Source organism: Streptomyces sp. CB03238 (genome assembly GCF_002099185.1).
In the GTDB taxonomy this organism is placed as follows: domain Bacteria; phylum Actinomycetota; class Actinomycetes; order Streptomycetales; family Streptomycetaceae; genus Streptomyces.
Genome location: NZ_NBCN01000023.1, coordinates 1 through 114,883 on the forward strand (window position 1 = coordinate 1; position 114,883 = coordinate 114,883).

Genomic DNA, 114,883 nt, shown 5'->3' on the forward strand with positions numbered 1-114,883 from the left:
CCCGGTCTCGGTCAGCGGGGCATTACGGTGGGGCACGAGGGCCTCCTCGGATCGGTGCAGATGTCGCAATCCACACCGAACCCGGAGGCCCTCACCCGTTCAAGAACCCAGCACGCGTGTCACCAACGTCTCCGGACAGCACACCTAGAGCCCTGGGGAGGAGTCCGTGCGGCCCGGGGGCGTCGTCGGCGACCGCGCCCCGCCCCCTACCGCCGCCGCATGAGCCGCCGCAGGGACCGGCGTACGAACCGCCGGAGCCGCCGCACCGGCCGGTACGACCCTCGACGCGCCGGTCCCTCCCCGGCACCGCCCGGCGGCACCAGCGGCACCTGCGGCATCAGGTAGCGCATGCCGCCGCTCTCCAGGACGCAGAAGGGCACCCCGCCCATTTCGCGGGGATCACTGACCGTGATGCCGACAGACCGCGGCGGGTCCCCGGGCAGCTCCGCCCTCACCGTGCCGCCTCTGCGCGGGCCGGGCCCGTACGCGACGACCTTGCCGTCCACCAGGACCTCGAAGTCGCCCGAGCCGCCCAGGAACTGGACGGTGATCGAGTGCCCGTCCTGATCGACGTGGAAACGGTGACCAAGGGCCATGACGCGCCTCCCGGGCCGGTACGGGACGCCGTAAACCCAGCGTACGTACGACGGCTGCCGCGCCTCACGCCCAGAGCGCCTCCGCCACCCACACCCCGGCGAAGACGGCGCCCAGGCCGGCGGCCACGCTGCCGGCCACGTTCAGGGCCGCGTAGGACCGCGCCCCGCCCTCCACCAGGCGCAGCGTCTCGTAGGAGAACGTCGAGTAGGTGGTGAGCGCCCCGCACAGCCCCGTACCGAGCAGCAGCCGCAGCCCCGAGGACGCCGCCCCCGCCGCGACCGCCCCCGTCACCACACCCAGCACCAGACAGCCCACGACGTTGACCGTGAACGTGCCCCACGGGAAGACCGAGTCGTGCCGCGACTGGACGGCCCGGTCGGTCAGGTACCGCAGCGGCGCGCCGACCGCCGCGCCCGCGATCACCCACAGCCAGTTCACCGCGCCTTCTCCCCGCCCGCGTACCGGATGACCTCGCACGCGTCGAGCGTGACGAGGCCGTCCGCGACCAGCCCGTCCAGCCGCGGCAGGAACGCCCGCACCCGTTCCTCGCTGTCCACGACGACGACCGCGACGGGCAGGTCCTCGCTCAGCGACAACAGCCGTGCGGTGTGGATCAGGGACGACGCCCCGAAGCCTTCGATCCCCCGGAAGACGGAGGCCCCGGCCAGCCCCGCCTCGTGCGCCCGGTGGACGATCTCGCTGTACACGGGCCGGTGACGCCAGACATCGTTCTCCCCCACGAAGATCGTCGCGCGCAGCGCCCGCGTGCCGCCGTTCGGTTCCGTCATGCCTGCCTCCACGCCAGTACGCGGCGCGTCAGCCACGCCGCCGTCCCCACCGCCGCCAGCGCCGCCACCGGCGTGAGCACGAGATACACCAGTGCGGCCCGGGCCCGGCCGCCCTCCACCAGCTGCTGGACGTCCACCGCGTACGTCGAGAACGTGGTGAACCCCCCGAGCACCCCCGTACCGAGGAAGGGCCGCACCAGCCGGTGGGCCGAGCGGACTTCGCCGATCACCACCAGGAGCACGCCGATCAGCGCGCAGCCGACCGTATTGACGCACAGCGTGGTCCACGGGAAACCGCCCTCGGCGGTCGGCCACATCAGCGAAGCGCCGTAACGGGCCGAGGCACCCACGGCCCCGCCCAGCGCCACCACCGCCACCACCGGCGCCTGCGCCCGCCACGACCGCCGGCGCCTCCTGGGCGGCCGGGGGCGCCGGGGCGCGGACGGCGCGTCGGCCGGGCGGGCGGGGCCGGGGCCGACCGGATGGCGGGGGGCTGTCATGAACGTCCGTCTCCTACGCACAGGCCCCCGCGCAGACGCGCGCACAGCATTGCTCGCGGGCAGGGACGCAGGGCTCAGGTTAACGCGTCACGATCAGCGGCGGCCCACGGCCGGACCGCCCCTCAGCGCCGCCAGCCGTCCAGGGGCCGGAGGTCGGTGTCGGTCAGGGCGCGCCCGGGGCTCTGCGGCTCGGGGCTGCCGGTGTTGCCGTACGACTGCGTCGAGAAGTTGCCGTTCTGGGTGTGCACCCCGCGGTCGCCCACCGCGGAGGCCACGGGGGCGGAGGCACCGAGAACGGCCGCGGCGACGCCGGCGGTGGCCAGCACCTTCTTGATCATGGTTCGTTCCTTACCGTCGAAGCGACCGGGAGTCCGGACTGCGTAACGGTCACGCGACGACAGACGTATGCCGCATTCACCCGTTTGCCGGGCCGGGCGGCCGCACGATCACCTGCGTACCGGCCGGAAGTACCGCTCCAGGGCCCACGCCGACAGCCGTTGGCCGGCGGCGTTCCCGGCGGTGTCGGCGAACCGGGTGTGGATGCCTCCCCAGACGCGGGCGTTCACCACGTCCCGGTTGTAGTCGCGCGCGTGGCGGTAGTGCCGGGTCGTCCCGGTGCCCCTGGACGGGACGAAGAGGTCGACGCGGGAGGTGCCGAACAGCCCGGTGAGGGTGCGCATCAGGGCGCCGCCGGACGTCGCGTGGCCGCTGAGGTAGTCGGGGTGCGGGGGCGTGGTGAGCAGCGGTTCCCAGTGCGGGTCGGCCCGGGTGGCCGGATTGCCGTCCCGGTCGGCCTCCCGGATCGCGGTGACGGGCCGCCACGTGCCGTAGTGGAGCTTGGCGTCCCAGGCGGTGACGACCGCGTCCAGCTGGGTGGTGTTGGCGGCCGCGTACAGACGGGCCGTGTCGACGATGTCGAAGCGGTGCCGGTCGGCGTGGTCGCCCAGCGCCTTCTGGATGTCCAGGTCGGTGAAGTACCGCGCGGTGTCCGTCTGCCAGGGCGTACGGGCCGATCCCTCCCTGGCGCCGAACGCCCGCACCTCGGCCAGGTCCCTGGCGTACCGGACGGAGGTGAGCCGCGGCGGGGGAGGCGGCCGGAACCGGTCGGGGGTCCCGATCAGCATCGGGCGCAGCCGGCCCAGCCAGGCGTCGGCGAAGGGCTGGTGGCCCGGTGGCGTGGGCCGCCACACACCCGGGGCGGGGCGCGCGGGGAACGCAACCGGCGCGCCGCGGCCGTCCCCGGCGCGCAGCGCGAGGATGTGGTCGGCGGCGCGCTCGCCGAAGGCGACGCCCTCGTCCTCGGCCCGGCCGTCCGGTACGCGCGCCAGGCTCGCGGCGTACACCTTCCGCAGCCGAGGCGCGGCCGCCGGGAAGGAGACCCGCAGTAGCCGGTACGCCGCGGCCGCCGCGGCCGCCTCGGAGGACGCCGTACGGGGGCCCCGCGCGGTACGGCGGTACGGCTCGTACCGCCCTTCGATGCCGACCACCGCGTTGTACACGGCCGTGGCGACGAACGCGTGCCAGACCATCTCCTCCGGGACGGTCAGCCTGCCCGCCGGGTCGACCGTTGTGGTGACGGTGCCCATCCACTCGCTGACCACCGCGCCCGACGCCGGGGCGCCGGGCCGCGCCGGCCCGGCGGTGGCGTGCGGAGCCGCCGACGCCAGTGCCGCCAGCCCGGTCGCGGCGGCGACCGCCACGGCGGCACGCGCTGAGCATCGTCCTGCTCCAGTCCGCACGGCAAGCTCCTCACGCCGGTCACCCCCTCCGTCGCTACAGCTGTTGACCCCGAGGCGGCCGGGGAACCGCTCCGCCGTCGGGGCCTGCGCTGTCCGGGGCAGTCACGCCACCCGGACGGAGTCCTGGGCGCCGGTCGGCCGCTTCAGCCGTTGGCCGCTTCAGTCGTCGACGCGGTCCAGGACGTCGCCGAGGTCGACGAACGCGAAGTTCGTGGCCGCGCGGTCGCCGTCCACCGGCGTGTCGTGGCCGTCCTGGACGACCAGCAGGCCGCGCGGGTACTTCGTACCGAGCGGGGCGTTGAGGACGGCGGCGCCGTCGCACTCCTCCGACCCGTCGAGGGCGCCGTCGGCCGTGGCGGTGACCCGGAAGCCGCCCTCGTACTCGTTGGCGTCCTCCAGTTCGCGGTCGTACAGGGCGAAGGTGTCGTCGCCCTGGCTGGAGGCGAGGACGTAGCCGTCACCGTCGGCCTCGGTGAGCAGGGTCAGGCCCTCGACGTCGGCCGCCAGGCGGGTGCCGCCGAAGCCGGGGTCGGCACCGGGGGCGCACTCCTCGCTCTCCTCGTCGTACACCGCCGGTACGCCGTACTCGCGGACGCGGTCGACGAGCTTCGGCGCGGCGCCCGTCAGGTCCGCGCGCATGCGCCAGATGCCGACGTCCTCCTGTCCGGCGTACAGCATGCCGTTGGCCGGGTCGACGACCATGCCCTCGACCTGGGGCAGCTCGCCCGGCTCCCCGCAGGGCGTCCACGACGTGCCGTCGGGCAGCCGGAACGAGGACGGCAGGTCCAGGCTGCGGACCTTGCGGTAGGTGACCGTGCCGGCGGGGGTGGGGGTGAGCTCCAGCAGGACGACGGTGGTGCGGTTGCGGCGGCTGACGAGGGCGTAGGAGCGGCCGGTCGCGGGGTCCGTCCAGGTGGCGAGCCCGTAGGCGGTGTGCTGGTCGTTGATCTCGTCCTGGTTCGCGGAGAAGACCGGCGGGGCGGCGGGGTCGGTGATGTCGGTGAGCGGGCCGGCGGCGCGGCCGGGTGCGATGCGGTGGATACGGAGCCGGTCGTGGCCGCGGTCGGTCGTCACCGCGACGTCCGCGCGGCCGGACGGCAGCCGCAGACCGTGGACGAGGTCGACGTTGTTGAAGCGGCCGGGTGCGTCGTCCGGACCGGCGGCCGGGGGAGCGGGGACCGACTGCACCTCGCGGGCGTCGAGGTCGTACACCCGCAGGCCGCCTTCCTTGGCGGTGGCGATGACCAGGCTGCGGTCGGGCTGGGCGGCGTTGCGCCAGATCGCCGGGTCGTCGGCGTCGGCGCTGCCGCCCGCCTCGTCGTCGTACAGCGTGGCGGTCTCCGCGCGGGGCGCGACGCCGGGCAGTGGCCTGAGCGTGCCGGCGGTGTGGGCGCCGGCGGGAACGGTGGCGGTGAGCGCCGCCAGTGCCGTACCGAGGACGAGCGCGGCCGACCGGACGGGACGGTGCCTGAACACGAGAGGGAACCCCTTGCTGTCGGGAGCATGGCAAGCCGGTGTCGAGCCTCGGGTGGTTCGGTGACCGGCTGCCTTACGCCGGGTGTGCCCCTCGTGAACTCATCGCGTCATGGTCCGCCCGTCGCTCAGGTGGGCGCGCCCGGCGCGGGCGCCTCGGCGGGCATCTCCTCAGGCACCCTCACCGGGCCGGGCACCGGCTCGGGCACTGGCCCGGGCGCCGGCTCTGGCGCCGGACCGCCGGGCTCGAAGCCGGCCAGCAGCCGCTCCAGTTCCTGCTGGTCGGGGCCCAGGAAGGGGTCGGCTCCGGGCGCGGCGCTGATCGCGTCGACCATCCGGGGCGTGAGGCCGGTGGCCGGCGGCAGGTGCGTGCCCAGCACGATCTCGGGGTCCATCTCCCGCAGCGGCCGCACGGTGGCGAGGTACTTGTCGACGTCCACGGTGTGCACCCACGGGCTGTCGACGGTGGCCCACAGCAGCTGCGCGGCCCGCAACTGCTCCGGAACCAGCGCCCCCGCGTCACCGCCCTCGGCGAGGTCCGCGCTCGGCATGGGCGCCCCGAAGCAGTCCGAAGTGAAGCAGGCGCGCGACCTGGCGTCGTAGAAACCCACCGTCGCGGGATTGTCGAAGAGCGGCGGCCGGAACGCGGCGAGCGTACGGTCACCGACATCCAGGGACTGGCCCGGGTTCAGCAGGAACACCCGCTCCAGGGGCAGTGGCCGTTCGGTGGACATGATCCCGGCACCGATGTACGTAGTGACGATCCGCGCCTGCGGAGCCGCCTCCAGCAGCGCGAACAGCCCGCCCGTGTGGTCCCGGTCGGGGTGGGTCAGCCATATCCACCGCACGTCGGCGGGGTCGATCGCCGAGCCGAGCACCGCCAGGAAGTCCCGGTCGGGCAGACCAAGACCGGTGTCCACGACAACCGGCGCCTCGGCGTGCAGGACAAAGGCGTTGACCGGCAGGAAACCGATGCCGGGCACCTCCAGGCAGTCCGCGAGGACAGTGATGTCGCGGCCGACTCTGTGCATGGTCATGGTGGAACTCCGATGCCCCCGGCAGTGGAGAACGCTCGCGGCCGCCGACAGGAAGCCGGCCCGGTCCGCCCGTTCCGCGCTCCCCACTCCTCCATGGTGGTCCCACCCGCACCGGACAGAAAGGTCATCACCCCACAAAAAAGGTAGGTACGTGCGGCACCTTCCTCCACCGCTACGGCCTGGTGGCACGCGCGATGAACTCGTCCCGGTGGCGACGGTCTTTGCCGGGCGGCGGCGTGATCGCCGGGACGGTACCGAAGCCGGAGTGCTCCTCGATCAGGACCTGTTCCTTGCCCGTCGTGCCCTTCGCGCCCTTCCCGGTCTCCTGGGACTGCAGGACGAGGACGTCCCTGCCGATCCACATGTCGATGACGACCGACGTCATGCCCTGCTCTTCGCCTCCGCGACGTACCCGTCGCGGAGGCCCTTCTCCAGCGCGGGCCCGCTGTACGCCGCGAGCTCGTCGAGCACGACCGTGCCGCGGTAGTGGTCGGCGGGACGGCCGCCGACCTTCTCCTCGGCGATCCACGCCGTCGGCTCCGTCGCGGCCGGCGCGCCCGCGAACTCGTCGACGTACCCCGCCGCCCGCATGTCACCCGCGGCGGTGTAGCCGCCGAGGTCCATGCGGTACCAGCTCTTGCCGGGCACCTTCTCGGTCTTCACATAGCGGTCCGCCTGCTGTCCGCCGGCGCCCGCTCGTCCCGGCTCGCGCCGCCGCCGTCGGAACCACCGTCCCACCGCACCCCGCCGGCACCATCGTGAGCGCCGCCCCAGCGGCCGCCGTCATGATGCCCCGCCCCGTCGTCCGCACCGTCCGCATTCCGTCGTACGTACTCGGTATTCGCCTTGATCCCGGCCATCTGCCCAGGTCACCCCGCGGTTCTATTGGGTGAGGCCCCGGCCGCCCGCTCGCTGCGGCGGTGGAGTTCGGGCGCGGGAGCCGGTGGTACTCGGTCTGGCAGCCGTTGCGGCCACCGGCGTGCGTGCGCGTGCGTGCGCGCCGGTATGGAGGCACGGTGGCAGCATCGGAGAGGAGCGGTCATGGGCGGCGCAGAGGGCATCCCGGCCGACCGTGGCGCGCTGGGCGGCGGGCCGGCAGCGAGGTCGCGAGCCGGAGCGGAGGCGGGAGCGGGGGCGGCCGAGCCGTCGTCGGCGGAAGGGCTGCTGGACGTCCTGGGCGTGGCCGCCGTGGTGCTGGACGCGGACGGGCGCATCGTGCTGTGGAGCCCGCAGGCCGAGAAGCTGCTGGGATACACGGCCGAGGAGGCGCTGGGCCGGTACGCCGCGCAGCTCATGGTCGCGGAAGAGCACTTCGAGCAGGTGCTCCACCTGTTCGACCGGGTGATGAGCAGCGGGGACGCGTGGTCGGGGGAGTTCCCCGTACGGCACAAGGACGGCACCGCGCGGGTGCTGGAGTTCCGCAACATGCGGCTCCTGGACGACCGGGGCGACTACTACGCCCTGGGCCTCGCCACCGACCAGGCGACGCTGCGCAAGGTGGAGCGGGACCTGGCGCTCTCGGTGCGGCTGGTGGACCAGTCCCCGATCGGGCTGGCGGTGGTGGGCACGGACCTGCGGTACGTGGGGGTCAACGCCGCCCTGGAACGCATCGACGGCCTGAGCGCCGAACAGCACAACGGCCGGCGGGTCGCCGAGCTCCTCCCGTTCGTCAACGCCGCGTCGGCCGAGGAGTCGATGCGCAGGGTCCTGGACAGCGGCGTACCCCTGCTGGACCGCCAGATGGTGGGCCGTACCCCCGCCGACCCGGACACCGATCACGCGTGGTCGGTGTCGCTGTACCGGCTGGAGGACGTGGGCGGCCGGGTGCTGGGGCTGGCCTTCTCGGTGATCGACGTGACCGACCGCTACCGCGCGGCGACGGAGGCCGAGCGCGCACGCGACCGCCTGGCCCTGGTCGCGGACGCGTCGGTACGCATCGGCACCACGCTCGACCTGGAGCAGACCGCCCGCGAGCTGGCCGACATCGCCGTGCCCGAGCTGGCCGACGTCGCCGCCGTCGACCTCCTGGACACCGTGCTGGAAGGCCGCCCCGGCCGCATACCGGCCGGCGGACCGGCCGTCATCCGCGCCCTGGCCGTCGCCGCCGCCTATCCGACCGCCGCGGTCCAGGCCGCCGACCCCCCGGGCGAACCCGCCCACTACAGCGCCGACCGGCTCGTCACGCGCTGCGTACGCACCGCCCGGCCGGTCATGGTGCCCGAGGTCGACGACGACGCCCTGTCCTGCATCGCCCGGGACGATCACGCGGCGCAGCTCCTGGCGCGGGCCGGCGTCCACTCGTACCTGGCCGTGCCGCTGATCGCGCGTGGCGAGGTCCTCGGCGCCCTCGACCTCAAACGCGCCCGCAACCCCCTGCCGTTCACCGACGACGACGCCCTGCTCGCGAGCGACCTGGCCGCCCGCGCGGCGGTGTGCATCGACAACGCCCGCCTCTTCCGCCAGCAGCGGGAGACCGCGCTGACCCTCCAGCGCAGCCTGCTCCCGGAGACGCCCCGCCACCTCGTCGGGCTGGACGTCGCCTCCCGCTACCAGCCGGCCGGGGTGGGCAGCGAGGTGGGGGGCGACTGGTTCGACATCATCCCCATGGACGACGGGCGGACCGCCCTCGTGGTGGGCGACGTGATGGGCAGCGGCATCAACGCGGCCACCACCATGGGCCGGCTGCGCACCGCCACCCAGACCCTGTCCCGGCTCGCCCTCGGACCGGCGGAGGTCCTCCGGCACCTCGACGAGATCACCGCCGGCCTGGAACCCTCCCTCGCCACATGCGTGTACGCCGTGTACGACTCCCGGCGCGGCCAGTGCTGCCTCTGCACCGCCGGCCACCCCCCGCCCGTACTCATCCGCGCCGGTGACGGCCCCCGGCTCCTCGACCTCCCCACCGGCGCCCCCCTGGGCGTCGGCGGCGTCCCCTTCCACGACGTCACGGCCGAACTGGCCCCGGGCGACCGGCTGGTGCTCTACACCGACGGCCTGGTCGAAACCCGCGACCAGGACATCGACACCCGCCTCGACCGACTGCTCGAACTCCTCCGCATCCCGGACCCGTCCCTGGAGGACACCTGCGACCGTCTCCTGCGCGAGCTGCGGTACGGCGGCAACCACGACGACGTCGCCCTCCTCGTCGCCCGCGTCCGCGACCGCGCTCCGTCTCCTTGACGCTCCGGCGCCCGGCGCCCCGCGTCTACTGCCCCACGCGGCCGTCGATCCGCTCACGAAGGAAGTCGGCGTGCCCGTTGTGCCGGGCGTACTCCTCGATCATGTGCACCAGCACCTCCCGAAGCTGAACGGGCTTTTCGCCGTTCGTGCCGGTGAGGCCGAGATCGGACGCCTCGGCCACGAACCGTTCCGCGAACGCGACTTCCGCCCGCCACGTGTTCCAGGCCTCCGCGACGACCTCGGGGTCGGGCACCGCGCCGTTGAAGTCCTCGTCGGGGTCGGCGCCGGAGCGGTAGTGCAGCGGCAGGTCCTGTCCCGCCATCACCCGCCGGAACCATTTCTGTTCCACCCTTGCCATGTGGCGCACGAGTCCCAGTAGCGACAGATTCGACGGCTCCACCGAACGACGAGCCAGCGCTGCGGCATCAAGACCGGAGCACTTCAGTTGGAGCGTCAGCCGCTGGTCGCGCAGATACCCGGCGAGGACGGCCCGTTCACCCGCGAACCCCCCATCGGTCCGCAGGTCCTCATCTGGGGCGACGAACATGTTCGACCACCCGAAGTGCCGGGCAGGCCGCTGCTCAAGGTGTGCACTGGCATCGTCTGGCATGCCCAAGATCATGGGCGATCCGCGCCGGATCCGCCAGGGCGGCGAAGGGACCGGAAAGCGATCGCCCCGGCGGGGCACCGTCCCTCTACTCTCGCCGGAGCGGGGCGTCTCGTCGGCTCCCTCCAGGGCTCTTCACCCCCGGCCTCCCACCAGCGTGCGCAGCGCTTTTTCGAGCCGGGACTGCCTGGTCTCCGGTGTGGGCGCCTGAAGCAGCGGCAGGGTGATCAGATAACGTCCCGTCTTGTCGAGCGCCTCGAACGCCTCCTTGGCCCCCGGGTCCGCATCGAGGGCCGCGGCCAGGTCGGGCGGTACCGTCGCCGTCTTCTGCGACTCGTAGGCCCTCGCCCACCGCCCGTCCTCCTGTGCCCTGCGCACCTCGGCCAGCCCGGGCTCGCGCATCCGGCCCGCGGCGGTCAGCATCGCGACCTTTTCGACGTTGACCTGCGACCAGAGGCTGTTGGGCCGGCGCGGCACGTACTTCTGCAGGTAGTGGTCCTCGTCGAGAGACCGCCGCTGCCCGGAGATCCAGCCGTAGCACAGCCCGATGTCGACGGCCTCCTCGCTCGTCACCGTCGGGATGCCGGACTTCCTCTTGGCCATCTTGATCCACACACCCTCATGGCGTGCGCAATGCTCGGCCAGCCAGCTCTCGAACGCCTCGGCGTCCGCGAAGGCGATGATCTCCACTCCGTCGAGTTCTTCCATGGGCCCACACGCTATCGCCCGCTCGATCACCACCGGCACGAGCCGTGACTGGTGGTCGATTGGGGCGTTGGTGGGGTTATGACCAAGACTCAGCGTGTTCTCACCGTTCTCGCCATCGCCGCCGGCGCTTCCGCACTGGCGGCCCCCACCGCGGGAGCGGCCATCGTGCCCGCTCCGGGGCCCCAGGGGCCGTCCCTCCTCAACCGGGTCGACAATCTCGCGTCGATCGCTGTCGCTCCCGAGCACCGTTCCCAGGTGCCCACGGTGACCGAGCAGTTCGACGGCCTGGACGGGCTGCAGCGCCTGGGCGAGGTGCGACAGCTCATCGAGCCGGTGGCGCCGGTGCTGTGGCTGCTGCCGGTGGGCTAGGGCTGTGGGCCCATTCGTCCGGCCGAGCCGGGAGCGGCCTGGCGGGGCGTGAGGGCGGCCGTCGCCGCCACTGCGGGGCGTCTCGGCGGTGGCCGCCGACTTCCGGCGCGGGCCAGGCGGCGTCGTCCCGTCCGGTGCGGTGGCCGGCCGATGCCGCCGGTACCGACACGACGTGGTGGCCGGACCGGGCCGCCCGGCTACTCGAACCGCGCCGCGTCGCCCGCTCCTCGGCGTACGATCTCGGCTTCGCCGCCGGAGAAGTCGATGACCGTGGTCGGTTCGGTGCCGCAGTCACCCGAGTCGACCACGGCGTCCACCACGTGGTCGAGCCGCTCCTTGATCTCCCAGCCCTGCGTCAACGGCTCTTCCTCGTCCGGCAGGAGCAGCGTGCTGGAAAGCAGCGGTTCACCGAGTTCGGCCAGCAGGGCCTGAGTGACCACGTGGTCGGGGATCCGGACCCCGACCGTCTTCTTCTTCGGGTGCATCAGCTGACGCGGCACCTCCTTCGTCGCGGGGAGGATGAAGGTGTAGCTGCCGGGCGTCGCCGCCTTGATCGCGCGGAACACGTCGTTGTCGACGTGCACGAACTGACCCAGCTGCGCGAAGTTCTCGCACACGAGGGTGAAGTGGTGACGGTCGTCGAGGTTCCGGATCGACCTGATCCGGCCGATGCCGTCACGGTTGCCGAGCTGGCACCCCAGGGCGAAACAGGAGTCCGTCGGATACGCGACGAGCGCGCCGGAGCGGATGATGTCGACCACGCTGCTGATGGTGCGCCGCTGGGGGTTCTCGGGGTGTACGTCGAAATACTTCGCCATCCGCCGAGCCTACGCGATCAGGCCACGCGCGCTCACGCGGCGGGACGGCGTCGCCGCGCCGCGGGCCCTCCGGGCCAAGGGAGCGAACCGGATCCTGTGGGTCGCGGAGAGGATGATCCGTCCTCAGTTCCCCCCTGGCGGTGCACGACGCGGCACGCGCGTACTTCCTCGACCTCAACCGCACCGTGTGGGAAGGCCTGCCCGAGCGGGAGAGCGTGCGGGACCACCTGGAGGGCAACCGGCCGGCGTTCCTCGACGTGGCCCGAGAGGGTATCGGGCAGCCCCTGCCCCGCCGGTCGCGAACCGGACCGGGCGGCGCGCAAGGTAACCGGCGGTGCGTCGTGGAGCCGCATCAGCGGAACCACCCGCCGCGCGTGCTCATCGTTGCCCGGGCCGAGGGGTGATCACGAGCCGGCCGCTGCGTTCAGGGGCAGGAGCTCGGGGCGTTTCGCGGTGCGGCCCTCGCCGGAGGACCGGCCGCGCAGGCGGCGTCCGAGCCAGGGGCCGAGGAACGCGTACGCCCAGCGCAGTTCGGCTGCTGCGGCTTGGCGTGCTGTGGGGGCCGCCCGCGGGGGCAGGGGGATCGTCCAGGCGTCGTCGCTGCCGGGCAGGTGGAGGGCGTGGGCGACGGCCGCGGCGATCCGCTCGTGGCCCAGGGGGCCGGCGTGGAGCCGGTCCTCGGTCCACAGTCTCGGGTCGGTGGAAACGGCGTGCCGGCCGGTGTCGGCGACCGTGACGCCGTGACGGGCGGCCGCGGCGCGGATACGGGCGTTGAGGCCGGACACGCGGAACCTCAGCGGCCGGGCAAGCGGTGCGATCCGCCCCACGTCGGGGAAGGTCAGGGTCACGACATGGGCCCCGGTGGCCGAGAGCGCGGCGAACATCTCCTCCAGGTGCCCGGCCACCTCCGCCGCGTCGAAACGGGGCCGGAGCAGGTCGTTGACCCCGGCGGCGACGGTGGCCAGGTCGGGGCGCAGGGCCAGGGCGGGCGCCAGCTGTTCAGCGTGGACCTGGCCGGCGACACGTCCCCGTACGGCGAGATTGGCGTACCGTACACCGGGGTTGACGGCCGCGAGGTGCTCGGCGAGCCGGTCGGCCCAGCCTCGTACGCCGACGGTGTCGTCACCGTCGCCGAGCCCCTCGGTCATGCTGTCGCCCAGGGCGACGTAACGCAGGTATTCACCGCTCGGCATGGGACGTCTTCTGCCTCTCCCGTAGAACGGCCGCGATCCGCAGGCACCAGTCGCGGTGCTCCTGCTCGAAGGTGAGGCCGCGCAGGCACGTCAGGTACGGCCCGATCCGGTCGCCGCGGCGCAGGAACTCCTCTTCGTCCGCATCGCCGCGCATCTGCCGCAGCAGCTTGCTCAGGAGCTCGGCCTTGGCCTCGGCCACGGACGCACGCTCTTCGAGCTGCTCGATGACGGGGGCGGTGCCGATGCGGTCGGCGGCCTGGACCTTGACGAGCAGATCGTCGCGGATGAACGACGGCTTCGACGCGGCCTCGGCGAACCTCTCCAGCTCGGCACGACCGGCCTCGGTGACCCGGAACAGCCGTTTGTTGGGCCGGGCCTCCTGGACCACCTGCCGCCCCTCGACGAGCCCGTCCTTCTCCAGCCTGGTCAGCTCGGCGTAGAGCTGCTGGGGCAGGGCGTGCCAGAAGTTGGCGACGCCGATGTCGAACGCCTTCGCCAACTGGTACCCGCTGTACTCACCGTCCAGCAACGCCGCCAGCACGGCATGTCGCAAGGCCATCGAAAGCGCCCCTTCCCTGTCCTCGTCCGCCTCTGACATCATACTCAAAAAAGTGACTAGTCGTATTGTTGGGTATGGGGAGGGGCCATGGAGAAGACCGCCGAACGTTTCCGCGCCGCAGTGGAGGAGCGCGATCTCGCCGCACTGGACGACCTGTTCACCGAGGACATCCGCCTCTACAGCCCGGTGAAGTTCACCCCTTTCGAGGGCAGGCCCATGGTGCTGGGACTCTTCGGAGTCCTGATGCGTACCTTCGAGGACCTCCGCTACATCGGACACTTCGAGGGCGCGGCCGAGACCAGCGGCGACGGCGACGAAGCCCCGTCGGTGATCCTGCCCTTCCGCGCCACCGTGCGGGGCAAGCAGATCCATGGCATCGATCTGCTCCACTTCGACGAGACGGGCCGGATCAAGGAGTTCACCGTGATGGTCCGTCCTCAGTCCGCCGTGCACGCACTGGGGGAGGCGGTTCTCGCCGGCCTGGTCGCCGACGGCCTCGTCCCCGGGGCCGCCGACCGCTAGAGCCGGCGGATGGGGCGCTGCCCGGCGCGGCAGGGCCTGCGCGTATGCGAGCGGGGCATCAGCCGTGTGGTGGGTCGAGGAGGGTGCCGCGAAGCCGGTCAGCGGCGTCGGGGCGGCCTTCGGCGGCCAGTTGCGCGGCGAGGCGGGAGCCGACCGAGTGATGCATCCCCCTGATGTTCACGGGGACGGCCTCGCACCGCGCGATGACGCCCGTGGCGTCGCTGAACAGGGCGACGGCCTCGTCCAGCCGGGCGCCGCCCGCCTCGGCCCGTATCCCCGTGGCATTGAGCAGCGCGAACGCGAACCGCGGGGCGACCCCCGGGTCACCCGCGGCCATCCGGCGGCGCACGGCCGTGCACTCGTCCGCCACGGCGACGGCCTCATCGAGCCGACGTGCCACCAGCAGCATGGTGCTCAGCGCCCCCAGGGCCTCGGCCAGCGTGTGCGCATGGGCGTCCGGCTGCCGTGCGGCCAGGCGACGCATGATCGCCACGCCTTCGCGGGCCACGGGCAGGCCCTCCGCCGGCCGCCCCGCCTGGAGCAGCCGCAGGGCCAGCCCGGACAGCACATCCGCCAGAGGGCGCTCGTAGACGGCGGGATTCACGGCGGAAAGCCGCCGGTACAGCTCCGCTGCCTCGTGTGCCGCGGGGACGCTGTCGTGGTGGCCCGTGCGGCCCAGGGCGGCGGCGAGGTTGGACAGGGCATTGGCGAGAGCCGGGGTGTACGCGGACGGCTGCGCTCGCGCGAGCCGGCGCAGGAGAGTCACGCCCTCCCTCGCCGTCGTCACGGCATCCTCGGGGCGGCCGGTGTGCCCGTGGCACAGACCGAGCGCGACCAACGCCGCCGAAAGGTTGGGCTCGTGCCGTTCGGGATCGGCCGCGGCCAGCCTCCGGTGCAGGGCCACACACTCCTCCGCCGCGGCACCCGCCTCCTCCCAGCGGTCCGCGCGCGACAGGTCACGCCCCAGGGTGAGCAGGGCGCTCGCGAGGTTGGGCAGGAACCGCTCGTCGCGGCCGGCCAGCCTCCGCAGCACGACGATCGCTTCCTCGGTGGCCGCCAGCGCCTCCGCGCGCCGCCCGAGCGAGGCCAGCCGGGTGCCGTGCGTCTTGAGCGCGATCGCGAGGTTGGCCTCCACCTCAGGAGCCACGGCAGGGTCGGCCGGCCGCTGCGGAACGATCCCCCGTAACTCCGCGAGGGCGGCTTCGGACACAGCCAGGGCCTCCTCCCGGCGCCCGGCGTGGTAGAGCCGGATGCCGTGTTCATGGCGCCGGATGGCGCGGTCGTTGGGGTGTTGGGCGCGCGCGAGCCGGTGCGGGAGCAGGCGGCTGCTGACAGCGGCGATGCCCGCGTCCAGGTCGGGGCTCGGCCGTTGGTACGACGGGAAGTGCGCGGCGATGGCTTCGAGCAGCTCCGGGGTGATGTCGTCGAGCGCGGCGAGGGTGGTCAGCGCCGCGCTGCCGCCGGCGACGGCGAGCCGGGGCGCGGCTTCGATGAGCGGGAAGAGGTGCCGTGGGCCGACGTGCGGCCACCGCTGGGCGGCGGCGGCCAGGAAGGTGACGGCGCGGGGCGTCCAACTGGTCCACCCCGCCCGGCCGTCGGCCGTTGCACGGCCGGATGTGTCACGGAGCGGAGACGCGCCAGGGCCGGCCGGTGTGTCAGGAGCGCCGGAAGTGCCGGGCACGCCAGGTGTGTCGGTGCTGCCGGGGGTGCCGGGCACGCCAGGTGTGTCGGTGCTGCCGGGGGTGCCGGACGTACCGGCGCCGCCCGTGAGGAGCGTGCCGACGGTCTGGCCGGCCCAGGGCTGTGCCGGGTAGTCGGCCTGGTGGCCTGAGAGGGTGAGCGCGAGGAAGTCCTCGCTGAGCCGGTCCGGGTAGAGCGGTTCCAGGACGGTGTCACGGGCCGGATCCGCCGGGGGGTAGCACACGGCATGGTCCGCGAGGACCCGCTCGACCGGCACCCGGATGTCCAGCCGGCCGACGGCGGCCCGCCCCTCGTCGGGCGCCACCGGCCCGGTGAGGGCGGCGGTGAAGACCGTACGGTTCATGACGTCCGGCGGTGTGACGAACACCGTGCCGGACGGGGCGATCTGGTGGCCGCCATCACCGTGGAGCCGCGCCCAGTGGAGGTGCTCCCGGTCCAGGAGATAACTCGTCAGCCCGGCCAGGTCGGTCGGCGCTCGGCGGCCGGTGCGGCGGGCGTCGACGGCGACCAGCGCGGCCATGTGCACCGCCAGGGTCAGGCCGAAGTCCGCCCCGCTCAGCGCGGCAGGCGCGGTGATCCCGGCGGGCGGGACGCCGTACCGGGCGGCGAAGCTGTCGCGGGCAGCGGCGAACATCTCCGCCCGCGGGGCCACGGCCCCGGCCTCGTCGTCGGCGCCCTCGGACAGCGGCGGCAGGAACTGGGCGGACGTGCCCGCGCGGCGGTCGGCCAGAGCGGCGCGGACACCGGGCCACGTGTCGTCGCTGCGGGCGAGGAGCAGAACGCGGGCGCCGCCCCCGTCCGGCCTGTCCAGCAGCGCGTTGCTCAACAGCCACAACAGGTGCGACAGCGGCCAGCGGTCGGCATAGTCCACGATCAGCAGCGTCCCGGGTCCGGCAGTGGCAGTGGCCGAGGCCCTGAGGTCCTGGCTCCCCGGAGGCGGCAGCACGGTGCCCGGGCCGTGCGTCGCGGTGACGACCTGCCAGCCGGCGCCCGCCGCCTCCGCCGCGAACCGCTCGGCGAGCCGCGTCTTGCCCTGCCCGCCCGGGGCGTGCAGCCACCGCACGGCGAGCGGTGGGCCCTCGTCCCGCCATCGCCGCAGCGACGCCAGCTCGGCGTCACGCCCGGTGAACTCCACCACCCGGAAACGGGCGTTGAGCATCCGGCTCGGCACCTCGCGCAGAAACGCGTCGTCCGGCGTGAACTCCGCGCTCCACCGCTGCAGCACGTACACCGGCACGCCGTCGCCGAAGACATGGATGTCCGCGCCCACCACACCGTAGGCGAAGCCGCTCTCGGCGCGTACGGACTGCCTCACGAGCGCGCCTCCTAGGGATCCGACACGTCGACCCGGTCGCTGCCGGGCCATCGTACGCTCCGGCGGTGACGCAGCGAACGGTGAACTACAGGGCACCTGCGCCCCGGATTCGAGGGCGTACGCGGAGAGTTCGCCCGGGGCTCCGCCGAGCGCCACCGTGGACGGTGAGACTGTCGTGGACCTGTGGGGCGGTCACGGGCGGACGCCCGCGGCGACCTGCGTGGAGTCGCGCGGTGAGGCGCTTCGGCCAGGGCAGTGCAGCGTGTTGTTGCCCCACCCCGAAGCGGATCTCCACTTCTCAGGTGACCAGGAGGCAGCGGACGTAGACGACCTGGGTGGCCTTCACGGCGGGCGCCTCACCTTGGGCTGCTCCCATGGAGGGGGTGGCAGCGAGGACCGCCCCCACTGTCACGGCGCACAGGGCGGCGACGGTGACGTGGCGGGTTCTGAAGGGACGCATGGGTGCCTCTCTTCCTCTCACGGGGGCCCGTTGCCCTCTGGAGGAAGTCGGCAGAGCCGGAAGGCAGCAACTCGCCATGCCACCGCACTGACGCTCGCCGCTCCGTCTTCAGCGCGTCCGCCGCCGGTCGCGCGCTATGTGTCAAGGGTGGGGTTCGGCGTCAGGACGCGGCGGAGGAGGGTCTCGATGTGACCGCGCTCGGGTGTTGTGGTGCCGGCCAGGCCACGCATGGTGAGGCCGTTCATCGTTGCGGCGGCAGCGGTGGCGGTGACGGGGTCGGTGTAGTGGGCGAGGGCCTGGACGCTGAGTTCGACGTACTGATCGGCGAGCGGCCGCAAGGCGGGGCGGCGCAGGGCGGCGAGGTAGAGCTCGAACTCCATGACCTGCTGGTCGCGCTGGGCGCCGAAGCAGCCGAGGAGTACGTCGGTGAGCAGGATCGCGAGGTGGTCGGTGGTGAGGCCGGGACGCCGGGCGACCCACTCCTCGAGGTAGGCGGCGTAGCGGTCGACGGAGCGTTGCAGGGCGGCGGTGATGAGGTCGTCCTTGGTGGCGAAGTGGTACGTGGTCGCGCCCAGGGGTACGCCCGCTTCTTCGGCGACCGCGCGGTGGGTCAGCCCCTCGATGCCTCGTGCCGCGATGATCCTCTCGGTCGCGGCGGCGATCTCCTCGATCCGTCGTTGCGGATCACGGCGGCGGCGTACGGGCTTCTCGGCTGACACGGGCCTCTCCTTCACCTCGTACGGCCAAATCCAGTACAGCAGTACTGTAACGGGCCCCTTGCGGGGCGGCCTCGAGGGGCAGTGAGGGTCACAGCGGGCGTGTCCTTGCCGTTCTCCGCCGCGCGTGGCGGCAGGATGTCCGTAATGCACCTCTGGTCGGTTTCTTGTACAGTACGAACGTACTGTCCCCACCGCCGGCAACCACGCCCACCGGCCCACCGGCACCGGGCGTCAGCCGCCGGCACCTGGCCACTGGCCGACCGGCACCGGGTGTCGGCCACCGGCCCGCCGTCCCGCCGTCCTCCAGGTCGGCACCCGGTCACCGGCCCATCGGCGCCGAGTGCCGGGCATCGGTCCACCCGCGCCCGGCGCCCGGCCGCTGGCCGACCGGCTCCCGCCCTAAGGCACCGGGCACCGGGACGTCGGCCACCGGCATCGTCCGGCTCATTGACGCCGAGCACCGGGCATCGGTCCACCGGCGCCCGGCACCGTGCGGCCGGCCCGCCGGCACCGGCCCACCGGGTGACCAGCACCCAGCACCGGGCACGGGTGCCGCCGGGCGGTGGTGGCTGGGCGTGGGTGGTCCGTTGCGTGGGCCTTCCGGCGGGGGAGGTCATGCGCCGGCCAGCAGCACCTCCAGTGCCACGGCCGTCTCCGGATGGCGACCGGCCAGTGCCACGCCTGACGGGCCGGGTTCCGTTGCCTCCCATGCTCCGTCGCAGCCCAGCAGGCTCGCCACCGCGTCGCACGTCGCGGGGTGGGCGGCGAGCAGCGCCGCCCGCCCCGGCCGATGCGCCGCTTCCGGTTCCGGCTGCGCCAGCCATGGCGGCACCCACGCGTCCAGCGCGGCGAGCCGGCCGGGGAAGATGCGTCCGGCCTCACGGATCAGGAGCGGGGCCAACTCGGCGCCGCCCGATCGCAGGGTGGTGATCAGGGCGGGCAGCCACGGCAGCAGCACCGGGTCCGGCAGCCGTCCAAACGCGTTCGACACCGCCTCCACGACGAAGTCGGTGAGGCCCGGGACGGGCTCCAGCGCGTGTACGAGGCCGCTCAGGTAGCGCGGATAGGCGGGCACCACCAGGGGATTGCCCAGCAGCTCGTCGCACCTCGCCCGGAGGTCCGCGCGGGAGAGGAGCCCGAGCTGCACCTGGGCCGCCCACAGCAGCGCCGTCTTCGACGGGTCCTGCGGATGCGACTGGGCGACCGCCAGCTCCAGTTGGGTCCGGTCGCAGCCCAGTGACAACGCCAGGCCCTCCATGCTGAACAGGAAGCCCAGCATCGCCGCAACGTGGCGGACCGTGGCGTCGTCGTCGGTGAACGCCGTCGGCAGCAGGGTGCAGTAGTGCGCGTATCCGGCCTTGACGAAGGACTCGATCCACGGTGGCAGCACCGGCTCGCTGGTGCGGTAGTGCGCCAGCAGCCGCCGCACGCGGCGCAGCACCTCCGGTGCGCCGTCGACGCTGCGTTCGGCCGACAGCACCTCCAGGGCGCGGCTGCCCAGCTCGTCGGCGAGACGGCGGCTGCGCAGGTACAGCGTCGCGTCCTCGACGGCTTCCAGGACGGTCGCCGCGGTGGCGTGCGGACCGTATGCCGTGCGGCGCAGGCGCTGCTCGAGGACCTGTTCGATGCTGACGCCCTCGTAGCCGAGCTCGATGAGCGCACGCTGGTGGGTGCCCAGCGCCAGATCCCACGACTCCTGGATCGGCCGCTCGCCGAGGCGCCGCTCGCCCATGATGGGCCGTGCGGCGCCCTGCGGCATCAGGTACCGCAGCATCCACAGCACGTCGGAGCACCGCTCCAGTCCGGGCTGGGAGGCGATGTCCAGCAACGCCCGCTGCACGCCGCGCTGCTGAAGCTTCAACTGCAAGGGCGCGAGCCGGTCGTGTACGTCACGTGCCAGGGGCGGCAGCGCGTCGTAGCCGACCTGGCCGACCCGGTCGCCGCCCATCATGATCTCCACCAGCCGGCGCACATCGCGCCGGCCCGGCACGGCATCCTTCTCAATGCAGGTGACGGCCGCGTCCTGGAAGTCGTACGGCGTCGGCCGGGCCCGGTCGCGCATTCCGGCCAGCAGGATCGACGTCTCGAACACCGCGATGGCGTCGGCGGTGGAGGCGAGATAGCCGTTGCGGCGCGCGGCGCGCACGATCTCCACCGACCAGCCGAGCAGTTCGGCCTCGTCCAGCCGGTCCAGGACGGGCGGCTGTCGCAGGAAGCCGGTTAGCTTGTCCGAGGGAGGAACCGCCGGTACGGGAGCCGGCGCGGCCGTGGCCTTCTTGGCCTTCGACGTCCTCGCCCCCGCCTGTCCCGCCAGGCGGAACGGCTCCACGCGGGTGCGCCTGACGTTCTTCGCCCAGACCGTCGCGGCGATGGACACCGAACCGGCGGCGAGGCCGAACTGCGCCTCGATCGCCGCGTGGCTGGAAGGGATCAGGCCGTGCTGCCACGTGGTGGCACTGCGCGGACCGATCTCGAAGGTGTCCGTGCCGTGGACCCCGAACTCCGGGACGCGGCTGGCCGCGTGGAAGGCGCCGCAGACGTACAGACAGTCCGCGGGATCGGTGCCGGTGGCGGCCAGGTGCTCGCGCATCCTCGTCCACATGTAGCGCTCGCGGTCCCCGTCCACGCGCACCCGATGGGGATCGCCGGGCGCCAGGCGCCTGAAGAGGCTGCCGATCAGGAGCATGACCTGGCGGTAGGTGTCGTGGTCGCAGTCGCCGAGCGGCAGCTCGACGTACTGGTGCCACCACTCCGACCAGTGCCGCACCTTGCCGTGGCGCAGCAGGTGCTCCTCAAGATCGGCGAAGCGTGGCCGCAGGTCACCGATCTCCACACCGACCGCTTGGCCGTGCAGCGCGGCCTCCTCCTCGGCGGGCGGCGCGTCCGGGTCGGCCGGCTCGGCGGAGTGCGTCCCGCGGGCGTCCCACTGGAAGACGTGGTCGGAGGAGCGGTCGACGAGGACCAGTTCGACGCCCGGTGTGTCCAGGGCGTAGGCGATCGCCTGGTACTCGGCCGAGGCCTCGGTGATCGGTGCGACCACCGACAGCGGGGACCACTCGGCCGGGAATCCGTCGACCTCGGTCGCGAATGCCTGGACCGCCACCGGCAACGTGCAGTTGCGCAGTTCCGTCAGCAGTGGCGCCATGTCCTCGCACAGTTCCAGGTACACGACCTTCGGCTGCTTCTCCCGCAGGCGGCGTGCCATGGCGATCGCCGAGGCGGGCGAGTGGTGACAGACGGGGAAGATCTCCAGTGGCTCGCGCACCGCGCGGTCGACGTCGTCGACGATGCCGAGGAGGATGCCCTCCAGCGCGTCGGGCCCGTCGGCGAATGTCGCGGCGGCCTCCTGCAACTGCCCGCGCAGTGCCTCGAAGGTCCCCTCGTGCGGACCGCTCATGACAGGGCGGCGATCGCGTCGCGGCCGCCCTCCAGGAACTCCGGCCAGGAGCCGCCCTCGTCCTTGCTGCGCGGTTCGACGACGCCGTGCAGGTACTTGTTGAGGATGGCGAGGTCCTCGGGCTCGCGGCGGGTCAGCGACCCGACGAGCGAGGAGGCCAGCGTATGGGCGGTCAGAGCGCGCTCGCCGAAGAAGTTGCTGTGCAGGATCGCGTCCTCGAGCACGCCGATCTGTTCGGCCGTGGACAGCGCGGACTCCAGCTTCTCGTCGTCGCTGCCGGCCGCGGCCGCCGAGGCCCGGAGATCGGCGAAGCTCTGCAGCAGCACGTCCAGCAGTGTCGGCGGCACGTCCAGCTCGATCTGGTGGCGTCGCAGCAGCTCCTCGGTGCGGAAGCGCACGATCTCCGCCTCGCTCTTCTTGTTCGTCACCACCGGGATGCGTACGAAGTTGAAGCGGCGCTTGAGCGCGGAGGACAGGTCGTTGACGCCCCGGTCGCGGCTGTTGGCGGTGGCGATGACCGAGAATCCGGGCTTGGCGAAGACGATGTTGTCACTGTCCAGTTCCGGGACCGAGATGTACTTCTCGGACAGGATCGAGATCAGTGCGTCCTGGACGTCGCTGGTGGAGCGGGTGAGTTCCTCGAAACGGCCGATGGACCCGGACTCCATCGCGGTCATGATCGGCGAGGGGATCATCGACTCCCGGGACTGGCCCTTGGCGATGACCATGGAGACGTTCCAGGAGTACTTGATGTGGTCCTCGGTGGTGCCCGCCGTGCCCTGCACGACCAGTGTGGAGTTGCGGCAGATCGCGGCGGACAACAGCTCGGCCAGCCAGCTCTTTCCCGTGCCGGGGTCGCCGATGAGCAGCAGGCCGCGGTCGGAGGCCAGCGTGACGATGGAACGCTCGACGAAGCTGCGGTCGCCGAACCACTTCTGGGCGATCTCCCGCTCCAGGCCGTCGGAGCGCTCGGAGCCCAGGATGAACAGGCGGACCATCTTCGGGGACAGGCGCCAGGAGAAGGGCTTGGGGCCGTCGTCGACGGACTCCAGCCAATCGAGCTCCTCGGCGTACTTGATCTCGGCGGGGGCGCGCAACAGGTCGGACATAACAGGGCCTTTCTCAGCGAGTCTTGAGGAATGTCCAAGCGGGGAACGTCTAAGCGAGGAACGTCTTGAGTTCGTGGACCAGCTTGCGGATGTGGCCGGAGAGCACCGGCGTACCGAGGTCCTTGAACCGCTCCCGGAACCACGGGTTCACGCTGCCGCGCCCTGAGCTGGTCACCGAGCCGACCGGGATGAACTTGGCTCCTGAGCGGTGAATGGCCGCCATGCTTTCGAACAGCGGCTCGGTCCGCCATTCGTAGAAGTCGGAGATCCACACCACCACGGTGTTGCGGGGCTCGGCGATCTTGGGTTGGGCCAGTGCCATGGCGACCGTGCCGTCGGTACCGCCGCCGAGATTGGTGCGCAGCAGGGTCTCGAAGGGGTCATGCACCCAGGGCGTGAGGTCGAGTGCCTGCGTGTCGTACGCGATCAGGTGGACGTCCACCTTCGGCAGCCCGGCGAAGATCGACGCCAGGATGGTGCAGTTCACCATCGAGTCGACCATCGAGCCGGACTGGTCCACAACGACGATGAGCCGCTGGGGCGTCGTCCTGCGGGCGGTGTGCCGGTAGTAGAGGCGGTCGACGTACAACCGCTCCTCCTCCGGGCTCCAGTTGGTCAGGTTCTTCCAGATCGTGCGGTCGAGGTCGAGGTTGCGGAACACCCGCTTGGGCGGGACGGAGCGGTCCAGGGCGCCTGCCGTGGCCTTCTCCACCTGGGTGCGCAGCACTTCGGCGACCTCGTCGACGAAGCGGCGGATCAGGGCCTTGGCATTGGCCAGGGCCACGCCCGAGAGGTTGTTCTTGTCCCGCAGCAACTGCTCGATCAGCGACATGCTCGGGGTGAGCTGCGCGGCGAGCCTGGGATCGGCCAGTACCTCACGCAAGCGCATCCGCCTGACCAGGTCGGCCTCGATGGCGCCGAGTTCCGGGCGGATCGCCGGGATCAGCCGACCGAGATCGGGCGTCGTACCGCGGCCACCGGTGCCGGTCGGGCTCACGCCCTTACCGGCCGAGCCTCCCCCGATTCCCGTACTCGCCCCCACCCCTCCGCCGGCGCGGCCGCCACACAGTTCGCCGGGCTTGCAGCCCAGTGCGCGCTCCAGCCAGCCCGCGTCGGACTGCCACCGGGCCAGCTGTCCGGCCGTGACCGTGCCGGAGCCGGAGGCGAAGACGTTGAGCAGCACCTTCGACACCAGTGCCGCGCGCCGCACTTCGCCGGCGCGATCCCGACCGCCCTCGTCGTCGGTGGGCTCGGGCGCCATCAGACCGTCGAACTCGGCGGCCAGCTCCGGGTGGCGCTGGACGATCGAGTCGACCGAGGCCTGGGGGTCCAGCAACGCGGACGGCAGGCCGATGTCCTCGACGACGGCGAGGCTCGCCGACTCCAGCGCGGCCTGCTCCTCGTGGTCGAAGAGGCGGGCGAGGAGCCGCCAGTACAGCACCTGACGGCGGTTGTCGTGGGGGTCCGCCCCGGGCGTCGGCGAGGTTGGCTCCTCGGCCGGTCGCCCGGCTGCGGCCGTTGGCCCGCTCGTGTGCTCGGTCATTTCCGCAGCAACCTTCCGGCCCGCTCCCGCAGCACTGCCACGGCGTCGGTCGCGGCCTTCTCCGCCTTGATACCGGCCTTGTCGGTCGTACCCCCGGCCCATCCGCCGGCGTGGAGGGTGACGGCCTTCTTCCGTACGGTGGTCTCGACGGCCAGGGGCTGGACCCGATACGAGTCGGCGTCCCAGCGGAGCAGACCGATGCACGCTCCGGACGCCGCGACGGCCTCGGGGGTGAGCGGTCCGGCGGCCGGAACGCGGTCGGTGTCGACGGCCAGGGCGTACCCGGCGGCGGTGAACGTCAGTCCGTCGTCGTCACTGTGAGCGGTGTAGCCCTCCAGGAACACGGGTACGGCGATGCGGGCCGGGTGCCGGTCCAGCGGCGCGGTCACCGGATCGGTCGCGGCGGGAAGGGCGACGCGAGCGGTGGCGAAGGCGTCGGTGGGCTCACCCGGGCGGGCGTGCTCGTCGCTCCAGAGCAGATCACCCTCCGCGGTGATCGGCATGCCGGCCAGGTCCATCGAGCGGCCTTCGCCGACGGCTGCCAGGAGCGACATGTGCGGACGGAGCAGCTGCCAGAGCCCGGCTCCGACGACCGTGTCCGGCTTCGGCGCCGACACGGCCGCACGCACCAGGCGGGGCGCGGAGCCGTCCGCGGGCTCCAGCACCGCGTGGACCTGGGCCTGTACGGCGGTGGCATGCTCATGGACGTCGACCCCGAGGGGCAACAGGCGGCCGCTCGCCGTGTCCGTCGTGGACGCGCCGGCGGCGCCGGGCAGCGTCAGCAGCATTGCACGCGACCACAGGTCGGCCCAGCGGCGTACCGGAACGCGCTCCAGGGTCGCGCCGGGGCAGGAAGCGGCCAGTTCGGCGGCGAAGCCGTCGAGGAGCGTGGCCAGGCGGCGCAGCAGGGGGTCCGGAAGCATCGCGGAGACCACGTGCGCCGCCCCGGAAACCACGTCGTGGTCGACTCCCCGCCACCCGGCGCGTGCCACATCGGCCAGCCAGGAACGGGCGGCGGCGAGTACGTTCGCCGCCTGCTGCCCAGCGGAAGCCGGGGTGGTCGCCTCGTTGCGGGACCGGCCGGTCGCCTCCCCGACGCGGGTCATCAGCGCGTCATGGACCGAGCCGAGCAGCGCGGTGCGGGCGGCGGCGAGGGCGACGAAATGGTCCTCGCTCGCGGCTCCGTCCGCCGTCTTTTCGGCCGCCTCGGCGACCCTGGACGCCAACGGGGACCCCGCCACGGCGTGGGCGAGCCGGGCCAGACCGGCGGCCTGGGCGGGTTGCGGACGGAGCAGGCCGACGACGAGAGCCTGGTCGAAGGCGTCGACGGCCTCCAGGGCTTCGTCGAGCCCGGCGACGGGTTCGGAGAGCAGGTCGACGCGCATTACGCCACCGCCCTGGTCGGCGGGAACCACTGCATCTCCGGCAACGGCCCCGTGCCCGGGGCGAGTTCCAGGTAGGCAAGATGGCGCAGAAACCGGCTGAATACGGGCGCGGCGGCATTGGTGTCACCGCGCGGTGGACGTGCGTTGCTCATGTCGGCGGTGATGGTCTGCGCGCTGGGCGCCCCGTCCACGGTCTCGGCCCTCAGGTAGCGGGCGACGCGCTCGGCGCCGTACTGCAGGACCGCCTCGTTGATCAGGGCGCGGATGTGATTGCAGAACGAACCGCGCGCGCCGCCGCAGTGCCGGTTGTTGTTGGTGCTGCAGGTGAACGCGTAGGTGCCGGCCGCGACCGACGAGACATAGACCCTCTCGATGTCCGAGCCACTGGACACCACGCCCTGCAAGCGCCCGTCGGCCAACTCGACGAACGGCACCTTGGCGAGCTTGCGTGGCCGTGCGGGCGCTGTCACCCGCGCCGTGCTCGACCTCTCCCAGTCTGACAACGCACCATCTCCCATGCGTGAGGGGGCATCCGCGCCACTCCGGCGGGACACCACTGAACATACTTGCGACCACTGACAACGCAGCCGTGGTGCGTCCGGCCGGAGATGGGGTGAGCGGCACGTTCGGGAGGAGATGGGGGTGCGTCCGACGAGCGAGGCGAAAGCGCCGTACGAAAAGGGCCGAGTTCAGGGCCTGGGACGGCTTCGATTCCGCGGGGAGCGCGGCCACGTCGGCTTCGTCGGGTGTGAGGGAGGGGTCGGAGGGCAGCCCCTGACGGCGTGCAGGCCCCCCGGCGGCCCCAGGGCTGCCGGGACGGGGCTGCATGCTCAGGTAGTCGGGGAGTCAGTTGGCGGGCGCCGCCTGGTACAGGCCGCGGCCCGCACGGCGGGCGCGGGAGGTCGCGACGAGACGGTCGAGGGTGCTGCGTACGGTGTTGATGGCGCCGGTGGTGTCGTCGCGGCCGAGCTCCTTGGCGACGTCCCTGGCACGCAGAGGCGTGTCGCCGTTGCGGGCGAGCACAGCGGCAACCTGATCGGTCAGGCCGCCGGTGTTGTCGGGGGCGGGGGAGGACTCCTTGGCGGCCGTCTTCCTGGCCTTCGGGGCCTTCACCGCAGTGGTCTTCTTCGCCGTGCCGGCCTTCTTCGCCTGACGCGGCTTGGCCGCCGGCTTGGCCGCCGGCTTGGCGGTCTTCTTGGCCGTGCTCTTCCGCCCAGGGGCAGTGGCACGGCGCGCGCGCTGTGCCGGAGCGTCCTGTGCGGTGGCCGTCTCCGTCTCCGGAGCCGCCTCGGCCTCCGTCTCCGTCTCCGTCTCCGGCGCTGCCACCGGCACCGCTTCGGACACGGGCTCGGCCTCGGGTGTTGCGACAGCGGGCTGCACCGCTTCCCCGGCGTCCGCGCGTACTTCGGAGCGCGGTGCCGGAATTGCCACGGTGGACAGGGCCTGCAGCGCGGTGAGAGCACTGCGCACCGATTCGAGCCGCTCGGTGACGGCTGCGAGGTCCTTCTCCAGTGCCTGTTGGTGCTGTTCGAGTTGCGGGAGTTCTTCCATCAGCAGCGCGGTGGTTGTTTCGATGCTTCCTGCTGCCGTCGCCGAGTTCGGCATGTGCCCTCCTGCGGGTTCGTGAAGTATGTGAGGGATGGGGACTGCGTTGCAGGGTAAGGCTGTGGCGTTGCGACAAGCAAACAAGGCGACCGAGCAAAGCAACTGTTGTGCGAAGCCGAAAGGCATGGGAGTGATGCCAACTGATTCGTATGGCAAAGCAATTCAGCAACACCGTGCGAAGAGGAAAGCAGCCACTCAGCGCCGGCGGCCCCGCGCAGCGGAGTCCATGCGGACCGTGACCCACCCGAACCTCGGTCGTTGAACTCGGCGATGGGTGCACGAAGAAGCCCCGGGCGGCCAAAGCCCGGGGCTTCTCCCACACACCGACCCGGCGCCCGGGCTCAGCAGACGCGGTCCGCCTCCGGCGATACGTCACCCGGGAGGAAGGTGACGTGAGGCGCCCCGGTCCGGGGGTGGACGACGACCTCCCCCGCGACGCCGTACACCTCCGAGAGCAGGCGCGGGGTGAGCACCTCGCGGGGCGGGCCCGCGGTCGCGACCTCGCCGTCCCGGAGGACGTACAGGCGGTCGCAGTAGTAGGCGGCCAGGTTCAGGTCGTGCAACGCGACCAGCACCGTGGCGGGCAGGCGACGCAACACGCCCAGCACCTCGAGCTGGTGGCGGACGTCGAGGTGGTTGGTCGGCTCGTCCAGTACGAGCAGCGACGGCTGCTGGGTGAGCGCCCGGGCGATCAGCACGCGCTGCCGCTCACCGCCGGAGAGCCGGTCGAAGGAACGGTCCGCGAGCCCCACCGCGTCGACCGACGCCAGGGACGACTCGACCAGTCGGGCGTCCTCGGCGGTGTCGCCGTCGAGCAGCCGCTTGTGCGGTGTGCGGCCCATGGCCACCACGTCCCGCACCGTGAGGTCGAAGGCGGCACCCGGTTCCTGCACCACGACGGCCATGGTCCGGGCGAGCCGGCGCACGGGAAGTGACCGGACGTCGGTTCCGTCGACGCGTATGTGCCCGGCATCCGGGCGCAGGACGCGGTAGACGGCACGCAACAGGCTCGACTTGCCGCTTCCGTTGGGGCCGACCAGACCGATCACCTCACCGGGCTCGGCGGTCAGTGACACATCTCGTACGAGATGGCGGGCCCCCGCGCTCACGGTGAGGCCTTCGACGGCGAGGTGGTTCCCGGTCATGCCACTCCTCGGTCGGTGTTCCGCCGGGCGTCCCGCCGCAGCAGCCACAGGAAGAACGGGCCGCCGCACAGCGCGGTCAGGACGCCGACGGGGATCTCCATGGGGGCCGCGATCGTACGGGCCGCGATGTCGGCCCAGACGAGGAAGGCCGCTCCGGCCAGGGCCGCCGTGGGCAGCACCCGGCGGTGGTCGCCTCCGACGAAGAAGCGCACGATGTGCGGGAGCATCAGCCCGACGAAGCCGATCGGTCCGGCCGCCGCGACGAGGACGCCGGTGAGCAGGGACAGCAACACGAACATCCGGGCCCGGAAGCGCCCCACGTCCAGCCCCATCGTGGTGGCGGCCTCCTCGCCCGCCAGCAGCAGGTTCAACGGCCGGGCCTGCACCAGCAGCACACCGATGCCCACCAGCAGCGTGGCCGCGGGCAGCCACAGCGTGGCCCACTGGACGCCGCCGAGGCCGCCCATGGTCCAGGCGAGGACCTCGCGTGTCTGGTTGCCCCGGTCGGCGGTCAGCAACAGCAGGTGCATCACCGCGGTGAGTACCGCGGCCACCGCCACCCCCGACAACACCAGCCGGACCGAGGTGATCCGCCCGCCGGCCCTGGCCGTGGTGTAGACGAGCAGGAGCGTCAGCAGTGCTCCGGCGAACGCGGACACCGACAGCGACACCGCTCCGAAGAGAGTGACGCCCGAGACGATCACGATGACGGCGCCCAGGGACGCGCCCGATGAGACGCCGAGCAGGTACGGCTCCGCGAGGGGGTTGCGTACCAGGGCCTGCATGGCCGTGCCCACGACGGCGAGCCCCGGTCCGATCACCGCTCCGAGCAGTACGCGTGGCGCCCGTACGTCGAGGATGATCGTCTCGCGTGCGCGTGACCATGTCGGTTCCGCCCGGTCGGCCCCCAGGCCGTGCGCCACGATGCTCCACACCTCGCCGGGCGGTACGTGCACCGAGCCGATGGCCAGCCCGGCCGTGACGGAGACCAGGAGGAGCACGCCGAGGACCCCCAGCGTCAGGAGGTAGGTCCGTCCCCGCGGCGGGTACGCCCTGGGTCCGGCGAGGGACGACCCGGGCCCAGGGGAGGGTGCGGTCATCGTGCCGCTCGGGCTTGCCGGCGTACGTGCGGGCGTGCGGGCCGTCACCGGAAGCGCTCGGGGTGCAGCCCTCGAGCGAGGTCCTCCACCGCGTACGGAGGCCGTACGCCGACCAATGTCGCGGTGAGCGGCAGCACGACGAACCGCTTGTTCCTGATGGCGGGCACGTCGGCGAGGGCGGGCTGGGAGAGCAGGAACTTCTTCTTCTGCTCCACGCTCCCGGCACCGCGGTAGTCGTAGATCGCGATCACCTGGGGCCTGCGGGCGACCACCTGTTCCCACGAGACGTCGCCGAAGACGTCGTCCAGGTCCGAGAAGACGTTGCGCCCGCCGGCCAGCCGGATGATCTCCGTACCCAGGCTCCTGCCGCCCGCGGTGAACGCGGACTTGTCGCCGCTGTCGTACACGAACACCGATACCGGCGGTGCGCCCCCGACCGCCTCGCCGGCCTTCCGGATGCGGTCCTGGAGACCGGCCACCAGCCTGTCGGCCCGCTCCGGCACGCCGAAGATGCTGCCGATGGTACGGATCTCGTCGTACGTGTCCGTCATGGACACCTGCTTCTTGCCGCAGTACTCGCGGTTGAGGTAGGTGTCGATGCCCGCGTCGGCGAACGCCTTGCGCGACCGCCCCTCGTTCTGGGCGAACGCGCTTCCGTAGCCGCCATAGACGAAGTCGGGCTCGGCCTCCAGGACGGTCTCGAAGGACGGCTCCTTCTCCGCCAGCTCCGGGACGGCCGCGAAGTCCTTCTGGTACGCGGGTAGAACGGCCGAGTCGGGGAACGCGGTGCCGACCATCCTGTCCTTCAGGCCCAGAGCGAGCATCAGCTCGGCGGGGTGCTGGTGGATGGTGACCACCCGGGAGGGGGGTTCGTCGTACGTGGTGCGGATGCCGCAGTTGTCGATGGTGACCGGGAACCCCTTCACGGACGTGGCCGCGCCGCCTCGGTCACGGGTTTCGCCCTCCGTGCCGCAGCCGGTCAGCAGGGCGGCGGACAACGCGGCGGACAGGGCCGTGGCGAGTGCCCGTCGCCGCAGGGCATGGCGGGATGAGGGGAGGGGAAAGGGACGGTGGGTGCCGTCGTACACGTAAAGCCTCCTGGGGAGTCCGCGCTCCTCGGAATGGGCCCGCGACAGGCCAGTGTCCTGACTCCCGGATCGACGTTCCCCCTTGCCTTCCCGCGCTGTACGTACGTACGCGGTGGCGTCCTCGAAGGTTCCACTCCCCGGTCACAGTGGCGGGACCGTGCCGGATTCGCACCGGCTTCCTGTCTCCCGTCGCGGTGATGACCAGGTGATACTACGTTTCCTTCAGTGGAGCGCAAAAGGGCGTGCGGTCGGCCGCCGTACGCCCCCGTCGGTGGTACGGAGGCGGCCCGGGCATCGTCACCGGGGCAGTTGCCGGAGCTGCGCGGCCCGGTAGCGGGACGGTGAGATCCCGTACCGGCTGGTGAACGCCTGGCGCAGTGACTCGGCGGAGCCGAATCCGCTGCGGGCGGCCACACTCGCCATGGGCAGCGTCGTCGAGGTGAGGAGATGTGCGGCGGCCTCGGTACGCGCCAGCCGGACGAACCTGCCCGGCGCCTGCCCGAGGTGCTCGGTGAACAGCCGGGTGAGGTGACGTGGCGTCACTCCCGCGTGTGCGGCGAGCGCCGCCGTGCCGAGGTCGTGGTCCGGGTGGGCGGTGATGTGCTCGACTAGCTCGCGGACCAGCTCGTTGCGGGGCGGCGGGGCGGCGGTGAACAGGCTCATCTGCGCCTGGTTGCCCGGCCGCTGCAGGTAGACGACGAGGGCCCGGGCCACCTTGCGGGCCAGTTCGGGGCCGTGGTCCTCCTCGATGAACGCGAGGGTCAGGTCCATCGCGCTGGTGATCCCGGCCGCCGTGTACACGTTCCCGTCACGGATGTAGATGGGTGCGGGGTCCACCGAGACCTCCGGGTGGCGGGCGGCGAACTGCGGCGCGAACCGCCAGTGGGTGGTGGCGCGGCGCCCGTCCAGCAGCCCGGTGGCGGCCAGGACCCCCGCCCCCGTACACACCGAGGCGATCCGTCGGCTCTCCTTGGCCAGGCGCCGGACGTGGCCCACGATCCGGGGGTCGGCGGCCGCCCGCTCGAATCCCAGGCCGCCCGAGACGACCAACGTGTCGAGCGGGCCGACGAGCCGTTCCAGGGGCTGCTGGCTCTGCAGGACCAGCCCCGAGCCGCAGACGATCGGGCCGCCGCCCGGCCCGGCCACGCACACCCGGTACGGCAGGGACGGGTCACCGATCTCGTTGGCCATGGCCAGGCTCGTGGTCACACACGCGATGTCCAGCAACTCGGCCGCTTCGTAGCCGACCACCACCATGAGCCGTTCCGCCATGCGGCGACCCTATGCCGGAAGGACCGGTACCCCAAGGCCACGGACATCGATCCCGCCTCCGCGCACGACCGGGGCCGGCCGAGCCGGACAGTGGAGCCGGCAAGGCCCGCTTGCCACAACGCTCCAGCCATCATCACTCGGGGGACGCCATGACCCGCACCACGCGCGACGACCACCACAACCGCGACGACGGCACCCGCCCGGCTCCCGCTCGTCCTCAACGGGAGAGCTCGCCCTCCGGTGCCGGGCGCATGCTGGGCGCCCTCGGCCACCGGTGGCCCACCGTGCTGGCACTCGCCCTGGTGGTCGCCACCTTCGTCGACGGTGTGCCGCCCGTGCGGCTCCTGGCCGCCCTCCTCATCGTCATGCCGCTGTGCTACCTGCTGTTCGGATCACTGCGCGGCGAACTGCGCCGCCCCGGTGTCCTCGTCATTCAGATCGCGGGCCTCCTCGGCTTCGCGGCCGTGGCACTGGTCGCTCTGGCCGTCGACGGCGCTCTCGGCCTCTACGTCGTGGCTGCCGGCTGGCTGGCCCACGGGGTCTGGGACTTCACCCACCATCGGACCGGAAGGGTCGTGCCCCGGGCATGGTCGGAATGGTGCTGTGTCGTCGACGTCTTCGGGGCCCTCGCGATGGCCGTCATGGCCTGACGACGTCACTGGAGCATGTGCTCCATGATGGGGACGGGCAGCCCCGGATGCCGGGCCGCGGCCAGTGCCGTGTCGGTGTCACGCAACAACCGGACCAGCTGCGTCGCGGGCAACCGCGGGTGCCCGGCGGCCGCGTGGCGTACGTGCTCGTGCGGGTCGTCGAGCAACCGCACCGCCGACACGGCCGTCCGCCGCGGGTCGGTCGCCGCCCGGTGCCGTACGTCCTCGAGGGCGATGCCGGGTGTCCTGCTCACCCAGGATCAGCCGGGCCCACTGCTCGGCGGTGATGTCCGGCTGCGCCTCGGCCGGCCGCGCACACTCCAGTCCGGGTGGGCCACGGCCGCGTCCACGACCGCTGCCGGCAGGTGACGCCACAGCAGGAAGGGCGACCGTCCCAGCAGGCCGGCGAGCAGCTCATCGGGGATGGCCGGGTTCAGGCCCAGCCCCTGTGCCCACACGTCGCGCAGCCGCTCCGAAGGGCCGGGTCCCCGAACCAGCGATGCCCAGGCGGCTGCCCGCTCCTCCGGGGACCCCCGGGCAGCCGACCTGGCCCATTCCTCCTGCCGCTCTCCCGGGCGGCGGTCCACGGCGATGAGCCAGACCTCGTCCTCCTCGGTGGTCACCCCCAGCAGGATGTCGCCGTCCATCGAGAGGGTGACGAATTCCGGCTCCCCGGGCCGCTCGCCCAGCACTCCGGCGAGATCCCAACGGCCGGTGAGCTTCACCCGCGTCCACCGCCTGGGCGTGCCGCCCGTCCAGGCGCCGGCGACGTCGATGAGGAACACCCCGTCCTCGCCGAGCATCAGGCGGTCGCGAGCCGGTGCCACTGCGCGTTGAGCTCGGCGACCGGATCGGCCGCGTCTCTCCGTACCACCACGGTCGGTCTGGCACCACCTGCGACGACGGGGCGCCATGCGGCCCGGGGAGGCAGCACCTCCTCGGGCCTCCGGTCTCCGGCGATGTCCAGCCCGGCCCGCTGCGGCAGCTCGGCGAGTCCGTCTCTCCCACCTGTCATGGGAGCACATCCTGCCCGACCGGCGACCGAGGGAGCGCCGCCTGGCGGTGATCCCCGCGGTCAGCGGTTGTCGTGCAGCTCCTGGTGCATCTGGGGCTGGTCGTCCTGGTCGTGGGTCATCGCGTACCTCTCGACCTCGTTGAACGCCTTCGATGCGACGCCGAGGATCTCCTTGTAGGGGTTGACGCCGACGGTCTTCTTGGCGGCGCCGCCGAAGAGACCACCGGCGGTGTTGCTGACGAGGCCGTGGCCGGCGGCCAGGGGCTTGCCCGCGATGTCGAGGGGGCTTCTCGGGACGCCCGCCATGTCGGCGTACTTGTCGGTGAGCGCCACGCGGGTCAGGGCGATGTACGCGTCACTGGCCCCCGGCCCGACGAGGTCCCGGTAGAACTTGATGGCCTGCGCGGTCATGAAGACACCGTCGTCGGTCTTCTTCCACTCCGTGTCGCGCTGGGCGTTCCAGACCGCCTCGACCTCGTCGGCGTTCTTGGGCAGCAGCCATTTCTCGGGGGTGCCGAGGTAGTGATTGACGTAGTGCCAGGCGCACATGAAGCCGTGCGCGTCGTCCTTCGACACGTGCAGGCCGAGGTTCTTCATGCCCTGGAGGATCTGGGTGCTGAAGACGCAGGAGGCGCCGGTGGTGTACTTCTGGGAGACCGGCTCACCCCACGTGGCGTAGTCCCACTCACCGCTCTTCTTGTGCAGTTGCCGCACGGAGGCGTGGACCAGGCGCACCTTCGTGACGGTCGCGGCCAGGCTGCCGTCCCGCATGGCGTTCCGCTTGCCCATGTCGATGAACAGTCGCGAGGACTGCGACAGCCTCCGTCCCGGGCCCTCCACGCCGCCCAGCCGGCCCGTGGAGCGCAGGGTGAAGGCCCCGGTGGGGGAGAGGTACGTGCCGATGAGGCCCACGGTGCCCTGGAGCATCGACGCCTCCCCGTGGTGGTGGTCGAAGAAGCCCTCCGCCGCGTTCACATCCGCGTCGCTCCAGTCCGGAGGCGGCGCTTCCGCGTCCCGCAGGAACTGGGCGAGCCGCTCCGGCAGCCGGGACAGGTCCTGGCCGGGACCCAGCTTGTTGACGGTGCGGAACAGGTGGTTGACCCCATCGACCTCCCGGTTGTCGATCAGGTCCGACACCAGCGCGTCAGCGGCCGGATCCCCGACCTTACTGGCGGCCTCCATCTCGGCCACGGCATTGGCAGTCGTCAGTGGCACAGCAGAACTCCGTTCTCCGTCGATCAGAACTGAACGGCCGCCGAGCCCCTGCCCCCACGCACCGGCGGCGGACGATCTCGCTCCGGGACCGGCTCCTGCCATCAGGGACAGCACAGCCCGCCTCTCAGCAAGATCACCACTCGCGATCCTGCCCCAGTGAGTGCGGGCCCGCGATGCCCCGTCCGAGGCAAACGGAAGTGCGCCCGGCGTATACCAGGGGCGCATTCGGTCCCGCCGGGGCATTCGCATGAGAGGTCGGGCGACCTGGCGGTGTGGCTCCCTCCGCCGCCGTGTCGATCATGCCAAGAATGCGGTCGAAGGAGGTCGATCATGACAATCAATCGCCGCGATGTACTCGTCAGAGCCGCGCAGGTCACTGCGGCGGCCGGCGTGCTGACGGCCGGCCTGGGGCCGGGACCGGTCGCGTCCGCCGTGCCGCGCCGTGAAAGCGCCCACCCAGTGCCGACGACCGGCAGGCCGGAGACACGGGCATGGGGTGAGCTGCGCCGCCGGCTCAGCGCGGCCGCCGCCCTGCACCAGCCAGGCGGAGACGCGTACCGCCGTCTGGCCGCGCCGGACAATCAGCGGTACGCGGGTGTGCTGCCGGCCGGGATCGTGGCCTGCGCGACCGAGCGGGACGTGCAGGTCTGTGTGCGGTGGGCGCGCGAGCACGGCGTTCCCCTCACGCCCCGCTCCGGTGGGCACAACTACGCCGGTTACTCAACCACGCGCGGCCTGCTGGTGAGCCTGCGCCCGATGAACAGCGTACGCGCGCGGGGCCGCATCCTTGCGGTGGGCGGCGGGGCCACCAACTCCGACGTGTACGCGGCCAGGGCGGCCAACCTGTACTTCCCGGGCGGGCGCTGCCCGGGCGTGGGCGTGGCCGGTCTGACACTCGGGGGCGGCCTCGGCTTCAACGACCGCAAGTGGGGTCTGACCTGCGACCGGCTGCTGGAAACCCGTGTTGTCCTGGCCGACGGCACCCTCGTACGGGCCGCCGACGACGAGAACCCCGACCTGTTCTGGGCCTGCCGCGGCGGGGCGGGCGGCAACTTCGGGATCAACACTGGCTTCGTCTTCGACGCCATCCCGGTCGGCCGGCAGACGGCCACCGTCTTCGACCTCACCTTCCGGATCGAGGCGGGCGTCCGGCTCGTCGGCCTCGTACAGGAGATCCTCGACGCCGACAGCACCGGGGACTTCGACATCCGCGTCGGCTTCAAGCACCCCGGCACCCGTCACGGCCCCGTCATCTCGGTCCTCGGCCAGCGCCTGGGCGACGAGAAGGCGCTCCGAGCCCTGCTCGCGCCGCTGCTGCGCCTGGGGCCGACGAAACAGTTCATCGAGCAGCGCGGCTTCTGGGCGGCCCAGGACCACCTCATGGAGAAGCCCGGCACGCCCGCGTGCATGGCCTCCAAGTCCCTCGTTCCCAACCGTCGGCTCGATGAGGAAACGGTCGACACGATGGTCGAGTGGACCCGCGCCTGGCGGCCGGGCGCGGCCGGAAGTCCCGGGTACGTCACGCTCTTCGCCATGGGCGGATCCTGCGCGGTCCCCGGCCAGGGCGAGACCGCGTATCCGCACCGCGACGCCACCTTCGTCATCGACATCGGTACGCACTGGAAGCCGGGAACACCCGAACACGCCGTGCAGAGCCTGCTGGTCCGGACGCGTGGCCTCCACCGCACGCTCAGCCGGCGCCTGGAGACGTCGGCGGCGTACGTGAACTTCCCCGACCCCGATCTGCGGGACTGGCAGTCGGCGTACTACGGTCCCAACTACCGCCGCCTGACCGAAGTCAAGCACCGTTACGACCCGGGCGGCTTCTTCCGGTACGGCCAGGCCATCGGCACCCGTAACCGCTGAAGGGCGCGGTTCAGGCCCGGTCGCGGAGGTGGGCGGCCGCCAGTTCGGCTTCGTGGACGACGGTGGCCGTGTCCACGTCCAGCAGTTCGCCCTGGGCCTTGCGCATCCGGCCGTCCACGAAGACGTGACTGACGTTGGGTGGTTGACCGTTGAGCACGATCTGACTGATCCAGTCGAATCGGGGCGCGAAATTGAGCGTGCCCGGGTCGAGGACGACCACGTCCGCACACTTGCCGGGGGTGAGGGAGCCGACGCGGTCCGCCATGCCGACGCACTCGGCGCCGCCGAGGGTCGCCATGCGCAGTACGGACGGAATCGTGGGATTCACCTCGGGGTCCTGGTGCAGCGCCCGCTGGAGTCCCACGGCCGCCTTCATGACGTTGAACATGTCGGAGGTGTCATTGGTTCCCCCGTCATGGCCGAGCCCCGTCTTCACACCCTGCGCGTGCAGTTCGGGGAACCTGATGATCCCCGAGGCCAGCCGCATGTTGCTCAGCGGGCAGTGGGCCACGCGGACATCGTGCCCGGCGGCCGACGCGATCTCGTCATCCGTCAGATGGATCGCGTGGTTCATCAGCAGATCCGGTCCGAAGACCCCCGCCAGCCGCAGCGCACCGATCGGGTCGTCCCCGCGGTCGGTGCGGTGTTCCAGGACGTGGGAGTTGACCATCACCCCGAGGTCCCGGGCGATCTCGCCGAACCGGCGCAGCCGGTCCACACCCGCCATGCCGGCGTGGACGGAGACCTGGGCCGATGCCAGGGGCAGCGGGTCGAGCAGCTCCTTCTTCACCCGGGGTACGAGGTCGGCGTTCGGAACGGTCTGCATCATCGCGTACACGAACCGCAGCCCGGAGTCGTCCAGCGCCCCGATGTAGCGCTCGGTGGTGTCGTACGGGATGGGGTGCACCCAGTCCACGACGGTCGTGACACCCGCCTGGAGGGCGTCGAGCGCGGCGAGGCGGACGAAGCGGTACATGTCCTGGGCGTCGATCCTGGCGAGGGTCGTGCTGTTGCAGGAAGCCAGCCAGCCGTACAGATCCTGACTGCTGCATCCGCCCCGGATGCTGGACTGCCACAGGTGGTTGTGGATGTCCACGAACCCCGGCAGCACCATCCGCCCGCTCACGTCCAGCACCCGCGTCCCCGGCGGCGCGGGCAGCCGCCGCCCCACGGCGGCGATCCTGCCGTACCGCATCAGCACATCGGCGTGACGCAGCGTGCCCAGGGGCCCGTCGCCCACATCGGGGTCCATGGTGAGGATCAGCTCCGCCCCGCGGAGCAAGGTGGGGGGCGACTGTCCTGGTCTGTCGTCGGGGTACGATCCGTGGCCGGACGGGGGAGCGCCCGCCATGAAGGGGACGCTGCTCAGACCGGCGAGCACGCTGCGGCGGCTCAGGTGGGACGACTCCGTCATGGGGCTTGTATCCCGCGCCCCTCAACCGGGGGCAAGTTGCAATTCCGGCCAACGATAGTGGAATTCCATTTCCGGATACCTCGTCGAGTGGTCCCGGCGGTGTCCACGCAGAACGCGGTGGCGACCCGTGACGACGACCTCCGTGACTGCGCACTCCAGCTCGGGCACGATCCGCCGTTGCGTTCCCGGTCGCCTGGGGCGAGGGAACCGGGGCCGGTATGGGATGGCGGCCTCATGTTCCTGGGACGTCCGGAGCGGGACATTGGAGCGGTCATCACACAGATGGCACAGGTGGTCGCACGGGCTGATCCGGTGAGCCGCCCCAACACGTCTTCAGTTGGCAGGAAGGACCACGGTCATGAGTTCGAAGAAGGTCATCGCCTCGGCGGCAGGCGGCGCGGCGCTCGCCGCCGCAGCACTCGCCATGTCCTGCAGAAGCCGTCCCGCACAGGGCTCCGGCCCCCTGGACCGGGCCAGAGACCTGTGGGCTCGCTGCCCCTCGTGCCCCAAGCCGGGCAGGCGGCGCTAGAGGGCCGGACCAAAGCGACGTTCAGTGTCCGCTGCCGTGTCCACCACGGCGGCGGACACTGTTGTGTCATGGGGTGGCCGTCAGTGTGCGGTCCCCGCCGGCGGCCGCGCGGTGGATGCGGAGGCGTCCCTGGGATCGGCCCAGGGGGAGCGAGGCAGTACGGCACGGACGCGGGTGCCGCGCGGGAGGCGCTCGACGGTGCAGTGCCCCCCGATCTCCGCCGCCCGATCGGCCATCGAACGCAGGCCCACGCCGCCGTGGCCGCCTCGGTCTCCGTCGATGCCGATCCCGTCGTCCACCACCGCGACGGTGAGGGTGTCGGTGTCCATCCGTGCCCGGACGGTGGCGTGTTCGGCGTGCGCGTGGCGCAGGACGTTGTTGAGTGCCTCCGCCGTGATCCGGTACGCGGCCACCTCCACCGCCGCGGGAAGCGGCGGCAACGGCGAGGGCAGGATCTCGGTACTGACCGCCAGGCGGGGCCCGTCGAAGCCGGACGCCAGCTGTCGCAGGGCCGTACCCAGGCCCAGCTCGGTCAGGGGCGCGGGCCCCAGCCGGTCGGTGATCCGCCGTACGTCCTTGATGGCCATCGCCAGGTCCTCGCAGACGCGGCGGAGGTCCTCGCGTACGGGATCTCCGGAGGGCAGACGGGCGGTGGCGGTCTCGACCCTCAGGCGGAGGCCGGCCAGCGTCGGCCCCAGCCCGTCGTGGATGTCCCGTCGCAGACGCCGGCGTTCCTCCTCCCGCGCGCTGACGATCTGTTCCCGGCTCCTTTGTTCATGGGCACTCCCTCGGACCACGACGGATCCAGCATGGGCGGCCCGGTGCACCAGGCGCATGAGGCCGGCGTCCCATCCATGTCCCGGATGCGCCGTGGGAGCCCTCTCCTGGGGCGGGTTTCAACGGACTGCCGATGGCGGGTGCTCCGCGCGTGTCACTCCGTGGCGTTCAGGTGCAGCCAGGCGCTGAGTGCCGCGTGCAGTTCGACGACGTCCTGGCGCGGCAGGCTCTCCCCGGCCCGGCCCACATGGAGACGTACGTCGTCGGCGGTGACCGTGTAACCGACGGACAGGCGCGGTGAGGAGCTGACGGCTGAGCCGCCGGCCAGGACGCGCCGCAGCGCCGCTACGTGCCGTGGCAGGACGGCCGCCGGCGTGGCGCGGGCCAGGCGGTCGAGGTGCCGGGGGCGTGCGGGCGCGCCGATCGCGGTGTAGAAGCCGTGGATCGCTTCTTCAAGGCTCCCGCGCGGTGCGGCGGGCGCGGCATCGGCGAAGGCCCGGAAGAGGTCCGGCCAGGGCTGCTCGATGTCGTAGAGCCGTCCCGGTACCCGCACCGGCGCGGGTTCCCGCAGGTCCAGTCGGACGCAGGCTCCCGGGAACAGCTCCACCGCATAGCCCTTGCTCTGGTACCGGGCGTGAAGGCTCCGCAAGCGGGCCACGTGCCGGTGCACGGGGTTCTGGCCGACCGGCCCGTCCGGCCGGGAGGCCCGGCCCACGGCACCGTACGCACCGTGGGCGCGGTGGAGCCGCCCCGACTCCGTCACCACCGCCGTGATGTGCCGACCGCCGTTCCCCAGCCGGAATCCCACCACCGTGAGCATCGCCGCCCCTTCCCGCTTCCGCACGCCGCCGACGCTACCCGCAGCGCCGCCGCCACGGGGGCCGATACGGCGGAGCCCGGCCGGTCGGGCGGCAGGGGGCGGCCAGTTCGGGGGGTTGTCGGACCCGGACGCTAGCCTCGCTTCATGTCGCGTACCACACCGCCTCGTCCCGTGGACATCGCCGCGGTCTTCCCGGAGCTCGCGCCGCTGGCACGTACCGCCGTTCGCCTGCATCCGCGGCCGGGTGCACCGACCGCGGCCGACAGTTCCGTCGGCGGGCCGCTGCTGTGGCCCGTGGACGAACCGTGGCCCACGTGCCCCGAGCACACGGGCCCCTGGCTGACCGGCTACACCCCGGACGACCTGCGCGAGGAGAGACGCATACTCACCGAGGGCTGGGCCCGCCCCCGGACACCCGGGACGGATTTCCTCACCCCCGACGAGCGCGCCTTCGTGGACGGTCTCGGATACACGGGCAAGCGTCTGCCCGCCGACGGTCCCGTACCCCTGCTGCCCGTTCTGCAGCTCTACGCCCGTGACGTACCGTCCCTTCCCCGTCCGCCCCGCACCGATCTCCTTCAGGTGCTCTGGTGTTCCTTCGAGCACGGTGAGGACTGCATACCCGGGGTGCGGCTGCGCTGGCGCGGGGCCGGCACCGTGGGCGCGGTGCGGGACGCCGTGCCGCCGCCCGTGGTGAGTGAGGGCGGGGCGCTGCCCGAACCGTGCCTCCTCCATCCGGAACCGGTCGTCGAGTACCCGGCACCGCACGAGTTGGAGGAGGACCTCCGCGAGCGGATTCACTCCTGGGAGGAGGGCCGTCCGTACGATTACCAGGGGGACCTCGCCGTCGCCCCCGGCTGGAAGCTGGGCGGGTGGGGCAACTGGAGCTTCTGTGACCCCTGGCCGATGCTCTGCGAGGAATGTGGCAGCACCATGGGTCCGTTCCTGACCCTGGACAGTTCCGAATGGGACGGAGGGACCGGCAGTTGGTGCCCGCTGGAGGAGCCGCTCCCGGCGGAACGACCGCTGTACCCCGAATCCCATGAACCCACGAGGATTTCGATCGGCCGCGGCTACACCATGCAGGTGTACCTGTGCCCCGAATCCTTCGACCACCCCCACCTGCAGGTCATGCAGTAGGCCCCAGGAAGGGCGGCTTCTTCACCACACGTCACCTCCGGGGGCGCCTGGTGACCGCCGTGCGCCCCACCGCCGCGGCGAGTTTGCGCAGGCGGCGCCAGTCGAGTGGCGGCTGTGCCTGCGGGACTCCGGGCCGCAGCCGGGGTACGCGGACGCGCAGTGCCCGGGGCGCGATGCGGCAGTGGACGGGGGCGGGCAGGACGAAGGCCTCGCCGTCGATGCCGACCTCGATGGAGGGGCGGTCGGCCTCGACGACCACGTCACGGGCGGTCAGCACCGTCAACCCGCCCGCCTCCGGGTCCAGGAGCAGACCGGCGGCCTCCGCCGCGCTGTCCACCCGGATGCCCAGGACGCCGAGTACACCCGAGTCCAGACGCTCGCGGCGGCCCAGGCCGGCCGGATCGTCCCTGCGGTAGGGGTTGTTGCTCACCAGCAGCGCCTGCGGATCGGTGAGCGTCGTTCCCTCGGCGCGGGCGGTCAGCCGGGGCCCGCTCTGCCGGGTGAGCAGGTCGGGCAGCAGGTCCAGCGCCGTACCGACCTTGTCGTTCCGGTAGGCGGGGCTCTGCACGACCGTTCCGTACACACCGAACGAGACGTTGTTGACGAAGGGACGCCCGCCTGCGAAGCCCAGGTCCACGTGGAGCTCGACGCCGTCGGTCAGCGCGTCCAGGCAGGCGGCGGGGTCGTCGCGGTCGAGCCCCAGGTCCATGGCGAAGTGGTTACGGGTGCCGGCGGAGACGACCAGGAACGGCAGCCCGTGCTCGGCGGCGACCGCGGCCACGAGCGCCTGCGTGCCATCACCCCCCGCGACGCCCAGGAGGTCGGCGCCGTCCGCCACCGCCCGCCTGGCCAGCTCCGTGACGTCCTCGGGCCGCTCGGGGTCGAGCAGTACCACGCGCGCCCCGAGCCGCTCGGCCTTCTCCTTCAGTCCGAGCCGCTCCACCTTGGCGCCGCCCGAGCGGGGGTTCATCACGAGGAACGGCCGCCGTGGTGGCGGCGTCCGGTGCTCCTTCACCCGAGCGGGACGCAGCCCGGTGCTGCGCAGCGCGTACCGCCCCGTCCAGACCGCAAGGGCCCACAGCGCGAGCGAGAGCGTGACCACCCACAGCAGGTTGGCGGCCGCGAACATCCCGACCACGGCGACCGGCGCGGCCACAGCCAGTGCCGCGGCGGCCACGCGGGCCACCCCGCGCCGCGTCAGCGCCCACCACAGGCCGGCCGCCGTGACGGCCATGCCCGCAACGCCGGCCAGGAGCAGCAGTACGCCGCCGACCCCTCCGTACACCAGTGGCAGCAGCGCGGCGAGCGTCACCGCGGCCAGGGATGCCCTGGCCGACCACCGCTGCTTCCGGTGGGCCCGCTCGCTCGCGTGCCACCCGGCCCCGTCCCCGACCCTGAGCCCCATGGGCCCTCCCCTCGTCCGCGGACATCGTAGGAGGCCCGGGCAGACCCGGTCCCGCCGCCGGTGCCGCGACGGGCGGGCGGATCACCTGGCCAGCGATGACCACCCGGCCGGCTGGGCGGGATCGAGGGTGCGCCATTGGGCCAGGACCTTGGGGTCCTGGGCGTCGAGCCAGTCGGTCAGTTCACGGAAGGAGACACAGCGGACCTCCTTGCGCCGGCAGACGTCCCTCATCACGTCCTCCACCGCGTCCATGTAGATCCCGCCGTTCCACTTCTCGAAGTGGTTGCCGATGAACAGGGGCGCGCGGCTGCCGTGGAAGACCCTTTCGAATCCGGCGAGATAGGAGTCACGGGCCTGCTTGCGCCAAGTGGCGTACATCGCCGGATCGCCGTCCGTGAGCCCCTTGGACTGGTTGTAGAGGAAGTTGAAGTCCATGGACAGCACTTGGAAGTCCTTGCCCGGGAAGGGCAGCATCTGCAGGGGAAGGTCCCACACACCGTCCTTCTTCGAGGGCCAGACCTGGAAGTCGCCCGCGGAGCTGGCGTCGTAGCGCCATCCGAAGGGCTTGGACGCCGGTATGAGCGTCTTCTGCCCTTCGAGGCAGGGCGCGCGTCCGCCGACGACCTCGCGGGTGGGATCGAAGGGGAGCGGGGCGAGGTCGGTGAATCCGGTGTTCGTCTTCCAGTTCTGTACGAAGGAGTAGAACTGGTCGATCTCGCTGGTCCACTCCGTGGCGCTCCAGTCCCCGCCACCCTTGGCCCCGCAGAAGTGGCCGTTGAAGTGCGATCCGATCTCGTGGCCCTCCTTCCACGCCCCGCCGAGCTGGTCCAGGGTCGTGCGGATGTGCTCGCGGGTGGGATAGGAGATCGCCGCCGCTCCGGCACCGTGCTGGGGCGGCCGGTAGAGGTTGCTCTTCTCCTTCGGGAGCAGGTAGATGCCCGTGAGGAAGAACGTCATGTGCGCGCCGCTCTCCTTCGCGACGCGGCGGAAGCGGGAGAAGAGCCGGTCGTCGCCCTCGAGGGCGCCGTCCCAGGAGAAGACGACGAACTGGGGTGGCCGCTGCCCCGGTTTCAGCCGCTCGGCCTTCAGCTGCCCGGGTTGCGGACCGGTGTAGGAGGTGGACCCGTCCCCCAGGATCCTGACCCGGCCGTCCCAGTTCTCGTCGTCGGCGTTCAGCTTGTCCTTGCCGCCGCTGTTCTGTCCGGCCGAGGGCCGCGGTGCGGGTGCGGATGTCCGGTCGGCGGACGCCGTCGGGTCCCCGTCGGGCGCGGTGCCGCCCGTCACCAGCGGGAGCAGGCTCGCGCCGGTCGCGATGAGGACCCCGGTGACACCGAGGGCGACGCCGCGGGCGGTGGTGCGTTCCCGCAGGCGGCGCAGCGCCGGGTTGTTCCGGATCATTGTGTCTTCCCCCGATCGTTCGCGGTCCGGCCCGATGCGCCCTCCACCGCGTTCGTGTACTGGTTCCAGATTCCGGCCGGGCGGTCGGCCCCGGCCGTGGAGTCGCCGCCGAGGCCCTTGAGCGGCAGTGGCGCGAGGCTCTTGGTGAGGTCCATGCGGTAGACGACGACGGCCGTGGCCTCGGCGGGCGTGTAACCGGCGTACCAGCGTGCCGTGTCGCCCCGCGTACCTCCGGCCTTGACCGCGGCCTTGCCCGCGGTCCTGCCGCCCTTGCCGCTGCCGGTCTCGCGGGAGAGCGCATCGGTGACCTGGTCGGCCACCGTGGCGCTCACGGCGCGCTTCTGGCGCGGTGCGGCCAGAGGGACGGGCTCGCCCCGGTGGGTGACGCGCAGCACCGAGTACGGCTCGGTGTGCGTGCCGTGAGCCGCGAACATGCTGTACGCGCTCGCTATGCGGATGGCGCTCGGCGTGGAGTTGCCGAGGGCGAAGTCGGGCACCGGGGGGCCGAAGCTGGAATCGAGCAGTCCGGCCGACCGCGCCGTGCGGCGCACCTGTTCCAGACCGACGTCCATGCCGAGTTGGAGGAAGGGAGCGTCGGCCGACTCGGCCATGGCCCGGCTGAGGCTGATGCGGCCGTGGGAGCGGCCGTCGAGGTTGACGCCCTTGACCATCTTGCCGCCGCGGTCCCAATAGGGGCCTTCCGGGGTCATCAGGGGTACGCCGTCGTTCCCGTCGTAGACGGTCGAGGGCGTGACGGGGGTGCGGGGGCCGCCGCGCTCGCGCTGTACGCCGTGTTCGAGAGCGGCGGCGTAGACGAAGGGCGTGAAGACCGTGCCGGCCGGGACGGTGGCGGCGTTGGACTCGTTGAAGGCCTGCTTCTGGTAGTCCGGTCCGCCGTGGACGGCCAGTATGCGGCCGTCGGGGGCGACCGAGGCGGCGCCGAACCGGGCGTACCGGTCCGCCTCGCGGTTCTTGGGGTCCAGGGTGGCGCGCGCGTCGTTGACGGCCCTGGTGAGAGCCGTCGTACGAGGCTTCTCGAAGGTCGTGTAGATCTGGTACCCCCCGAGGTCGAACCGTGCCTCGGGGATGCGTCCGGCGCGCTTGGCGTACGTCTCGGCCAGCTCGACCAGGTAGCCGCTCTGCCCGCCCGCGGTGCTGGGCTTGGTCGGAACCCTGGGCTCGGGGAACGTGGTGTAGCGGGCCCGTTCCTCGCGGGAGAGCCGGCCGATCTCGACCATGCGGTCCAGCGTCCACGCCCACCGTTCGACGGCACGTTCGCGGTTGGCGGGCGAGACGGCGGGGTCGTAGAGCGAGGCGCCTTTGAGGAGGGCGGCGAGGAAGGCGCCCTCACTGGCGTTGAGCTGGGTGACGTCCTTGCCGTAGTAGGCCTGGGAGGCGCGCTGCAGCCCGTACGTACCGCGTCCGAACCAGCTGGTGTTGAGGTAGTCCTCCAGGATCTGGTCCTTGCTGTGGTGCCGGTCCAGTTTGACGGCGAGGAGCAGCTCGGTGAACTTGCGGGAGAACGACTGGTCCTGGCTGAGGTAGACGTTCTTGACGTACTGCTGGGTGATGGTGGATCCGCCCTGGGTGTCGCCGTCGCTGACCGTCCGCCACAGGGCCCGGGTCACACCACTCGCCGAGACACCGGGGTCGGAGTAGAAACCGGCGTTCTCGGCGGCGAGCACGGCCCAGCGGACGTGCTCCGGGATCTTGTCCAGGGGCATCTCCTGGCGCCTCACCCAGCCTGTGCGGGCCATCGGCGAGCCGTCGGCCCAGTAGTAGACGTTGTCCTGCTGGGTGGCGAAACCGTTCAGGTCCTCCGGTATCTCGGTGCGGACGTAGGCGATGGTCACGACTCCCACCAGGCCTGCCACGGCCATCAGGAACGAGGCCAGGGTTTGGCGCCACGAGGGCACCCACCGGCGCCAGCCGCTCCTGCCGGACCGGGGGTAGTCGGGCCGGCGAAGGCCACGAGGGGAGCGGGGCTTCCTCGCCTTGCCTCGGGCCCTGGTCAGGGGCCCTGCCGCGGTACGCAGCGTGTCCGCGACTATTCTGTAGTTGATGTGCTTGGTCATCCCCGTCCAGCCATGACTTGTCGGCCCGGAAGCCTGCGGCGGCCGCGGCCCTCCGGACCCACATCCGAGTTACCGGCGCGATGAAGCCATCACAAAAGTGCCCCCCTGAGCCTGACCGAGAGTGACACTCGCGATGTCACGTAAAGATAACAGGCCGGTCGGACAGTCCGATTGGGGTGGATCGGTCCGGTGAGGCCGTCGGCTCCCGTCCCGGGCCCGGACGGGCCTGACACGGTGTCAAGGCGCGGGCGTGGTCGCCTTCCCGCAGGTGAGGCCGGTGCCTGTCAGGCCGGTGCGGGACGCGCGGGGCGTGCCGGCGAACCGCCGTCAGTCAGCCATGCTCCGGAGCCGGGACCACAGCGACCGGGCATTCGGCGGTGTGCAGGACCTCCGCGCTCACCGAGCCCAGGAGCAGCCTGCGCAAGCCGGTCCTGCCGCGCGAGCCGACAACCATCAGGGAGGCACCGCGCGAGGCCTCGGCGAGGAGTGTCGCGGGACGGGTGTGCTCGATGCGCAGCTTGGCCTGCACCGCCGGGTACGGGTCGCGCCGCCGGCTGATCTCCCTCTCCAGGAATTCCCTGGCCCCTTGCTCCATGACCCCGAAATCCGGTGGCACCATGCCCACCGGGCCGGTGGGGAGCATGCCCGGGTGGAAGGCACCATGGACCAGCTCCAGACGAGCGCCGCGCAGCTCCGCTTCCGCATACGCGAGGTCCAGCGCGTCCAGGGAAACGTCATCCGTGTCCACGCCGACCACGACGCGATTGTCCCGCGACTCCCCGGTCACTCCCGGGCGGACCACGATCACGGGGCACTCGGCGTGTGTGGCGACCTGCCAGCTGACCGATCCCAGAGGCAGCCGTGGGAAGCCACCGCTGCCGCGATGACCGATCACGATCAGATCGGCGTCCCGGGAACGTTCGATCAGGGCGGATGCCGCATGCCCGAACGGAAGCTCCCCCGCGACGGTGACCTGGGGAAAGTCGGAGCGTACGAGATCCTCGTACCGCCGCACGAGGTCCGACCCCGCCTTCGCGGCGGAGTCCCCCTGACCCTCGTCCACGGGCGGCTGGACCACATGAGCCACGTGCAGGGGGCTTCGTCGAAGGGCTGCCTCGCGCGCTGCGAATCGCACCAGGTAGTCCTGGCCGACGGCTTGGTCGACGCCGACGATGATCGTGCTGCGCTGCGTCGGTACGGCGTTGCTCATGGCTGCTCCCGACGGGTCGCTCACAGGGGATCCCGAACATATGGCCCTGGGCGGGTACCCGGACCGGACGCGTTCATACCTGCGGCGCAGCCCCCGGCATCCCGGCGAGGTGCCTGCCCCGGCCAAGGCAGCGGCCCGACCAGTGACTTGGGCGCGTCCGCCGGTCGCGTAAGTGACCGCGAATGTTCGTCGGCGCGTCACCATGGGCGCGCCCATATAGGCAAGCATCTATGTTCTTGCCCGAGGAAAGGAACGACAGGTGCAGCGTCGACGGGCACATCGCAGACGTCCGGTGGGCACGAGCGTGGCGGCGGCGGGAGGCGCCCTGCTCCTCTCGGCATGCGGCACCGCGGCCGTCAGCGACGACGCTGTGTCCCCCACGCGTACGAGCAGCATCGTGTGCGCCGAACGGGGCCAGTTGGCGGCGTCCGGTTCCACCGCGCAGCAGAACGCGATGAAGCACTGGACACGTGCGTACCAAGAGGCGTGCCCAGGGGTCGAGATCCGTTATGTGCCCATCGGATCCGGCGGGGGCGTCGCCCAGTTCATGCGCGGGGCGACGGTGATCGGCGGAACCGACAGCCCGCTGAAGGCCGAGGAGATCGAACGTTCCCGTGACGTGTGCCGGGGAGGCAGGGCCATAGATCTGCCCATGGTCGGCGGGCCCATCGCCATCGGCTACAACGTCTCCGGCGTACGGGACCTCGTCCTCGACGCCGCCACCCTCGCGAAGATCTTCGACTCGGAGATCACCGTGTGGAACGCGCCCGAGATCCAGCGGCTCAACCCCGGCGCCAAGCTCCCCGCCACCCCCATCAGCGCGGTGCACCGTTCCGACGAATCGGGTACGACCCAGAACCTGAACGCCTACCTCGCCGGAGCAGCACCCGAGGAGTGGCCGTACCCGAAGGCCAAGGCCTGGCAGGCCGAGGGCGGTCAGTCCGCCGCGGGCTCCAGCGGAGTGGCATCCCAGGTGCAGGGCCTGGACGGCGCGATCGGCTACTTCGAGCTGTCGTTCGCCAAAGCGAAAGGGATCCCCACCGTCAGCCTCGACACGGGCGCGCCGGAACCTGTCGCCGTCTCCGCCGAGACGGCCTCCGCCGGTATCGCAACGGCGCACGTGGACGGCACCGGCCATGACATGACGCTGACGTTCGACTACAGGACCAGGGCGAGCGGGGCGTACCCGATCGTCCTCATCACCTACGAGATCGTGTGCGACAGCGGAAACCAGGCCGAGGTGCTGCCCGCCCTGAAGTCCTTCCTGACGTACACCGCGAGTGAGGAGGGGCAGAAGGACCTCTCCCGGATCCACTACGCCCCACTGCCCGACGACGTCGCCGCGCGGGTACGGCAGGTCGTCAGCCGCCTGTCCTGAGCCGGGCCGCGACGCCATGACCCGGGACGCGGGACCGGGCGGGCGGCTCATGGGGCGCCGGCCCGTGCACTCCTCCGGCCGCCGGCGACGTCCGTCTCAGCCGCCCCGGCCCCGCCGGGCCGCCGCCGGCCACCACCACCTCGGTGGGCGATGTCACCGTGCCGCGACAGTGAACTTCCTGCGCCAGGCCAGCGACACGTACACCAGCGCCACCAGCACCGGTACCTCGATCAGGGGGCCGACGACGCCGGACAGGGCCTGACCGGACGTCACCCCGAAGGTGGCGATGGCGACGGCGATGGCGAGCTCGAAGTTGTTGCCGGCGGCGGTGAAGGCCAGCGTCGCCGTACGGTCGTAGGTCAGACCGATGACCTTGCCGAGCAGGAAGGTGCCGAACCACATCACCGCGAAGTACACCAGCAGCGGGATCGCGATCCGTGCGACATCCAGCGGCTGGGAGGTGATCGTCTTCCCCTGCAGAGCGAAGAGGATCACGATCGTGAAGAGCAGGCCGTACAGGGCCCAGGGGCCGATCCTGGGCAGGAAGCCCGACTCGTACGACTCGCGGCCGAGGCGCTTCTCGCCGATCCGGCGGGTGAGGAAGCCGGCGAGCAGGGGCACGCCCAGGAAGATGACCACGTTGAGTGCGATCTTCCACATCGAGATGTCGAGCGATTCTCCGTTGCCGAGGCCGAGCCAGCCGGGCAGCAGGTCGAGGTAGAACCAGCCGAGCACGCCGAAGGCGAGGACCTGGAACACGCTGTTGAGCGCCACCAGCACGGCCGCCGCCTCGCGGTCGCCGCAGGCCAGGTCGTTCCAGATGATGACCATGGCGATGCAGCGGGCGAGCCCGACGATGATCAGGCCGGTGCGGTACTCGGGCAGGTCCGGCAGGAAGATCCAGGCCAGCGCGAACATCACCGCGGGGCCCAGAACCCAGTTGATGACCAGGGACGAAATCATCAGCTTCTTGTCGCCGGTGACGGCGTCGAGCTTGTCGTACCGGACCTTGGCGAGGACCGGGTACATCATGATCAGCAGGCCGACTGCGATCGGCAGGGAGATGCCGCCGATCTCGACCTTCGCCAGGGCGTCGTTCAGGCCGGGAATCAGCCGTCCGAGGCCGAGCCCGAGGGCCATGGCGAGCAGGATCCATACGGCGAGGAAGCGGTCGAGCGTCGAAAGCTTCGCGACGACCGACGATTCTTCGACGGTCGCGGGTGCTTCGGTGCGGGTCACGGGCAGGCCCTCTTGTTGTCGGCGGCGGTACGAGCGGTCTCGGCCAGTTCGGCGAACTGGGCGGCGAGCTGGGCGATGACATCGGGCCGCAGCTTGTAGTACGTGAAGCGGCCGCATGGCTCGGTCTCCACCACCCCGGCCTCGCGCAGCACCTTCAGGTGGTTGGAGAGGTTCGTCTGGCGGGCGCCGGTCTCCTCCACCAGGTGGGTGGTGCAGAGCGTCTCGCGGGCGAGCAGGGTGACGATCCGGAGCCTGAGGGGGTCGGCCAGGACCCGGATCAGTTCAGTGTCGACTGACGTCATCATGGGCTGATACTCTCACATCAGTGGTGGATGACACCATCAGGTGCTGACGTCAGTGAATCCTGACGCGCCTGTTTCGTCGTGAGACAAGAGAGACCTCTGATGTCCCAGAAGCCCTCCGTCCTGTTCGTCTGCGTCCACAACGCCGGCCGCTCGCAGATGGCGGCCGCGTGGCTGACCCACCTGGCCGGGGACCGCGTCGAGGTCCGTTCGGCCGGCTCCGCCCCGGCCGACCAGGTGAACCCGGCGGCGGTCCAGGCGATGCGCGAGGTCGGCATCGACATGTCCGCCGAGACCCCGAAGATCCTCACCGTGGACGCGGTCAAGGCGTCGGACGTCTGCATCACGATGGGCTGCGGCGACACGTGTCCGGTCTTCCCCGGCAAGCGGTACCTGGACTGGAAGCTGGAGGACCCGGCGGGCCGGGGCGTCGAGGCAGTCCGTCCGATCCGTGACGAGATCAAGAAGCTCGTCGAGGGCCTGATCGAGGAGATCGCCCCGCGGTAGGACCGCGTGAGCGAGGTCCGTATCTCACCGCCCTGGACACGGAGGTGTCCGGCCCACCCGGCCGGACGTCGGTGGACTCCCTCGTCGTACGCGCCCCCCGGTGCCCCGTGGGTACCCGGTGCTGGGGGCCTCGTCGTTTGTCGCCGAACTGACGAAGTGCATCCGTACCGACGCCGACTGCGCGGACATCTGCGACGCCACCGCCGCCGTGCTGTCCCGCCACACCGGATACGACGCCGACATCACCCGCGCGATCCTCACCGCGTGCGCGACGGCCTGCACGCCGTGCGCCGAGGAGTGCGAGCGCCACGCCGAGATGCACGAACACTGCCGCGTCTGCGCCGAAGCCAGCCGCCGGTGCGAGGCCGCCTGCAACGACCTCCTGACCCGCGCGCCGCACAGCGGCGTCGACGACGAAGTAGGCACGCGTGTCCAGGGGACCGCGCGACCGACGCCTGCGGGGCAGCGAGACATTCACGCCATGTTGGCGCCCGACGGCGGGACCGACCGGACGAGCCGTTAGGATCACGGCATGGTCACGGCCCGGTCGTCCTCCCGCATGCCGCGCGCCCGCTCGTCGGCGCGCCCGCTGCGCATGCTGTGGGTGGCGCTCTCGCTGTTCGCCTTCGTCTACGCGCACGGCGTGAACGCCGAAGGCACCGCCGCCCACCTCGACTTGACCGCGACCGCAGCCGCACCCCTTCATGACCACCCGGACGAAGAACCACCGGCCGATCACCACCAGGGCCATCACGGCCCGTCCCATGCGGCTCAGGAGTGCGTGCCCGGACAGCCCCAGCAGACGCCTGCCCTGGACGCGCCGGGTGCCTGTGCCGTCTCGGGCGAAGGTGCTCCCGCAGCGCCGCGCCCCGCTCTCGTCTCCTTCGGTGATGTGGCGTCGGCCAAGCACCTGCCGAGCAGGTCGATGAGAGCCACAGTTCTGCAGATCTAGGATCCGGCGACGCTTCGCCGGCCGTCGACGCCTTCACGATCCCAAGACAGCCCCAGCGGCTGTGGGCGCGACGCGACCGGCTGTCGCCGCAACAGCCCGCCCGAGCGCGCATCCACGCGCCTCGGCGGGCCGATTCCCGCGGCGTTGCCCTGACACTGCCCGCCCCGCCCCCCGTTGTGCCGCGCCCCGCGGCGCGCGGCGGCCGCCCGCGGAGGAACTGTGCTCCCGCCGTCCCGCATCCGCCCGCCCTCCCGCTCACCCGCGCCGTACCGGCCGCTCGCCCGGCTCGTCCTGCTGCTCGGCGGACTGTTCCTGATCGCACCCGGCTGCGCGCAACAGCCGCACGAGCCCGGCCAGGCGCACGACCCCGTTCGTACGGTCCACCGCGCCCAGCCCGTCACCGGACAGCCCACCACGGAACAGCCCGCCACCGGACAGCCCACCACGGAACAGCCCGCCACCGGACAGCCCCCACGTGCCGAGACGCCCGCCGAATCCTGCTCACCGGCCGGTTCGCACACGGGGCCGGTCGTACGGCAGCACGCACGTACCCCCGTGTTCGCCACAGCGGCGCCCGACACCACGACGGCGCACGCGCCACCACCCGCTGAGGCCGTCCGGACCGCGCCGGCGGAGCTCCGAAGATCCACGTCCGGGCGCTTCACGCTGTGCCGCCTCTGCCGGCTGCGGACGTAGGCCGAGCCCGTCGAGCCGCAGTACGCCGCGGCCGCCGCCCCACGGGCGGCGAGCGAGAGATCAGCACCCGAACGCGCCATTCACCCACCATGAGAGCGAATCAGATGCACTCTCCGAACACCACCTCCCCCACGAAGCCCGGCCACGCAGCCCTGTCCGTCCTCGTCGGCAACACCCCGGTCCTGTACGTCGGCGAGCCCTTCGCCCCGGAAGGGCGCGGCTTCTGGGCGAAGCTGGAGGGCTTCAACCCCGGCGGCATCAAGGACCGTCCCGGCCTGTACATGGTCGAACGCGCCCGCGCACGTGGCGATTTGGCGCCCGGGGCCCGGATCATCGAGTCCACCAGCGGCACCCTCGGCCTCGGCCTGGCCCTGGCCGGCATGGTGTACGGCCACCCGGTCACCCTGGTCACCGACCCGGGCCTGGAGACGTCCATGACCCGGCTGCTCACCGCATACGGCGCCCAGGTCAACACCGTCTCCGAACCGCACCCCACCGGCGGCTGGCAGCAGGCCCGCCGGGACCGCGTCGCCCAGCTGATGCGGCAACACCCCGGCTCATGGTGCCCGGACCAGTACAACAACCCTGACAACACCACCGCGTACACCCCGCTCGCCCTGGAACTCGCCACCGAACTCGGCCACATCGACGTGCTGGTGTGCAGCGTCGGCACCGGCGGGCACTCGGCCGGTGTGTCCCGCGTCCTGAAGCAGCTCTACCCCGGCCTGACCCTCGTGGGCGTGGACACCGTCGGCTCCACCATCTTCGGCCAGCCCGCCCGGCCGCGGCTGATGCGCGGACTCGGGTCCAGCATCTACCCCCGTAACGTCGCCTACGGCAGCTTCTCCGAGGTCCACTGGGTCGCACCGGCCGAAGCGGTGTGGGCCTGCCGTCGGCTCGCCGCCTCGCACTACGCCACCGGCGGCTGGAGCGTCGGCGCGGTCGCCCTGGTCGCCGGCTGGCTCGCCCGTACGCTGCCCGAGGACACGCGGATCGCGGCGATCTTCCCCGACGGGCCGCAACGCTATCTCGGCACGGTGTACGACGACGACTACTGCGCCGCCCACGGCCTGCTCGACCGCCCGCCCGCGTCCGAACCGGAGGTGATCGGCCGTCTCGACGAGAAGGAAGTCACCCGCTGGTCCCGGTGCGAGCGTGTGGTCGACCCGCTCACCCTGACCGAGGACTCACGGGAGGACGCTCGGGAGGACGACCGGTGAAGCAGCGCACCCTCGCACAGGTCCGTACCTACGAGCGCAGCGTCCAGCTGCTGATGGTCAATCAGTTCACCATCAACCTCGGCTTCTACATGCTGATGCCGTACCTCGCCACGCACCTCGCCGGTCCGCTCGGCCTCGCCGGATGGCTGGTCGGACTGATCCTCGGTGTACGCAACTTCAGTCAGCAGGGCATGTTCCTGGTCGGCGGCACACTCGCCGACCGGCTCGGCTACAAGCCGATGATCATCGCCGGGCTGGTGCTGCGCACCGTGGGCTTCGCGACCCTCGGTCTCGTCGACTCCGTGCCCGCGCTGATCGCCGCCTCGGCCGCGACGGGCCTGGCCGGAGCCCTGTTCAACCCGGCGAGCCGCGCCTACCTCGCCGCTGACGCGGGGGAGCGCCGGGTGGAGGCCTTCGCGCTGTTCAACGTCTTCTACCAGGCCGGAATCCTGCTCGGCCCACTGGTCGGCATGATGCTGACCGGCGTCGGCTTCCGCGTCACGTGCCTGACGGCCGCCGGAATCTTCGCGGTGCTGAGCGTCGTGCAGATCCGGGCGCTCCCCGCGCGCCGGGGCGAGGGTCGGCAGGAAAGTGTCCTGTCGCAGTGGCGGAGCGTCCTGGCCAACCGGCCGTTCCTGCTGTTCTCGCTCGCCATGACCGGCTCGTACGTGATGTCGTTCCAGGTCTACCTCGCGCTGCCGCTGGAGGTCCGACGTCTCGGCGGCGAGGGTGACTTCGCCACGGCGGCGGTGGCGGTGCTGTTCGCCGTGTCCGGTCTGAGCACCATCTTCGGCCAGACCAGGGTGACCGCCTGGTGCAAGGCTCGCATGGCCCCGGGCCGTGCGCTCACCTGGGGCCTGCTGGTGATGGGGGTGGCCTTCGTCCCGCTCCTGTCCGCTGCGGCGATGCCCGTACCCGACGGCGGAGTCGGGCTGTGGCTCCTCGCCGCCGTGCCGCCCGCGCTGTCCGCGGTGCTCCTGGCCCTGGGCACGATGATCGCCTACCCGTTCGAGATGGACACCATCGTCCGTCTCTCCGGTGACCGCCTCGTCGCCACGCACTACGGCCTCTACAACACCATCTGCGGCATCGGCATCACCCTCGGCAACCTGCTGACCGGCGCCGCTCTCGACGCCGCCCGCGCGGCCGGCCTGTCGGCGCTGCCCTGGACCGCCCTGGCCCTCCTGGGCCTCGCCTGCGCCGTCGCGCTGTACGGCCTCGACCGCACGGGCCGACTCGCCCCGCCGACGCCGACTGCCGAACCCGGCCCCGAAGCCGGATCCGACCCCGAACCCGCATCGGAACGCGCCACAGCCTGAACCGGCGAGAAGCTCCCACCCCTCTCGTACTTACATACATGCGTGCATGTATGTAAGCTGAGGCGAGTCGGCCTTCGAGGGGGATGGTGAGATGAGGAACCACCTGGCGAAGCAGGTGCGTCAGGTCCCAGTGACCGACCCGATCGCCACGGCCCGGCGGTACGACTACGCCGACGCCTTCGAGCTCCTGCTGCCCGGACCGGACCCGCTTTCGCCCGAAACGTGGGTCCGGTCCGGACTGGGTGCCACTGCGACGTGGGTGGACTGGGTCGCGGGGCTCTTGGGGATGCGCGGCGCGGCCGGGGAGGCGGCGGACCACGTCGGCGATTTCCGGGTCACTGAGTCCGGGCCCGAGGTGGTCCGTCTCGAAACGTCCCTGCCGCTGATGCACGTCATCCTCGTGGGGCGCCGGGTCGAGCCGACCCGCAGGCTGTTCACCAGCGTTCTCCACTACCGGCGGCCGGTGCTCGCGCGACTCGTCTGGGCGGTCGTCGGCATCGGTCATCGGCGGGCGGCACGGCAATTGGTCACGAGCGGGATGGTCACCAAATGATCGGAGTGAGGCGTGGGTGAGGCGACACGGGAGAGGATGACCCAGGCCGATCGCCGCCTGCGCACCCGCACCATGCTGCTCGAGTCGGCGGCGCGGAACCTGTCCCGCTACGGCTACGGCAACCTCGTGCTCGAGCAGGTGGCCAAGGACGCCGGGTACACGCGCGGTGCGCTCTACCACCAGTTCAAGGACAAACAGGACCTGACTCTGGCCGTGCTCGCGTGGGTCATGGAGACCTGGGACCACGAGGTCGGCAGGCTCGTCGAGCAGGAGCCGGATCCGGTCGCGGCGCTGCTCACCCTTGCCCGCGGTCACGCCGTCTTCTGCCGGCGCGACATCGCGCGGGTGGCGGTCGCGCTGCGGCTGGAGTTCTCCGGCCGGGACCATCCGGTGGGCCGCTCGGTCGAGGAGGGCTACGAAACGCTCATCACGCTCTGCCGACGCCTGATCGAAGCCGGGCGCAAGGCGGCGACGATCCCTGCCGGCCCGCCCGCCGGCACGGTCGCACTCGCCTTCGTCGGCGCCCTTGAGGGGACCGTGATCGCGCTGGCCGGGCAGGTGCGGCATGACGAACTGCTCGCCGTCCGCACCGCCGCCGGCGTACTGGGTCTCGGTCCCCTTGCCGTCGCGCCACGCCACTGACCAGGTCCCCGCGCGACTCGGCACCCGCCCGGTCACGGGCTGTCGCCGGTCCAGTCCCAGTGGCGGGGATCGGTCGTACGGCGCCGGTAATGGGTACGCCCACCAGGGCCGTACCGCCCTATCTCCGTGGGCAGCCGGGCTTCTTCGGCGATCGGGCACGCTCCAGCCGGTGATGTCGAGGAGCAGCCCGTCGAGAGGCCCGCCCACCAGTTCGCCGTAGACCCGGCCGGGGCGTGGTCCGGGGTCGGGGTCGTCGTGGTCGGCGCCATAGACGCGACGCCGGAGGATCCTGTCGTCCATACCGATCAGCTTCACATCCGCCACTGACAACGGGACGGCAGCCGTGGTCCGCACACGTCAGCCCCGGTCCGTCCGGCGGATCAGCCGCACTGCTGCCGGTGCCGGCCGCCACGCCCGGCCGCGGTTGTACTGCCGCCTTGCGGTGCGCCGTCGCGGGGCCGAGCGTCGAGGCCGCCGGGCGCCAGAGCCTCCGGTGCCCGGTGGGTCCGATGGGTCCGGGGATTCCGTACCCCCCGCGCCGCCGCCTCCTGAGCGGAAGCGGTCGTGCGTCGCCCGGTTCCTCCAGCAGTCCGAGGGCGACTTCCCACTCGTCCCGGGTGAGGTACTCCCAGGCGTCGTTCACCGTGATGTCGTTGTCAGTGGCCCGGTGCACCGCCGCCGATCGTTCACTCGCTGGTCGCCGCGTCCGGCCGCAGGTCGGGGTGCTGCTCCGTCAGCCGATCCGGTGCCGCCTGTCTCCAGGAGTCGACGAGGATGTCACGCAGTTCGCCCGCGTCCTCCAGCGCCGCCAGCCGCACCCGTACCCATGCCGAACTCGCCTCGTGCGGCGGTACCCAGAACTTCTCCGGCTCGGCGGCGATCAGTTCCGCGCGCTCGTGTTTCGGGCAGCGTACGGCGAACGATGTCTGGTCGTCGGGGATCGTGACATACATCTTCCCGGCCACGCGGAAGGTCGGGATGCTCCATGCTTCCTTCTCCACCGTCTCGGGAAAGGACAGGGCGATACGGCGAACGTCATCGGCATCGATCATGGCCACCACGGTAGCCAGCGGCACTGACACCCTGCCCCCGCCTGTCGGCGGCATGATCCGCCGGACAAGCCCCAGGGTGCTTGGTATGGTCATCGGGCAGGAACTGGTGATCGATTTCGCATGCGTCAGGGGGGCGTAGTGGCGGGTGTGGACCGGCAGTTCCGTGCCCTCGTCTGTGCCTACGCGGTGTCCGGCTACGGCAACTACCTGAATCTGATTGCCCTGAGCCTGTTCTCCTACGAGGTCACCGGCACCGCCTTCGGTGTTGGCATGTTATTGGCCTTACGCCTGTTCTCCGGTTTCCTGGCAGGGCTCGCCGCCGCGGCGCTGTTGGCCAGGACCTCCCGCCGGCTGGTGATGATCCGCACCGATGTGGCCCAGGCCGTCGCCATGGGCGTACTGGCGCTGTGCACGTCCCGCACACCGACGTGGCTGCTCGGCTGTGCGGTCGTTGTCCTTGGCGCGGGGAACACGTTCTTCACCGTCGCGCTGCGCAGTGCGGTTCCCGTGATGGTCGGTCAGGAGTGCCGCGCCCGGGCGAACGGGCTGCTGGTCACGGCGCGGTCGATGGCCACGGTGCTGGGCTTCGCCTCGGCGGCGCCGGTCATCGGATTCGGCGGCTTCGCCACCGCGTTCGCCGTCAACGCCGCGAGTTTTCTGGTGTCGGCAGTCGCTCTGCTCGTGCTGCGGCCGCGTACGGACGGCGAGGACGTCGAGGAGGGTGTGACGACCCAGCCGCAGACGGCCCCGGGCTCACGTCCATGGCAAGGGATGGCCGGCATCCCCGCCCTCTTGCTGGCCATGATCCTGCTCAGAGGTCTCGATGCCTTGGCCTCCTCGTCGCACAACGTCGCTCTGCCCGTGGTCGCGCACTCCACTGCTCCCTCCGATCCGGCACTTTTCATGACCAGGTTCTGGGCCGCGTGGGCCGTGGGCACCATCACCGCCCACCTGGTGCTCAAGCGGAGAAAGCGCGGTTCGGCGTGGGGCGAGCGGGCTTTCGCCGTGGGTACGGTCGCGATGTCGCTCTCGTTCGTCGCGGCGTTCACGGGGCTCGCCGCGCCGGCACTGATGCTGGCCGCAGCGTCGGCGGGGTTCGCGGACGGCTGGACCGAAATCGTGTACACCTCACGCCTGCAGGCGGCCCCCGACCGGCAGCGCAGCCGGCTGTTCGGGCTGTCCGCCACGGCGGAGACAGCTGGATTCGCGCTGGGCGCGGTGCTCACCGCGGTGGCTCTCGACCTGCTGCCCGCCCTGACGGTCGTCGGTGCCTTCCACGGTGCGGCGGTGTGCGGGGCGCTGGTTCTGCTGCTGTTCGCCGCCGGTCGTCCCGGTAGGGCCCGGCTTTCGTCCACGAGTGGAGAAGAAGGGGACACGCATGGAACGCGTACGGGGGCAGGCTCTCTGCCGGGGGCCTGAGCCGGATTACACCGAAGCTGACCCGCGAAACGCGGTGGAGGCGCTGCGGCGGGCCGCGGACTCGACCACTGGCGCGGCCGTCGTCACCGTCGCTCCGGACGGTTCCACGATCAGCCGGACCTATCACGAGCTGCTCTCCCAGGCCGGCCGGATGCTCACCGGGCTGCGGGAGCACGGGCTGCGCGCCGGTGACGCGGTGGTGCTGTGCGGGCTGCCGCTGGCGGAGTTCTTCCCCGCCTTCTGGGCCTGTGTGCTCGGCGGCGCCCGGCCGGTGGCCATCGCGGAGCCGGCCGCGCCGGGTTCCCCGGCGCTCGAACGCCTGCTCCACGCCTGTGCGGTACTGGACCGGCCGCTGGTGCTCACCGATGAGGCCGGAGCGGAGGACCTGGCGCACGCCGCTCCCGAGCTGCGGGTGGCGGTCGCGCAGGACTGCATGGGCGCGTCGCCCGCGTACGCCGACGACATCGAGCCGGCCGGGTCCGACGTCGCGTTGTTGATGCTGTCCTCCGGCAGCACCGGCGTCCCGAAAGCCGCGCAGCTCACCCACGCCGGTCTGGCGGCCTTCGCCGCGAGCACCAGGCGGATGCTGGACGTACGCCCGGACGACACCACGGTGAACTGGCTTCCGGTCGATCACAGCGGCGCGTTCCTGCTGTACCACCTGCTCGCGGTCTTCGTCGGATGCACCAACGTCCACGCACCCACCGAGATGGTCCTGGCCGAGCCGCTGCGCTGGCTGGACCTCCTCGAGGAGCACGGGGCGCAGCACAGTTGGGCGCCGACATTCGCCTACGGGCTCGTCGCGGACGCGCTCGCCGAGCGGCCGGAGGGCCGCCGCGACCTCAGCGGCCTCAAGTCGCTGCTGTGCGGGGGCGAACAGATCGTGCTGCCGGTGCTGCGCCGCTTCCTCGGCGCCACCGCCGCGTCCGGGATCCGGGACCGGCACATCGTGCCGGCGTGGGGGATGGCCGAGACGGTCACCGCCGTCACCTTCGGGCGGCTCGACCGGCCGGGCACCGTGCACCGCCTGCTCAAGAGCAGCCTGGGCGGCGACCTGGTCCGGGCCGACGAGCAGACACCGGAGGACGACTGTGTCACCTTCGTCGCGGCCGGCTCACCCGCGCACGGGGTCACCCTGCGTGTCGTGGACGACCGTGGCGAGCCCGCGCCCGCGGGCCGGGTCGGCCGGCTCCAGGTGCACGCGCCGGCCCGTCTCACTCCCGGCTACGTGAACAACCCGGAGGCGGACGCCGCGGCTTTCCCCGCCGGACGGGAGTGGCTGGACACCGGCGACCTGGCCTTTCTCGACGGCGGGCAGGTCGTGATCACCGGCCGGCGCAAGGACATGATCATCCTCAACGGGCACAACGTCTACTGCCACGAGGTGGAGGAAACCGTCACCGCCGTCGCCGGCGTGCGGCAGGGGGAGGTGGCCGCCTGCGGCATCCCCCACGCGGACAGCGGCACGGAAGAGCTGGCGGTGTTCTTCGTGAGCCACGGCGCCGACGAGGACGTACGTATCGCACGCGAGGTGAAGGCAGCGCTGTTCGCGCGGCTCCGCCTCACCGCTGCCCATGTCCTCCCCGTCCCGCGCGGCGAGTTTCCGAGGACACCCGCCGGGAAGGTGCGCCGCGCCGAGCTGCGCGACCGTCTCATCGGCGGAGGTTTTCGGACCGTCTCCGCCCCCGGCGACGACGTGGTGGGCTGTGCCGAGACGGCACGGGCGGTCCAGGAGGAGATCGCCGCCGTCCTGGGGCACCCGGTGGATGCGCACATGCCGTTCTACGAACTCGGCCTGACCTCCCTGCTCCTCATACGCCTCCGGTCCCGCCTGGAACAGCGGCTTGCCAGGGCGGTCGCCCAGACCGCGTTCTTCGAACATCCCACGGCCGCCGCGCTCGCCGCGCATCTGGCTGCCGCGCCCCGGGGGAAGGCTCAACCCCCGGACACCGGCACTGCCCAGGCGGGTACGGTCCCCGCCGGAACCGCCCCGGCAGGCACCGCCGACCAGCGCATCGCGGTCGTCGGACTGTCGCTGCGCTTCCCGGGAGCGGACTCGGCGGACCGGTTCTGGGCCAACCTGCGCGACGGCGTGGACAGCATCCGGGTCTTCGACGAGACACAGCTCGCGGCAGCGGGCCTGTCCCCGCGGCAGCGGCGCGCCCCCGACCTGGTGCCGGTCGCCGGCGTTCTCGACGACGTCGACGCGTTCGATGCGGACTTCTTCACCATGAGCCCCAAGGAGGTCCAGCTCACGCATCCCGCACACCGGCTGTTCCTGGAGTGCTGCCACGAGGCGCTCGAACAGGGCGGCTACGAGGCGACCGAACCGGGCACAAGAGTGGGGGTGTTCGCAGGTGCGGGCATGAACCTCTACGACCATCAGCGCCGGCCTGCGACCGGCGCGCCGGACGACGACGCCGACCCGGCCACCGGAATGCAGGCCACGGTCGGACAGCAGCCGGACTTTCTCGCCTCCCGAGTCGCCTACCGGCTCGGGCTCACCGGCCCCGCCATCGGTGTCCAGACGGCCTGCTCCACCTCGCTGGTGGCTGTACACCTCGCCGTCCAGGCACTGCTGAGCGGCGATGCGGACCTGGCGCTGGCGGGAGCCGCGGCCGTGCACCTCCCCCAGGAGACCGGCTACCGCAGCCACACGGGTTCCATCCTGTCGCCCACCGGACGCTGCCGGGCCTTCGACGCGGAGGCCGACGGCACCGTGGGCGGGAACGGTGTCGCCGCCGTCCTGCTCAAGAGGCTCGACCGTGCCCTGGCCGACGGCGACACCGTGCACGCGGTGATCCTGGGCTCCGCGGTCAACAACGACGGCGCGGGCAAGGTCGGATTCAGCGCACCGGGTGTCGCGGGGCAGGTCGAGGTCGTACGCCAGGCGCTGCGCAGGGCGGACGTCCCCGCAGAGACGATCACCTACGTGGAGGCGCACGGGACGGGCACCCGACTCGGCGATCCGGTGGAACTGGAGGCACTCGGCAGGGCTCTCGGCGAGGGCACGCGGCGCACGGCGTTCTGCACCGTGGGATCGGTGAAGCCGAACATCGGACACCTCGACAGCTGCGCCGGAATGGCCGGTTTCATCAAGACGGTCCTCATGCTGCGGAACCGTACGCTGGTGCCGACGCCGCACCTGACCCGTCCCAACCCGGAACTCCGCCTCGAAGGCGGCCCGTTGGTGCTGGGCGCCGAGCTGCGGCCGTGGCCGGCTCAGGACGGTGTGCCGCGCCGGGCGGGAGTCAGCGCGCTCGGCGTCGGGGGCACCAACGCCCACGTGGTGCTGGAGGAGCCCCCCGTACCGTCCGCGAACCCGGCGGCCGCGGCCGGGCTTCCCGTGCTGGTGCCGGTGTCGGCCCGCGACCCCCAGGCCCTGGGCGAACTCACCGACCGGCTCCGCGACCGGCTGCGGCAGCGGCCGGAACCAGCGGCCGCGGACGTGGCGGCCACCATGGCACTCGGCAGACCGCACCGCGCGGCACGCACCACGGCCGTCGGCCGGACGGCCGGGGAACTCGCCGACGCGCTGGACGGTCAGCAGCAGGCACCGGACCTCGGCCTCGGCCCGCTCGCCTTCGCCTTCTCCGGACAGGGAAGTGCGCGCCGGGGCATGGCGAGCGGCATCTACGCCGCCTATCCGGCGGCCCGGCGGACTCTCGACCGGTGCGAGGAGATCTACGCCGACGAGTTCGGCGGCACCCTCCTCCCGCTCCTGCTGGACGAGTCGGGCGCCGAGGACGACGTCTGGCCGACCGAGACGGCCCAGGCCGCCCTGTTCGCCCACCAGTCGGCGCTCGTCGAGGTGTGGCGCGCCACGGGCGTCCGCCCCGCACTGCTGCTCGGCCACAGCGTGGGCGAGTACGCGGCCCTGTACGCGGGCGGCGCCTTCACGCTCGACGACGGGTTGCGGCTCACGGCGTGGCGCGGCCGGTCGATGCACAGCGCATGCCCGCCAGGCGGGATGCTCGCGGTCGTCGCCGAGCAGGCTCACGCGCAGCGCATCGCGCAGTCCGCCGGCGCCGAACTGGCCGCGGTCAACGGCCCGCGCGCCCAGGTGATCTCCGGTCCGCCGCAGGCCCTCGAGGAGGCGGTGCGCCTGCTCGACCAGGAAGGCCTGCGGTGGCGGGCGTTGTCCGTCGACAAGGCGTTTCACTCGGCCTCGGTCGAACCGGCGCTGCGCGACTTCCGCTCCCACGCCGAGCGGGTGACGTACGGCCCGCTGCACACACCCCTGGTCACCGCGGCCGACGGCCGGCTCCGCCCGGCGGGCTGGACGCTCGACGCCGGCCACCTCTGCCGCCAGGCGCGGCAGCCGGTCCGCTTCGATCTGGCCATGCTCACCGCGACGGGGGAGGGGTGCGAGGACTTCCTGGAGATCGGCGCCGGACACACCCTCATGGGCATCGGCCGGCATTGCGTACCGGGCAGCCGCTGGCTGAGAGCCCAGGGGCCGGGCACGAGCGCAGCGGACCAGGTGGGTGGGCTTCTGACGGCGCTGGGCTCGCTGTACTGCAGGGGGGCCGAGCTGGAATGGCGTGCGGTCAACGGCGGCGGGGGCAGGGTGCCGCTGCCGGGGCATCCGCTGCGGCGGCGCCGGGTGGCGTACCGGGGCGCGGCGCCGGCACCTGCCCCGGAGCATCCCGCGCACAGCGCGGCCACCCGGGAGGAGCCGCCCGTCGCGTCGGACGAACTGCTGGCCGGAGTACGGCAGCTGACTGCGCACAAGCTCGGCAGCGAGGCGGCGGACGTCGCGCCCGACAGCTCGTTCTTCGAGCTCGGCGCGGACTCGCTCTCCCTGATGGGACTGACGGCGGAGCTGGAGCAGCAGTACGGCGTACGCGTCCCCGTCCGGGAGCTGTTCTCGTCCGCCGACACCCCACGCCGGCTGGCCGAACGGCTGGCGCAGCTGCGAGGGGACCAGGCCGGTCCCGCCGAGCCGCACCGGGAGGCGGACCAGCAGCGTCCGAGCCCGGCACCGGCACCTATGTCCTCGCCCGCACCCGCGGTGTCCCCGGGACTTCACGAGGTGTTCGGCCAGCAGCTGAAACTGGCGGAGCATCTCATCGACCAGGTGACCGGTGTGATCTCCCGCCAACTCGACGTACTCGCGTCGTCCGCGACCTCCCCGGCGCTGCTCCCCGCGCCCACCCCGACCCCGACCCCGACCCCGGCCCCGGCCCCGGCCCGTACGCCGGAGGCGACGCGGCCACCGTTCGTGCCGGAGCCGGAGCCGGAGCCGGAGCCGGAGCCGGCCACGGGGTGCGACTTCAGCCTGTACTTCTTCGGCGACTACCCCGAGGACACCGACCGCGACAAGTACGCGCTGATCATGGAGGCCGCGAAGTTCGCGGACCAGCACGGCTTCCACGCCCTGTGGCTCCCGGAACGCCACTTCAACTCCTTCGGGGCGCTCTTCCCCAACCCCTCGGTGCTCGCCGCCGCGCTCGCGGCCAGTACCAGCCGCATCCGGCTCCACGCGGGCTCCGTCGTCCTGCCACTGCACCATCCGGTCCGGGTCGCCGAGGAATGGTCGGTCGTCGACAACATCTCCGGGGGCCGGGCGGGCCTGTGTGTCGCGAGCGGCTGGCACGCCACCGACTTCGCGCTCGCCCCGCAGCACTTCGGCCGGCACCGCGAGGTGATGTACGAGCAGTTGGCGACCGTGCGGCAGCTGTGGTCGGGCCGGGCCCTGCGGACGACCGCGGGCGACGGTGAGCCCGTGGAGATACGGCTGCACCCACGCCCCGTGCAGCAGCGACTTCCCATGTACGTGGCCGTCGTCGGCAACCCGGACAGCTACCGCCGGGCAGCCGCCGAAGGCCTGGGTGTGGTCACCAACCTGATGACGCAAACCGTCGGACAACTGGCGGAGAACATCGCGCTGTACCGGCGCACCCGCGCCGAGCACGGACTGGACCCCGACGCGGGCAGGGTGGTGGTTCTGGTGCACACGTACCTCGGCGAGGACGCGGAGCGCGCGCGGGCAGAGGCGTACCGGCCATTCGTGTCGTACCTGCGTTCCTCGCTGTCCCTCTTCGGCCAGGTCACCAACAGCCTCGGTTTCGAAGCCGACCTCGACAACACGCCCGAGGAAGACGTGGAGTTCCTGCTCGGGCGCGCCTACGAGCGTTACTGCGCCTCACGCGCCCTGATCGGCGACGAGCACACGGCGGCCGAGACGGTGCGCCGACTGGTGGACGCCGGAGCGGACGAGATCGCCTGCTTCGTGGACTTCGGCGTACCGATGGAGCAGGTTCTCGCCGGGCTCCCGGTCCTCGACCGGCTCCGCCGCATGGACCCATCAGGAGCACCGGAACCGTCCACAGCACCGGAACAGGCGGCGCTCGTGCCGAGGCGGTTGCCGTTGTCGCCCGCGCAGCGCCGCATCTGGTTCCTGGAGCAGCTTCATCCGGGGACCGCCATGTACCACGAGCCCAAGGCGATCCGCCTGGACGGCCCGCTGGACGTTCCGGCGCTGCGCTGGGCACTGCAGCGGGTCGCCGACCGGCATCCGGCGCTGCGCACCGTGTTCCGCGACACCGACGGAACCCCCTACCGGGAGACGCACGACCGGATACGGCTCGAGTGCCCGGTCGACGACCACACCGGGGCCACGGAGGAAGAAGCGCTGCGCGCCGCTCTCGAGACGGAGGGGAACCGGAACCTCGACCTGCGCCGGGGTCCGCTGGTCACGGCCCGGCTGCTGCGCCTGTCGGAGGAGCGGCACCTGCTGTTCCTGCTGGCCCACCACATCGTCTTCGACTCCTCCTCCACGGCGGTGCTGGTCCGCGACCTCGCGGCTTTCTACCGCTCCTTCCCGCACGGCGACCCCCAGTTGCCGCCCCTGCCCGCCGAGCCCGAGGCGCTCCCCGCCCGTCTGCCGGACCCCGCCGGGTCCCTCGACTTCTGGCGGCGTACGCTCGCCGGGGCCCCGGACCTCTCCCTGCCCACCGACCGCCCCCGCCCCACGGTCAGATCCGGAACGGGAGCCGCCCTCACACACGAACTCGACGCCGAACTCGTACGCAGGGTGAAAGCGTTCGCCGCCGCGCACCGGGCCACTCCCTTCATGGCGCTGACCAGCGCCGTCGCAGCGGTGCTCAGCCGGTTCAGCGGACAGCACGACGTGGTCGTCGGCACCGCGGTCGCCGCCCGGCCCACCGGCGCCGAACACCACATCGGCCTGTTCCTCGACACCGTGCCCCTGCGCCTGGACCTCACGGGCGACCCGGACTTCCCGACGCTGCTGCACCGGATGCGGGCCGGCAGCACAGCGGCGTACGAACACCGTGACGTCCCCTTCGACGAACTGGTCGGAGCGCTCAACCCGCGACGGGACCCGGGGCGGAACCCGCTCTTCCAGGTGATGGTCGAGTACGAGAACGAGAGCGAGGTGACCTTCGACCCGCCCCGGCTGACGGCCACGCTGCTCGACGTGCCGAGCGCACGCGCCCCCTTCGACCTCAGCATCTACCTGACGCACCACCGCGACGGCGTGCGATGCATGGTCGAGTACGACACGGCCCTCTTCGACGAGCCATTCGTACGCCGCTTCGTCCACTACATGGAGCAGGTGCTGCGCCGCGCGCTCGACGCCCCCGGCGCGCCGCTGCGCGAACTGACCGCCGTGACCGACGCCGACCGCGCGGCCCTGGCCGGGCTGGGGCGCCTGGACGAGCCGTCGCCCGCCGTCGCGGACACCCTGCACGGACTGTTCGAGCAGCAGGTGCGGCGCACCCCGGACGCCGTTGCCCTCGTGGGCGACGGAGTGAGCGTGGGTTACCGGGAGCTGGATGTACGGGCCAACGCGCTCGCCCGACGGCTCCGCGAGCGGGGCGCCGCGCGCGGTGAGCGCGTGGCCATGCTGCTGCCGCGCGGCCCGGAGCTGATCACCGCCCTGCTGGGCGTGCTCAAGAGCGGCGCCGCGTATCTGCCCCTCGACCCCTCCGCGCCCACCCCGCGGCTCGCCGCGCTCCTCGACGACGGCGCGCCCGCGCTGCTGCTGACCTCGAAGGCCACTCTCGCGCGTCATCCGAAGCTCGCGACAGGGCTGCCCCTGCAGCTCGTGGACGACGTCGACGCCACCCTCGCGGAACGTCCCCCGGCCGACGGGGCAGGGCCCGAGGACCCCGCGTACTGCATCTACACCTCGGGCTCCACCGGCCGTCCCAAGGGCGTCGTCGTGCCGCACCGCGGCCCGGTCAACCTCGTTCGCGCCCATATGGACCGGCACCCCGCCCTGCGCACCCTGCAGTGGACCTCGCCCGCTTTCGACGTCAGCGTCCAGGAGATCTTCACCACGCTGGGCTCCGGAGCGGCACTCGTACTGATCGACGACGAGGTCCGGAACGACCCCACGGCTGTCACGGAAACAGCGCGCCGCCATGGAGTGCAGCGGATGTTCATGCCCAGCACCCCCTTGAGGTACCTGATCGAGACGGGTCCCGAACTGCCCGCCCTGCGCGAGCTGTTCTCGGCCGGGGAGGCGCTGCGGCTGACCGATGCCTTCCGCCGCTTCCTCGCCGCGCACCCGCGGTGTGCGCTGTACAACCAGTACGGGCCCACGGAGACCTCCATCATCGTCACCTCGCACCGTGTCGACCCCGACGGCGAGGAGCTCCCCCCGATCGGCACGCCGATACCGGGGGCCCGCATCCTGTTGCTGGACGGCGCCGGACGACACGTACCCCCGGGGGCCGTCGGTGAGATCCACGTGGGCGGCGCGCCGGTCGCGCACGGCTACCACGCGCGGCCCGCGGAGACGGCCGGGGCGTTCCTCGGCGACGCGGACTCCGTGCTGTACCGGACCGGAGACCTCGGGCGCTGGCGTACGGACGGCTCGCTCCAGTACTGCGGCCGTGTGGACGACCAGGTCAAGATCCGGGGCCACCGGGTCGAACCCGCCGAGGTCCATGGGGCGCTCAGTGCCCTCCCGGGAGTACGTGACGCGGCCGTCGTCTCCCGTCGCGACCGGCACGGCGACCTGGAACTCGTCGCCTACGTGGTTCCCGACCCGCCGGCGGACAACCTTCGCGAGCTGCGTGCCGCGCTCGCCGCGCGGCTTCCCGACCACCTGGTGCCGCGCCGTTGGGTACGCCTGGAACGACTCCCGCTGAACACCTCGGGCAAAGTGGACCGGGACCGGCTGCCCGAGCCGGGGCCCGGGCCCGACCCCGATCCCGAGCTCGACGAGGAGACCGTGAACGCGACCTCGCAGCCCGCCACCCGGCTGGAGAAGTCCCTGCACGAGCTGTGGTGCGATGAACTGGGCGCACCCCAGGTGCCGGTGACCCGGTCCTTCTTCGAACTCGGCGGCCATTCCCTGAGCGCGATGCGGCTGCTGAACCGCATGGCGGACCAGCTGGACATCGAGTTGTCCATGGCCGAGTTCTTCCTCGACCCCACCATCCGGGGTATCGCAGGACGCTGCGAACATCCCGTGCTCGCCGCCCGGGTGGTGGAGACCGTGCCGATGACCTCCAGCCTTCGCAGGCTCTGGCACCGGCACCATGAACGCGCCGACGCCGGGGTCTACAACGTCGCGCACCGCATCGACCTGCGCGGCGACCTCGATCCCCGGAGTCTGGCGGGCGCCCTGGAGGACCTGGTGGGGCGCCATCACGCGCTGCGCAGCAGGGCCGTACGGCGCGAGGGGCGGTACCTCGTCGAGGTGCTGGCCGACGTGCCCGTGGAACTGCCGGTCGATGTCCTCACCGGGTACGCGGAGGACGCGGAGGCCGTCGAGCGGTGGTGCATGGACCACGCCTCCCGCGCGTCGGCGATGGACCGCGCGCCGCTGTTCCGCTTCCGGCTGGCTCGGCTCGCGCCGGACCGCTGGGTACTGCTGACCGTGTTCCACCACGCCGTCTGCGACGGCTGGTCCATGGGCGTGATCTGGCGCGAACTGCAGGAGCTCTACAACGCCCGGTGCCACGGCGCCGCGAGCCCGCCGGCCCCGCCCGCCGTGCAGTTCACCGACTGCGCGCGTGCGGAACACGAGCTGGGCGGCGAACGCAGGGCGATGCTCGAGCGGTTCTGGCGCGCCGAGCTCGACGGTGTACCCCTGCGTCCGGCGCTGCCGTACGACCGGCCGCGACCCGAGAAGCTGTCCGGCCGGGGTGCCCTGCACACCTGGGTCATCGACGGAGCAACCCCCCGGCTGGTCGCGGACACCGCCACCCGCCTGGGCACGACGCCGTACACCGTGCTGGCCGCGGCGTTCGCCACCTGGCTGGGCGGACTGTGCGGCGGCCCCGCCGACGTGGTGCTGGCCGCGTCCAGCGCGAACCGCACGCGCCGCGAGCGGTCCGAGGTGGTCGGCCTGCTGGGCGACGCGGTCCTGCTACGGGCCCGGCTCGGTGAGGCCGTGACCTTCGCCGACCTCGTGACGCGGCTGGGGTCGACACTCTTCACCGTGCTCGACCACCAGGAGCTGCCGCTGACCGACGTGGTCGAGCTGGTCTCGCCCGAGACCGCGGAGTCACTGTTCCCCACCGTACTGTTCACCGTGGTCACCACACCGCCGCCCACCTTGGACATGCGGTCGGTATCGGCCTGCGTGCGCGCGCTCCCTACCTCGGGGGTGGCACGCAACGAGCTGTACGCCGTCCTGGTGCCCGGAGAGGACACCATCACCGTCACCTTCGAGTACTCCACGGACCTCTTCAGCAATCCGACCGTCGAGGCGTGGGGCAAGGCCTTCACCGAACTCCTGCACGAAGCCGTGCAGGACCCGCAGCGCCCGCTACGGAGCCTGCTCGGCCCCTGACGTCACGTCGGGGGAGGCAGGCCGCCGGCGGTCACCGAACCACAGCACGGGGCGCAGGACTGAACCGGTCCTGCGTCGCCGACCGAACCGCTTCCCGCCCGCGCGGCCTGGCCCGCGCGGGCGGTCGCGGTCAGACCGGCGACGCCCAGGCCGTGGTGAGCCCCTCCAGCCACACGGGCGGCAGTTCGGCGGCGTCCCACTCCTCCCGCAGCGCCGCCGGCGCCGTGACGAGTCGTTCCAGTACGGCGACGCTGGTGGGGGAGTGGACGAGGGAGAAGCGGCCGTGGATCGCGATCGTGCTGCCGGGCCCGTACTGCGCGTACAGCCGTTCCAGGCGTGCTCGGTTGGCTGAGACGAACTCCGCCAGCCGCCCCGCGTACCCGGCCCGCTGCCGGGAACTCATGGTGCCCAGGACGGCGGTGAGCACCTGCTCGGACACCTCGGGATCGAGGTCGGAAACGGTGGTGAACGAGAGGTACAGAGGCATGACTGCCACCTTCGCTCGCTCCACCTGCATCCTCCTGACGGAAGGGCGGGCCTCCGGCGAAGGGGCCGACGGATCCGAGGCCACGGCGTGCTGCAGCGCTCGTTCGGCGAGGTCCCCGAGCCGGTCTGTGACGGTCTGCGTCCCGTCGAGCCAGCCGGACTCGTACAGCTCGCCCTTCTCCCCGGGCGCGCTGCGCCCCACCGTGCTGATCTCCTTGTGCGCGAGGGCGAGGGCGCCGGCCTCGACCAGCCCGATCAACTCTTCCGCGTCGCCGGAGAAGACCCCCGCCCGGGCGAGGAGTTCCAGCAGCGTCCTCTTCGCGTTGATGACGCTGACCTCGTCCAGCTGCTGCCGTCCGTCTTCGGCGGCGTCCATGGGTCCTCCTCGTCGCATGGGCTGTACGGTGCGCGTACGCGGAACGCGCCGTTCGAGGGTTCAACGCTCGGTGGCCGGACTGCACTCCCACGTCGAGCGCGGCGCGCGGAACAGGCGGCCATGTGGCGATCGCTCCTGCTCGACCCTCGCGGGGCACAGCCTCTCACGTAGCACACGCCTCTCCCGAAACACCACCAGCGCTGCGTCCGTGCTCGGCGCTCTCTGCGCAACGTCCGTCACGGCCCCTCCCTCCAGGCGCCGTCGCCGACCTGCTTGACATTCCTCCCGGCCCTGCGGCACCCGGACGATTCGGACGTGACGCCCCGGCCACCTCCGTGCTGATCGTCAGACCGCAGCCCATGCGAAGCCCGAGACCGTCGATCCATGACGGCTACGGGCCTCTGTGGTGCAGTCAGGACCGGGACGACTGAGAACGCGCCTGAAGCGAGCTGGCCCGTGGTGGAGTACCTGGATCTGCTCGACGCCTGCCGCCGGGACCTGACGGCCTTCCCTCGAGCCGTACGACCAGGAGGAGGCCGACCGCGTGCTCGCGCTGGTGCTCCGTCCGCCAGACCGTCCAGCTCCTGGAGCCCGCCCGGTCACGGACGCAGCGATGAGTTTTCGCGGCCCGGAGAGTCTTACCACCGTTGTCGACCACACAGGAGGAAACACGTGTCTCAGCTACTGAGAGTCCAGAACTTCAACGTCTCGAGTGACGGCATCGGTGCCGGTGAGGACCAGAGCCTGGAGCGCCCGTTCGGCCACGTTGATCCCGAGAGGCTGTTCGCCTGGGCCGGTGCCACGGCGAGCTGGCCCATGCGTACCGACCCCGGGGGGAGCCGAGGCCTCGACGACTACTTCACGCGGGACTACGCGCGCAACATCGGCGCCGAGATCATGGGCCGCAACAAGTTCGGGCCCCAGCGCGGGCCCTGGCACGACCATGACTGGCGCGGCTGGTGGGGTGACGAGCCCCCGTTCCGCACCCCGGTGTTCGTCATGACCCACCACCAGCGTCCTTCGTTCACGCTCTCCGACACCACGTTCCACTTCGTCGACGGCGACCCCGCCTCGGTCCTCGATCAGGCGCGCGAGGCGGCGCAGGGCAAGGACGTCCGGCTCGGCGGCGGGGTCACCACCATCCGGCAGTTCCTGGACGCCGATCTCGTCGACACCATGCACGTGGCGGTCTCGCCGGTGCAGCTCGGGTCCGGGGTACGTCTCTGGGAGTCACCCGACGAGCTGCTCGACCGGTTCCACCTGGAGGTCGTGCCCAGCCCGAGCGGCGTGACGCACCACCTGTTCTGGCGCAAGTGACACGAACTCGCCCGCAAATGTCGCACAGCCATATGGGCAGCCGGCCTGCTTGGCTGCCGTGCGGTTCGAGGGCAACGCCCAGCCGAACAGGTCCGGGTACGGCCCGCCGCGTGCGGGCGCCGCGGGCTGGGCCGCCGGAGGAATCCGGCGGCCCAGCGGTTGGGCACAGCGACGGTTGCTCAGGAGCGGAGCCCCAAGGCGAGCGCGGGCGGCAACTCGTCACGGTGCCCGACCCCGATATACGGCGTTGGCAGGTCCGCCCAAGGTTCGAAGACTGGCCGGTGGTGGCCGCCCGCTGGCGGGGGCTGCCGCGGCCCGTGGCGCTCCAGGCGGCGGCGCTCGACGCAGGCGTGGCGGAGACGTCCGGCGACGTGTCCGAGGCGCCCGCCACCTGCTGGCGCCCGCCCCGCCCCGCGCAGCCCGGGCCACTCGACGCGCTGTTCCGGCCCGGGACGCGTGTGACCGACGGGTACCACCCCGAGATGACCGTCGTGGAGCCGCGCCGGACCGGGACCCTGCGCGTGCCGAGCGGACTGCTTGCCGTCTCCGGGCCGGACAACCTCTCCGACCAAGGGCCCGCCATCACGGTCCCTGTCCCGCCGGGGGAGTGTACTTCCTGCGTACTCAGGACGAGGCATCCGGCGGCGAGCTGGTCGCCTTCGCGACGACCGGCGACGGTACCTACCCCGTGTGGGTGGGGCGCTCGGCAGACGGGGATGTGGCCGAGGTGGTGGTGCTGGTGGAGGGGATGCCTACGGTGCTCCAGGACGGGATTGCCGACGGAGCGGAGGCGGCGCCGGCGTGAGACCGGTGTGATACCGGTGAGGATGGCGTCCCGCCGGGTGGTGTGAGGGATCAAGGCACTGGGATTCGCAGGCCGGAGGCGGGGTTCCACCGCGCGAACGGTCTGACTCGCCTCAGCAGGGCGCATCGTGGGCCGCCGCTTCCGCGGCGATCGTCAGGGATTCAAACCGGAACGCGTAACCCTTGATCCCCTACACCACGATGCGGGGCACGACCCCGGTGAGCTCGCGTACTCAACTGTCACCAGCTTTCCTAGGGGTCCAGCCTGGTGGTGACCGCCAGTGGTCTCCAGAGGGGACACGTCGTGCGGCGTCGCAAGCTCGCTGATGGCCATGCTCAAGGCTCGCCGCAACGGCGCTGATCCAGCCGAACCAAAGGGCTCAGGCGGCGGGCGGGCCACGGGCTTCGATGAAGAGCGGTCAGAGCGGTACAAGAAACGGAAAACCGCCGACCGGGTCATCAGAAGCTCAAGCACGCGCAAGCGGTTGCCACGTGCCGCGACAAAGCGCGTCTATGCCGTGACGGTCAGGCCTGCATGTGCCGGCACGCGCCAAAGTGCGGGCCGGCTTTGCTAGCTCCATGGCCATGCCCATCGCGGGGTCAAGACGACGGCACATGTGAGGAAGCCGATTTCCTTCTGTGGCCATGGCTTGCACGAATGCGCCATAGCTGGACGCGGCCCGTGGACCCTTCCGATCAGCCCGGCTCACACTGGTCCCTCCCCGTGCCAGGGGGCCAACCGAAAAATGGAGGAGCGACATGCGTACGAGGAAAGACCGTCGATTGATGCGCCTCGCCGTGGCCATTGCAAGCAGTACCGTCCTGCTTGCCGGCACGACGTTCGGAGCCCACACGGCAACCGCACTCGACCAGCCTGGGTTTGACGCGCAAGCCCATAAGGCTGGGCTCAGCAGTGCCCAGGCGGAAGTGTTACAGGCACGGGTGGACGCCGAGCTGGATCGCTTCGGCGGCACCCAGACGGCAGCAAACGAGATCCGCCTGCCGGATGGCAGCGAGCTGCTCCTGCCACTGCCGGGCGAGGCTCACGCACGCGACCTCGACGCTCCTGCGCAGGTGCGGGACCAGCGGGCTCCTTCCTCCTGTGGCTCGTACACCTTCTGCGCGTACTCCGGCACCAACTTCACCGGAACGGTCAAGCGGCAGCGACTGTGCAGCGAGCCCATCTCGATCGTCTGGAACGGTCCGGGTTCCTGGAGCAACAATCAGTCCAGTGGTACCAGGGCGCGCATGTACAACGGCTCTGGCCGACTGATCTACACGACGCCGGGCGCCTACTCGGAAGACCGCAACGGCGACTGGACACCGGTCGCCAAGGTCGACGCCTGCTGAACCTCGGGGGCGGGACTGCCGGAGAGCGCGGCCCTGCCGGCAGTTCCGCCGCTGGTCGCAGCCTGGTGCACAGACCTGCCCCTGCCGGTGGCGAAGCTGCAGCAGACGCGCATCGCCACCTTCTCAGTGCGGGGGCCTTCCTGCGCTTACGACACGGTGGGACTTCCTCCGGTGGTGGATTTCGGAAAGCGGATTCCTTGCGGGCAGCGGCTGCGACAGCAACCGCTGCGGCAGTGTCCGTCACGCATGATGGTGCCGCGTACGGCGTCGTGGGCGGCGAGGCCCAAGCGAGCGCCCCGCACGGAGCGCGGCCTGGCAAAGGCACGCGTTTCCTTATCGCCGCGGGGGCAACAGGCCGCTACGCAGACGGCATGAGTGGGAGTGCCGCAACAGTCGTAGCCGGTATCCAGCAGCGCCTGAACCTTGGCTTCGCTGGCAGGGGCACCGCGTTCACCAACGCTGCGTCGGTCAGCGCCACAGGCAGGGCGGCGACGATGTGATCGTGCCGGGCGCGACAGGCCGCAACAAGCCTTCGGCGGGGGCAGCCGCGTACACCTACGCCGCAGTCACCACGGCCTCGACGCCTGCGTCGTGCGCGTGGGCGTGGTTCGCGACGTCGGCGGCCGTCATCCGTCCGACTCCCGGCGCGAGCTCGCCCGCGGCACACGCCAGCTCGGGGGAGGTTCCGGTCTGGATCGGTGCGCCGGTAGCCGTGGCCGACCTGGGCATTGAGGACCCAGGTCCGCTCGCCGATCCCGCCACCGAGCACCGCGCTGCTGATCAACCGCCAGCTCAGGCCCACCCGCCACAGCAGGGCGTCAAGCCACTCGCCCCCCTCCGGTGTCTGTTCTCGGTCGCTCGCCCCTCGGACAGGCCACAATGGCCGGTGACCGCCGTAAGCGTCCCGTTCCACAGGTCGTCCGGTGAGTAAACCGGCTCCGCGGCGAAGAGTTCATTGCATGAGCGTGGACTCCACCGTCCGTGCCCACCAGCGCGCCGCCGACGCCCGCAAAAAGGGGGCCCAGCGGGAGAACCGGACGACCACGCCCTCGGGCGCTCCCGTGGCGGACTGACGACCAAAGTCCACCTGGCAGCCGACGGCCGGTGCCGTCCGCTGGGTACGAACCTGACGGTAGCCCCGGTCACCTCTGCCAGGGGAGCGCCTCAACCGATGCGATGTCACCCGCCGCCAGAAGGTTGAAGAGCCGGAGAATCTCCTCGCGGGCGACATCGCGCATCTCCCCCGGAGCCACCGAGTCGTCATCCGGGTTCTCCCCCGCCCATGACGTCGTACATGAAGTAGCTCATGGATCAATTACCTCATGCAGTGATCCAGAGGACACTGCCTAGTCGTCGGCGCCGTCGGGGAGGCCATCGTCCAGGACGATGCGAATGGTCTCGCCCCGGCCGGTGACGTTGGCGAGCTCGGCCGCGATGCGGTTGTAGGCGGTCGTCGCCAGCGCCCAGTTGGCGTCCAGTGGGGTGGCGGTGGAACGGGTGCTCCATAGCTTGATCAGCAGGGCGATGAGGGAGCGTCCGGACAGGACAGTCTGGACGCGCCCCTCCTTGATGTCCTCCACAGCGGGCGGGGTGCGGAAGTGGTCATGGTCGACGGCCAGGGCGGCGAGCCACTCCCAGGTGTCGCGATGCGCGACGAGCTCGGCGGAGGCGACACCGGCGGCCTTCAGTAGCAGGACGCCGTGGGCGACTTGCGGGTCCTCCAACCCACCTCCGGATGTCTGTGGCGCGGTGGGCGAGGCCTGTGCAGTGGCCTGTGTGCCGTGGTAGGCGGCTTCGATCGCGCGCTTGAGGGCGAGGTCCTGGTCGTCGTCCACGGCCTCGGGCTGCCGCTGCTGATCAGTGTTCTCCATGGTCTCCCCCTGTTGGTCCGTGCCGGCCTCGGTGTGGTGGTGTAGTGCGGTGACGGTGGGGCGTGGCTCAGGCCTGTGGCCGGTCGTGGTCCAGGAAGCGCCGGGCGGCTGGTGAGGGGAGGCTTCCGGGCTGACGTCATGGCTCGGGTCGGCGTACTGGGGCAGGACGAGGGCGCGCAGGGTGTCGGCGAGGTCGAGCAGATGTCGGAGCTCGGCCCGGGTCTCGTTCAGGTCCTTGATCATCCGGTCCTGGCGCCGGCGTACTTCCCGGTTCTCGTCGCGCAGTTCGGTGCTTCCTGTTTGGACGGCTTCCTGGATTCCTCGGCCGCATTGGGTGATTTCCCGGTGCAGTGCAGTCAGCCCTATTGCCGGGTCGTCGAGACGCTCCAGCTGTTGGCGGGTCTCCTTGAGTTCTGTCATCGCGGCACCGAACGCCTGTTTCCACCATACGTGACCACCTGATTACTCTGAGCTGATGACCGCTCGTATCTCCCCACAGGAACGTCGTATGATGCGACGATTTCCAGCCCTTCGCTGGCCGAGAGTGCCGTGCCGAGGGCCTTGAGGATCACGCCACACCTTCGGCCCTGCCTGGGACGGAATGGAGCAGAAGGGGCTGGTGTCGATCCCAAGGCCGACGTCCGCAGCCATGGCGTCAGCCGGACAGGCCTCGTGAGCGAGGCTGGACACTGCCCGACGGGGTGGACGACTGGATCCTCGGGCCTGCCGTCCCCCGCCTCCGGAACAGTCGTATCGCGGCGACGTCGAGTGCGTCGATCGCGATCTCCAGGACATGGACGACCGATCGTGGTGCCTCGGTATCGACGTCGGGGCCTTCGCCCCAGGTCGCCGAAGCCGCACGGCAAGGCATGCACCCTCGGGCACTAAACCACCCTTGATGCCCCTGCGCCGGTGATCTGGTCCCGCGACTGTGGCCGGCCCGGAAGCACGCCTGGAACACGGGTGAAGACAGCTGGCTGCCACCGACCCGATGCGATGTGTTGAAACCGCCCCCGCCCACATGGCGGGGGTCCGGTCGGCGTGGCCGGTGTTGCATGGCTCGTAGGGGAAGGGCGACCGAAGGTCTGCATCAGCCTGGGGGCGGGCCTGCACCCACGCTGTGGGCACACGTTGGAGCCGGATCCCGGTAGGTCTCCGGCTCCGTGCACGTCAGCAACGCCCGGACTCAGGCGCCGTCGTCCTGAAGGAGACGCAGCCGTGTTCGGGACTCCTCCCGTCCACAAGTGCCCGCCCGGATGTCTTCGGCCCGGTCCATCCGAGACCACCCGGAGCCCTGCTCCGCGTTCACCTGTTCACGTACGTCCCTGAGGCCGAAGCACGCAAAGAGCTTCTCCTCGTCTGCCACGGACAACACCTCCCGCCCCTGGACGTCCACCCTCGCTGCCGCCTCAATGGCAGCCATGGAGAACGGGACCTGTACACGGTCGCCGTCGTGCACGGCCTCCCTCAAAGGTACGAAGACGTCACCCGGCCCCGACGAGTCGCTGCGCACCCGCGCCCACTCTGCCCTGCCCGTGGTGTCGTCCAGCAGGACATGGACCACATCCCCGACCTTCACCCCATCCACGGCGTGGACCGGCTGTCGGGCCAGACCCGTGAGCTGCTCCTGGGAAATCACCGTTGCTCCTCAACCGCCCTGCCGCGACCTGTCCCGGCCCTCCTTGCCCAGACCCGCCCCTGCAAACGTGCCGAGGGGACGCGCGCCGAGCATGGACAAAGAAGAGGTCGTGCTGTCCGCTCCCGCGGGGTAAAGCTCTGGAGCCACGGGACCCACGTCCATCAGCTCACGCTTTTCCCACCGCACCCACCTCGGTAGCCGACTCACTCCGTGTGCATGCAGTAAGCGCTACCATGCGACGCATGGGTGTCTTATCGCGCCATACGATGCTCCAGCGGCCACTGTTGTCTGTGGGTATATCCCTCGCTCTCGTGGCAGGGACCGCGTCCTGTACAGGTGGCGACCCAGATGCGCCAGATACGAACTCCTCCACTGCACATACCGATCGGGGCATTCTCGGCGAGCGACTTGCCGGGGAATCACTGCGGCTGGGTGACAAAGACCCGCGCCGGTCCGTAGCCCTGGCGTTGGAGGCCGCTGGGCTGGCGCAAAGTCCCAAGGTCACCGTGGCCCTGAACAGACTGCGTAGTCCGCACCCCTTCACACGTCTCACCCTTGGACCCGCCGCGGTGAGCGCCCTGGACTACAGCGACGACGGGCGCTTCCTCATCGGCGGTGATACCGAGGGGCGGGTGCGGGTCTGGGACACCTACACCGGCGGTGCGAGGCTTTCGGCACGGGCCGGGGGCGCGGTCACCGAGGTCGCGTTGAGCCATGGCGGCAGGTATGCAGCGGCCCGGAGCAGCCAGGGCGGAGTTCAGGTGTGGGATCTGCGGCGGGGGCGGGTCGTGCGGACGTTTGCCGACGCCCCGGAACGAGCTGTCGGCCTCATCTTCATCAATGACTTGAAGGCTCTGGCCTTCGGCGGACCTGACGGCACAGTCCAGGTCTGGGGTGTGGAGCCGTGGAGTCACCGGACAACTGTGCATCCGGCCGGAGGAAGCGCAGCCATCACCTCGTTCTTAGGCCAGGAGACTTCGGTGTTCGCCACCGTCTCCCCGCAAGGCACCATCGATGTCTGGGACCTCGCTGACGGACGACGCCTCGCCACCACCCGTGTCCCCACACACCGCGCACGTACCACCGGTCCATATCACCTGAAGTCCGGACCCGATGATCCATCTGTGGTCTCCACCGGGCATGAAACGTGGACGATGTGGTTGCGGTCACTGATTCACGACGGGGGAATGGGCCAGGAGCCCAGGCTTGTGGCGCGAAGTGCCTTCCCTGCCTCAATCGTGCACGGCACGATCGTCGCTCCCGACCCGGCACGCAAAAGGGCCAAGCTGTGGCGCGTCACCGGGGCCGATCAGGCAGGCGACGCGGAAATCAACTATCTGTACTCAGCGTCGGTCAGCTCTCAAAACCATCGAGTTGCCGCGCTAGTTGTACCGCGCCAACCGAACAGCACCCTGCCAGGTGTCGGTGCACCACCCACACCGCTGCCGGCCGCCGTTGGGCTTTCCGATGGATCCGTCACCCTGTGGGACCTGTCGAAAAGCCCGCACCTGTCCCCAGGCACGAAAGCAGTCAGGGACGCGCTTCTCCAGCTGTGCTCGGCAACGCCGTTGATCCTTACCCGACAGGAGTGGAAGGAACTCATCCCTGAGCTGCCCTACGCACCCACCTGTATCGAGGTGATGAAAGAGCGCGGGGGAGACCTCAATTGAGCAACCCTGAATACGAGCCAGAGTCAGAGCCTGCAGAGCGCACCCTTTTTCAGCGGATCTTCCGTCGCCTCGGGAGTTGGTGGGCCCGGACCCGCCCCTGGAGAACGCGGCTCCGCCAGGACGGTCCCAGCAGCAAACGCGTGCAAGCCTGGGTGGCCGTCGCCGGCCTGCTCTCCGGACTGGTCTTCGGGGTGTGCAGCCTCCTGCAGGCGAACAGCGACGCGGAGGAAAAGGACAAGTTCAGCGTGCTACGACTCTCGGCAGAGAGCTCGCGCTCGATCGAGGTACAAAAACGCGACGAGAATACGGGCAGGCGCTACACCTCGAAGGAACACGCCACGGTCCTGCACCTGTACTTGAGCAACAACACGGACGACCTCAAGGTCTTCCAGAAGATCAAGGTCGTGACCAAGCTCTACATCGAGGTCACCGACTGCATCCGGGGCACTGGCGGACCGGTCCGCATCACCGACGGATACGACGTTTCCCTCCCCGGCCCGGGCGGGAACACCGTTGAACCCATCCTCTACCAACTGCCTCCCCGAGCGGCGGAGGGGATGGAGATCACGCTCGGGTCGCGTATGGAGGAGGAAGGCGTCTACGAACTCGAAGTGTTTCTGCACAATGGATCCGAATACCAAAGCGTGGGCACAGTAGCAGTGCCATCACCCCCGGACGTGAAGGACCTCTATCCGCTCGACCCGGATGTCCTGCCCATCAGTGAACGCCCGGATCCCGCCTGCGTACAGGAGCTGGATCAGAGACTTACGAACCTCCTCAGCCGAGGCGTCCCCGTGGCCAAAAGTGTGCGAACGCTGCAGAAAGGCGTGCACTCGACTGCTGAGGAGCTGGAAGGCGATGGCCAGGCGCTTCCCTAGCCCACCCGGCCCAGGGCCGGGCTTTCCTGAGCACCGAGGGTGTGGAAACGGGGAAGTGCCGGGTTTCGCCCGAGGAACGCGAATCACGGCCCGGATGCTGCGCATGCGCAGGTGCTGGCGGATTGCGCGGGAGGAGTACGCCTTGTCAACCAAGACCATGTACGGCCCGGGGCGAGGCCGTCCACGCCGTCGTGAACGCGCAAGTCGGCTATAAAGGCACCGGAGACCGGTGTCTCACCAGCCGGTCCGGTGGCCAGAACGAAGGCCAAGGGCCGACAGCGGGCATGGAGTGAGCACTGCTCCGACTGTGCTGTTGGTGGCCCACGTCCGCAGCCGGTCGTAGAGGCCTCGCCAGTTGCCGTACCTCTCCGGCAGATGGACCCACCGCGATCCGGTCTGGAACCTCCAGGCGATCGCGCCCAGCACCTCTCGGTGATCTCTCCACCGGCAACCCCGCCTCGGTGGCCGATCGGGGCGTAACGGCTCGATCCGCGGCCGCTGGGCGTCAGCCGACGGCACATACGGACCAACGATCGGAGAACCCGGTCGGGACGGTGCTGCTCGTCAGGTCGTCCGCCCTGTGCGGAGTCGCCGCACGTCCCGCACGAGCGCGTAGCAGGCGCCGAGGAAGATCACAGTTCCAGCTGCGATCCAGAGAGCCGAAGCCCCGGCGCGGTACTCACGAATGGCCCCGACGACCAGCAACACGCTGGCAAGGACACTGAAGCCGGAGATCAGAAGGCTGATGCGGTTGGTCACATGGACATCATCAACGACAACCTCGGCCAGCGGGAGTGATCGAGACGAAACGGCCCAGCCCGCACGCTCCATTCCGGCACGGGCTGAAGGAAACCTGTACGAACTGCGGTCTGGGCACCAGCTCGGACCGGGCGATTGGGCCATGGCGCAGCCGAGCCATCGTGCGTGTGGCCGCCCGGGGGCTTGGCTGAACAAGCCCGGCATCGGCATCTATGAGCCCTTCCCTCCGGGTCACCCACTTCTGAGCCAGCAGAACCTGGCGATCGAGCGGCGACACCGCCGCCGGCAACGTAGCTGACGTGCGCTCGGTCCAGGCCTACCGCCTACCGGCAGTCGTGGCGGCATGTGCAGCACACTGCTGCCGTGAGTGCGCCTGTTGTACGGGGGAATCTGCGACTGGAGCGGCAGCAGAGGACGCTTGTGCGACGGCATCCGGGCGCTGGGCCTCGTGCACGGCGGAATCCTGATGGGCAACCGCCTCCCCTGCCGCCTGATCCATCGGGCAGACTCTGGCTATGGACGTGAGTAGTGAAAAGCAGCCTCAGGACTCTCCTGGCCCCGGACAGGACGCCGACAGCCGAGCCTGCGTGCAGTACGCGGTTGGTGATGCGTGGGTCGTTGTCGCCCAGGGAGAAGTGGACATGACCACGATCGCTCCGCTCGCCGACGCCCTGAACCAGGCCGCCGCCTCTCACCCGACCGTGGTCCTGGACGCCTCCAGCCTGACCTTCGCCGACTCGACGTTCCTCAACTTGCTCCTGCACGTCCATAAGGCGACGTGTTTGCGGATCGCGGCCCCTACGCACCAGCTCATGCGGCTGTTCCAGCTCACGGCGGTGGACACCGTTCTCGACGTCCGAGCCACCTTGGCGGCGGCGACTCGTCCCTGACCGGTCCTCCAGCAGCCTCTTGTGAAAGGGATGCGCTGTGCCATGAGCCAGACCCGAACACTGGACGGGATCGGAAACAGTGATCGCAACCGCTTCGACGGCGGTCCGGCGAGGGGTCGATGTGTCCGGGACGAGGAGCGGGCGTCAAGAGTTTGCCGGTTGAGGGCATGTCGTGAGGGATGCAGGGCAACAGACTCTTAACCCGCTCGGTGGGCCGTCCCCCAGCCCCCACGCCGAGCGCTTGCCGGCCCCGCCAGCCCCCTCCCCCCCCCCGGGGGTGGCGGGGCCGCCCCAACGCCCTGGTGATGCTCGAAGGCATCAGGATCCAGCACTTGCCGGCCTCGGTCACCGGCACTCTCACTGACGGGGGGCGAAACACGGTACGGCTGGGCTGGCCGCCACGCCTGTGGAGACCTCACGTCCCCGGAAGGGGGCGTAGTCCGACGCAAGATCAGAGGTAGACCACCTTCACCGTCCGAAAGCCCAGCGAGCGCAGCAGGCCCTCGAGCATGGAGGTCGTGTTCTTCTCCGCCCGCGCGATCAGACCGCTCTCCTTGGCCGCCTCGGCGATCCGCTGGGAGGCGAGGCGGTTCACGGCGCGTTCGTCGGCCGGGTTGTCGGAGAACAGGTCGCCGAGGCGGTCCAGAAGTCCACGCTGTTTCGACACGGCGTACGATCGCTCGGGGTCCAGAGCCGGCGCGCCGAGCCTGGCGTGGGGCAGGCGCAGTGTGACGGCGGTACGCTCCTCGTTCACCGTGACGCTCTGAGGGCCGGTTCGGCCCAGGTCTACGTAGGCGCCTACGGTGCCGGCGCCGACGTACAGTGTTCGGGTGCCCCGAAGGGCGTCCGGCAGGTACTTCGCATCCTTCTCCAGGTCGACGACGATCTGGAAGGTACCTACCGCACCCTCGTAGCGGCTCATGTCCTGGATGGACTTCAGCAGGGCGGGCCCCGAACGGTCCTTCGTCTCTTGACCGAAGAGTTCGTCGAGGCCCGATATCAGGCTGAACCGACCTGCCAGAACGAACAGGAGCATGAGCGAGAGCAGTACCGCCGTGACAGCGATCAACCATCCCGGCGGACGGCGGGTGGTGGGCGAGCGCCGGGGAGTTTCGTCAAGGGTCTCCACATGCCACTGTTGCCCGGGCTGCACGTGAACACTCCCGCTGGGTCCGGCCAGGCCCCGCAAGGCAGCCCCGTCCGGCCCCTGCCGCCTCATACCGAGCACACATCACCGTCGCCACCACCACGTCTGACCGGCGGGAACCGGGGTATCCGCCGGATCGGAAAGGCACCCGCGATTTTCGAAGGAGTCACCATGCACACCACCGCCGAGGCCACGGATGTCGTCGAGCTCATCCTGCGGGACCACCGCAGGATGGAGGAGCTGTTCCGGGCGCTGCGCAACGTCCAGGCCGACCGGGCGGGCGCGCTACAGGAATTCGCAGCCCTCCTCGTGGCCCATGCCACGGCGGAAGAGAGCGAGGTCTACCCCGCGATGAGGCGTGACAGGAACGTGGACAACGAGGACGTCGAGCACAGCGTGCACGAACACACAGAAGGCCACGAGGCGCTCCTCGCCCTGCTCGAAGTGCAGGACACCACCTCGAAGGAGTGGGACGAGAAGCTCGAAGAGCTGGTCACAGCGGTCAACCACCACGCCGACGAGGAAGAACGGACACTGCTCAACGACGCACGGGAGAGCATCACCCTCGAACGCCGCGCCGAGCTCGGCATGGCGTTCGAGGCGGCCCGGGCCAAGCAACTGGCCGCCGACTGCGGCAACCTGGAAAACCTGCGCCGACTGGTGGACGCGCGCTGACCGGCCCATCTACTGCGTTGTGCCGCCTGGTGTGGCCGTGACCTCTGGCCTTGGACGGCGGATGCATGTTCCTGGGAGACGAGGGCATCTGAACGGTACCCCGTTGCATACCGCTCCCGGGCGTGGAGCCGGTGAGACAGGAGGTGCCTCCCGTGACAGGTACAAAGGTTCTCGAGCGGTTCCCCGCCGGGGGGCCGCGCGGAAGCTGGCCCGCCGAGGAATTCGCGGCACGCCGCCGCGAGGAAGGAGAGCCCGTTCAGGTCGTCATGGACCTGCGGCTGGATGCCTTCCTGGTGGTGGTCGTGGAAACGGGCGGCACGGAAACCGCAGCCTAGGTGCGGCCGCTGTCGACCTGGCTGGCGGGAACATCGCACGATCGAGACGCTCACTTCTCCCGCCCCCTCGCCAGGCCCGTGGCGGGCAGCCTTCCGATCCGGTACGGCGCGGCCATCTGCAGCCCGGCGGGGACAACGGTCCGCAAGCCTCCGACTCGGATCGCGATCCATGTCCGTAGCAGGCGCGTCAGGTGGACGGCGCTCCACCGGTGTGGCGACCGCGATGGCCAGGGCAGCGCCGGTGGGGTGCGCGGTGTCCCTGGAAACACGGTCTCCTGGCCGGTGAAGACCCGGGAGAGGCCACATCAAGGGCTGCAGGTATGGACCCTTTCGCCGACCCGGTGTTGTCGCGTCGATGGACCTACCCCTGATGGCCATGTCAGTGGGCCAACGGCATCTGTACATCTCTGTACATCACTGAAGCGCTGAAGATGCCGCGAAAGGTCCGGTCAGTTGGCTCCGGGCCGCTCGGTGTAGCGCTGCCACCAGTGGCGCCGCCTGGGATGGACAGCACGGCCCAGCCTGCGGCCCAGGAGCAGATAGCCCAGGAACGCTCCAGCACTGTTGAGGATCACATCGTCGACGTCGAAGGCTCGTCCCGTCACGAGCGCGCCCTGCACCAATTCGACAAGTATCATCACCGCCGCCGTGACCGCTGTCACACGCAGCAGCCCCCGAGCACGTGGTGCCAGTACCGGCAGCAGCAGCCCAAACGGCACGCCCAGAAGGATGTTGCCACCAAGCTGCTCGACCGTTTCACGGAACGCGGGCTGCGCCAAATAGGCACGGATGGAGTCCCCCGGGCGTAGATTGCTGTGCGCCAACGGCTCAGAGGCCATCGAGGGTTCCAACGTCAGCCGGGCCAGCAGCACTGCGAAAGCCACCATTCCCGCGAAGGCCACAAGCATGGCGACTACGCGGCCACGGCGCGAAAGAGGGGGTGTCCCCGGAGCCATCGCGCCTCCTGGACCCTTCACGGCCCTGCCACGCAGGGGTGTACCTGCCATGACGAGCTCCCCGTCAGGATTGGTCTGCTGGAGCGTCCCGTCACCCCCCTGAGAGGTCGGCACACCCCGGACCCTCCTCATACAGGTTCCGTCCGGCCGAACAGCCCGGCGTGCCCCGGCGGCAACTGCGTAAGAATGCGACGCAGTAGGGCATCGTCAGCCGCATCCGCGACAGTGGCCAGTACGGCCGTGACGGCCCGGCGGGCGTACAGCGATCCGCCCTGATCACACTCGTCCACCGCTGCGACGAAGGCATCCGGTGTCAGCGGTTCACTGGCCGGCGGCACACCGATGAGTAGCGGAGCGCACTCCGGTGGCAGCAGACGAGCGAGGTCGGTCCGGTCGTTGCCCACGAGATGTGCCCCCAGCACCTCAAGCACTCGCTGCAAAGCCCCAGCTGCCTCCTGCCGGACGGCGTAACCTCCGCGTTCCTGGACCCGGTCAAGCACCGCGTCCAAAGACCTGTCCATGAGCCGCTCCCTGGGTGTGAGCTCGTTGAGGGCCGCGTAGGTCTTTGTTTGCGTACGCAGCCGGTGAACGACCTGCTACCCGGAATAGCTGTCCGAAACCAAATGATTACTCAAAGGGATGTATGGGGGCCTGTCCGTTCCCGGTCCGCCCGATAAAAGGACGACGCCTGACCTGAGCGGGTGCTGTCAGCCGGCGCCCCGTGGACACGGCTCTTTTCCCGGGGGGTGTTCATCGCCGGCATCATCACCGTCCCTCTGCCAAGGGCGCCCGCACGTCCGCGAATGACCAGGCGGGCCAGTCAGCTCGAGGCGTGTTCGAGGCCAGCGGCCGCCACCGGTTGGAAGCGAAGACCGGAGATCAGGCGTTCCACCATTCGTCGGTGCCACAGCCGACTTCGTAGTGCCACCACGCTTCCTCCTGCCCCCGGACAAGAAGTGCCTTGATCCCGGCAAAGTCAGCTCCGGCCGGTGCGGTGAAGGCCACCATGGGGAAGTCCTCGCTGAAGACCTCGCCGCCCAGCCCGAACGCCGAAAGCCGGCGATGCACTGCCTGAGGGCTGCGCCCCAAGGGGCCGGTCGGGATGGGCACAACACGGATCGTGCAGTTGCCGGAGGGACTGATCATCCCGACCGCCCAATGGAGCCCGTCGGCGTCGGTCTGGTACCGCACTACGTCGCCCTCGGCCACCCCGTCCTGAAGGAAGGGGACGTTCTGCACGCTGGCAGTGCCATCACTGAGCTTTCTCGCCCACAGGCCCTCGGTGTCCTGCGGGAACCACCCCTCGCGAGGGACGAAGCGGAACCAGACCTTGATCGTTTCGACCATGTTCTCCATGGCGGCCATCATGCGCCGATCGTCGATGACATATCGCATCGGGTCGGGAACAAGCTAAGACATGAACCAGGCCGTCCCATTGAGGGGCCGAGATGTGCCGTGTCGCCCAACTTCGTCTCGTGGACCAGGGTGTTGCTGGCCTGGCCGCCGGGAACAGCTCGTACGTGGAAGGTGAGCGTGGAGGCCGACCGCGGCGTGCTGGCTCCACTCCGGCGAGTCGGTCATCCTCGCCGGCCCGGTCGGAGTCGGAAAGGCCCACATCGCCCAGATCCCTCGGCCACCTCGCCGTCCGCCAGGGCGCCCGCGTCCGTTTTGCCAAGACCAGCCGTATCCTCGCGGATCTCGTCGACGGCCACGCGGACCGCATCTGGGACAAGCGGGTCCGTGAACTGGTACGGCCCGATGTGCTCATCCTCGGCGACGTCACCATGCGCCAGCTCGGAGCGTCCCAGACTGACGATCTCTACGAGCTGGTCAGCGAGCGGCAGGGCAGGTGAAAGGCTCGGCCAGCTCCACCGCTGCCAGACCCGAAGCCCAGTCGTCGAAGTCCGCCGGCGAGTGGATGCTTCGGCCCTCAGGCTCCGGCCGGACCAGGGCCCACAGATCAGGCGGTCCCCCATACCGATAGCTCCACCCCGGCAAGTTCACGGGGCCGACCTGACCCCCGCCCGCGGCCAGAGCCTGGGGTCCATTACGTGAACTTAACCCGGGGAAATAGCGCGAACGTCCCTACGCCTTGGAGAGCTTCCGCGCGGTCTCGGGCGCGAGGCTGCGCGGGTCCGTGACCTCCCTGAGGTCGGTGTCTGCTTTTGCCGACGCCATCGGCACTGCCATTGCCGCACCTCTTCTGATCAGCCGGACGGCGGTTCCGGCCCCCGCCCGGCCGATGGGTGCACCCAGCACCGAGTGTGAGGCCTACAGCGCAATGCCCGCCGCAGCACCCGACGCCACGCCGGTCAGCCCCATGCCAGGCCCTTACGCCGGTTCCCGCGGTGCCCCGCCGGTTGTTCAGCAGCGGCCGGACAGTCGACAAAGGCGGTGACGGTCTTGCCGCCATGCGGGTGCGGCCTCACGGTCAGCGAACGCGACAGCTGCTTCACCAGCGGCAGACCGAAGCCGCCATTGCCGTGCTTGTAGTCCGGCCGACGCATCCTCGGGAGCGCCGTACTGCTGTCCGTCACGGCCACCTCGATACTGTCCCCGCGGGGGGTGAGGCGCAGGGTGGACGAACCACCCGCGTGGCGCACGGCGTTGGTCACCAGTTCGGAAACGATGATGTTCACCGCATCGGCGGTCTCGTCCGTGACGCGCGGCGCTACGGTCCGCAGAAAGTCACGGGCGGTCTGCCGTGCCCTTGGCAGCACTCCGAGGTCCCCTCCAGAGAGGTCACCAGGGAGGCGGCAGTAGTGGTGGTGATCGTGTCCAGGTGGCTCATCGTCTCACCCTTTCCTCGCCCTACGTGGTACAGCCGGAGGGAGCTTTTCCGACGTTGAGCTGACCAATATCAACTTTGCCGCGCCCTGATGTGTTAAACCATGCTGTCGTCACAATGGGCAATCAACGGCCCTGGCAAGCGGAAAAGCCGCGCAGCGGCTTCCGCCGACGCGCACGAATCCCGAACCTCGAACCCGAAGAATGCTGCCGGCACCAGCGTCCCGGCCGTCTGCGCCGCATGGCGACACACGTCCGCCAAGCTGCCCCTTCACCACGCTCCACGCCGTACACAGACAACCGTGGCATCACGCCTGCGCGTCAATACCGGTCACCGCCGCAGGGCCTGTGGGCGCCTCATTTTCCGTGTAACCAGCCTCCCGCAAAGCGGCAGCTGCTGTCCGCCTGGCGACCTCCTCCGCGCTGCGGCTGTCATCGGCCTCCACCTCCAGACGGACACTGAACGTGCCGTTGTCATTGACCGTGAGGACATCCAAGTCCTCCGCCCGTCCCAGCGACGTCTGCCGTGGATCGACGGGGCGCAGGTGCTGCACGAGAACAGACCGCGCGTTATCGGTCAACTCACGCAGGAACGTGCCCGGAATCGTGATGACATAGGTAGTCACGTACTCTCCTCACCTCAACATAAGCGGCTGACAGACCTGCGACATGCCTTGCACATATATGGCCTGCCCCGTCTGCGAGCCAGTGAACAGGCTCACCAATCACCGCACTCCATGCCACCCGTTCGGGGCAGTGGCCACCACCGAACGAACCCCAGTACGGCGGCCATGCCTGCGTCGCTGCCCACTCCACGCGTATGGGCGACGAGAGACGGGGTAACAGCCACACCACTCAGACCACTCGTGCGTGAAGGAGCCCCCGGCGTGCTCATGGCCCACCCCGCAGTCCTCAACGACCTCGTCGAACAGTACGAGGCCCTGCAGACCTTGCACGCCGAAGCGGGCACTCCCGAGGCACGCAAGCGTAGGGACGACATCGCTTACACCCTGTGCGTTTCCACCGGAACACGCGACATCGCGGCCGCCCTCGGTGCGGCCCGCAGCCGGCTCCTCGAGCCGAGCCCGCAGCGAGCCTCCCTGCACAACTGAGAGGAACAGCACCCGTGAGGGAATGGCGGCTGGCCGAGACATTCCGCAGCACGTCGGGCGACATCCGCTGGGGCAGCCTCGGACAACCGGGCCAGGATCCGGTCGTGCTCCTCCACGGCACACCCTTCTCCTCGTACGTCTGGCGCGCTGTCGCCCGCGCACTCGCCCGCCACTACCAGGTCTTTGTGTGGGACATGCCCGGTTACGGGGCATCGCAGAAGTTCGCCGGGCAGGATGTCTCCCTCGCCGCCCAGAGCAGGGTCTTCACCGAGCTCCTGGCGCACTGGGACCTTGAAGAACCGTTGGTGGTCGCCCACGACTTCGGCGGTGCCGTCTCCTTGCGGGCGCATCTGCTGCACGGAGCTCGCTACCGCGCGCTCGCTCTGGTCGACCCGGTCGCGTTGGCCCCGTGGGGGTCCCCGTTCTTCCGGCTCGTCGGCGAGCATTCCGAAGTGTTCGAACAACTGCCGCCCGCACTGCACCACGCCTTGGTGCGGGAGTACGTAAGCTCGGCCAGCAGCCCCGGCCTGCACTCCGCCGTCCTCGACCGGCTCATCCAGCCCTGGCTCGGCGACGTCGGCCAAGCGGCCTTCTACCGGCAGATCGCCCAGGCCGACCAGCGCTACACCGACGAAGTCCAAGACCGGTACGGCGAGATCGACTTCCCGACGCTGGTGTGCTGGGGCGAGGACGACACCTGGATCCCCGTGGCGAAAGGACGGGAGCTCGCCGCCCGAATCCCAGGCGCGCGACTTGAGCCAATCGCCGGTGCGGGCCACCTCGTCCAAGAAGACGCACCCGCCGAACTCACTGCCGCGCTCATCGCCTTCCTCCCACAACCTCTGACCCCCGCACAGCCCGGTGAACCTCCCCGCTCACAGCACTAGGGTCGGTGGCGGTGACGCACAGAGGTCGTGCGAGGCCTGAGGGACGGCGAGGGCGGCCGAGTCGCGGAGGTGGCCGCGCCAGAGTGGACGGCCACCCCCGCTGGGAGACCTTGCCCCACGGGGCATCCAGCGAGTTGTAGGTCCGCGCCAGCCGCAGCTGACGGCCCACACCCGCGATGCCGAAGCCGGTGGCGGCCAGCATCAGGTTGCCATTGGAGAGGCTCACCCGTGCGGCCAGGGCATCGTCCAGCCGCGTGTCGGACAACTCGTGTCACGGCACCAGGTCCAGGCCGTCGGGCACATAGGTGGCCTCAGCGGCGGCGGCGCAGCTTCCGGCTGTGAGGACGGCGCCTTGGTCACTCCTGCCGGAGGAGCCGGTGGCACCGCCGGCTTGCCCGGCGCCGGCCGGGGAGTCGTGCGCCACGGGGCCCAGCCGCGGTCGCGCGCGCTCGGCGCGGGCGCGTCGAACCCAGGACGGTCGGGGAGCCAGAGGGTCGTCTCTGTTCGGCAAGTACGTACACACGCGGCGCGACCAAACACCGACGAGATGCGCCCCCCGCGTCAGCCAGACGGCGCCGACCGCGCCACGAGGCCGACGTGCATGGGCCGTTTTCCAAGGCTGCCGTACCTGAAGCCGCGGACGGCCGCTGGCGGTAAAGTGCCTCCCGCTCTGCTCCCTCGCCCTCCGGCGGCATCCCTTGCGGCGGGGTGCGAGCCGCCCGTGACCACGGCCTGATGGCGGCATCGGCAAGAAAGGCGGTGTCGTCGGCCGGATCGGGGATAGGGGTATGGGGGAGCCGTGGCGAAAGGAAGGGGAGTGCGATGGGGGTAGCTCTGATGCGTGGTGACAGCGTGGCCCCCATTGAGGCCACGAAACCATTCCGGCCTGTCGAGCAGAAGCCAGGACACGGGGCTCCCGTGCCGGCTGGGCTGACGGCCGGCGGGGCCGCCTCCAAAATCTGCACCGATCTTGATGGTGCTATCGCTTCGGCGAGGGACTTCGTCGCGGCGTTCCTGCTGGCAAAGGCGGCCGACGGCGTGGCGATCGGGCCCTCCACGGTCGGGGATGCCCGGCTGGTGATCAGCGAGCTCGTCACGAACGTCGTCAGGCACGCCTCAGGTCCCTGCCAGGTCGACCTGGAGCTGGTGGGCGAAGTGCTCCATATCGCTGTGTCCGACACTCACCAAGTAGCCCCCATCGCCCACGCACCTGACCCCCGGCGGGTCGGGCAGCACGGGCTGGAGATCGTTCTGGCTCTGTGTGAGGGCGTCGAGATCGAGCCGCTGCCCTTGGGCAAGCGTGTCCGGGCACGTCTCGCCCTGCGGTGAGGCGCCGCGCCGACGGCAGCCGATCAGGGAGACAGTGCCCTTTCGTGGGCCACCGAGTCGTGGGAGCCATCAGCGCGCAGTGCACAATACCGGTGCGTCAGGGCGCCGAAGAGTTTTCCGAGGAGACAGCAGGTATGGAACGCGGGCGGTTTCACGTACAGGGCGAAGTGCAGCCGGCAGGCATCGGAGTGGTACGAGTCAGCGGCGAGCTGGATTACGACGGGGTGGCAGCCCTCGAAGACGCGGTCAGATCCGTCAGAGCTCTGGGGAGCCACTGCCTGCTGCTTGACCTGTCCGGCCTGACGTTCATGGACTCCTCCGGAGTCAACGCCTTGCTCAAAGCCCGCCGCGACACACACGTCACAGGCGGATGGATGCGGATCGCCGACCCCCAGCCGCCGGTGCTCAAGGTCATCGAACTCGTCGGTCTCGACCAGGCCATCCCGCTGTACAACAGTGTCAGTGACGCCCTCGAGGCTTAGGCTCCGCGGTGGAGACGCCTCCGGCACAGTGATGTACGGCTCGTGATGCACGTACGGCTCGTGTCCCGTCGCGGGCATCCGGAGCCCCGCACCGCACGCTGCCGCCCGCTCCTCAACCTATCGGGCCGTGACGGATTCCGGCCGCTTATGCCACAGCCCCATGTGCCAGACATCACACGCAAGCCACGTACGGTGAGCCCGGTCCGCACACCGGCCTACGGCTCTGGCACCTTTCGGCACTCGGGGCATTTCTGGCGGCGTGGAACCCCGCCGGCGGGGGAACGTGGGCTTCGTCAGCACCCGAATGCGCGTCCAAGGCCACGCTGCGCAGCAGCACGGGACCGCAAGCCACTCCGGAGAGTCAGCATGAGCGTCATCGATCCCCTCAGACCTGATGGCGTGGAGCGTACGGCGATGACGATCCCGCCCGACCAGGAACCCAAGCAGCGACTGCGGCGCCGACTGGAGCGACTGATCGGAGTCGCCGCCACCGAAGGCAACCAGCTCCATCCTCTGCGCAACGGCGACGAGATCTTCCCCGCGATGCTGGAATCCATCCGCAACGCCGACCACACCATCGACATGATGACCTTCGTCTACTGGCGTGGAGAGATCGCCCGTGAGTTCGCCACCGCCCTCGCCGCCCGTGCGCGGGCCGGAGTGAGGGTGCGGCTGCTGCTCGACGGCTTCGGCGCCCGGCAGATAGAGAGGGACCTCCTCGACGACATGGAATCGGCAGGCGTTCAGGTCGCCTGGTTCCGCAAGCCCCTGTGGCTCTCACCCTTCAAGCAGAACCACCGCTGCCATCGCAAGGCCCTGATCATCGACGAGCACACCGCCTTCACCGGCGGAGTCGGTATAGCCCAGGAATGGTGCGGTGACGCCCGCAACCCGGGCGAGTGGCGCGACACCCATGTCCAGGTCCGTGGCCCCGCCGTCGACGGAATCGCCGCGGCGTTCGCACAGAACTGGGCGGAATGCCACGCCGAGCTCTTCGACGACCGTGACCGATTCACCGAGCACACACAGCACGGCGACGCCATCGTCCAGGTCGTGCGAGGCTCGGCCAGTATCGGCTGGCAGGACATGCAGACGCTGATCCGCATCATGCTCACCTCCGCACAGAAGCGCTTCCGCCTGGCCACCGCCTACTTCGCTCCCGACAGGTACTTCATCGACCTCCTCTGCGCCACCGCCCGCCGCGGTGTCACCGTGGAAATACTGCTGCCCGGCAGGCACACCGACCAACGAGCCAGCCAACTGGCGGGGCAACGCCATTACGGCGACCTCCTCGCGGCCGGCGTCGACATCCGCCAATACCAGCCCACCATGATGCACGCCAAGGTCATCACCGTTGACGAGGTCGCGTCCCTGATCGGGTCCACCAACTTCAACCGCCGCTCCATGGACCACGACGAAGAAGTGATGCTCGCCGTACTGGACGAGGCGTTCACCGCCACACTCGACCGCCACTTCGACGAAGACCTGACCCGCAGCCGGCCGGTCACGCTCTCCCAGTGGAAGCGCCGTCCCGGCCTGCGGCGTGCCCTGGAAACAGCAGTCAGCCCCATCCGGCGCTTCCTGTGACCGGGTCTGGCGAGGAGGCCTGCCGGGCCCTGATGCCCAGGGTGTCCGCTACGGGTTTCCGAAGGAGCCCCCCCGCCAACGCGGCCCAGCAGGCGCCGCCTTGCGGGCATTGGCCGGCGCCCGTGGGGGTAGACGGGTGACACTCTCGGCGTCGCTGCCGCACGGCGTCGTCACTCCATCAGAAAGGAACTCTCCCCATGTCGTCTTCGCTGGTCGAAACAGTGGACATGAAGGCTCCCGTTGCACTGATCTGGAAGTTGTGGAGCGATGTGACGAGGTGGCCGCAGTTCCTCACTCATGTCAAACGTGTGGACCGGATCGACGAGCGCCGGTTCACGTGGTGGCTGACATTGCCCGGCGCGGACAAGTACTTCACCGCTGAACTGACCGAGGTCATCCCGGAGGAACGGATCGCCTGGAAGGCGATCGCCGGCACTCAGCACGCAGGTGTGGTGACCTTCCACCGGCTGAGTGACACCACCAGCCGTCTCACCATCCAGCTGGAGTACGAGCCCGACGGGTTCGTCGAACACCTTGGCGCCCTCACCAATCTCGACAAGACCCTGGCCAACTACGACCTGGGACAGTTCCAGCGGATGGCCGAGGATCTCGCAGCATCCTCCTAGTGACCCGAGTCGGAGATTCGTCGTTGGTTTGGTATGAGTCGTCCGGGTCCGAAGATTCCGCCGTTGTCGGTCACTGATGCCCAGCGGGCGGTGCTGGAGGGCTGGTTACGTCGCCGTACGACGGCCCAGGCTTTGGCTCAGCGGTCGCGGATCGTGCTGGAGTGCGCCGAGGGACACTCGATCATGGAGGTGTCCCGCCGGCTGCGGATCGCTCCGGACACGGTCCGCACCTGGCGGCGTCGCTTCATCGAACGCGGCCTGGACGGCTTGTGCGACGACCCCAGGCCCGGCGTCCCGAGGAAGATCACCGATGCCGACGTTGAGCGGGTCATCGTCAAGACGCTCGAGGAGACACCGAAGAACGCCACCCACTGGTCGACGAGGTCGATGGCCGCGGCCACGGGGATGTCACAGTCGACGGTCTCGCGGATCTGGCGGGCGTTCGCGTTGGCCCCGCACCGGTCGCAGACGTTCAAGCTGTCGACGGATCCGCTGTTCATCGACAAGGTCCGCGACGTCGTCGGCCTCTATCTCGATCCGCCGGAGAAGGCCCTGGTGCTCTGCGTGGACGAGAAGTCGCAGATCCAGGCGTTGGACCGGTCCCAGCCGGTCCTGCCGATGGTGCCCGGCGTCCCCGACCGCCGCAGCCACGACTACGTCCGCGCCGGCACCACCACCCTCTTCGCCGCCCTGGAAGTGGCGACCGGCAAGGTCATCGGCTCGCTCCACCAACGCCACCGGGCGGCGGAGTTCAAGAAGTTCCTTGCAAAGCTGGACAAGGAAGTCCCGGCTGATCTGCAGGTGCATCTGACCTGGACAACTACGCGACCCACAAGACCCCCGACATCAAGAAGTGGCTGTTGGCGCATCCCCGGTTCCATCTGCACTTCACACCGACCAGCGCGTCCTGGCTGAACCTGGTCGAGCGGTGGTTCGCCGAGCTGACCCATAAGAAGCTCAAGCACGGCGTCCACCGCTCCGTCCAGGCCCTCGAACGCGACATCCGAGCCTGGCTCGCCGACTGGAACGAGCACCCCAGACCGTTCGTCTGGACGAAGACAGCAGACGAGATCCTCGACAAAGTCGCCGCCTACTGCCGACGAATCTCTGACTCAGGTCACTAGCCACACACCTACGGCCCCGGCATCCAGGCATCCAGGCGACCAGGCGACCTGGCCACCGCGGACGAACAGCGGCACATGTCGTCAAAGACGTCCGCATGAGACGTTCGAGACCGGGTAGGCGCGGCTCACTGGCTCGCCGGGATCGACGAGGCTGTGTGACGTGGGAGGGGCAGGACGATGACGACTTCGGTGGCTATGACAGCGGTGACGGAAGCGGGTGTCGCGGAGCTGCCGGTGGTTGAGGACCCGGAGAAGCTTGCGCCGAAGGACGCCCGCGCCCTGTCGAGGTTGTTCTTCGACCGGCTGACCGTTCTGGAAGAGGGCACACCGGAGTACCAGTACGCCCGGAACACCCTCATCGAGATGAACATGTCGCTCGTCCGCTACGCCGCCGGACGGTTCCGCAGCCGCGGGGACCAGATGGAAGACATCGTCCAAGTCGGCATGATCGGGCTGATCAAGGCGATCGACCGGTTCGAGCTCTCCCGGGAAGTCGAGTTCCCCACGTTCGCCGTGCCGTACATCGTCGGCGAGATCAAGCGGTTCTTCCGCGACACCTCGTGGGCCGTGCACGTGCCGCGGCGCCTGCAGGAGGCTCGCGTCGAACTCGCCAAGGCGACCGAGGAGCTCAGCACCCGCCTCGGCCGTTCCCCCACGGTCCGCGAACTCGCCGACCTGATGAGCCTTTCCGAGGATGAGGTCATCGAGGCCCGGATGGCCTCCAACGGCTACAACTCCACCTCCCTCGACGCGGCGCTCCACGGTGGCGAGGACGACGACGCCGCCTTGGCCGACTTCATCGGCGCGGAGGACCCGGCCATGGAACTCGTGGAGAACTTCCACACGCTGGCCCCGCTCCTCAACGAGCTCGAGGACCGAGACCGCCGCATCCTCCACCTCCGCTTCGTCGAAGAACTCACCCAGGCGCAGATCGGCGAACGTCTCGGTGTGTCACAGATGCATGTGTCACGCCTGCTCACCCGCATCCTTGCGCGGCTGCGTGCAGGAATGCTGACCACCCACTGAGGCGCGCGGACCAGGCCTGGCTGCGCAGCAGCTGTCTCGAACAATCGGCTCCGCCCCTGGCAACCGGGACGGAGCCGATTGCCCGCGTTCTCATGTGAGGCCGAACACTGCCGCTCGCCGACCCTGTCTCGGCTCTGGGGAGGACCGATGGGAACGGTAGTGCATGTACCGCAGACGCGGGACATGGTCGGCGAAGAACTCTCCGGCGACGAAGCCTTCTCCGCGCTGCGGCACTACGGTGGACGCAAGCTGTTCATCGACGCCTTCACACGCTTTCGCTACGCCGACGGGTTCAGCTCCGCCCGCTCCCTGGGATACCAAGTCGTCCTCGGCATCGTGCCGTTCACCATCGCCCTGGTGGGGATCGCCACGACCATGCACACGGAAAGCGTGGGTCAGGCCATTGAACTGGCCCTGGCCCAGATCATCCCCGGCACCGGCACAGAGCTGGTGCAGCAGGCCCTCTCCGACACCCGGCGCAGCGCGGGCGCAGACACTGCCGGAGCCGTGGCCATGTGGCTGGGCCTCGGCTTCGCCGTGATCAACCTCGCAGCGGCTATGGGGCAGATCGAACGCGGCTGCAACCGTATCTATGGCATCGAGCGTGACCGTCCCTTCGCCGGCAAGTACGGCAGAGGTGTGCTCCTCGCCCTGTGTGCCGGCCTCCCGCTCGGAGGGGGATTCCTTGCCATGGTCGCCGGACGGGACATCGGGCAGGCAGTGGTCCAGGCGCTGCACTGGCCCCCGTCTCTGCTCGGCTGGTGGCATCACCTGCACCTGCCCGTCGGGGTCCTCCTCGCGGCCGTCGCCTCGGCTGTGATCTTCCGCTGGGCTCCTCGCCGTGACCAGCCGGGCTACACCTGGCTCATTTTCGGCTCAGGCATCCATCTGCTCCTGTGGGTGGCCGCGACATGGCTTCTCGCGCTCTACGTCAACAACAGCGGATCGTTCGGAGCGGTGTACGGTCCGCTGACCGCGTTCGTCGCCCTCCTGCTGTGGGCGAATGTGACCGGCATCGCTCTCTTCCTGGGTGTCGCCTTCGCCGCTCAGCTCGAAGCGGCTCGCGCGGGCATCACCGAACCGATACGCCCCGACCCCGGTCCGGGGCCGTGACACGGGTGCGCCGGGCAGGGGAGCAGCGGTTCGCGCGTGGGCCGGACACCACGCTGCGGCTCAGGCGGCTCCCGCTCAGGCGGATTCGGCAGACGACGTCGTACCGCCGTCCGATTCGCCTCCCCGCGTACTGGTGTCTTCGACGGCGAGGCGGAAGCTGCTCAAGCCGGCTGCGAGCGCTGCGCGCTCTGCGGGCGGCATGGCGGAGATGACGTCGAGCAGAGCGGCTTCGCGGCGGGCACGCAGGTCCTTCAGGTAGCCTTCCCCGCGGCTCGACAGGCGCAGCTCCAGCTCCCGCCGGCTGGCCGAGCTGGGGGAGCGCTCGACGAAACCCAGCGCGTCGAGTCGGTCGCACATCCGGCTCACCGAGGACGGTGCAGATCCGAGCACCTCACCGAGGGTGCGCAGGTTGATCGGCTGGTCGCGCTCCAGGATGTACAGAACCCTCAGCTGCGAGGTCGAGACCGGAGCCGCCGATGTGGTGTCGCGGCCCTTGTTCCAGAGAACTTCGAGCAGTTCGATGACTTCCCGGGCGGCCTGTGCGGCAGCATCCCGGTCGGCGCTTGCAGAAGTCGCGGAATGCATGCCCTCAACTGTGACACTTCGCAACGGCCTTGTCAGTCGCTGGGACACGGGGACTCCTCCTTGTACTGCTGGGCAAGAACCTCACAGCTGTGGCGCGCTCGGGACGTTCCTCCGGGGCGATGACACATGAGCATCCAGACCAGCCTATGCCCACGGTCGGCCACAGCTCATTCAGCCACCGGACGATAGACCGTCAGCGCCTCTGGCAGCTTGTCCAGCAACAAGGAGGCGGGAGCGGGGACCACTTCGCCGTCGTAGGCCATGTGCGCCTCCCGTGGCAGCCCGGAGACCAACAGTCGTGTGGGACGCGCCGCCGCGTACAGGCGGGTCTTGGCCAAGCCTCCCGCGATCGCCGTCACCAGGAGGCGCGTCCGGGCGAAGAACCCGCCGCGCGCGACCCGTACATCCAGCAGCCCGTCCGCCAGATCGTGACGCCGCACCGGTGCCAGACCGACGCTGCGGTAGGCCCCATTGCCGGCGAACAGCAGCCACAGGGATTGCTGCTTGCCGTTGACCACGGCCGGCAAAGGACGGGCAGTACGCAGAACGTGTACGACGCCCGCCAGTGTGGCGGCCGGACCGCCCATACGCGGCGACCAACGCTCCCTCACGCGTACGAGCTCGGGATACACGCCAAGGCTGAAGGTGTTGAGGAAGTACGCCACCTCCTCGCCCGTCTCGCGGTCCTCTCCCGCTCGCCCACGTGGTCGGATCCGACCGACGTCAGCGCGCACCGCGTGACCGGCGGACAAGGCGGCACAGGCATCCGCGACCGTCTCCACGCCCAGGTCCGCCGCGAAGTGGTTGAACGTCCCACCGGGAACCACCATCAGCGGCACACCGGCCTTCAGCGCCGGCGCGACCGCGGCGTTCACGGTGCCGTCCCCTCCGCATACGCCCAACACCCCGCCACGCGCAGCCGCCTCACCGGCTGCCCGGTCCATCACTTCAGCAAGAGAGCCCGCGCTCTCCTCGTGGAAAACGACCTCCGCGCGGGGCAGCGCGTCCTGCAACTGCCTGACGGGGTCCATGAATTGCGGCTGAGCGCCGGATGAGGGGTTGACGACCAGGATCAGTCCCTCTCCCTCGGGCAGCGCCGGCGCATCAGCGCGCGGCCGCGCCGGGGCGGGCAACTGGGCACGTGAAGGCGCCAGCCCCCGTACCGCGTAGGCCGCGCCCACTCCGAGGCCGGCGCCCACCACCACATCACTGGGATAGTGCACGCCGGTATAGACGCGAGAGAACGCGACGGAAGCCGCGACCGGCAGGAGCGCGGCCCCCCAGCGGCGCGACTCCAGCGCCACACCCGCAGTGAACGCGGCCGCGGATGCGGCATGCCCGGAGGGGAACGAACTCGTGACAGGCTGGCGTGCCAGGTGCCGTATCACCGGTACCGCATCCAGCACGGGACGCTCCCGCCGGACCGCCCCTTTACCGAGGGTGTTGACGGTGGCCGAGGCCAGGGCGAGGGACGCCGCCCCGCGCACCGCCGCACGCCTGCTGCGCACCCCGCCCACGGCCCACATCCCCGCAGCGATACCGAACCAGAGCAGCCCGTGGTTGGCGCTTCTGCTCAGCCGGGGCAGCACCGGCTCCGCTCCCGGCCAGGAACGGGCGGCCACCTTCTCGAAGACCGACCGGTCCACGCGGCTGAGCGCGACGCGCACCCGACCCCTTGATACGTTGCCCATCAGGTGTCCCTCTCGTCCGGCACGCGCGCGACGCACATTCGGCACCGCCCATGAGGTCATGGCTGGATCAGGCGGCCGATGTCCTGAGGGTCCAGACCAGTGAGCTGGGCGATGCGCGGCGCGGGAATGCCGGCGGTCAAAGCCCGGTGCACGAGAGCTTCCCAGTCATGGGTGGTGTCCCGGAACTCCAGCAGTTCGCTCTCCACTTCGGTGACCGCCTGGGGCGCGCATTCCTGATGCACGCGCACCGCCTCTTCCTCGCTCAGAGGAACAGGCAGGCGCTCGGCCTCCTCAGGGATGAACGCCTCGAGCTCGGCAGGCACAATCCTGAGGTGGTCGGACGAAGCGGAGACCTCGTGGGCGTGCAGCCAGGCGCGTACGGCCGGCGTCTCCGCACACTCCAGGGCGCCGACGGCGGCGAGAGCTGCGCCCAGCCGTGGCTGACGGTCGGTGAGCAGGAACAGGTAAGCGTCATCGGCCATAGCGCCAGATCGCCTTCTTCGGTCGGTGCTGAACGGGACACTGATGCCGGCGCCCCGGTACTGCGGCGGAACCCGGCACCTGCTTCACAGAACTTGAACACCGATGAGGCATGTGTCGTCATCGGTGTCGGACTTGCTGTGCGTGAGCAGCCCATCGAGCCGCTGCTCCAGTGTGGTGGTCGGTATCCGGGCGTTGGTCAGCAACTGGGCCAGGGAGTCCTGGACCGACTGGTCCCTGCGCTCGACGAGCCCATCGGTGTACATCAGCAGGGTGTCACCGGGCTCCATCTGCAGTTCCTCCTCCTCGTACGTGGTCTCCGAGAGAGCACCGAGGAGTATCCCGCTGACCGTGCGCAGCGTGGTCGCCTTCTGGCCCCGGATGAGGACCGGAGGGAGGTGTCCTGCCCGGGCCCAGCGCAGGGTGTGCTGCTCGGGATCGTACAGGCCACAGACCGCCGTGGCCGTGACGTGTTCGGTCAGGTAATGAGCCACGGTGTTCAGCCAGGACAGCAGCTGACCCGGCCCTGCGCCGGTGACAGCCAGACCTCGCATGGCGTTACGCAGCACCACCATGCTGGTCGCGGCCTCAATGCCATGTCCGGCCACGTCTCCCACGCACAGCATGATCTTCTTGGAGGGCAGCACAACGGCGTCGTACCAGTCACCGCCCACCATGGACTCGGACTCGGCCGGCCGGTAGCGCACGGCGATCTGCAGGCCGGGACTGTCCAGCGGGGCCTGAGCCGGCGGCATGATGGCATGCTGCAGCTGCAGGGTCATACGGTTGCGTTCAGCAGCCTGCTGCTCGGTGTGCGCCAGCTGGTCGCGGGTCGCCGCCAGGGCCACTTCGGTCCAGTGCTGCGCGGAGATGTCCTGGTAGGCGCCCCGCACCGCCAGCATGCGGTGGTCGGCGTCGAGGACCGGCTCGGCGATCACGCGGATGTGCCTGGTGACACCGTCCGGGCGCTGCAGGCGAAAGGCCGCGGACGCCGGCCGCCTGTGGTGCAGGACGGCGCGCAGGAAGCGGCCGATGGTGACGGCGTCGTCCGGGTGGGCGTGGGCGGTGAGCTCTTCCAACGGCACGGGGCTGGTGTTGGGGGTACGGCCGTAGAGATCGAACAGCTGGTCGTTCCAGGTGATCTCACCGGTGGCGACGTTCTCCTCGAACCCGCCGATCCTGCCAAGACGTTGAGCGTGCTGGAGGAGGCTGGCCAGGCGGGCTGTCTCGTCCTCGACGCGCCAGATGAGAAGCACGCTGCTGCCGTGGCGACTGACACTGATGTCGGCGACGGAGGCAAGAGGGACCTGGTCGACCAGGGCGGTGAGCGTCATCCGCTGGGCACGGAACGGCTCACCGGTCGCGTAGACCCGCTCTATCTTCTCGAAGAGTTCGCTGCCGCCAACGGCCATGGGGTAGGCCTCGAGCAGCAGCGCTCCGTTCACAGCACTGCGTGAGCGACCCGCGGGATCGACGAAGTGACTGTTCGCGTGATGAATCCGGAAGTCGGCGAGTTGACCGTCGGGTTCGAGGAATGGAACCAGGACCAGCGCCGGGTCGTACAGGCCCTCTGCGAGATCGACCAGCTCGCTGAGGTCCGGCCTGGTCGTCCAGGAATGCCCGCGGGGGGAGGCAGCCGCACCCGGCCGGCCCTCAAGGGTATGAGCGCACAGCTCGGCCAGCGCCTCGATCTGGCGCACGATCTGCGGCGGCTGAGGCTCCAGGGGACCCGGCCAGCAGATTTCCAGAATCCCGTGGACGCGACCGCCGGTTCCAGCCGGAAGCGCTACACGGCCGCCACTCGGGTTCTGTGCCCAGCCGATGGAAGGCAGGCCTGCCGCGGACCAGGACGCGACTCGCACGGCCTGCCGCTCGGCCAGCGCCTGGCGGGCCAGCGTCGACACACCGGGCGGTACGTAGCGCCAGCGCCCGGCCTCGTCCGTGGGGAACCCGGCGTGTCCCGCAAGGGTCAACGAGGCGTCCGAACCCGCCGTCCACACGGCGACGGCGTTGGCACCCAGTGGCGTCAGAGCGTGTTCCAGGAGCGACTCGGCAACCGCCTGGGTGTCTCCCGCCGCCAGGGCGCCGCTTTCCGCCGTACGCAGACGCACGCCGACGGACGTGCTGTCTTCCGCAGCGCTCGTCTCACCGTTCGTCCGCTGGACGAAATCATTGGCCACGTCGGTGACGTGGTCATGCGCCGCCTGATTGACGATGTCCGCTGCCAGCTCCAGCTGTGACACACCCGACTCGTCGGCCAGCGCTGCCAACTGCTGGGCAGCCACGGCGGGCCCGCACTGGAGCCGTTCGATCAGCACGCCTTTCGCGAGTTCAATCAGAGCGCGGCCGTCAGCCGCAGCCTGCGCAGCGCGGATCTCGCCGCGCAGCCGCTCCACCGTCGCTGCCAGCCTGCCCAGCCCGGTGCCCTCTTCTCGTACCTGCGTTGCCGCAGCGATTCCCGCGGTGACGGCTCCCCTCGGCGCTTCTGCGGCAGCCTGCCAGGTCTGAGAACCAGGTGAGAGCGCCGGTACCGTCCGCGAGCCGTCGTCGTCCGCCGGGCGGGAGGGGGCAGGGGACGGGCTTGAGCGAGCGGGCGTCAGCAGCCCGTCGTCGGCGACGGGCTCTCCAACATGCTCAGGAGTGCTCACTGTGCTGCTGACTCCTCGTTCGGCGGAGGGAGGGGAGGGGAAGGCAGGAGGGCTGCTGAGCCGGCTGGCCCGCATCACTCCCTAGACGGCCAGCCAGCGCCTGATGCAGGCAATGAGGTCGTTGGCGTCCACGGGCTTGGTGACGTAGTCGCTCGCTCCTGAGGCAAGGCTCTTCTCCCGGTCTCCCGGCATGGCCTTGGCCGTCACCGCGATGATGGGCAGCGTGGCGTGGGCGGGATCCTCTCTGATCGCGGACGTGGCGGCGTAGCCGTCCATTTCGGGCATCATCACGTCCATCAGGATCAGGTCGATCTCGGGGTGCTCGCGCAGTGTCTCGATGCCCCGGCGGCCGTTCTCGGCATGCAGGACCTTCGTGCCGTGCATCTCCAGGATGCCGCTGATGGCGTACAGGTTACGGGCGTCGTCGTCCACCACCAGCACCGTGTGGCCGGCCAGGGTCCCGTCGATGGGCTGCGAGGGCTGCCGGCGGGTCTCCTCAGGGCGCACCAGGGGAAGTACGTCGCCGGGCTCCTCGGCGGACAGGTGCAGGGCGATCCGCTCGCGCAGCTCGTCAAGGCTGGAGATCAGTTCCAGCGGCCGGCTGTCCGAACGGGTCTGCAGCTTCTCTTCCTGAGTCGGCTCCAGGCGGCGACTGTTGTGCGCGAGGACGGGCACGGTCGTCACCGCCGCGTCACCGTCCATGGCATCGAGGAACCGCAGCGCCTCGTCCTTGGGCATGTCGAGTTCCAGGACGACGCAGTGGAACGGACCGGCGGCCAGACTCTCGGCCGCCTCCTGCGCACCTACGGCGGTGATGACCTCGATGTCCGCCATGTGCTTGGGAAGGTCCTGGTTCCCGGACAGGTCGGCGACCGCGCTCTCGGCCACCAGGGACAGCAGACCGCGAGTGCGTTCCTCGACGACCAGCAGTCGACGTTTCTGCCGGGGCGCCGGCGCCGGCCGGGGCGCCGCCTGGCTGCCACCTGCGGTACGGGATCCTGCGTCCGTTGCTGCCTGTGCGGCTGCTCCGGCGGCAGGTGTCTCCCAGTCGGCCCGCTCGACGGGCAGATAGAGAGTGAACGTACTGCCTTGCCCGTGAGTGCTCTGGGCAGTCACCGCACCGCCCAGCAGATGGGCGATCTCCCGGCTGATGGACAGCCCCAGCCCGGTGCCCCCGTACTTGCGGCTGGTGGTGCCGTCCGCCTGCTGGAAGGCACCGAAGATCGCCTCCAGCTGCTGCTCGGAGATACCGATGCCCGTGTCCTTGACGCGGAACGCCAGCACCGCCTCACCCCGGTTCACGGCAGGGGGAAGCTCATGCTCCGCAGCGACCTCGATGCGCAGCTCCACGCTGCCGCGCTCGGTGAACTTGACCGCGTTGGACAGCAGGTTGCGCAGCACCTGCCGCAGCCGGGAATCGTCGGTCAGCAGGTCGGCCGGTACGCCGGGGGCGGCGCTGATCGTGAACTCGAGGCTCTTCTGTGTCGTCATCGGCCGGAACGTGGCCTCGACGTACTCGAGCAGCTGGCGCAGCGGAACCCGCTCAGGGTTGAGATCCATCTTCCCGGCCTCGACCTTGGACAGGTCCAGGATGTCATTGATCAGCTGCATCAGATCCGACCCGGCCGAATGGATGATGCCCGCGTACTCCACCTGCTTCGGGGTCAGGTTGCGCGTGGGGTTCTGTGCCAGCAACTGCGCCAGGATGAGCAGACTGTTCAGCGGCGTACGCAGCTCATGGCTCATGTTGGCCAGGAACTCCGACTTGTACTTGGACGCCAGCGCCAGCTGCTGAGCCCTGGCTTCCAGCTCCTGCCGTGCCTGCTCGATCTCCAAATTCTTGGTCTCGATGTCGCGGTTCTGCGCGGCCAGCAGCGCGGCCTTCTCCTCCAGCTCGGCGTTGGAACGCTGCAGCTCGTCCTGCTGCACCTGCAGCTCCTCCGACCGGACCTGGAGCTCCGCGGTCAGCCGCTGCGATTCGTCCAGCAGCTCGTCGGTGCGGGCACTGGCGACGATCGTGTTGACGTTGACGCCCAGTGTTTCCATCAACTGCTCGAGGAAGTCCCGGTGCACCGTGGTGAAGGGCGTGAACGATGCCAGCTCGATCACGCCCAGGACCTGGTCCTCGACCACGACCGGCAGCACGATCAGGCTGCCCGGTGCGGACTGGCCGAGCCCGGACGAGATACTGACGTAATCCGCGGGCACGCCCTCGGCACTGATGGTCCGACGGCTGCGCGCAGCCTGACCCACCAAGGACTCACCCAGCTTGAAGCGGGCGTGCTCGGTGAAGTCCGCCGGACGGCCGTAGGAGCCCACCAAGGTGAGTTCGGTGCCGTCAGGCGCCTCTTCGGCCAGGTAGAAGGCCCCGTACTGGGCCGACACCAGCGGCGTCAGTTCGTCCATCACCAGCTCCGCGACCACAGCGAGGTCACGGTGCCCCTGCATCAGGCCGGAGATCCGTGCCAGGTTGGACTTCAGCCAGTCCTGCTCCTGGTTGGCCCGGGTCGTCTCGCGCAGCGACTCCACCATGGAGTTGATGTTGTCCTTGAGTTCGGCGACCTCACCGGAGGCGTCGACCGTGATGGAGCGGGTCAGATCGCCCTCGGCCACCGCGCTCGCGACCTCGGCGATGGCACGTACCTGCTGGGTCAGGTTCCCGGCGAGCTCGTTGACGTTCTCCGTCAGGCGCTTCCACGTCCCGGAGACGCCCTCGACCTCGGCCTGGCCGCCCAGCCGGCCCTCGCTGCCCACTTCGCGGGCGACGCGGGTGACCTCGGCGGCGAAGGCGGAGAGCTGGTCGACCATCGTGTTGATCGTGGTTTTCAGCTCCAGGATCTCGCCCCGGGCGTCCACGTCGATCTTCTTCGACAGGTCACCGTTGGCGACGGCGGTGGTGACGAGAGCGATGTTGCGTACCTGGCCGGTCAGGTTGTTCGCCATCGAGTTGACGTTGTCGGTCAGGTCCTTCCAGGTACCGGCCACGTTGGGGACCCGGGCCTGGCCGCCGAGGATGCCCTCCGTGCCCACCTCGCGCGCCACACGCGTGACCTCGTCGGCGAACGCCGAAAGCGTGTCGACCATGGTATTGATCACGCCCGCGAGCGCCGCGACCTCACCCTTCGCCTCAACCGTGATCTTCTGAGACAGGTCGCCCCTCGCCACTGCCGCGGCCACCTGCGCGATCGAACGGACCTGCCCCGTCAGGTTCGACGCCATCACATTGACGTTGTCCGTCAAGTCCTTCCACGTGCCGGACACCCCACGGACCGTGGCTTGCCCACCGAGATTGCCCTCGGTGCCGACCTCTCGGGCGACGCGGGTGACCTCGTCCGCGAAGCCGGAGAGCTGGTCGACCATCGTGTTGATGGTCTCCTTCAGCTCCAGGATCTCGCCCCGGGCGTCGACCCGGATCTTCTGCGACAGGTCGCCCTGGGCCACTGCGGTGGTGACTTCGGCGATCGAACGTACCTGGGCCGTCAGGTTGTCGGCCATCACATTGACCGACTCGGTGAGGTCCTTCCACGTACCCGAGACGCCCTTGACATCGGCCTGCCCGCCGAGCCGGCCCTCGGTGCCGACCTCTCGGGCGACGCGGGTGACTTCGTCGGCGAAGGCGGAGAGCTGGTCGACCATCGTGTTGATGGTCTCCTTCAGCTCCAGGATCTCGCCGCGGGCGTCCACGTCGATCTTCTGGGACAGGTCTCCCTTGGCCACGGCTGTGGCCACCTGCGCGATGGAGCGGACCTGGGCGGTGAGGTTGCCGGCCATGAAGTTCACCGAGTCGGTCAGGTCCCGCCAGGTGCCGGAGACGCCCTTGACGTCGGCCTGGCCGCCGAGGATCCCTTCGGTGCCCACGTCGCGCGCCATACGGGTGACCTCGTCGGCGAACGAGGAGAGCTGGCCGACCATGGTGTTGATGGTGTTCTTCAGCTCCAGGATTTCACCGCGCGCGTTGACGGTGATCTTCTGGGACAGGTCGCCTTTGGCAACAGCGGTCGTCACCTGCGCGATGTTACGGACCTGGTCGGTGAGGTTGCCGGCCATGAAGTTCACCGAGTCGGTCAGATCCCGCCAGACGCCGCCGACGCCGGGTACCTGGGCCTGACCTCCCAGCCGGCCTTCGCTGCCGACCTCGCGGGCGACGCGGGTGACTTCGGAGGTGAACAACGACAACTGGTCCACCATGCCGTTGAAGACGGTGGCGATCTCACCGATCAGCCCGTCTGCCTCGTCGGGGAGCCGGGTTCCGAAGTCACCGTCGCGTACCGCCGTAAGACCGGCGAGCAACTGCCGCAGCTCCGACTCGCCCACCATGCCGCCCCCACGGGGAGGCCGCGACCGCGGCACCGAACGCGAATCCTCGACCGCCGTCTCAGCCATGACCAACCTCGTTCCACTCAGATGCCACGACGAAAAGACCGAGCAGACGCACACCCGGAGTGGGCGGCCCCATGCCATTCTTTCGACACTTAACCATTGCCGTATGACAAATACGCTGAAGGCTAACCCACGCGGCGTCACATGGGCAATCGAGCCCTGGAGCGCGATTCGCGCGTGCTGGCCAGATCCCGACATCCCTGGAAAGGGCAACTATTCCTGTGTGCCGAGATCTCTGATACAGCCGTATCGGCCCGAATTCTGGACACCAGCTCGGGCTGTCACCAGGCCGGGAGCATGAGAGTCCGTAACACCGACAGACCCCGCCGTGACGGGGGAGGCACGGCGGGGTCTTGGCGCTCGTATGCCCGTCCGACCACAGCTCCACACCTGCGCCGGTTCAACTGCGGGACTCCGTGGGAGCGGTCACCCGTATCTGGTGGATGCCTACGACGGCAGCCCGACCATGTGACGGTGGAACGCGGGGGCGGGGGCGACACCGTGCCCGGAACAGCGCTTCAGGAGTTGGGCGCGCGGGTAAGGCGGACAGCCAGGGCGAGCGTGTCGTCGGGGTGCAGGACGTGGGTGAGTATGTCCGCGGCGATGTCCGCGGGGATGCGATCGGTGGGCTTGTGGCGGTGTCGCTGGGCGGACTGGAGGAGGAGCCGTTCTCCTTCAGGAGGGTCACGGCGGTTTTCGGTGAGGCCATCGGTGTAGAGGATCAGCAAGTCCTGATGCTGAAGGGTCGTGCTGAGGACGCGCTCGCTGCCCGGTTTGGGGTAACCGATGCCGCGGCCGCGGACTTCCAGGTAGGTACCCGTTCCGTCAGGGCGGATGAGGAGGGCAGGCGGGTGGCTGCCGTTGGCCAGTCTCAGCTCGCCGTTCGCGGGGTCGAGCCTTGCCAGCAGGACGGTGGCCATCACACTGTGGTCGAAGGGCGCCAGCACCTGGTCCGTACGCTGCACAATCGTTTCGAGCGGGTGACCTTCGAGCGCCAGGGTCCGCACGGCATGGGTCACGGTCAGGGCGGTGCCTGTACTGGTGACGCCGTGCCCCAGAGCGTCCACGATGGTGATGTGGAGCGTTCCGTCGGGCAGGGTGAACCAGTCGTACAGGTCCCCTCCGGTGGGTTCGTCGTCACTGGCGGGGGCGTAGTGAACGGCGAGCTCGACACCATCCACGGTGAGAGGCCGGGGCCGCAGCGCGTCCTCCAGGGCCCGCAGAGTCCGCCCGTGTGCCGTGCGCAGCTGTTCGTCGCGTTCTTCGAGCTGTACGTAGAGGGCCAGCACCCCGCTGTTGGTCTCCGCGAGTTCGTGTTCGAGCCGACGGCGCTCCGCGGCGAGGGCGTCGCCGCGGGCAAGTGCTGCGCGCAGTTCTTCTTCCACGAGGGCGTGGTCGACGTCACGTGCTGCGAAGGGTGCCGTGGCTGGGAAGCCTGCGGCGCTTCGTGTCTGCGGAGTGCTGGGTGAGGGCAGCACGGTCCGCGGAGGCCGGTCGGTGATCGGGCGGATGGGCAGATGCCAGACCATGGAGCCGTCGGGAGCAGTGTGGCCGGGCAGTGGCAGTCGCTGCGGGTCCAGCGTGGTTTTCAAGCCCGGATGGGGGAAGCGGAGGGTGATGACCAGGTGCTCGGTGCCGGCGTCGCCCGGCCGACGGTCGGTGGTGAGGGTGACGAGCCGCCCGCGGCCGAGCGGAGCCGCGGCCACTTCGCTGAGGGTCAGGACGAGGCGGGCACGTTGCTCAGCGGTGAGGTGATGCGAGAGTGCGATGGTCCGTGCCGTGCGCCGAAGAGCGGTCAGGGTACGGAAGGTGTCGCGGGACATGTCCCCCCTTGTGAGGAGCCGAAGGCGAGGGCAGTGGCGTCATCGCGGCGTCGGCGGTGGCTGTGGACCAGTGAGGCGACCATCAGTGATGGGGGAAGACGCAGGTATGTGGGGGACGCGTCCCATGTCCACCTGTGATCGATTCCATCGGTGTGCACGAGTACGACAGAGTCGCGGCTGTGCCATCGCAGAGTGTGGGTCCGTGGCGGCGGCATGTTGTACCCGACTATCCCCGGCTGACCGATGAGTTGTTGCTGGACACCCTGGGGCGAGAGTGCCAGGGCTCGGATGTTGCCGATGCCGCAGTACTCAGCACGATCGCCGTGCACGCGGACAGCCGCTGCCGCGGCGCCGCGGGTGTGCCGGAGCGCCCTGTCGATGGCGGTCAGGATCTCTGCGAGGCCATGGTCGGCGAGAGGGCGGAAGGTCCGCACCGCCCGCTGGACAGCCATGGCGGCTTCGGGGCCGTGTCCCAGCCCGTCGAGGACGAGTCCGGTCCATGTCCTTCCATGGCGGACTACGGCGTAGCTGTCGCCGCACTGCCGCTGCCCGGCTGCGGGCAGGCACAACGCGCCTACCGCCGCGTCTGGTTGCCGAGTCAGTTGGGGGTCGGCGATCCAGGCGTGTGCCAGGGTGCCGTACTCGGCTTCGGAGCGAATGGTGAAGTCGGTGGCGATGCGGCATACCGCCCCCAGACCTGCCCCCAGGGTGTTGGTGGTGCTGTATCCGTCGGTGAAGCTCAGGTCGATGTCGGCGATGCCCGGCCCGTGGTCCACGCCGATGATGTCCATGCCGCTGCCGGCGGCGGCCGGTTGGAGGTAGATGGCTCCGTTGCGGGCATGCTTGTCAATGTTGCTGGCCAGTTCGCTGGCGAGTACCGCTGCCCGGTCCGGCAGCGCGCCGGGCAGGCTGCAGGCCCGTGCGACGTCCCGGGCTTGGGCCGCGGCCACGTGGACGGCGCTGTGGTGGTCGATGGGGATGTGGAGAGTTGGCATCCCCGGGGCAGGGGTCATGGGCGCGAGTTCCAGCGCACCGCGACGATGGTGGTTCCCTGTCCCGGAGCGGTCCGCACGTGGAATTCGTCCATGAGACGGCGAGCGCCGCCCAGTCCGTGGCCGAGGCCGGATCCGGTGGTGAATCCGTCGACGAAGGCCGTGTCGAGGTCCGGGATCCCGGGCCCACGATCGGATACCGACAGTTGCAGCCCGATTCGGCCGGCTCGCCGAATGGTCTCGAGCTCGAAGATCCCCCCGTGCCCGTGGATGTAGGCGTTGCGCGCGAGTTCGCTGGCGGCGGTGACAATCCGTGTCTGGTCCACCAGGCCGAAGCCGGCGCGCAGCGTGGCGGCCCGCACGGCGTGACGTAGGGCCAGCAGGTCTTCCTCGGAACGCAGGGGCTGGGCGGTGACAGTGTCGCCGGGCTCCGGCCCGGTGGCAGTAGAGGCTGAGGATGGGGTGTGCGGGGTTTTGTCGAGGTCACCGTGGGGGAGCATCGGCAGCCCCTTCCTGAGGCCGGCCAGCTCGGTACCAGCCGAGCGCGGTCATGCCCTGCTCGGCGTTGAGGGCGGTCTCGACCCCGGTAAGGCTCAGGCCGAGCTCCACCAGCGTGATGGACACAGCGGGACGCATGCCTGCCACCACCACCCGTGCCCCCAGAAGGCGGGCGGTGGTCGTCAGTTCCATGAGGGTGCGCGCGACGAAGGAGTCGATGAGTTCCAGCCGTGAGATGTCGATCAGAACGCCGTGTGCGCGGTCAGCGACGATGCGCTGGGCCAGTTCATCGGTGAAGGCTATGGCGGACTTGTCGTCGAGTTCGTCGAGCAGGCCCGTCACCAGGACGTCGCCCAGGCGCAGGATGGGTACGCCGGCGCCGGCGGGGGCGTTCACCGGATCGCCGTGGAGCCGGCCCGCTGGGCAGGCTGGTCGGTCAGGGTCATCGCGGCGGCCAGCGCGTCAGCGAGTGTCGCGCGGGTCAGAATGGGGGACAGATCGATGCCCAGCTGGGCGATGATCTGGGCGATCGGCGGGCGGATACCGCTGATCAAGCAGTCCGCCCCCATGAGGCGTACCGCGTTGACCGTCTGCATCAGATGGTGGGCCACCGCGGTGTCCACGGTCGGTACACCGGTGATATCGATGATCGCTACCTGAGCCTCGTCCCGCTGGATCGCCTCCAGGAGGTTCTCCATGACGACCTGCGTGCGTGTGGTGTCGAGTGTGCCGATGAGGGGTACCGCCAAGACCTTGTCCCACAGGCGCACCACAGGGGTGGACACCTCGAGCAATTGTCGGCTCTGCCGCCGGATGATCTCCTCGCGCCCCTCGACGTACGTCTCGAAGCACAGGGCGCCGGCAGCGTCCAGAAGCCGGTTGACCAGCAGTGCCGCCGCGTAGAGAGTGCCGGCCTCGCGGGTGAGGTGCTGCACCGCCTCAAGCAGCGCCTCTTTCAGCGCCAGCACGGCCAGGGACGTCGCTGTCGGCGTGGCCCCGCCCCGTGCGCGCCGCAGAGACAGCTCGACGATCGCTTGGTGCAACACCGGCTGGGTGGCAACTACGCGTTCTGCCGGCTGTTCGCTCTCCAGACCGGAGCGCAGTGCATCGACCAGTGCGTCGGCCTCCTCCCGCAGCTCGGCCTCGGTCATCCCGTTGCCGAGGGCCGCCTGCTCCAACTGCAGCTGCACCCAACGATCGGCCACCTTCTCGGGCTGTTCCCGCAAGGCCGCGAGGACATGGATGCGAGCCTCTGGCTCACTGGCGTTCATATCCATCCACCTTCGCAATAGTTGTCGCGCGGCAAATGTACATGGAGCCCGATGGCCGCCGAAACCCGCGGAGAGCGCGTATGTCGCAGTCGATGCGGGGCACCAGCAGGGAAACAAACAGGCAGGAACCCACCCGAGCGGTAAATGAGAGACAGCGACGCACAGGTACCCGGGACCGGGGCGCAGGGGACCGGAGCGGCGGCCCGGCGCGACGCGGACGCGATGAAGGCGGCGGCCGCGCTGGTCGCTCTGTGGGAGTACGCGGATCTGCACGCTCCCGGCCCCGTCCCTTACCTGACGCTGCGGGCCCTGGCGGCAGTGGAGAGGTCGGCGACGCTGGGGCTCACCGAGCTGGGGAGGGCGTTGGACATCACGCCGGCGTCAGCCAGCCGCCTGTGCGGGCGCTTGGAGGGCGCGGGGCTGCTGGCCCGGCGCTCCCACGCCGGTGACCGCCGCCGGGCGCTGCTGGCGCTGACCCCGGCGGGCGCGGAAGCGGTGGAGGAGATGCGGGCGCGTTTCGCGAGCGCCATCGCCGCAGCCCTGCCGCCCTCCGCAGGCCAGATCCAAGCGGTCAAGGAGGCGTGTGACATCGCGCGGGAGCGGCTGCGTTGGGCGGTGACCGAGCGCGGAGACACCTAGAACCCGCGGGCGGGCGGGACCTGTCCCCGCACCAGTTCCCGCCCGTCGCCCGATTTGGTTACCGTGCGGAAACTGTTGCCGTTTGACAACTGTACGTCGGAGGAAGACCCTTACCCAGTGCGGCCCGTCTGCGTGCCCGGCCCGCGGTCGCACGCTCGAGACAAAGGCAGGTGAACCTGTGAAGCGGACGACATGCCGACCGTGCCCGATGGTCAGGCGGACTCCGCTGCGTCACCAGCGGCTTTGGAGGCGGCGTCTTCGACGGCGAGGCGGAAGCTGCCCAGGCCGGCCGCGAGCGCTGCGCGCTCCGCGGGTGGCATGGCGGAGATGACGTCGAGCAGCGCGGCTTCACGGCGACCGCGCAGGTCCCTCAGGTAGCTTTCCCCGCGGCTCGACAGGCGTAGCTCCAGCTCCCGCCTGCTGGCCGAGCTGGGAGATCGCTCGACGAAGCCCAGCGCGGCCAGACGGTCACACATCCGGCTCACCGAGGACGGTGCCGACCCGAGCACCTCACCAAGAGTGCGCAGATTGATCGGCTGGTCGCGGTCCAGGATGTACAGCACGCGCAGCTGCGAGGACGACACCGGGGCGGGCGACGTCATGTCCCGACCCTTGTTCCAGAGCACCTCAAGCAGCTCGATGACCTCCCGGGCGGCATATGCGGCAGCATCCCGGTCGGCGCCTGGAGAAGTCTCGGAATGCATGCCCTCAACTGTGACACTTTGCAACGGCCTTGTCAGTCTCTGGGACATAAGAGGCCATCCGCTCCTTTCGCTCATTCTTCTTGAACAGGTGGTAATCGAACGGTGGACAGATTCTCGGCTGTGGAACGCGCACTACGCGGAGCTCCTCCCCACGCCCTCTTCGAAGCGGTGCGGGACGCGCTCACCACCCACTACACGGCCGCCTCCGTCGACCTGCTCATGGCCGATTACGCGATGACCATACTGCAACCCGTCAACGCCCTCCCTTACACGGCTGAGCCCGTACCCGTACATGCCAGCGCTCCGGGGCGTGCCTTCGGGTCCCAGCACCCCCACGTGGAGAGACCCGCACGCGCCACCGAGGTGATCGCTCACTTTCCGGTCAGCGTGCGAGGGGACCGCATCGGCGTCCTCACCGTCTGCCTCCCCGAGGACCACTACACGCCGCAGACCGAGCGGGAACTGCAGGACATCGCGGAGATCCTCGGCCACGAGATCGTCGTGGCCGAGCGCGACACGGACCTGTACCTCCAGGCCCGCCGAGCCAGTCGGCTCACGCTCGCCGCCGAAATGCAGTGGCAGCTGCTGCCCGGCCGCTCCTGCGCACGGCCCGAGTACGAGATCGGGGCACAGCTCGAGCCCGCCTACGCGATCTACGGCGACAACTTCGACTGGTCCACCTCCGCCGACCACCTCACCCTCACTGTCACCAACGGCATGGGCGAGGGCATCGAAGCCGCTCTCCTCACCAACCTCGCCGTCAACGCACTGCGCAACGCTCGCCGAGCCGGACTCTCACTGACCGACCAGGCCTTCCTCGCCGACCAAGCCATCTACGGCCACTACCACGGAGCCGCCCACCTCTCCGTCCTCCTCCTGAGCTTCGACCTGGAGACCGGAGAGGTGGAGATCGTGGATGCCGGATCACCGAAGATGTGGCGCCTGCGGCAGGGCAAGGCCGAACCGATCGAACTGGATGCGCAACTTCCGCTCGGCATGTTCGAAGACACCATCTACACGGCTCAGCCGTTCACCGTTCTGCCCGGCGACCGTCTCTTCTTCGTCAGTGACGGCGTCTACGACGTCGCCTCACCGGCCGGCGAACGCTACAGCGAGAGGGCCCTCATCCGCGCCATGACCTCGACCCGCCTGCTTCCCCCCTCACAGGTGCCCCGCGCGGTGCTTCAGGAACTCGCCGGACACCGAGGCCCCATCGATGCCGAGGACGATGCCATGGTCGTCTGCCTCGACTGGCACGGCCGCCAGTGACCCTCACTGTTCACCAACCGCGGATGAGACTCGGAGAGGCCTTCGCACAGCGGGCAGGAAGCGGGCCGATGATGCTGTGGCAACTGGTGGTGGCCGCATACAGCGACCCCCTGGCAGAGGACCGCGAGAACATCCTCGCGTGGGGCGCCGCCGAGCTCGCCCATTCCCGCTATGGCGGCGAGCTCGGCGGTCTGCCCGCCAACGCCGAAGACGTCATCTGGATCGCTTGGGAAGAGTTCGGCATCCGACTCGACCGCACCACTGCCACCGAGGCCTTGGAAGAGCGGCGACGGCCCATCTCCGGGTGACCAAAGGGGCAGGATGCCTCGCAGGACCAGGCGGTCACCCAGGGCCCATGTGGCTGGGGTGACCGCAGGCTGCCCGCACGCGTCTTCCGCCTCTACCTGCAGACGACCGTAGGCAGTGGGTGTCCGCCGGATCTACCACGGCAGAAAGGCATGGATCTCCTTACCGCCCCGCTCCGGCAGGACGCTGACTTCCCGGGCGAGTGCGTGAACGATGTGCCAGCCCAGCCCGCCGGCCCCCTGCCCGGGCCTGCAGGGCTGGGGCGCCGGCGGGACGGGGTTGCTGTCCCGAACGGCCACGTGCACTCCGTCGAAAGTGCGTCGTACCCGTAGCGCGAAGGGGCCGGGAGCGTACTGGACGGTGTTGGCGGCCAGTTCTGTGACGACCAGCAGGACGTCGTCATGGCTTTCCGGGGTCGTGGGCGGGTCGCAGTACGCGAGGGTGTCGAGGAACAGGCCTGCCGCCAGTCGTGCGTCGGTGACATTGCCGATGTCGCCGTCGAAACGTGCGGTGAGGCCTTCGGCGACCTCGGGATGAACCGCGCTCCAGCCGTCCCTGAGCGGCCCGGTGGTCATGTCACTCTCCCGTCTTTCGCGGATGATGCGCATGTGCCGACAGACGTCCTCTTCTTCCCTGTTGTGATGGTTCTACGCGTATCGGGCACTGGACTGATGGGGCACTTGCCCGAACTGTCCGACGACCGCTTCTCAGTTCCCGCTCCGCTGCGTTGCCGAGCAGGAGTTCATGCCTGGGCGCGCATGATTGCCGGCACCTGGCCGTGTTCGACGAGGGCGAGCCGGTCGCCGGAGCCTCCGCCTACCGCCGAATGCCGACCGTACCCGGAGGCATCCTGTACGTGGCAGGGATCGCCT

The 114,883-nt window shown here is 70.3% G+C and carries 102 protein-coding genes, 6 pseudogenes and 1 riboswitch; of the genes and pseudogenes, 40 read left to right on the plus strand and 68 right to left on the minus strand.

Going from position 1 to position 114,883, the window contains the following annotated elements; genetic code table 11:
* Positions 1-206 precede the first annotated feature (206 nt).
* The 10 genes from BKD26_RS40615 to BKD26_RS31230 form a co-directional block, all read right to left on the minus strand.
* Positions 207-596, minus strand: coding sequence for a hypothetical protein (locus BKD26_RS40615; RefSeq protein WP_084905238.1), 390 nt, complete (start codon positions 594-596; stop codon positions 207-209).
* 64 nt (positions 597-660) lie between these two features.
* On the minus strand, positions 661-1,035 hold the full coding sequence (gene crcB, locus BKD26_RS31190) for a fluoride efflux transporter CrcB (RefSeq protein ID WP_073756146.1): 375 nt from the start codon (positions 1,033-1,035) through the stop codon (positions 661-663).
* Positions 1,032-1,385: a DUF190 domain-containing protein gene (locus BKD26_RS31195; protein WP_084905239.1), complete on the minus strand. Its 354-nt coding sequence runs from the start codon at positions 1,383-1,385 to the stop codon at positions 1,032-1,034. Before BKD26_RS31195 ends, crcB (BKD26_RS31190) begins: the two co-directional genes overlap by 4 nt.
* Positions 1,382-1,885 (minus strand): fluoride efflux transporter CrcB, encoded by a 504-nt coding sequence (gene crcB, locus BKD26_RS31200; RefSeq protein ID WP_084905241.1) that lies wholly within the window; start codon positions 1,883-1,885, stop codon positions 1,382-1,384. Before crcB (BKD26_RS31200) ends, BKD26_RS31195 begins: the two co-directional genes overlap by 4 nt.
* Before the next feature lie 122 nt (positions 1,886-2,007).
* Positions 2,008-2,223, minus strand: a complete 216-nt coding sequence (locus BKD26_RS31205) for a hypothetical protein (protein WP_084905243.1) — start codon at positions 2,221-2,223, stop codon at positions 2,008-2,010.
* A gap of 108 nt (positions 2,224-2,331) precedes the next feature.
* Positions 2,332-3,624 (minus strand): vanadium-dependent haloperoxidase, encoded by a 1,293-nt coding sequence (locus BKD26_RS31210; RefSeq protein ID WP_179166769.1) that lies wholly within the window; start codon positions 3,622-3,624, stop codon positions 2,332-2,334.
* A 159-nt stretch (positions 3,625-3,783) separates the two neighbouring features.
* Positions 3,784-5,100, minus strand: coding sequence for a phytase (locus tag BKD26_RS31215; protein ID WP_084905246.1), 1,317 nt, complete (start codon positions 5,098-5,100; stop codon positions 3,784-3,786).
* Positions 5,101-5,225: 125 nt separating this feature from the next.
* Entirely contained in the window at positions 5,226-6,134 is a 909-nt protein-coding gene (locus BKD26_RS31220; protein ID WP_084905248.1) for an MBL fold metallo-hydrolase, read from the minus strand.
* 172 nt (positions 6,135-6,306) lie between these two features.
* Positions 6,307-6,519, minus strand: a complete 213-nt coding sequence (locus BKD26_RS31225; protein WP_084905250.1) for a hypothetical protein — start codon at positions 6,517-6,519, stop codon at positions 6,307-6,309.
* Entirely contained in the window at positions 6,516-6,797 is a 282-nt protein-coding gene (locus tag BKD26_RS31230; RefSeq protein ID WP_084905252.1) for a hypothetical protein, read from the minus strand. The genes BKD26_RS31225 and BKD26_RS31230 overlap by 4 nt, the downstream gene beginning before the upstream one ends.
* 378 nt (positions 6,798-7,175) lie before the next feature.
* Here BKD26_RS31230 and BKD26_RS31235 point away from each other — a divergent pair, with 378 nt between their 5' ends.
* Positions 7,176-9,314 carry a SpoIIE family protein phosphatase gene (locus BKD26_RS31235; RefSeq protein ID WP_084905254.1) on the plus strand — a complete coding sequence of 713 codons (2,139 nt, stop codon included), beginning with the start codon at positions 7,176-7,178 and terminating at the stop codon, positions 9,312-9,314.
* A gap of 25 nt (positions 9,315-9,339) precedes the next feature.
* Here BKD26_RS31235 and BKD26_RS31240 read toward each other — a convergent pair whose 3' ends face one another.
* Together BKD26_RS31240 and BKD26_RS31245 are read right to left on the minus strand one after the other, a co-directional pair.
* Positions 9,340-9,861, minus strand: a complete 522-nt coding sequence (locus BKD26_RS31240; protein ID WP_084905256.1) for a DinB family protein — start codon at positions 9,859-9,861, stop codon at positions 9,340-9,342.
* Between the two features lie 195 nt (positions 9,862-10,056).
* Positions 10,057-10,629 carry a YdeI/OmpD-associated family protein gene (locus BKD26_RS31245; RefSeq protein ID WP_084905258.1) on the minus strand — a complete coding sequence of 191 codons (573 nt, stop codon included), beginning with the start codon at positions 10,627-10,629 and terminating at the stop codon, positions 10,057-10,059.
* Positions 10,630-10,707: 78 nt separating this feature from the next.
* Here BKD26_RS31245 and BKD26_RS31250 point away from each other — a divergent pair, with 78 nt between their 5' ends.
* Complete coding sequence (locus BKD26_RS31250; RefSeq protein WP_084905260.1) at positions 10,708-10,998, plus strand: hypothetical protein; 291 nt, start codon at positions 10,708-10,710, stop codon at positions 10,996-10,998.
* Between the two features lie 197 nt (positions 10,999-11,195).
* On the opposite strand, the gene BKD26_RS31255 is transcribed toward BKD26_RS31250, so the two are convergent.
* Positions 11,196-11,816 (minus strand): L-threonylcarbamoyladenylate synthase, encoded by a 621-nt coding sequence (locus BKD26_RS31255; RefSeq protein ID WP_084905262.1) that lies wholly within the window; start codon positions 11,814-11,816, stop codon positions 11,196-11,198.
* 94 nt (positions 11,817-11,910) lie between these two features.
* Between BKD26_RS31255 and BKD26_RS31260 the strand changes: the two are divergent.
* Positions 11,911-12,094 (plus strand): annotated as a pseudogene (locus tag BKD26_RS31260) (hypothetical protein); the annotation flags it as partial.
* Positions 12,095-12,220: 126 nt separating this feature from the next.
* Here BKD26_RS31260 and BKD26_RS31265 read toward each other — a convergent pair.
* Positions 12,221-13,009, minus strand: coding sequence for an SGNH/GDSL hydrolase family protein (locus BKD26_RS31265; protein ID WP_084905265.1), 789 nt, complete (start codon positions 13,007-13,009; stop codon positions 12,221-12,223).
* Positions 12,996-13,568, minus strand: coding sequence for a PadR family transcriptional regulator (locus tag BKD26_RS31270; protein ID WP_084905267.1), 573 nt, complete (start codon positions 13,566-13,568; stop codon positions 12,996-12,998). The genes BKD26_RS31265 and BKD26_RS31270 overlap by 14 nt, the downstream gene beginning before the upstream one ends.
* An 87-nt stretch (positions 13,569-13,655) precedes the next feature.
* On the opposite strand from BKD26_RS31270, the gene BKD26_RS31275 reads away from it, so the two are divergent.
* Entirely contained in the window at positions 13,656-14,090 is a 435-nt protein-coding gene (locus BKD26_RS31275; RefSeq protein ID WP_084905268.1) for a nuclear transport factor 2 family protein, read from the plus strand.
* A gap of 58 nt (positions 14,091-14,148) precedes the next feature.
* Here the strand turns inward: BKD26_RS31275 and BKD26_RS31280 are convergent, their stop codons facing one another.
* The 13 genes from BKD26_RS31280 to BKD26_RS31335 all read right to left on the minus strand — a co-directional run bounded on the left by BKD26_RS31280 (position 14,149) and on the right by BKD26_RS31335 (position 31,929).
* A complete protein-coding gene (locus BKD26_RS31280; RefSeq protein ID WP_084905270.1) occupies positions 14,149-17,106 on the minus strand; it encodes a tetratricopeptide repeat protein in 2,958 nt (985 codons plus the stop codon).
* 298 nt (positions 17,107-17,404) lie between these two features.
* Complete coding sequence (locus BKD26_RS40620) at positions 17,405-17,566, minus strand: hypothetical protein (RefSeq protein ID WP_179166770.1); 162 nt, start codon at positions 17,564-17,566, stop codon at positions 17,405-17,407.
* Between the two features lie 134 nt (positions 17,567-17,700).
* Entirely contained in the window at positions 17,701-18,285 is a 585-nt protein-coding gene (locus BKD26_RS31285) for a TetR family transcriptional regulator (RefSeq protein WP_084905272.1), read from the minus strand.
* Positions 18,286-18,898: 613 nt separating this feature from the next.
* On the minus strand, positions 18,899-21,682 hold the full coding sequence (locus tag BKD26_RS31290) for a DUF5682 family protein (RefSeq protein ID WP_084905274.1): 2,784 nt from the start codon (positions 21,680-21,682) through the stop codon (positions 18,899-18,901).
* A complete protein-coding gene (locus tag BKD26_RS31295; RefSeq protein WP_084905277.1) occupies positions 21,679-22,791 on the minus strand; it encodes an AAA family ATPase in 1,113 nt (370 codons plus the stop codon). The genes BKD26_RS31290 and BKD26_RS31295 overlap by 4 nt, the downstream gene beginning before the upstream one ends.
* A 49-nt stretch (positions 22,792-22,840) precedes the next feature.
* A complete protein-coding gene (locus BKD26_RS31300) occupies positions 22,841-24,334 on the minus strand; it encodes a VWA domain-containing protein (protein WP_084905279.1) in 1,494 nt (497 codons plus the stop codon).
* Positions 24,331-25,749, minus strand: a complete 1,419-nt coding sequence (locus tag BKD26_RS31305) for a hypothetical protein (RefSeq protein ID WP_084905281.1) — start codon at positions 25,747-25,749, stop codon at positions 24,331-24,333. The genes BKD26_RS31300 and BKD26_RS31305 overlap by 4 nt, the downstream gene beginning before the upstream one ends.
* Entirely contained in the window at positions 25,719-26,237 is a 519-nt protein-coding gene (locus tag BKD26_RS31310; protein WP_084905283.1) for a hypothetical protein, read from the minus strand. Before BKD26_RS31310 ends, BKD26_RS31305 begins: the two co-directional genes overlap by 31 nt.
* Before the next feature lie 328 nt (positions 26,238-26,565).
* Positions 26,566-27,324, minus strand: coding sequence for a hypothetical protein (locus BKD26_RS31315; protein WP_084905286.1), 759 nt, complete (start codon positions 27,322-27,324; stop codon positions 26,566-26,568).
* A 341-nt stretch (positions 27,325-27,665) separates the two neighbouring features.
* Positions 27,666-28,469: an ABC transporter ATP-binding protein gene (locus BKD26_RS31320; RefSeq protein WP_084905288.1), complete on the minus strand. Its 804-nt coding sequence runs from the start codon at positions 28,467-28,469 to the stop codon at positions 27,666-27,668.
* Positions 28,466-29,569, minus strand: a complete 1,104-nt coding sequence (locus BKD26_RS31325) for an iron ABC transporter permease (RefSeq protein ID WP_084905289.1) — start codon at positions 29,567-29,569, stop codon at positions 28,466-28,468. Before BKD26_RS31325 ends, BKD26_RS31320 begins: the two co-directional genes overlap by 4 nt.
* A gap of 44 nt (positions 29,570-29,613) precedes the next feature.
* Positions 29,614-30,657: an ABC transporter substrate-binding protein gene (locus BKD26_RS31330; RefSeq protein WP_084905291.1), complete on the minus strand. Its 1,044-nt coding sequence runs from the start codon at positions 30,655-30,657 to the stop codon at positions 29,614-29,616.
* A 29-nt stretch (positions 30,658-30,686) separates the two neighbouring features.
* Positions 30,687-30,878, minus strand: a riboswitch (cobalamin riboswitch).
* A 76-nt stretch (positions 30,879-30,954) separates the two neighbouring features.
* Positions 30,955-31,929 carry a GlxA family transcriptional regulator gene (locus BKD26_RS31335; protein WP_084905294.1) on the minus strand — a complete coding sequence of 325 codons (975 nt, stop codon included), beginning with the start codon at positions 31,927-31,929 and terminating at the stop codon, positions 30,955-30,957.
* 149 nt (positions 31,930-32,078) lie between these two features.
* On the opposite strand from BKD26_RS31335, the gene BKD26_RS31340 reads away from it, so the two are divergent.
* Positions 32,079-32,579: a hypothetical protein gene (locus BKD26_RS31340; RefSeq protein ID WP_241518938.1), complete on the plus strand. Its 501-nt coding sequence runs from the start codon at positions 32,079-32,081 to the stop codon at positions 32,577-32,579.
* A gap of 5 nt (positions 32,580-32,584) precedes the next feature.
* On the opposite strand, the gene BKD26_RS31345 is transcribed toward BKD26_RS31340, so the two are convergent.
* Genes BKD26_RS31345 through BKD26_RS31360 form a run of 4 tightly spaced genes read right to left on the minus strand, consistent with a single transcriptional unit; the run spans position 32,585 to position 34,809 of the window.
* Positions 32,585-32,833 (minus strand): hypothetical protein, encoded by a 249-nt coding sequence (locus BKD26_RS31345; protein WP_084905295.1) that lies wholly within the window; start codon positions 32,831-32,833, stop codon positions 32,585-32,587.
* A 6-nt stretch (positions 32,834-32,839) separates the two neighbouring features.
* On the minus strand, positions 32,840-33,406 hold the full coding sequence (locus BKD26_RS31350; RefSeq protein WP_084905296.1) for a hypothetical protein: 567 nt from the start codon (positions 33,404-33,406) through the stop codon (positions 32,840-32,842).
* Positions 33,382-33,594 carry a hypothetical protein gene (locus tag BKD26_RS31355; protein WP_084905298.1) on the minus strand — a complete coding sequence of 71 codons (213 nt, stop codon included), beginning with the start codon at positions 33,592-33,594 and terminating at the stop codon, positions 33,382-33,384. The genes BKD26_RS31350 and BKD26_RS31355 overlap by 25 nt, the downstream gene beginning before the upstream one ends.
* Positions 33,595-33,654: 60 nt before the next feature.
* Complete coding sequence (locus tag BKD26_RS31360; RefSeq protein ID WP_241518939.1) at positions 33,655-34,809, minus strand: oxygenase MpaB family protein; 1,155 nt, start codon at positions 34,807-34,809, stop codon at positions 33,655-33,657.
* Between the two features lie 330 nt (positions 34,810-35,139).
* On the opposite strand from BKD26_RS31360, the gene BKD26_RS31365 reads away from it, so the two are divergent.
* On the plus strand, positions 35,140-36,675 hold the full coding sequence (locus BKD26_RS31365) for an FAD-binding oxidoreductase (protein WP_084905300.1): 1,536 nt from the start codon (positions 35,140-35,142) through the stop codon (positions 36,673-36,675).
* 10 nt (positions 36,676-36,685) lie between these two features.
* On the opposite strand, the gene BKD26_RS31370 is transcribed toward BKD26_RS31365, so the two are convergent.
* The gene (locus BKD26_RS31370) at positions 36,686-38,089 is read right to left on the minus strand and encodes an amidohydrolase family protein (protein ID WP_084905302.1); all 1,404 of its coding nucleotides are present in this window, start codon (positions 38,087-38,089) and stop codon (positions 36,686-36,688) included.
* Positions 38,090-38,447: 358 nt separating this feature from the next.
* Between BKD26_RS31370 and BKD26_RS40625 the strand changes: the two genes are divergently transcribed.
* The gene (locus BKD26_RS40625) at positions 38,448-38,618 is read left to right on the plus strand and encodes a hypothetical protein (RefSeq protein WP_179166771.1); all 171 of its coding nucleotides are present in this window, start codon (positions 38,448-38,450) and stop codon (positions 38,616-38,618) included.
* Between the two features lie 80 nt (positions 38,619-38,698).
* Here the strand turns inward: BKD26_RS40625 and BKD26_RS31375 are convergent, their stop codons facing one another.
* Complete coding sequence (locus BKD26_RS31375; protein ID WP_179166772.1) at positions 38,699-39,415, minus strand: histidine kinase; 717 nt, start codon at positions 39,413-39,415, stop codon at positions 38,699-38,701.
* A 134-nt stretch (positions 39,416-39,549) separates the two neighbouring features.
* Complete coding sequence (locus BKD26_RS31380; RefSeq protein ID WP_143662734.1) at positions 39,550-40,239, minus strand: hypothetical protein; 690 nt, start codon at positions 40,237-40,239, stop codon at positions 39,550-39,552.
* Positions 40,240-40,359: 120 nt separating this feature from the next.
* Between BKD26_RS31380 and BKD26_RS31385 the strand changes: the two genes are divergently transcribed.
* Positions 40,360-41,355, plus strand: a complete 996-nt coding sequence (locus tag BKD26_RS31385; protein WP_084905308.1) for a hypothetical protein — start codon at positions 40,360-40,362, stop codon at positions 41,353-41,355.
* Between the two features lie 31 nt (positions 41,356-41,386).
* Here the strand turns inward: BKD26_RS31385 and BKD26_RS31390 are convergent, their stop codons facing one another.
* The 4 genes from BKD26_RS31390 to BKD26_RS31405 all read right to left on the minus strand — a co-directional run bounded on the left by BKD26_RS31390 (position 41,387) and on the right by BKD26_RS31405 (position 47,443).
* Positions 41,387-42,760 (minus strand): diacylglycerol kinase family protein, encoded by a 1,374-nt coding sequence (locus BKD26_RS31390; protein ID WP_084905310.1) that lies wholly within the window; start codon positions 42,758-42,760, stop codon positions 41,387-41,389.
* 81 nt (positions 42,761-42,841) lie between these two features.
* Complete coding sequence (locus tag BKD26_RS31395; RefSeq protein ID WP_241518940.1) at positions 42,842-44,158, minus strand: hypothetical protein; 1,317 nt, start codon at positions 44,156-44,158, stop codon at positions 42,842-42,844.
* Positions 44,155-46,233, minus strand: coding sequence for a transglycosylase domain-containing protein (locus tag BKD26_RS31400; protein WP_084905312.1), 2,079 nt, complete (start codon positions 46,231-46,233; stop codon positions 44,155-44,157). The genes BKD26_RS31395 and BKD26_RS31400 overlap by 4 nt, the downstream gene beginning before the upstream one ends.
* 331 nt (positions 46,234-46,564) lie before the next feature.
* Positions 46,565-47,443, minus strand: coding sequence for a universal stress protein (locus tag BKD26_RS31405; protein WP_084905315.1), 879 nt, complete (start codon positions 47,441-47,443; stop codon positions 46,565-46,567).
* 259 nt (positions 47,444-47,702) lie between these two features.
* Between BKD26_RS31405 and pstS the strand changes: the two genes are divergently transcribed.
* The gene (gene pstS / locus BKD26_RS31410) at positions 47,703-48,821 is read left to right on the plus strand and encodes a phosphate ABC transporter substrate-binding protein PstS (protein ID WP_084905317.1); all 1,119 of its coding nucleotides are present in this window, start codon (positions 47,703-47,705) and stop codon (positions 48,819-48,821) included.
* Between the two features lie 153 nt (positions 48,822-48,974).
* Here the strand turns inward: pstS and arsB are convergent, their stop codons facing one another.
* Positions 48,975-50,060 (minus strand): ACR3 family arsenite efflux transporter, encoded by a 1,086-nt coding sequence (arsB, locus tag BKD26_RS31415; protein WP_084905319.1) that lies wholly within the window; start codon positions 50,058-50,060, stop codon positions 48,975-48,977.
* Positions 50,057-50,365, minus strand: a complete 309-nt coding sequence (locus BKD26_RS31420) for a metalloregulator ArsR/SmtB family transcription factor (protein ID WP_084905321.1) — start codon at positions 50,363-50,365, stop codon at positions 50,057-50,059. Before BKD26_RS31420 ends, arsB begins: the two co-directional genes overlap by 4 nt.
* A gap of 99 nt (positions 50,366-50,464) precedes the next feature.
* On the opposite strand from BKD26_RS31420, the gene BKD26_RS31425 reads away from it, so the two are divergent.
* The 8 genes and pseudogenes from BKD26_RS31425 to BKD26_RS31460 all read left to right on the plus strand — a co-directional run bounded on the left by BKD26_RS31425 (position 50,465) and on the right by BKD26_RS31460 (position 56,251).
* The gene (locus tag BKD26_RS31425) at positions 50,465-50,869 is read left to right on the plus strand and encodes an arsenate reductase ArsC (RefSeq protein ID WP_084905323.1); all 405 of its coding nucleotides are present in this window, start codon (positions 50,465-50,467) and stop codon (positions 50,867-50,869) included.
* A 145-nt stretch (positions 50,870-51,014) separates the two neighbouring features.
* Positions 51,015-51,254: pseudogene (locus BKD26_RS31430) on the plus strand (four-helix bundle copper-binding protein); the annotation flags it as partial.
* Positions 51,255-51,401: 147 nt separating this feature from the next.
* Positions 51,402-51,821 (plus strand): hypothetical protein, encoded by a 420-nt coding sequence (locus BKD26_RS31435; protein WP_084905325.1) that lies wholly within the window; start codon positions 51,402-51,404, stop codon positions 51,819-51,821.
* A gap of 219 nt (positions 51,822-52,040) precedes the next feature.
* The gene (locus BKD26_RS31440) at positions 52,041-52,517 is read left to right on the plus strand and encodes a hypothetical protein (protein WP_084905328.1); all 477 of its coding nucleotides are present in this window, start codon (positions 52,041-52,043) and stop codon (positions 52,515-52,517) included.
* Positions 52,518-52,621: 104 nt separating this feature from the next.
* Positions 52,622-53,737: a PLP-dependent cysteine synthase family protein gene (locus BKD26_RS31445; protein ID WP_084905329.1), complete on the plus strand. Its 1,116-nt coding sequence runs from the start codon at positions 52,622-52,624 to the stop codon at positions 53,735-53,737.
* 53 nt (positions 53,738-53,790) lie between these two features.
* On the plus strand, positions 53,791-55,056 hold the full coding sequence (locus BKD26_RS31450; protein ID WP_084905430.1) for an MFS transporter: 1,266 nt from the start codon (positions 53,791-53,793) through the stop codon (positions 55,054-55,056).
* A gap of 91 nt (positions 55,057-55,147) precedes the next feature.
* Positions 55,148-55,609: a hypothetical protein gene (locus BKD26_RS31455; RefSeq protein ID WP_084905331.1), complete on the plus strand. Its 462-nt coding sequence runs from the start codon at positions 55,148-55,150 to the stop codon at positions 55,607-55,609.
* A 36-nt stretch (positions 55,610-55,645) separates the two neighbouring features.
* Positions 55,646-56,251 (plus strand): TetR/AcrR family transcriptional regulator, encoded by a 606-nt coding sequence (locus BKD26_RS31460; RefSeq protein WP_084905432.1) that lies wholly within the window; start codon positions 55,646-55,648, stop codon positions 56,249-56,251.
* Between the two features lie 32 nt (positions 56,252-56,283).
* Here BKD26_RS31460 and BKD26_RS41700 read toward each other — a convergent pair.
* Positions 56,284-56,551, minus strand: a pseudogene (locus tag BKD26_RS41700) (hypothetical protein).
* A gap of 386 nt (positions 56,552-56,937) precedes the next feature.
* Entirely contained in the window at positions 56,938-57,303 is a 366-nt protein-coding gene (locus tag BKD26_RS31470; RefSeq protein WP_084905333.1) for an MmcQ/YjbR family DNA-binding protein, read from the minus strand.
* Positions 57,304-57,423: 120 nt separating this feature from the next.
* Between BKD26_RS31470 and BKD26_RS31475 the strand changes: the two genes are divergently transcribed.
* On the plus strand, positions 57,424-58,722 hold the full coding sequence (locus tag BKD26_RS31475) for an MFS transporter (protein ID WP_084905335.1): 1,299 nt from the start codon (positions 57,424-57,426) through the stop codon (positions 58,720-58,722).
* The gene (locus BKD26_RS31480; protein WP_084905337.1) at positions 58,682-69,499 is read left to right on the plus strand and encodes a hybrid non-ribosomal peptide synthetase/type I polyketide synthase; all 10,818 of its coding nucleotides are present in this window, start codon (positions 58,682-58,684) and stop codon (positions 69,497-69,499) included. Before BKD26_RS31475 ends, BKD26_RS31480 begins: the two co-directional genes overlap by 41 nt.
* A gap of 130 nt (positions 69,500-69,629) precedes the next feature.
* On the opposite strand, the gene BKD26_RS31485 is transcribed toward BKD26_RS31480, so the two are convergent.
* Positions 69,630-70,361, minus strand: a complete 732-nt coding sequence (locus BKD26_RS31485; RefSeq protein WP_084905339.1) for a hypothetical protein — start codon at positions 70,359-70,361, stop codon at positions 69,630-69,632.
* Positions 70,362-71,033: 672 nt separating this feature from the next.
* Here BKD26_RS31485 and BKD26_RS31490 point away from each other — a divergent pair.
* From BKD26_RS31490 to BKD26_RS31500, 3 genes are all read left to right on the plus strand, one after another.
* On the plus strand, positions 71,034-71,678 hold the full coding sequence (locus tag BKD26_RS31490) for a dihydrofolate reductase family protein (RefSeq protein ID WP_084905341.1): 645 nt from the start codon (positions 71,034-71,036) through the stop codon (positions 71,676-71,678).
* 607 nt (positions 71,679-72,285) lie between these two features.
* Positions 72,286-72,483 (plus strand): DUF4241 domain-containing protein, encoded by a 198-nt coding sequence (locus BKD26_RS41705; RefSeq protein WP_241518941.1) that lies wholly within the window; start codon positions 72,286-72,288, stop codon positions 72,481-72,483.
* A 785-nt stretch (positions 72,484-73,268) separates the two neighbouring features.
* A complete protein-coding gene (locus tag BKD26_RS31500) occupies positions 73,269-73,832 on the plus strand; it encodes a peptidase inhibitor family I36 protein (protein ID WP_241518942.1) in 564 nt (187 codons plus the stop codon).
* A gap of 146 nt (positions 73,833-73,978) precedes the next feature.
* On the opposite strand, the pseudogene BKD26_RS31505 reads toward BKD26_RS31500, so the two are convergent.
* The 3 genes and pseudogenes from BKD26_RS31505 to BKD26_RS31520 all read right to left on the minus strand — a co-directional run bounded on the left by BKD26_RS31505 (position 73,979) and on the right by BKD26_RS31520 (position 77,342).
* A pseudogene (locus tag BKD26_RS31505) lies at positions 73,979-74,712 on the minus strand (adenosylcobinamide amidohydrolase).
* 466 nt (positions 74,713-75,178) lie between these two features.
* On the minus strand, positions 75,179-76,123 hold the full coding sequence (locus BKD26_RS31515) for a hypothetical protein (RefSeq protein WP_084905347.1): 945 nt from the start codon (positions 76,121-76,123) through the stop codon (positions 75,179-75,181).
* Positions 76,124-76,889: 766 nt separating this feature from the next.
* A complete protein-coding gene (locus BKD26_RS31520) occupies positions 76,890-77,342 on the minus strand; it encodes a PRC-barrel domain-containing protein (protein WP_084905349.1) in 453 nt (150 codons plus the stop codon).
* Positions 77,343-77,911: 569 nt separating this feature from the next.
* Between BKD26_RS31520 and BKD26_RS39440 the strand changes: the two genes are divergently transcribed.
* Both BKD26_RS39440 and BKD26_RS39890 read left to right on the plus strand, forming a co-directional pair.
* Entirely contained in the window at positions 77,912-79,012 is a 1,101-nt protein-coding gene (locus BKD26_RS39440) for a hypothetical protein (RefSeq protein WP_179166773.1), read from the plus strand.
* Positions 79,009-79,890, plus strand: coding sequence for a hypothetical protein (locus BKD26_RS39890; protein ID WP_143662735.1), 882 nt, complete (start codon positions 79,009-79,011; stop codon positions 79,888-79,890). The genes BKD26_RS39440 and BKD26_RS39890 overlap by 4 nt, the downstream gene beginning before the upstream one ends.
* 81 nt (positions 79,891-79,971) lie before the next feature.
* On the opposite strand, the pseudogene BKD26_RS39445 reads toward BKD26_RS39890, so the two are convergent.
* Both BKD26_RS39445 and BKD26_RS31535 read right to left on the minus strand, forming a co-directional pair.
* Positions 79,972-80,073 (minus strand): annotated as a pseudogene (locus tag BKD26_RS39445) (IS5/IS1182 family transposase); the annotation flags it as partial.
* A 381-nt stretch (positions 80,074-80,454) separates the two neighbouring features.
* Positions 80,455-80,649, minus strand: a complete 195-nt coding sequence (locus BKD26_RS31535; protein ID WP_084905356.1) for a hypothetical protein — start codon at positions 80,647-80,649, stop codon at positions 80,455-80,457.
* Between the two features lie 515 nt (positions 80,650-81,164).
* Between BKD26_RS31535 and BKD26_RS31540 the strand changes: the two genes are divergently transcribed.
* Positions 81,165-81,539, plus strand: a complete 375-nt coding sequence (locus BKD26_RS31540) for an STAS domain-containing protein (protein WP_084905358.1) — start codon at positions 81,165-81,167, stop codon at positions 81,537-81,539.
* A gap of 451 nt (positions 81,540-81,990) precedes the next feature.
* On the opposite strand, the gene BKD26_RS31545 is transcribed toward BKD26_RS31540, so the two are convergent.
* Positions 81,991-82,608 carry a DUF4230 domain-containing protein gene (locus tag BKD26_RS31545; protein WP_241518950.1) on the minus strand — a complete coding sequence of 206 codons (618 nt, stop codon included), beginning with the start codon at positions 82,606-82,608 and terminating at the stop codon, positions 81,991-81,993.
* 249 nt (positions 82,609-82,857) lie between these two features.
* On the opposite strand from BKD26_RS31545, the gene BKD26_RS31550 reads away from it, so the two are divergent.
* The gene (locus BKD26_RS31550; protein ID WP_084905362.1) at positions 82,858-83,361 is read left to right on the plus strand and encodes a hemerythrin domain-containing protein; all 504 of its coding nucleotides are present in this window, start codon (positions 82,858-82,860) and stop codon (positions 83,359-83,361) included.
* A gap of 152 nt (positions 83,362-83,513) precedes the next feature.
* On the plus strand, positions 83,514-83,696 hold the full coding sequence (locus BKD26_RS31555) for a hypothetical protein (protein ID WP_179166775.1): 183 nt from the start codon (positions 83,514-83,516) through the stop codon (positions 83,694-83,696).
* A gap of 449 nt (positions 83,697-84,145) precedes the next feature.
* Here the strand turns inward: BKD26_RS31555 and BKD26_RS31560 are convergent, their stop codons facing one another.
* The 3 genes from BKD26_RS31560 to BKD26_RS31570 all read right to left on the minus strand — a co-directional run bounded on the left by BKD26_RS31560 (position 84,146) and on the right by BKD26_RS31570 (position 86,020).
* Positions 84,146-84,652 carry a VanZ family protein gene (locus BKD26_RS31560; RefSeq protein WP_241518944.1) on the minus strand — a complete coding sequence of 169 codons (507 nt, stop codon included), beginning with the start codon at positions 84,650-84,652 and terminating at the stop codon, positions 84,146-84,148.
* A 128-nt stretch (positions 84,653-84,780) separates the two neighbouring features.
* Positions 84,781-85,173 carry a DUF2267 domain-containing protein gene (locus BKD26_RS31565; protein ID WP_084905365.1) on the minus strand — a complete coding sequence of 131 codons (393 nt, stop codon included), beginning with the start codon at positions 85,171-85,173 and terminating at the stop codon, positions 84,781-84,783.
* Positions 85,174-85,531: 358 nt separating this feature from the next.
* A complete protein-coding gene (locus BKD26_RS31570) occupies positions 85,532-86,020 on the minus strand; it encodes a DUF4265 domain-containing protein (RefSeq protein ID WP_084905367.1) in 489 nt (162 codons plus the stop codon).
* Positions 86,021-86,127: 107 nt separating this feature from the next.
* On the opposite strand from BKD26_RS31570, the gene BKD26_RS31575 reads away from it, so the two are divergent.
* A complete protein-coding gene (locus BKD26_RS31575; protein ID WP_277622429.1) occupies positions 86,128-86,505 on the plus strand; it encodes an ATP-binding protein in 378 nt (125 codons plus the stop codon).
* Positions 86,506-86,964: 459 nt separating this feature from the next.
* On the opposite strand, the gene BKD26_RS31580 is transcribed toward BKD26_RS31575, so the two are convergent.
* Both BKD26_RS31580 and BKD26_RS31585 read right to left on the minus strand, forming a co-directional pair.
* Positions 86,965-87,372, minus strand: coding sequence for an ATP-binding protein (locus BKD26_RS31580; RefSeq protein WP_084905369.1), 408 nt, complete (start codon positions 87,370-87,372; stop codon positions 86,965-86,967).
* Positions 87,373-87,747: 375 nt separating this feature from the next.
* Positions 87,748-88,065 (minus strand): hypothetical protein, encoded by a 318-nt coding sequence (locus BKD26_RS31585; protein WP_084905371.1) that lies wholly within the window; start codon positions 88,063-88,065, stop codon positions 87,748-87,750.
* A 261-nt stretch (positions 88,066-88,326) separates the two neighbouring features.
* Here BKD26_RS31585 and BKD26_RS31590 point away from each other — a divergent pair, with 261 nt between their 5' ends.
* Both BKD26_RS31590 and BKD26_RS31595 read left to right on the plus strand, forming a co-directional pair.
* Positions 88,327-88,551: a DUF5133 domain-containing protein gene (locus tag BKD26_RS31590; protein WP_084905373.1), complete on the plus strand. Its 225-nt coding sequence runs from the start codon at positions 88,327-88,329 to the stop codon at positions 88,549-88,551.
* Between the two features lie 14 nt (positions 88,552-88,565).
* A complete protein-coding gene (locus tag BKD26_RS31595) occupies positions 88,566-89,438 on the plus strand; it encodes an alpha/beta hydrolase (RefSeq protein WP_084905375.1) in 873 nt (290 codons plus the stop codon).
* A 271-nt stretch (positions 89,439-89,709) separates the two neighbouring features.
* Here the strand turns inward: BKD26_RS31595 and BKD26_RS41710 are convergent, their stop codons facing one another.
* Positions 89,710-89,862 carry a hypothetical protein gene (locus tag BKD26_RS41710; RefSeq protein WP_241518945.1) on the minus strand — a complete coding sequence of 51 codons (153 nt, stop codon included), beginning with the start codon at positions 89,860-89,862 and terminating at the stop codon, positions 89,710-89,712.
* 494 nt (positions 89,863-90,356) lie between these two features.
* Here BKD26_RS41710 and BKD26_RS31605 point away from each other — a divergent pair, with 494 nt between their 5' ends.
* The 7 genes and pseudogenes from BKD26_RS31605 (at position 90,357) to BKD26_RS31635 (ending at position 96,725) form a co-directional block, all read left to right on the plus strand.
* A complete protein-coding gene (locus BKD26_RS31605; RefSeq protein WP_241518946.1) occupies positions 90,357-90,767 on the plus strand; it encodes an ATP-binding protein in 411 nt (136 codons plus the stop codon).
* 134 nt (positions 90,768-90,901) lie between these two features.
* Entirely contained in the window at positions 90,902-91,249 is a 348-nt protein-coding gene (locus BKD26_RS31610) for an STAS domain-containing protein (protein ID WP_084905377.1), read from the plus strand.
* Positions 91,250-91,663: 414 nt separating this feature from the next.
* Positions 91,664-92,836 carry a phospholipase D-like domain-containing protein gene (locus tag BKD26_RS31615; RefSeq protein ID WP_107418060.1) on the plus strand — a complete coding sequence of 391 codons (1,173 nt, stop codon included), beginning with the start codon at positions 91,664-91,666 and terminating at the stop codon, positions 92,834-92,836.
* A gap of 197 nt (positions 92,837-93,033) precedes the next feature.
* Complete coding sequence (locus BKD26_RS31620) at positions 93,034-93,462, plus strand: SRPBCC family protein (RefSeq protein WP_084905381.1); 429 nt, start codon at positions 93,034-93,036, stop codon at positions 93,460-93,462.
* 33 nt (positions 93,463-93,495) lie between these two features.
* Positions 93,496-94,586, plus strand: a pseudogene (locus BKD26_RS31625) (IS630 family transposase).
* 177 nt (positions 94,587-94,763) lie between these two features.
* Positions 94,764-95,612, plus strand: coding sequence for an RNA polymerase sigma factor SigF (locus BKD26_RS31630; RefSeq protein WP_107418061.1), 849 nt, complete (start codon positions 94,764-94,766; stop codon positions 95,610-95,612).
* Positions 95,613-95,759: 147 nt separating this feature from the next.
* Positions 95,760-96,725 carry a YihY/virulence factor BrkB family protein gene (locus tag BKD26_RS31635; protein WP_084905385.1) on the plus strand — a complete coding sequence of 322 codons (966 nt, stop codon included), beginning with the start codon at positions 95,760-95,762 and terminating at the stop codon, positions 96,723-96,725.
* Positions 96,726-96,800: 75 nt separating this feature from the next.
* On the opposite strand, the gene BKD26_RS31640 is transcribed toward BKD26_RS31635, so the two are convergent.
* The 10 genes from BKD26_RS31640 to BKD26_RS31685 form a co-directional block, all read right to left on the minus strand.
* Entirely contained in the window at positions 96,801-97,310 is a 510-nt protein-coding gene (locus tag BKD26_RS31640; protein WP_084905386.1) for a MarR family transcriptional regulator, read from the minus strand.
* A gap of 167 nt (positions 97,311-97,477) precedes the next feature.
* On the minus strand, positions 97,478-99,001 hold the full coding sequence (locus BKD26_RS31645; RefSeq protein WP_084905388.1) for a bifunctional phosphatase PAP2/diacylglycerol kinase family protein: 1,524 nt from the start codon (positions 98,999-99,001) through the stop codon (positions 97,478-97,480).
* Positions 99,002-99,057: 56 nt separating this feature from the next.
* Positions 99,058-99,483, minus strand: a complete 426-nt coding sequence (locus BKD26_RS31650) for a DUF6003 family protein (protein ID WP_084905390.1) — start codon at positions 99,481-99,483, stop codon at positions 99,058-99,060.
* Positions 99,484-99,567: 84 nt separating this feature from the next.
* Entirely contained in the window at positions 99,568-102,129 is a 2,562-nt protein-coding gene (locus BKD26_RS31655; RefSeq protein WP_241518947.1) for a GAF domain-containing SpoIIE family protein phosphatase, read from the minus strand.
* A gap of 81 nt (positions 102,130-102,210) precedes the next feature.
* On the minus strand, positions 102,211-106,512 hold the full coding sequence (locus BKD26_RS31660) for a HAMP domain-containing protein (RefSeq protein ID WP_084905393.1): 4,302 nt from the start codon (positions 106,510-106,512) through the stop codon (positions 102,211-102,213).
* 515 nt (positions 106,513-107,027) lie between these two features.
* Complete coding sequence (locus tag BKD26_RS31665; protein WP_084905395.1) at positions 107,028-108,332, minus strand: PP2C family protein-serine/threonine phosphatase; 1,305 nt, start codon at positions 108,330-108,332, stop codon at positions 107,028-107,030.
* Positions 108,305-109,345, minus strand: a complete 1,041-nt coding sequence (locus BKD26_RS31670) for a SpoIIE family protein phosphatase (RefSeq protein WP_084905397.1) — start codon at positions 109,343-109,345, stop codon at positions 108,305-108,307. The genes BKD26_RS31665 and BKD26_RS31670 overlap by 28 nt, the downstream gene beginning before the upstream one ends.
* Entirely contained in the window at positions 109,342-109,830 is a 489-nt protein-coding gene (locus BKD26_RS31675) for an anti-sigma regulatory factor (RefSeq protein WP_241518951.1), read from the minus strand. The genes BKD26_RS31670 and BKD26_RS31675 overlap by 4 nt, the downstream gene beginning before the upstream one ends.
* The gene (locus tag BKD26_RS31680) at positions 109,808-110,218 is read right to left on the minus strand and encodes an STAS domain-containing protein (RefSeq protein ID WP_084905401.1); all 411 of its coding nucleotides are present in this window, start codon (positions 110,216-110,218) and stop codon (positions 109,808-109,810) included. Before BKD26_RS31680 ends, BKD26_RS31675 begins: the two co-directional genes overlap by 23 nt.
* Positions 110,215-111,093, minus strand: a complete 879-nt coding sequence (locus tag BKD26_RS31685; protein WP_084905438.1) for an STAS domain-containing protein — start codon at positions 111,091-111,093, stop codon at positions 110,215-110,217. Before BKD26_RS31685 ends, BKD26_RS31680 begins: the two co-directional genes overlap by 4 nt.
* A gap of 144 nt (positions 111,094-111,237) precedes the next feature.
* Between BKD26_RS31685 and BKD26_RS31690 the strand changes: the two genes are divergently transcribed.
* A complete protein-coding gene (locus BKD26_RS31690; RefSeq protein WP_084905403.1) occupies positions 111,238-111,732 on the plus strand; it encodes a MarR family transcriptional regulator in 495 nt (164 codons plus the stop codon).
* Positions 111,733-111,944: 212 nt separating this feature from the next.
* Here the strand turns inward: BKD26_RS31690 and BKD26_RS31695 are convergent, their stop codons facing one another.
* Positions 111,945-112,436, minus strand: a complete 492-nt coding sequence (locus BKD26_RS31695; RefSeq protein WP_084905440.1) for a MarR family transcriptional regulator — start codon at positions 112,434-112,436, stop codon at positions 111,945-111,947.
* A gap of 102 nt (positions 112,437-112,538) precedes the next feature.
* On the opposite strand from BKD26_RS31695, the gene BKD26_RS31700 reads away from it, so the two are divergent.
* The gene (locus tag BKD26_RS31700; protein ID WP_084905405.1) at positions 112,539-113,705 is read left to right on the plus strand and encodes a PP2C family protein-serine/threonine phosphatase; all 1,167 of its coding nucleotides are present in this window, start codon (positions 112,539-112,541) and stop codon (positions 113,703-113,705) included.
* Positions 113,706-113,773: 68 nt separating this feature from the next.
* Entirely contained in the window at positions 113,774-114,013 is a 240-nt protein-coding gene (locus BKD26_RS31705; RefSeq protein ID WP_084905407.1) for a hypothetical protein, read from the plus strand.
* 132 nt (positions 114,014-114,145) lie between these two features.
* Here BKD26_RS31705 and BKD26_RS31710 read toward each other — a convergent pair whose 3' ends face one another.
* Positions 114,146-114,586, minus strand: coding sequence for an ATP-binding protein (locus BKD26_RS31710; RefSeq protein WP_084905442.1), 441 nt, complete (start codon positions 114,584-114,586; stop codon positions 114,146-114,148).
* Positions 114,587-114,883: the final 297 nt, after the last annotated feature.

Bases quoted from the DNA above. Each gene is read 5' to 3' on its own strand.
- BKD26_RS40625 (WP_179166771.1), top strand. From the start codon at position 38,448: ATGAGTTCGAAGAAGGTCATCGCCTCGGCGGCAGGCGGCGCGGCGCTC.
- BKD26_RS31615 (WP_107418060.1), top strand. From the start codon at position 91,664: ATGACGATCCCGCCCGACCAGGAACCCAAGCAGCGACTGCGGCGCCGA.
- BKD26_RS31450 (WP_084905430.1), top strand. From the start codon at position 53,791: ATGGTCAATCAGTTCACCATCAACCTCGGCTTCTACATGCTGATGCCG.
- BKD26_RS31250 (WP_084905260.1), top strand. From the start codon at position 10,708: ATGACCAAGACTCAGCGTGTTCTCACCGTTCTCGCCATCGCCGCCGGC.
- BKD26_RS31610 (WP_084905377.1), top strand. From the start codon at position 90,902: ATGGAACGCGGGCGGTTTCACGTACAGGGCGAAGTGCAGCCGGCAGGC.
- BKD26_RS31225 (WP_084905250.1), bottom strand. From the start codon at position 6,519: ATGACGTCGGTCGTCATCGACATGTGGATCGGCAGGGACGTCCTCGTC.
- crcB (WP_084905241.1), bottom strand. From the start codon at position 1,885: ATGACAGCCCCCCGCCATCCGGTCGGCCCCGGCCCCGCCCGCCCGGCC.
- BKD26_RS31560 (WP_241518944.1), bottom strand. From the start codon at position 84,652: ATGGCTCCGGGGACACCCCCTCTTTCGCGCCGTGGCCGCGTAGTCGCC.
- BKD26_RS31365 (WP_084905300.1), top strand. From the start codon at position 35,140: ATGACAATCAATCGCCGCGATGTACTCGTCAGAGCCGCGCAGGTCACT.
- BKD26_RS31485 (WP_084905339.1), bottom strand. From the start codon at position 70,361: ATGGACGCCGCCGAAGACGGACGGCAGCAGCTGGACGAGGTCAGCGTC.
- BKD26_RS31275 (WP_084905268.1), top strand. From the start codon at position 13,656: ATGGAGAAGACCGCCGAACGTTTCCGCGCCGCAGTGGAGGAGCGCGAT.
- BKD26_RS31650 (WP_084905390.1), bottom strand. From the start codon at position 99,483: ATGGCCGATGACGCTTACCTGTTCCTGCTCACCGACCGTCAGCCACGG.
- BKD26_RS31540 (WP_084905358.1), top strand. From the start codon at position 81,165: ATGGACGTGAGTAGTGAAAAGCAGCCTCAGGACTCTCCTGGCCCCGGA.
- BKD26_RS31420 (WP_084905321.1), bottom strand. From the start codon at position 50,365: ATGATGACGTCAGTCGACACTGAACTGATCCGGGTCCTGGCCGACCCC.
- BKD26_RS31455 (WP_084905331.1), top strand. From the start codon at position 55,148: ATGAGGAACCACCTGGCGAAGCAGGTGCGTCAGGTCCCAGTGACCGAC.
- BKD26_RS31670 (WP_084905397.1), bottom strand. From the start codon at position 109,345: ATGACCCCTGCCCCGGGGATGCCAACTCTCCACATCCCCATCGACCAC.
- BKD26_RS31370 (WP_084905302.1), bottom strand. From the start codon at position 38,089: ATGACGGAGTCGTCCCACCTGAGCCGCCGCAGCGTGCTCGCCGGTCTG.
- BKD26_RS31620 (WP_084905381.1), top strand. From the start codon at position 93,034: ATGTCGTCTTCGCTGGTCGAAACAGTGGACATGAAGGCTCCCGTTGCA.
- BKD26_RS31390 (WP_084905310.1), bottom strand. From the start codon at position 42,760: ATGGGGCTCAGGGTCGGGGACGGGGCCGGGTGGCACGCGAGCGAGCGG.
- BKD26_RS31395 (WP_241518940.1), bottom strand. From the start codon at position 44,158: ATGATCCGGAACAACCCGGCGCTGCGCCGCCTGCGGGAACGCACCACC.
- BKD26_RS31385 (WP_084905308.1), top strand. From the start codon at position 40,360: ATGTCGCGTACCACACCGCCTCGTCCCGTGGACATCGCCGCGGTCTTC.
- BKD26_RS31290 (WP_084905274.1), bottom strand. From the start codon at position 21,682: ATGAGCGGTCCGCACGAGGGGACCTTCGAGGCACTGCGCGGGCAGTTG.
- BKD26_RS31340 (WP_241518938.1), top strand. From the start codon at position 32,079: ATGACCCGCACCACGCGCGACGACCACCACAACCGCGACGACGGCACC.
- BKD26_RS31355 (WP_084905298.1), bottom strand. From the start codon at position 33,594: ATGACAGGTGGGAGAGACGGACTCGCCGAGCTGCCGCAGCGGGCCGGG.
- BKD26_RS31265 (WP_084905265.1), bottom strand. From the start codon at position 13,009: ATGCCGAGCGGTGAATACCTGCGTTACGTCGCCCTGGGCGACAGCATG.
- BKD26_RS31435 (WP_084905325.1), top strand. From the start codon at position 51,402: ATGGTCACGGCCCGGTCGTCCTCCCGCATGCCGCGCGCCCGCTCGTCG.
- BKD26_RS31235 (WP_084905254.1), top strand. From the start codon at position 7,176: ATGGGCGGCGCAGAGGGCATCCCGGCCGACCGTGGCGCGCTGGGCGGC.
- BKD26_RS31710 (WP_084905442.1), bottom strand. From the start codon at position 114,586: ATGACCACCGGGCCGCTCAGGGACGGCTGGAGCGCGGTTCATCCCGAG.
- BKD26_RS31460 (WP_084905432.1), top strand. From the start codon at position 55,646: ATGACCCAGGCCGATCGCCGCCTGCGCACCCGCACCATGCTGCTCGAG.
- BKD26_RS31405 (WP_084905315.1), bottom strand. From the start codon at position 47,443: ATGAGCAACGCCGTACCGACGCAGCGCAGCACGATCATCGTCGGCGTC.
- BKD26_RS31270 (WP_084905267.1), bottom strand. From the start codon at position 13,568: ATGGCCTTGCGACATGCCGTGCTGGCGGCGTTGCTGGACGGTGAGTAC.
- BKD26_RS31240 (WP_084905256.1), bottom strand. From the start codon at position 9,861: ATGTTCGTCGCCCCAGATGAGGACCTGCGGACCGATGGGGGGTTCGCG.
- BKD26_RS31205 (WP_084905243.1), bottom strand. From the start codon at position 2,223: ATGATCAAGAAGGTGCTGGCCACCGCCGGCGTCGCCGCGGCCGTTCTC.
- BKD26_RS31550 (WP_084905362.1), top strand. From the start codon at position 82,858: ATGCACACCACCGCCGAGGCCACGGATGTCGTCGAGCTCATCCTGCGG.
- BKD26_RS31630 (WP_107418061.1), top strand. From the start codon at position 94,764: ATGACGACTTCGGTGGCTATGACAGCGGTGACGGAAGCGGGTGTCGCG.
- BKD26_RS31470 (WP_084905333.1), bottom strand. From the start codon at position 57,303: ATGATCGATGCCGATGACGTTCGCCGTATCGCCCTGTCCTTTCCCGAG.
- BKD26_RS31320 (WP_084905288.1), bottom strand. From the start codon at position 28,469: ATGACCGGGAACCACCTCGCCGTCGAAGGCCTCACCGTGAGCGCGGGG.
- BKD26_RS31325 (WP_084905289.1), bottom strand. From the start codon at position 29,569: ATGACCGCACCCTCCCCTGGGCCCGGGTCGTCCCTCGCCGGACCCAGG.
- BKD26_RS31645 (WP_084905388.1), bottom strand. From the start codon at position 99,001: ATGGGCAACGTATCAAGGGGTCGGGTGCGCGTCGCGCTCAGCCGCGTG.
- BKD26_RS40620 (WP_179166770.1), bottom strand. From the start codon at position 17,566: ATGCGTCCCTTCAGAACCCGCCACGTCACCGTCGCCGCCCTGTGCGCC.
- BKD26_RS31705 (WP_084905407.1), top strand. From the start codon at position 113,774: ATGATGCTGTGGCAACTGGTGGTGGCCGCATACAGCGACCCCCTGGCA.
- BKD26_RS31685 (WP_084905438.1), bottom strand. From the start codon at position 111,093: ATGAACGCCAGTGAGCCAGAGGCTCGCATCCATGTCCTCGCGGCCTTG.
- BKD26_RS31300 (WP_084905279.1), bottom strand. From the start codon at position 24,334: ATGACCGAGCACACGAGCGGGCCAACGGCCGCAGCCGGGCGACCGGCC.
- BKD26_RS31690 (WP_084905403.1), top strand. From the start codon at position 111,238: ATGAGAGACAGCGACGCACAGGTACCCGGGACCGGGGCGCAGGGGACC.
- BKD26_RS31400 (WP_084905312.1), bottom strand. From the start codon at position 46,233: ATGACCAAGCACATCAACTACAGAATAGTCGCGGACACGCTGCGTACC.
- BKD26_RS40615 (WP_084905238.1), bottom strand. From the start codon at position 596: ATGGCCCTTGGTCACCGTTTCCACGTCGATCAGGACGGGCACTCGATC.
- BKD26_RS31315 (WP_084905286.1), bottom strand. From the start codon at position 27,324: ATGCCGAACTCGGCGACGGCAGCAGGAAGCATCGAAACAACCACCGCG.
- BKD26_RS31635 (WP_084905385.1), top strand. From the start codon at position 95,760: ATGGGAACGGTAGTGCATGTACCGCAGACGCGGGACATGGTCGGCGAA.
- BKD26_RS31480 (WP_084905337.1), top strand. From the start codon at position 58,682: ATGGAACGCGTACGGGGGCAGGCTCTCTGCCGGGGGCCTGAGCCGGAT.
- BKD26_RS31220 (WP_084905248.1), bottom strand. From the start codon at position 6,134: ATGACCATGCACAGAGTCGGCCGCGACATCACTGTCCTCGCGGACTGC.
- BKD26_RS31695 (WP_084905440.1), bottom strand. From the start codon at position 112,436: ATGCATTCCGAGACTTCTCCAGGCGCCGACCGGGATGCTGCCGCATAT.
- BKD26_RS31295 (WP_084905277.1), bottom strand. From the start codon at position 22,791: ATGTCCGACCTGTTGCGCGCCCCCGCCGAGATCAAGTACGCCGAGGAG.
- BKD26_RS31665 (WP_084905395.1), bottom strand. From the start codon at position 108,332: ATGTCCCGCGACACCTTCCGTACCCTGACCGCTCTTCGGCGCACGGCA.
- BKD26_RS31660 (WP_084905393.1), bottom strand. From the start codon at position 106,512: ATGGCTGAGACGGCGGTCGAGGATTCGCGTTCGGTGCCGCGGTCGCGG.
- BKD26_RS31500 (WP_241518942.1), top strand. From the start codon at position 73,269: ATGCGCCTCGCCGTGGCCATTGCAAGCAGTACCGTCCTGCTTGCCGGC.
- BKD26_RS31425 (WP_084905323.1), top strand. From the start codon at position 50,465: ATGTCCCAGAAGCCCTCCGTCCTGTTCGTCTGCGTCCACAACGCCGGC.
- BKD26_RS31475 (WP_084905335.1), top strand. From the start codon at position 57,424: ATGCGTCAGGGGGGCGTAGTGGCGGGTGTGGACCGGCAGTTCCGTGCC.
- BKD26_RS31565 (WP_084905365.1), bottom strand. From the start codon at position 85,173: ATGGACAGGTCTTTGGACGCGGTGCTTGACCGGGTCCAGGAACGCGGA.
- BKD26_RS31445 (WP_084905329.1), top strand. From the start codon at position 52,622: ATGCACTCTCCGAACACCACCTCCCCCACGAAGCCCGGCCACGCAGCC.
- BKD26_RS31640 (WP_084905386.1), bottom strand. From the start codon at position 97,310: ATGCATTCCGCGACTTCTGCAAGCGCCGACCGGGATGCTGCCGCACAG.
- BKD26_RS31245 (WP_084905258.1), bottom strand. From the start codon at position 10,629: ATGGAAGAACTCGACGGAGTGGAGATCATCGCCTTCGCGGACGCCGAG.
- BKD26_RS31570 (WP_084905367.1), bottom strand. From the start codon at position 86,020: ATGATGGCCGCCATGGAGAACATGGTCGAAACGATCAAGGTCTGGTTC.
- BKD26_RS31255 (WP_084905262.1), bottom strand. From the start codon at position 11,816: ATGGCGAAGTATTTCGACGTACACCCCGAGAACCCCCAGCGGCGCACC.
- BKD26_RS31515 (WP_084905347.1), bottom strand. From the start codon at position 76,123: ATGACAGAACTCAAGGAGACCCGCCAACAGCTGGAGCGTCTCGACGAC.
- BKD26_RS31310 (WP_084905283.1), bottom strand. From the start codon at position 26,237: ATGGGAGATGGTGCGTTGTCAGACTGGGAGAGGTCGAGCACGGCGCGG.
- BKD26_RS31195 (WP_084905239.1), bottom strand. From the start codon at position 1,385: ATGACGGAACCGAACGGCGGCACGCGGGCGCTGCGCGCGACGATCTTC.
- BKD26_RS31335 (WP_084905294.1), bottom strand. From the start codon at position 31,929: ATGGCGGAACGGCTCATGGTGGTGGTCGGCTACGAAGCGGCCGAGTTG.